The organism is Francisella hispaniensis FSC454, assembly GCF_001885235.1.
Taxonomy (GTDB): Bacteria; Pseudomonadota; Gammaproteobacteria; order Francisellales; family Francisellaceae; genus Francisella; species Francisella hispaniensis.
Map to the genome: position 1 here is coordinate 1614802 of NZ_CP018093.1, position 115343 is coordinate 1730144.

Genomic DNA, 115343 nt, shown 5'->3' on the forward strand with positions numbered 1-115343 from the left:
TAATGGTAAGAATCTATTGCCCATAATTATCCCTTGTCATCGAGTAATTAATACCAACGGTAAACTTGGTGGTTATACCGGTGGATTAGATAAAAAAGAGTTTTTGTTAAAGCTTGAGTCAAATAAAGAGTCTTAATTAAAGCTGCTGCTGAAATTTTAGCAAAATAATTTTTTAACATATTCAGACAGTAAGGATTGAATTATCTATATCTTACAACTGATTCATCAAAGTCAAGTATAATATTTGACTTTTCAGTATTCTAAAATTAGAAAATATTGATAAAATTTCAATGAGCTCAAAGCTTGATAATCCTTGTTTTTAAAGCTATTTGAGGGATAGATTTAAATTCATACTAGCCAAGCGCCAACTTGGCTAGTAACAAGTTGTTTAACCGTGCGGTCAAACCCTCGCCATAAAACTGACTGCACTCCAAATCCAAGGAGAAAAAATGTTTAAATTAATAACTAAGCTAATTTTAAACATTCACATAATAATCATTATTTTATAAAAAAATGATTAAATTTTCTATCTAATTCTACAAAATTCTTTTTCTATGTAACCAAATCCATATCAATGGAATCGCGATAATTATAATATCCGCGACAACCAAAATCATTGTATATTGGAAGACATTCTTAACATGTGAGAAACTAGGTGGAAATAACCCAAGTATGAAGCCTAAAATACACATAAATATTGCAACTAATGACATAGTTACAAGTAACCAATTAGAGTTTCTTCTACCTACATGAAAAACTCTATGTGTATCTGGTCGTGTAAATCTAAGTCTAATCGCTGCAATGAAAACCATTATCCACATAACTACAGTAAACTGTGATGTAATAGCAATTAATAATGCGAATGCTGCATATACTGATGGCATTACTAAAAATACAGATGATAACACTAAAACTATCAGAATTTGTATTACAAGCATATTTACTGGCATACCAAATCTATTTTTACCAGCCATAATTTTGGGGAAAAGCTCCTGTTCTGCTGCTGTCTGCATACCACGAGCAGGCCCTAACACCCATGTACTAAGAGCCGCTAACATACCCAAACTTATCATTATCACAACTACTGGCTTAACATTACCCAAGCCTCTTATGTTTAATACTTGTGAGATACCCTGTATCAAGCCATTTAAAACATTAACATCTTGTACAGGAATAATTACTGTTAAACCAACCGTTGTTAAAATAGTTAATGATACAATTATCAAAGTAGCTATTAGTATTGATTTAGGAATATTTTTCTGAGGATTCTCGATATTTGTCATATGGAAAGCTACTGATTGAATACCAGAATATGATGACAATGTCTTAACCAAAAGAGCATAAGTACCTACAGAAAACACTGGTAAAAGATCACTAAAACCATGATATTCTAAATTACTTTGTCCAGTGACTAAGAAATATACTGCACCAGAAACTAATAGTATTCCTGGAATTATCATACCAAATACTGCACCAATAATATTAAGGATTACTACTTTCCTTAATGGTAGACAGTTAAATAAACTTATAGCTATAAATACAGCAACCATCACCAACCAAAAAGTAACACTTGTTTGGGTATTCTCAGCAAAACCTCTAAAACCGATATATGAAAATGTTGCAATTAGTGCTGTTACTGAGCTAGGGAAACCTACAACATTATTAAACCACTCTAACCACATCGCAAGTACACCAGCTTTTTCACCAAGACCTGCTTTGACCCAGCTAAATACACCACCATTATTTTGCGTTATCATACTACTAAGCTCAGCGCAAATAAGTGATGTTGGTAGTAAAAATGTAACTGCAGCAATTAGATAAAAGAAAACACTCTGTAAACCAATTGTTGCCATATAAGCTATTGAACTTAAACTAATTATCGCTGAGATATTTAGCATTGTTAGCGATAGTGTCGAAATTTTTTTGTTAGATATATGCATAATTTAAATAAACCTTATATAAAATACTCTTGAACAGTTGGTCTTAGATTATATTCACTAGCTAAAACCTTACCATAAGCTCCTGCTGAATATATAGCTAATAAGTCACCACGCTTTATTTTAGGAAGCTGATAATATTTTGCAAATACATCACTGGATTCACAGATAGGCCCAACTATGTGATAATGCTGCTTTTCATCGACACTTTCATCAACCAAAGCCTCAATCTTGTGTTGAGCTTGATACAATGCTGGTCTAATAAGCTCTGTCATACCTGCATTTATAATCGCAAAATGAGTATCTTGAGTCACTTTATTAAACAATACCTGTGATAAAAGCACCCCTGACTGCCCTACCAATGATCTACCAAGCTCAAAATGTAGCTTAACATCATCACAATATTCAAAAAACTCTCTAAATCTAGCAAAATAGTCATCAAAGTCTACTATAGGATTCTGTTGTGGATTTTGATAATCAATCCCTAAACCACCACCAAAATTAATATGCTCAATATCAATATCATTTTGCTTGAGAAGTTTTATATGCTCATTTGTAGTAATAGCTAATGATTGAAAAACCTGATAATTCAATATCTGTGAACCTACGTGGTAATGTAGTCCTATAATATTTATATTGCTAAAGCTTTGAAAATCATTTTTTACCCAGTTAAGAATATTAGCAAAAGCAATACCAAACTTATCATCAAATTGACCTGTACTTATATAATGATGAGTCTGCGCATCTATATTTGGATTTACGCGTAAGCAAATATTTACCTGTTTATTCTTCGAGGATGCTATTTTGCTAATAACTTCTATCTCTTCTAAAGACTCGCTGTTAAAAGCAAAAATATTATTATCAATAGCTAACTCAATCTCCCAATCAGCTTTGCCAACCCCTGCAAAAACAATATGCTGAGGATCTACATTTTGCTCGAGCGCTCTTCTAATCTCACCGCCACTTACACAATCAATCCCCATACCATATTTCTTGGCGATATTCACTATCTTTGGATGATGATTTGCCTTAATTGCATAATGAATCTCAGCGTTTTTGAAATTTTTATCTAATGCTTTTTTTGCACTAGCAAATGTATCTTCTAAAAGTCTACTATCATATATATAACATGGTGTCGTGAGTTTATGCTCTTTTATGTAATTAGCTAATTTTGCTTTATCAAAAGCTATATAGTTACTCATTTAATTAATTATCCTTTTAAAAATAAAATCGGCAACTGCCAATCATTTTGTACTTGTTTATAAACATCTTGAGTTAATTGCACTAATATAGGATTTTTACTCATATCCAAATAAGACTGAATCTCTCTAATATCATCCTCTGCCATAGCAGTACATCCTTCTGTACCTGTATTCTGAGACTTCCAGATATGCATAAAAATACAAGAGCCTTTTTTGGCTATCACTGGATTAGTATTGTATAAAATCTCTATACCATATTTATAGATAGCAATCTCTGACATATTTTCAGCTGAGAGCCAATCTTTATCATCAATAAGATTACTATCAACTATCTGGTTATAGTATTTTGAATTACTATCATCAACACATTCGATTCCAGTTTTTAGCTGTACATATTCAACCGCTGAGATATTAGCAAATCCAAAAGTTTTACCAATATCGAAAATACCCGCTGGTGATTTACTATCACCTTCTTTTTTTAAGTCTGCATCTACTAGACTTTGATATAAGCTATCTGCCCAGGCTAAGCCATTCTTACCAACTACCACAGCAATTGCTGATTTCTTAGCTAGCCAATTATTTTGATTGTCTTTTTCCAAAAACCAAAGTTTCCCTGATACACTTCGCCAATTTGGTGTAGTTACTACAATTAATTGCTTAGCCTTTGGTATTTTTTGTATGTTTAGATTTTGACTAACCATTTTTGTCCTCCTAAACTATAATTTCAATCAATAAATTTAAAGAATAAGAGGTTTTCGCTTAGTGTATGTTTTATGGTTTTTTGATATTAATGAATAATTTATTTTGAAATAAAATTTTGAAATATACATACACTATTCTCCTACTGTTAGAGGTTCCAAATACGACTCATAAAGTTATAACCAAATGACATACTCATGATTTATTCCTTTTGGTTTAATTTAACGAAAAATATCATTTATCTTACTAGACTAAACAATAATCAATTCCTTGTAAAATATTTTTATATATGAAATTAAATTATTTGATTTTTATTAGTAAAATATTATTATAAAATCATGTTAATTAAACCAAGTTCGTTGTAAACTGATTTGGTAAAATGCAAACTTGTACATGTAGGGTATTCTCTTATATGATTCATCATGAAAATTCATGAGTGAGTCTACTTCGTATATGAGAAATATTCTAAATAAATTTTCAAATCACAAAGGAGATGCATAAATGGATGCTCAAAAATATATTGATAGCGTAATCGCTAAAGTAGAAAAAAGAGATGGACATGAAAAAGAGTTCATTCAAGCTGTAAAAGAAGTTTTTTCTACTCTTAAGCCAGCACTAGAAAAAAATCCAAAGTTCATCGAAGAAAATATTCTAGAAAGAATCGTTGAGCCAGAAAGAGGAATTACATTTAGAGTTCCATGGATTGATAGAGATGGCAATGTTCAGGTTAATAGAGGTTACAGATATCAATTTAATGGTTCAATAGGTCCTTACAAAGGTGGTATTAGATTCCACCCTAGCGTATATTCTGGAATCATCAAATTCTTAGGTTTTGAGCAAATATTTAAAAACAGTTTAACTACACTTCCTATGGGTGGTGGTAAAGGTGGTTCTGACTTCGACCCTAAAGGCAAAACTGATGCAGAAATCATGAACTTCTGCCAAAGCTTCATGACGGAACTACAACGCCATATCGGTCCAGATATCGATGTTCCTGCAGGTGATATTGGTGTTGGTGGTAGAGAAATCGGCTACATGTATGGTCAATACAGAAGAATCCGTGGTGCTTTTGAAAACGGAGTATTAACTGGTAAATCTTTAGAGTCAGGCGGTAGCTTAATCCGTCCTGAAGCTACAGGTTATGGCGCAGTATTCTACTTACAAAATATGCTTAAACATGATGGTGAAACTATGCAAGGTAAAACTGTTGTGGTTTCTGGTTATGGTAACGTATCTTGGGGTGTATGTAAGAAAGTTGCTCAATTAGGTGGTAAAGTTGTTACTATCTCTGGTTCAAAAGGTTTCGTACATGATCCAGCGGGTATCACAACAAAAGAAAAAATCGACTTCTTATTACAAATCCGTGAAGGCAAAGTTTCTATGCAAGATTATGCAGAGAAGTTTGGTGCTACTTTCCATGCTGGTCAAAAACCTTGGGGAGTTAAAGCAGATATAGCTATCCCTTCTGCTACTCAAAATGAGATTGATGTTGAAGATGCTCAGAAGCTTATTGATGCTGGTGTTAAATATGTTGTTGAAGCATCTAACATGCCTACAACTAACGAAGCTATCGAATTCCTAATGGAGAAAGGTGTAATTCTAGCTCCAGGTAAAGCTGCTAACGCTGGTGGTGTTGCTACTTCTGGTTTAGAAATGTGTCAAAACTCTGCTAGAATAGCTTGGACTGCTGAAGAAGTAGAAGCTAAGTTAGAGCAAATTATGGCTAACATCTTTGATGCTTGTAAATTCGCATCTGAGAAATATGGTCTTGGCTACAACTTAGTTGCTGGTGCAAACCTTGCAGGTTTTGAAAAAGTAGCTGAAGCTATGATTCAACAAGGTAGATACTAGTTCTTTATATTTTTTAAAATTTCTTTTTCCTATTTTTTTCAAACAACTGCTATACTTTGTTACATTTAGTACACGAAGTATCTTTGACTTTATAATGACTATACAAAATAAATATTATGATGTGGTAATAATCGGTGCCGGAGCTGCTGGACTTATGTGCGCTATAGAAGCTGCAAAAAGAGAGCGTAAAACTCTTGTTTTAGACCATGCTAATAAGATTGGTAAAAAAATACTAATGTCAGGTGGCGGACGCTGTAATTTCACCAACTATAATATTGCTGCTGATAGATATCTAGCTGATAATCCACACTTCATGAAATCTGCACTCTCTCGATACACTCAATGGGATTTCATAGCAATGGTAAGTGATTATAATATTCCTTACCATGAAAAAACTTTAGGTCAGCTTTTTTGTGATAATAAAGCTAAAGATATCGTCAATATGCTTCTAGATGAATGTCAGAAGTACCAAGCTAAGATACAATTACATACTACTATTGAAAATATTACTAAAAAAGAAGATCTATTCTATATCACAACGAATACGAATGAATATACTTGCCAATCTCTAGTTATAGCTACAGGTGGATTATCTATCCCTACTATGGGCGCTACAGGTTTTGGTTATAAAATTGCCAAAAAATTTGGGCTAAAAATAAATCCTCAACGTGCAGGACTTGTACCTTTTATATTTAACTCGGAGGATCAGCAAAAATTTGGTCAACTACGTGGTATTTCTATCTTCTGTAGGGTATCTAATCATCAAGCTAGTTTTGATGAAAATATTCTTTTTACTCATAAAGGTTTAAGTGGTCCAGCTATTTTGCAAATATCTTCATATTGGAATTCTGGAGAAAGCATTGAAATTGATCTATCGCCTAATATCAAAATTGCTGATTTTCTAAACAACAAAAAGGAGCAAGGTACAAAAACTACACTAAAAAATGTATTAACGGAATTATTACCTAAGAATTTTGTAGGTACTTTTTTCGATAGTGATATTCTCGAAAAAAGAGTGTGTGATTTAACAATCGATGAGATTAATACTATTTCTAAGAAGGTACATCAATGGCTAGTATATCCCCAAACGACCGAAGGTTACCGTACTGCAGAAGTTACTTTAGGCGGTATTAGTTGTGATGAGCTATCATCTAAAACTCTTGAAGCAAATAAAGTCAAAGGACTTTATTTTATTGGTGAGGTTGTCGATGTCACTGGTTGGCTCGGTGGCTATAATTTCCAATGGGCTTGGGCTTCTGGTTGGGCAGCTGGTCAAGTTGTATAAGTACCAAACCTACGTTATAATTAACCAAGTATTTTATAATTACTATTTTGTGGTATGAAAATTCCTGCTGAGAAAGAATTTGCAATAAAAAAAGCGATTCTAAACGCGATTGAACATGGTTATAGCCCAGCTCAGTTAGCAGATGGTTTTGGTGTATCTAAAAGCCTAATCTATAAGTATCGCAGAGCACTTAGAGATCAAGGTTTCATAAGAAAAAATGAAAATGATATCTATGTCATAACACAAAATAAATTCTCTATCAAACCACGAATGCCCGAATCTGGCAAACTTAATTTAGATGATGATACCAAAGATAAGCCTCAACTAACTCAACAAGCTAGCAGCCAAGAGCTCAAACGACCTATAATAGATGAACCTAAAACTGAAGTCAGTCCTACTGAAATAAAACTTCAAGAAAAACTACAACAAATTAGGGAAATTCAATTACAGCAACAACAAAATGCTGCAAATCAAGATAAGGGACTATTCAAAAAGATTATCGATAAGTTCAAAAAAATAATTTAAATTTGTTTTCTATTAGAATAAAAAGATTAGAGCTTTCCTTATATAAATCATTCTTTCTTGATTATAATTAGATCCAAAATTAAAGTCAGTTTGAGATTCTTATAATTAGCTAGCTATATTTGATTCGAAAATATAGATAACTATGTATAAAACTAATATGCATAACACTGTTCCACGGAGCAATTATGTTTTCTGATATATGCTTTTTTCTCAGACCATTTACTCTCTATTGGATTTAAATCTGGTGAGTATGGAGGTAAAAACTCTATAATATGCCCTGCATCACGAATCATTTTTAACATATCTATATTTTTATGGAATGTAGCATTATCCATTACTATAACAGTTGTAGTTTTTAAGATAGGTAATAAGAAATGTTTTACCCAAGTTGTAAACACAGTCGTATCAATATTGCTTGTAAATAGTCCAACAGCAAATAATACCTTGCCAATCAAAGCACCTATGACATTGGTTCGACCTCTAGCTCCCCAGTTGCATACCCCATAACATCTTTGCCCTTGTGTAGAGTAACCATGAGTTCGGGGCATATCTAAGGCATGACCAGATTCATCAAGATAACATATAGGTAACCCTTGATCTTTATAAGATTGAATCTTATTCCTGAATAATTCTCGCCTCTCTTCGTCTACTTTGGGGTGAATTAGAGTTTTTTTTATATGTAATATTTAACTTTTTAAGGTTATAGCTTATACAAAACTCACTTACGACCAACCTAGTAGCTCTTTCTTGTAAATAACTATCAGGATAATCTATAACGTCTTGTTTTAGCTTATTCATATCAAGTTTTGTATTAGGTTTATTTCTAGTGCCTTTAGGAAGATTCCCTTTTAACCATTGTTGGATACTTCTAACACTTATATTAAATTTATCAGCCAAGATTAGAAAACTCATACCCTCTGATTTTAACTTTAATACCTTCTTTATAAAGTGATGTGAATAGGCCATAGCTTAAATAAAAAATAGTATACTACTTTTATTAATAGTTAGCTATATTTTAGAAAATCTTAAATAAGATAAATTTACATAGTAAGTGTTTTAACCTAAACTAATCAATATACAGATAAAACACTCTAATTTGATATCATGGCAAACAATAGTAAAACAATTCTCATAACTGGCTGCTCTCATGGCGGGATAGGTTACGCTACAGCTGTGCATCTTAAAAATTTAGGTCATAGGGTTTTTGCTTCAGCAAGACAACAAAAAGATGTCGAAGCACTTAGTCAAGAAGGCTTCGAAACTTATCTTATAGATGTAACTAACTATGAACATATCGATCATGCTTTGGTCGATATCTTAAATAAAACTGGCGGCACTCTAGATATAGTATTTAATAATGCCGGATATGGTCAAGCTGGTGCTTTAGAAGATATTGATACTAAGTTTCTCAAACAACAATTTGAAACAAATGTATTTGGATTACATAACTTAACGTACAAAGCTTTAAAAATAATGCGAAAACAAGGCTATGGCAAAATCATCCAACATAGCTCAGTACTAGGGCTGGTTGCAATGAAATATCGTGGTGCATACAATGCAAGTAAATATGCTATTGAAGGCCTAACAGATACAATGCGTTTAGAACTAAGAGACTCTAATATTTTTATAACTAGTCTAAATACAGGACCTATTACCAGTAAGTTTAGAGAAAATTCTATTAAAACAATTACTAATGTTGATTATGACTCCTCGGTGCATAAACAACAGTATGAAAAAATACTTGCACGCCAACATAAAAAAGTTCCTTTTAATGAACCTGCCATTTCAGTTGCAAAAATTGTTGAGAAAATAGTAAATTCTAACAAACCAAAACCAAGATATTATATTACCAAAGCAACTTGGATTATGGCATCGTTAAAAAGGATACTACCAACACATATTCTAGATAATTTCCTTAATAGATATTAGTGAAACTATATTTTTGAATAGTTATCGCTTTAATTTATATAATAACCAGCCAATAAATATAAAAATCACTGGTCCAAGAATTAATTCAAACTCATATATAAAAATATCATATCCACCTTTTAAATCACTAGATGGTTGAAAACTAAATATAATTCCAAGTGATGTCGATATGAATACTAAAAATCCTAATAAATACTTATAAGTACTATCCATAAGCTTAATATAAGCAACTACTAAATATAAGTAAGGGATAAAATAAAGTACTGTAGCCATAAGTATTAAAGCTTGATACATCAAATTTACTGATGGTAAGAAATTAGTTAGTAACACTATAACTGTTACTAATATCCCCATAAATACTAAAGCATTTTTAGGAGAATCGTACTTATTAGTTTTATGTAACCACTCTGGCAATATTCCTCTAGGTGTACATTTAAAGAACATTACAACTGGAGCTAAAAGCCAAATACTCACAGCAGCCAGCTCTGCAAAAGTAAGTAAAAAAGCCATTAATCTTGGGAACCATTCCCAACCAAATCTATGACCAATTATTTCAAATGCCTCCATAAGTCCTGAAGCGCTATTTATTGTGTCAGGTGATGCAACAAGATTCAAAGCAATTGTTCCCAATATATACAACCCCAATAGAATAAATGCAGAAAACATTAGACCATAATATAGATTTTTCTTAGCATCTTTGACTGAATTAGCAAAAGTTGGGATAATTTCTATACCTGCCATTGCAAACATTATAATAGTCAGTGTTGATAGATTATGCCAAATATCATCATGTGGAATGATATTAGCCAAAGAAAAATCTGTAGCACTTTTGCCTACAATTAAATATGCTATAAAACCTAGAACAATAATTGCTATAGCAGGTAAAAAAGAGCCTAAGATACCACCAATATCAACAAGGTATTTATTAGCTTTTAAACCATAAAAACTAATAACTGTAACCAACCAGAAAGCCACTAAAACAACTATTGTTATGTAATAATGATTATCAACTAAATCAGGTCGACCTATAAAATATGCAAAGTTAGTAGCTAAAAAGATAAGTACAGCTGGATAATAAAAAATCGTATTTACCCAGTATAACCATGCCACCATAAAACCCGCCTTTTGTCCTAAAGCTCTAACAGTCCATGAGTAAATACCACCCTCATCAGGGTGTTTTCTCGACAACTGAACAGCGATTATAACCAAAGGCAAGAAAAACATCACAGCCCCAAGTATCCAAAAGAATATTGCTGAAGCTCCCAAGCAAGCTGCTACAGGTATCCAGCGAATACCAAAATTAGCTGTGACAGCCATTATTGTAACATCTTTAAAACCTAGAACCTGATCTTGATTAGAATTTATATTCATATACTAAACCTTTATCTTAAAATACGATAAGGATTATTATATGTAATAAAAAATAGATATATAAGAAAATATTTACAAAGATTAATTGATAATAGAAATATATGTAAATTTAATAACAAAACAGATTATTAAGGTTAAAACACTATTTTTTGTGTTGCTAATAAAGGACACGGTTATCTTTAAAATTATATTTTTTCTACTTTCACTAAATAATTAAATTTTTAAAACTATTTAACTTTTTTAGTCTCAACTCTATTCTTAACATAAACAATCATATTTTTATATAAAGCTAAACCATCACGAATAGCTTCGATAGCATTCTCATTAACTAGATAATTTTCTAGAAATGAATCGTCTTTAGTAATTTGATAATTATCCATATCTGTTACAAAACTCTCAAAATCTTTTTCATTTAAAAGTACATGAATCGTAATTATATCTTTAGTTCCCGAATTAGTAGGATCTATAAAATCTGCATTTTGAGTATCATCACTAACTAGAAGTTCTGAAATAATCACCGAATTATCTTTAGAGGTATAACTAGTAATCATTTCTCTCAATACATCATCATTCTCAGGACCAGACCAAAGATTATCATGTGCTATTATTTCCATATCTCTATAACCGCTTGTTAATGTGTGTGAATTACGGTCACTAATATTAAATTTCCCTTTTAATATTTTATTATTTGGCTCACTAACTCCTGTATTAATACCATCTGCTATTAATGCATGATACTTTACTGTGACATTATCTTCTGCTCCTTTCGTTAACTCCCTATCTATTTTCTGCTGCACCACAAAATATACACTAGCATCATCTACTATTCTTGTATGTAGCGATAATGCTGGCCACAACAAACTTGGCTCTGGATTATATGTCGAGATTAAAGGTACATTTGCAGTAAATACATTTTGCCCTAGTTCTTGTATCCAAGATTTACCCTGTGGACAACTAATATTATCTGTAATATACCTATTCGGCGGCATAAGAATATTTTGCTCTTGTGTATTAGTATGTAGTTTTATTTTTAACTTTAGTTCATCACCAGCAAAAACAACTCCAGAAAGTAATGTAAAACCTAATAGTATTTTTTTCATTTTCTAAATCTAACTTTTTTTAATAAGTATATATTTTCCTTATTAAAAAGATGTTAAAACATGTAATTTATTGTAAAAGTTAATTATTATCTAATTTGGATACTAAGTAATTAGTAGTCCAGAGCTAAAGTAATAGAAGAAATAATAATTAAATAAAAATAAGCTAGTTGAATATAATATAAAAGTATCATTTTGCTTAGATTGGAAGAAACTTTAAACAAGTAGTTAGGAACTAGCTAATTAGCTTTAAAAGATTAAGGTAAAATGCTTAATAAATTTTTTATTTTATAAAAAGTATTATTAGAATGATTATAATATAAAGATTATTACATCATACCAGGCATACCACCCATACCACCCATACCACCCATAGGCATAGCAGGAGCAGCTTCTTTAATTTCACCAACCATAGCTTCAGTAGTGATCATAAGCCCAGCAATTGAAGCAGCATGTTGTAAAGCTGAACGAGTAACTTTAGTAGGATCTAAGATACCCATCTCAACCATATCACCATAAGTATCATTAGCTGCATTATAACCATAGTTACCTTGGTTAGCTTTAACTTGGTTAACAACTACAGAAGACTCACCGCCAGCATTTGATACTATCTGTCTTAGAGGAGCTTCTATTGCCTTTCTAAGTAATGCTATACCATGGTTTTGATCTTCATTTTCACCTGTTAAGCCATCTAATGCTTTTTGTGCTCTAATTAAAGCAACGCCACCACCAGCGACTATACCTTCTTCTACAGCTGCACGAGTAGCATGTAAAGCATCATCAACACGATCTTTTTTCTCTTTCATCTCTGCTTCTGTAACAGCACCAACTTTGATCACCGCAACACCACCAGAAAGTTTAGCTAATCTTTCTTGCAACTTCTCACGATCATAATCAGAACTAGCTTCAGCAATATTAGCTTTGATTACATTTACTCGTTTAACGATAGCTTCTTTTTCACCAGCACCATCAATGATTGTCGTATTATCTTTTGTTACTTGTACTCTACTAGCTGTACCTAAGTGCTCCATATTAGTTTCTTCTAACTTCATGCTTAGATCTTCAGATACAAGTGTAGCGCCAGTTAGGATAGCGATATCTTCTAGCATAGCTTTTCTTCTATCACCAAAGCCAGGAGCTTTAACAGCACATACTTTAACTACACCACGCATATTATTTACAACTAGAGTAGCTAAAGCTTCGCTTTCTACATCTTCAGCGATTATTAGTAACGCTCTACCAGATTTAGAAACACCTTCTAATACTGGTAGTAGATCACGGATATTAGAGATCTTCTTATCAACTATTAAAATATATGGATTCTCTAAATCAGTAGTCATATTCTCTTGATTTGTTGCAAAATACGGAGATAGATAACCTCTATCAAACTGCATACCTTCAACAACATCAAGCTCATCCTCAAACCCTTTACCTTCTTCTACTGTAATCACACCTTCTTTACCAACCTTTGCCATTGCATCAGCGATAAGCTTACCAACAGTAGCATCAGAGTTAGCAGAGATAGTACCAACCTGCTCGATTGATTTTGGATCTGAACATGGTTTAGAAAGTGCTTTTAATTCTTCAACTAACTTAGCAGTTGCTTTGTCGATACCTCTTTTTAGATCCATAGGATTCATACCTGCAGCAACAGCTTTTAGACCTTCTGTTAATAATGCCTGAGCAAGTACAGTAGCTGTAGTAGTACCATCACCAGCAACATCAGCTGTCTTTGAAGCTACTTCCTTAACTATCTGAGCACCCATATTCTCAAACTTATCTTCTAGTTCAATTTCTTTAGCAACAGATACACCATCTTTAGTGATAGTTGGTGCGCCAAATGATTTATCCAAAACAACATTACGACCTTTTGGACCTAAAGTAACTTTTACAGCATTTGCTAGTGTGTTAACACCATCTAGCATTTTTGCACGAGCTTCATCTGAAAATAAAACTTGTTTTGCAGCCATTTTATATTTCTCCTTTAAAATTTGTAAGATTTTTTGATTATGCAATAATACCCATGATATCTTCTTCTCTCATCATCAGAAGAGTTTCATCACCAGCTTTTACTTCACTACCAGAGTATTTACCAAATAGCACTTTATCACCAACTTTCACATCCATAGGTAGTGTAGAGCCATTATCTAATTTCTTACCATTACCAACAGCAACAACTTCACCCTGGCTAGGTTTCTCTTGAGCACTACCAGTTAAGATAATTCCACCAGCAGATTTTGTTTCTTCTTCTGCACGACGAACTAATACTCTATCTTGTAATGGACGAATGTTCATAACAATCTTACTCCTTTGTTAAATTAAGTTTTTGTTTAAGTGTTTTGAATTTGTGTTCATCTTAGAACAATCTCAAAGTTCTAAGCTCTTGCAACTCTAGATATTGTGCCAAAAAAAAAATTTTCAAGAATTTTTTTTATTTTTTTCAAATAAATTTTTGATTTTATTATTAAACATAATTAGATTACTTTATATCTGACCAGTACTATTGATAAACTCCTTATTTTAGTTAAAAAACCAGCTTAATAACATATATAATAATTAGATTAGTTTTTCAAAGTTTATGAATAGGTAGGTATAAAATTGAGTACAAAAAATATGAGCTTTTTTGCTCGACTAATCCATACAATAGGATTTGAATTTTTTGGCATTGTAATATTTACACCTTTTGCGATGTTTATTTTACATCAAGATGTATTTCATATCGCTAGTTTAGCTATTATTATTTCACTGATAGCAATGTTATGGAATTTTATTTATAACTATATTTTTGATATCATCGAAATAAAATTTGGTATGCATCGTTCAAAGCGAACAATTATTATTCGTGGTTTACATGCTTTGCTTTTTGAACTTGGACTACTTATAGTTACAATTCCCTTGGTAGCTTATATACTAAATATGAGCTTCTTATCAGCTCTTTTAGTTGATATTGGCTTTGTTATTTTTTACCTTGTATATGCTTTTGTGTATAATTATATCTTCGATAAGATATACTTTGATTTTATACATAGATAAATAGCTTGATACAAGCACCCATAGCTTAACTGGATAGAGCGTCGCCCTCCGGAGGCGGATGCGGGGGTTCGAGTCCCTCTGGGTGTGCCAATAATAGTATTCTAATATGCTAAATTCAATTCTGCTCTTGGAAAATTATCACTAGAAAAATTACCTAATTCATGTAATCCTGTTGCTGAAGCTAGAGTTACTGAGACTATAATTATGTGAAGTGATAAAATTATCTTTCTCATTTTAATTACCTTTATTATTTATCAAGTCATGACAGTATTATGCATAACTATATTACTAATTTTAAATATATAATTCTTAACTTTTCAATAATTTTTACTTATAAACGGAATATAACAGTAATGCTATCTGCAAAAATAAATCATCAACTAAGATTCGTATGAACCTGTCAAAAATAGCAAAACTTAAGGATAAAATTTCTGAAGTGCTGACTTAGCCTTGACACGGCACATGAATCAAAAGTTACCGTTGCTTCCTTCCGGACCTGGCGGGGTTCACAATCTATCATTGCGTGGAAACCAAGTCAGCGATGTATATACTACTAAAAATATCCTAAAATTACAAGCTAACGATGCAAATTCCATTATCTATGATAAATTGGTATTATTATGCTAATAAAAATATACAATTAAAAGAAATGATTATAGTAATATCACCAGCTAAAAGCCAAAATTTTGAGCCTATAAAAACAAACTATCAATTGACTCAACCAATATTTAAAGAACAAATAATAAAACTTATAAACACTCTTAAACACTATGAAGTTGAAGAAATTGAAAAACTAATGAAAATTAGTCCTAAGTTAGCTGAAGAAGTATTTGCTAAACACAATAATTTTAATCCTAATAAATGTGATAATTCAAATGCCAAAGCTGCAATATTTACTTTCAGTGGCGATGTATACAAAGGATTAGAAGCAGATAGTTTAGATAACAAAACTATAGAATACGCTCAAAATCATCTTTTAATGTTGTCTGGGCTATATGGATTGATCCGCCCTCTTGATTTAATACAAGCTTATAGACTTGAAATGGGCACAAACATTAAAATTGATGGTAAAATTCTACATAAATATTGGCAAGATAAAATTACAACTCAATTAAATGAGTATTTTAGCCAACAGCAAAATAAAACTTTAATAAACCTTGCCTCTAATGAGTACTCTCAGGCTATAGACAAAAAGTCTTTAGCAGCTAAATGGCTAGATATTGATTTCAAAGAAAATAAAGCAGGTGCATATAAGACTATCGGAATTCATGCTAAAAAAGCTCGTGGTTTAATGACAAGATATATTCTTGAAAATAGAATTGAAAATGTCAGTGATATAAAAAAATTCAATGTGGCAGGCTATCAATTTAATCCAGACTTCTCCGATGAAAATCTTTTGTGCTTTACAAGGTAATCTATGAAAATAAAAATAATCACACTTGGAGAAAAACCACCTAAATGGGTTAGTGATGGCTATGATGAATATAAGAAACGTTTAAGTAAATCAATACCTCTTGAGTTAATCGAACTGCCAATAGCTAAACGCACCAAAACCGGCAATACTAAGCTTTGGATGGAGCAAGAAGCTAAAACAATTCTTGGTAAGCTTAATGATTCTGATTACTTAGTTATACTTGATGTTAATTCTAAAATCATCTCTACAGAAGAGTTAGCCGATAAAATGCAAGATTGGAAATTTAATAATCCAAACGTTGTGATTTTAATTGGTGGGCCTGATGGTATAGATCAAAGTATAAAAAATATAGCTAAAGAAAAAATATCCATCTCAAAAATGACATTCCCTCACCCTTTAGTACGTATTATTATTGCTGAACAGCTATATAGAGCTTATACAATACTAGAAGGTCATCCTTATCATAAATAGCGAAGTTGTGCCTTAGTACACCTATTGTTATTACTTAAATCTTTAACCGTTTTAATATCAGTAAAACTATACTGGGAAAATAAAGCGCTAACAGCATCTGCCTGAGTAAAACCATGCTCTATATAAACTAAGCCTCCTGGATTTAGAAAATTTTTTGCTTGAGTTATAATTTCCTTAATATCCGCTAAACCATTATCTGCAGCAAATAAAGCTCGAGCAGGTTCATATTCCTTGACACTCTGTTCGATATTTGTATCAGCTAAATCTATGTATGGTGGATTAGAAACTATAATATCAAATTTACTAGTATCAAGGCTTGTATACCAACTACTTTGGATAAATTTAACGTTAGTGATATTATTTGCTTGAGCATTTTTTTTAGCAACATCAAGACTCTGCTGATACAAATCAACCGCAACAACTTGACTATTTACTAATTCAGCTGCTAAAGCTAAAGCTATCGCTCCTGTACCTGTACCAAGATCAAGTATTTTAAGTTTAGCATTTTTATCAACAATGTCAGCTAAAACTGTAGATACTAATACTTCAGTATCTCCCCGTGGTATGAGGGTATCTTTAGTTACATAAAGTTTTTGATTCCAAAAATACTTATAACCAAGAATATAAGCCAATGGTTCACCAGCTAAAAGTCGTAAGATTTTCTCATCTATTTCTTTAAGTGTATTTTTGTCTAAGCGCCTATCTGAATTTATATAAAGATAAGTTTTATCAACATCCAAAACATCACAAACAATCATTTGCAGATCATGTTTAGTTGATATATCGCATTGATTAAATTTAGCTAAGCTTAAAGCTAATAATTGAGAAATTGTAATATTACTCATCAGACATGGTTGCTAAAAGATCGGCCTGATGCTCTAGAACTAGTGGTTGGATAATACTATCTAGGCTACCTTCCATAACCTCATCAAGCTTATAAAGAGTTAAATTTATACGATGGTCAGTAACTCTACCTTGTGGGTAATTATAAGTTCTAATTCTCTCAGATCTATCACCACTACCTACTAGACTCTTACGCGTATCAGACTGCTCTTTTTGTTGTTTATCAATTTCTGCTTGTAGCAGTTTTGATTTAAGCATCGACATTGCAGCCGCACGATTTTTATGCTGTGATCTTTGATCTTGACACTCAACAACAACTCCTGTTGGGATATGAGTAATCCTAATTGCTGAGTCAGTTTTGTTAACATGCTGCCCACCTGCGCCAGATGCTCTAAATGTATCCACCTTGATATCTGCAGGATTGATATCAATTCCCTCAACCTCATCAGCCTCAGGCATAACTGCAACAGTACACGCTGAAGTATGGATTCTACCCTGTGACTCTGTAGCAGGAACCCTTTGTACTCTATGAGCACCAGATTCAAACTTTAGTTGTGAATAAACACCATCTCCATATATTCTTGAGATAATTTCCTTGTAACCACCGTGCTCGCCCTCACTTGCCGATATTACTTCAATCTTCCAGCCTCTTTGCTCTGCATATTTTGAATACATCTTAAACAAATCACCAGAGAATATCGATGCTTCATCACCTCCAGTCCCAGCGCGAATCTCTAGGAAAACGTTAGCGTCATCATTTGGATCACGAGGTAAAAGAAGTATTTGTAATTCACTCTCAAGTTTTTCTATAGTTTCATTTGCCAACTTTAGTTCTTCTTTTGCCATCTCAACAAGCTCAGCATCTTTTTCATTGAGCATTTCATAAGCAACTTGCTTGTCTTCTAAAGCCTGAGAATACTCCTTAAAAGCCTTTACAATCGGCTCAAGATGAGAGTACTCTTTTGATAAGTCTCTAAATTTATTTTGATCAGAAATAATTCCTGCATCACTTAATAAGGCACTAACTTCCTCATGCCTTTCTATCAAACTTTGCAATTTTGCTTTAATAGAATCTTTCATTTATTTTTCCACATTTAAACCAAACATACGTTTCATACATATAAGACAATCACTTCTACCCTGCTTAGAAGCCTCTTTCATTCCTACAACAGGATAGTGTAGAACTTTCTTTTTAATTTCATAAGCAAATCTTTTAATTATCTCTTCAGCATCTTTACCATTTCTTATTTTAGCTAAGCTTTTCTCTAATGATAAATCAACTAAACCATCAGCTTTTTGGAATAGCTCTTTAATCGCGCTATTTGAGATAATCGCCTTTTCTTTTTCAAGATATTCCTCTAGAGATTTTACAATAATTTTCTGTGCTTTTGAGCTTTCATACTTTCTTTTATCTTTGTTATCTTCAATAACAGCATTAATATCATCAACACAATAGTACACATTTTGCTCTAACTCACCTAATTTAGGATCTAAAGCTTGTGGTATTGATATATCAATAAAAACCCTAGGTTTAACACCAACATCTTTGGGTGTAACAATGTATTCTGAAACATTCACCGCAGCAATTATAATATCAGCTTTTTTGATCAATTGCGGTAGCTCTGTTAAGTAATGAGCACTAGCATTTCTAAAAGCAGAAGTAATTTTTTGTGCTTTCTCGATAGTTCGGTTTGCTAGCATTATCTGCTTAGGAGCAAGCGCTGTAACATGACGAAACAAAAGTTCACCTGTTTGACCAGCGCCAATGATAAGGACGTTTTTGCTAGAAATATTATCCAATTGCCTTTTAGCCAAAGTGATTGCTGAGAATGCAACTGAAACTGGGCAATGACCAATTCTAGTTTCACTACGCACTCTCTTAGCAGTTGCAAAAACCTTCTGAAAAACCCTATCCAGCTCTTTACCAATAGCATGATTTTTTTTACTAAGAGTATAAGAATCTTTAACTTGTCCTAATATCTGTGGCTCGCCTAAAACCATTGATTCTAAACCACAAGCTAATTTCATAAGGTGCATAATTACTTCTGTACCTTGTCTTAGCTTAAAATAATCTTTTATTTTATAATTAGGGTTTCTAACATAGCCTTGCCACCATACCAAAATATCATCGACGACTCTTAGATCAGATATCTCAAGATATACTTCCGTACGGTTACAAGTTGATAAGATTACAGCATGTACAACATTATCTATAGCAAGTATCGATCTATAAAGCATAGATACATCTAAACCAGAGAGGGCAAACTCACTACGAACTTCTATTGGAGACTTTTTATAATCAATTGCTAAAGATATTAATGCCATATTCAAATAATTATTAAATGTAATAAAATAAATTAACCTAGAAAAACAAAAACATATTTTAACACAAAAGACTAAGACATTACATTCTAATATGATTAATAAACTTACAACGTTAATAACTTTTATGTTAAGATGTTATATGTTTACTAGAAACTCAATAAAATTGTAGACGTCACGAATATGAAAAACTTATCCAAGAAACAAACACAAGCTTTATACACAATAGCTGGAATAATCATAGTTGCAATAATTTGCGCGATAATTTTGCAATTTTACAACTCTAACAATGATAAAAAAATGCTTGATGCATCAACAATGTATCAAAAAGCGCTAATAGCTAGTGAAAACCCTAAATCACCTCTAGATACAAAAATTGCTAAATTTGAGCAAGTAGTTAATGACTACCCAAATACCAGCTTTGGTATATTCGCTAGTTGGCAATTAGCCGATCTATATACTACAACAACACAGCCAGATACAAAAAACTTCAATATGAATCTTACTAATCTGCCAAAAGCTATCCTAGTGTTACAACAAAGTATAGAAAATAATCCTAAAGATAGCCTTAGTGATATTAGTAAAGTAAGACTTGCACGACTATACATCGCAGCAAAGCAGCCAGATCAAGCTATCAAAACACTTGAGAATATCAAACCTTTTAAAGATAATGCCTATCCTTTGATGTTATTAGGACAAGCATATAGCGAGAAAAAAGATAAAACAAAAGCCATTGAAACTTGGCAAAAAGCTTTACAAGATCCTAATAGCTCTGCCGAATTCAAACAGATTATTAGTCAACTTATAAACAATACTAACTAGTCATGAAAAAACTATTATTTATTCCGGCTGCTTTGGTATTATCCATGTTAGTAGCTAGTTGCTCTAAGAGTAATGTTCCACCTCCTACGCCATTAGCTGAAAAACCTCCTAGAGAAACTTATGTAAAAGTCATATGGAAAAGAAAAACAGGAAATGGTAATGGTGGCTTAGCGAATTACAATGTTGCGCCAGCTTATGCAAATGATACTGTATTTGTTCCCAACCAAAATGGTATGGCTTATGCTCTAGCAATTACTAATGGTAAAATAATCTGGAAAAATGATACTGGTACAAATCTATCAGCACAACCAAATACTATAGCAAATGCAGTTATTTTTAGCTCTATAAAAGGAGTATTGACCGCTATAGATGATAAAGATGGTCAAACATTATGGCGAACAGATGCTCCAAGTAGTATTTTTTCTCAGCCAACAATTTATGATAATTCGATTTATCTACAAACTCATGATGGTTCAGTTTCAGCATTTGACGCAAGAAATGGCTCTAAAGAATGGAGTGTTGCAAATAATATCCCTGAAATTACATTACCTAGTAACTCATCACCTGTAGTCCTTAATAATACTGTAATGATTGGTAATGCCTTTGGTGCAGTTTTAGGCTTTACTGTAAAAGGTGGTGATAGAACTATTAATATACCAATAGCAATTGCCCACGGATCATCACCCGCTGATAAAATGGTAGATATCACCGCTAATCCTATGTTATATGATCACTATCTTATTTTTGCTGCTTATCAAGGAGCTATAGTTGCTTTAGACAAAGATAATGGTAAAATGCTTTGGGCTAAGAAAGCCTCTATTATTAACAATATGGCAATTAATAATGGGGTTATTTTCACCACTCAAGATGATAGCGAGCTAAAAGCTTATGATATACAAACTGGTGATACAGTTTGGACTCAAGATACTCTAAAGTGGCGTAAAATAACAGCTCCTATCTACTATAAGGGTTTAATAGTTGTTGCTGACTATCAAGGTTACCTACACTTTTTTAATTCACTAAATGGCGAATACCTTGGCAGATATAAGTTAACTCCTGAGAGTGATATTTTTGATTATGGTATTTCCGGACAATTAGTCCCAACTGAGAAAGGAATTGTTATCGAAGCTGATAACGGAACTATATACTTAGTTGATGCTTATAGCGACAAAGTTATCTATGATAGTATATTGAGTGATTACCAGGTTGATAAAGGCAAGAGTGTTGCACGAATTTACCCACTTGAGCAAGTCAAGCCTACCAAAGTAAATACTGTAGTAGATAAAACTATGCAAACAACAGAAACTAAACCTAAAGGCATCAATGCTACTATAATAATCGGTGATTTTAGTAAAGGTAAACCAAGCTAATGTATAAAGGTATCAGACCATCAATATTTATCTTAATCCTCATGGTTTCTTTGGGGCCATTTGGTGACACCATTTATGCTCCAGCATTGCCTGAACTAAAAACAATTTTAGGTACTGACTATCCCCATGTACAGCTTACTATAACTTCATACTTACTTGGTTACTCGATTAGTCAGCTATTATATGGACCATTCTCTGATAAATTTGGTCGCAAACCTGTAATGTTGGTAGGAACATGTTTTTTTATAATTAGCTCTATAATATGTATATTCAGTAATCATATCAATACTTTGATATATGCTAGAATGATACAAGGCTTTGGTGCAGCTGCTGGTGGAGTTATTGCTACAGTTGCTGTTAAAGATGCTTTCAAAGTTAATGAGCAAGGCGCAGTATTTGCCATTATGAATATAGCCTTTGCTCTAGCTCCAGCATTTGGAGCAGTACTTGGAGTATTCCTTAGTCCTACAGCGATTTTTTGGATATTGCTAGTTGCAGCTAGTCTATTATTCATAAAAGTTGTAGTTTTTTTTCCAGAAACAATTAGAGAAAAAAACTTTGAAGCTTTAACTTTTAAGTCTTTCTTTAAGAACTATTTTTTACTCTTTAAAGACCATCAGTTTTTCTTTGCCACTTTTGTTTTAGGAATAAATATCAGTGTGATATACGCATGTTTAGTCACAGCTCCAGATATATTTGTGAATATTCTCAGACTTGAAAAATCTAACTTTTTATACTTATTAACAATAATGGTTACAGCTGTGGTACTAGGGTCTATTGTTTGCTCAAAACTAAGCCATCTAATAGCATATAAACATCTTGTAAATTTCGGGATGTTTTGTACTCTAATTTCAGGAATACTATGTATTTACGCATTCAAAAAACTTACAGGCTTAGAATTATCAATAGCCTTAACTGCAATATTATCACTAACATTTATAGGTATCTCATTTAGTGTGCCTTTATTAACACCTATTGCACTAGAAAACTTCACTACCACAGCAGGAGCTGCTTCATCTGTGATGGGCTTTATGCAAATGGGCATAGCCTCAATAACAACAGCGATTATGAGTCAGATCAGCCTGGGCAGTGAGTTCACATTATCTTTTGCATTTGTAATCTTACCACTTATTGGTCTAACAATATTTTTACCTTATAGTTGCTACTTCCTCAAGAAATAAAGCTTTAATGCTCGGCTAAACTTAGGATTAAAATAATTATATGGTAAAATCTAGATTAACTAATATAATTTTATCTATCTTAAATTGTCAATGCAAAATTATAATGCCAAATCGATTGAGGTTCTTACTGGTTTAGACCCTGTCAAGAAAAGACCCGGAATGTATACTAATACAGAAAATCCAAATCATCTAATCCAAGAAATTATTGATAATAGCGTTGATGAAGTTCTTGCTGGGTTCGCTAGTAAAATAAACATCACTTTATATGAAGATAACAGCATCGAAGTAGCTGATGATGGTCGTGGTATGCCTGTAGATATTCATCCTGAACATAAAATGTCTGGTATTGAACTTATCATGACTAAACTTCATTCTGGCGGCAAATTTAGTAACAAAAGCTATACTCATTCTGGTGGTCTTCATGGGGTTGGAGTATCGGTTGTTAATGCTTTATCAACTAGACTTGAGGCAGAGATTAAAAGAGATGGAAATGTTTATCATATAGTTTTTGAAGATGGTTTTAAAACTAGTGATTTAGAAATTATCGATAATGTAGGCAAGAAAAATACTGGTACAAAAATTAGATTTTGGCCAAACAAAAAATATTTTGATGATATCAAAGTCAATTTTAAAGCCCTTAAGAATCTACTTGAAGCAAAAGCAATACTTTGTAAAGCTCTTACAATAAAATATTCAAATGAGATAAAAAAAGAGAAGCTCACATGGCATTTTGAAACAGGACTTAAAGGCTATCTTGACCATAAACTAGAAGCTGAAACACTCCCAGCTGAACCATTTATGATTGATAATTTTTCAAATGGCGACTCCTTCTTAGATGCAGTATTTTGCTGGTGTGAAGATCCTACTGAAAGTATAAAAAATAGTTATGTAAACCTAATTCCGACACCTCAAGATGGTACACATGTTACTGGACTTAAAAATGGTGTTTATGATGCGATTAAAGCGTATATTGAGAAAAACTCACTTAGTGTAAAAAATATCAAAATTACTGCAAATGACTCTTTTGCTCAACTAAACTATGTAATATCAGTAAAAATTACAAACCCACAATTTGCTGGTCAAACTAAAGAAAAACTTTCCAATAAGGATGTTACTAGTTTTGTCGCTACTGCTGTTAGAGATTTACTGACTATATGGCTAAACCAGAACCCTGATGAAGCGCGTCAAATAGTTGAAAATATTAGCAAGGTTGCACAAAAAAGAATTAATGCAGATAAAAAAACTACGCGTAAACGTATAATGAATACTGCTATTCGTTTACCTGGTAAGCTTACAGACTGTATTAGCTCTGATGTTAATTCTACTGAGCTTTTCATAGTTGAGGGCGACTCTGCCGGAGGTTCTGCTAAACAAGCGCGTGATAAAAATTTTCAAGCTGTATTACCCCTTAAAGGTAAGATTCTTAACAGTTGGGAATTAGATGCTGATACTATCATGAACTCTCAAGAAATTCATAATATTGCTACCGCAATTGGTGTTGATCCTGATAGTGATGACATTTCCGGTCTAAGATACAATAAAATATGTATCCTCGCCGATGCCGACTCTGATGGATTACATATCGCGACACTACTGTGTGCAATGTTTCTAAAGCACTTTAGAAAACTGATTGAGTATGGTCATATTTATATAGCTCAACCTCCGCTATTTAGAATTGATATTGGTAAGAGCACTTTTTATGCTCTTGATGAAAATGAAAAAGATACTATCTTAGCTAAAAATTCTAAGTTACCAGGCAAGATAAATATCATGCGCTTTAAAGGTCTGGGTGAGATGAATCCCGCACAACTACGTGAATCAGCTATGGATGTATCATCAAGAAGACTTTTACAACTTACTATTTCTGATGTATATGATGACGCTGAAATGTTAGATATGCTTTTAGCTAAAAAGAGAGCCAAAGATCGCCGTGATTGGCTTGAAAACTATGGTGATAGAGCTGAAGTTGAATAATAGACTCTTTTATTTACTTTTTTTATCATTTAATTAGAATTTCTACCAGACAACCTTATTCCATTCAAAACATTTACCAGGATCAGTTTTTCTCTGTGGTGCAATATCTTCGTGACCAGTAATATTTAATAATGTTGGATATGCCTTCCTAAGATCTTTTAGTAAGCTATTCAAACTAAGATATTGTTGTTCAGTATAAGCTGTTTTATCAGTACCCTGTAACTCAATTCCCACAGAAAAATCATTACATCCTTGCCTACCTTGAAATTCGCTTATACCTGCATGCCATGCTCTATCATCAACCGAAACAAACTGCACAATTTCACCATCACGTTTTATATAGAAATGAGCTGAAACTTCTACACCTTTAAGGCTTGCAAAACTTGGATGTAAACTATAATCTAATTGATTAGTAAAAAATTTCTCAACATTACAATTAGCATATTCTCCTTCAGGCAAACTTATACAATGTATTACAACTAGACTAATATCATTTTTATCAGCTCGTTGATTAAAGTTTGGACTCTTAATACATTTAGCTTTTTCATACCAGCCTTGATTAAACATTTTAGTTTTTGAAATTTGGTTATGATAATATTATACTTTACCAATTAATCTGCTGTTTTAAAACAAATTTAAATATGAATTGCTTTGACCATAAACTTGCAAAAACAACTGCTATATACGGATTTTTAACACTAATAATTGCTATACTAAGCTATAATTTTCTTGATATAAAATTTGCAACACTAGTACATACCAGTGAATTATTTGGTACTGGAATTAGTACGGTAGCAGCTTTGACTTCTAAGATTTTTTCTCCTAAAGTTTGGACTGTTATTACAGCTATAGTCACAGTAATTTGTATCTACAAACACCTAGTAAAAAAGCCCTCACAAAAGTTATATATAATGTCATTATCTTTAATAATGACTATTATAATTACAACAATCCTTAAGGTTCTACTTGCTAGATACAGACCTGAAATGTTACTATTTGATAATCACTATGGTTTTCACTTTTTTTCGTTCAAGAAGGCTTATAACTCTATGCCATCTGGCCATACTGCATTAACTTTTGCTGGATTACTAGCAATAGCTAACTTTTTTGAGAAAAAGTACATAACTTTAATAGCTATAATAATTAGTTGTTTAGTTGCGGTGAGTAGGATTATTATTTTAGACCACTTTATTTCCGATGTCATCATTGCCGCATATATAGGAATATTTACATATTTATGGTGTAAAGCTTTTGTAGAGAGCAAATCAGCTTATTAATCTATAAACTCCTTAAAATAAGTCAAAGCCTTGCGATAAACTTCCTGTTTGAAATATACTACATGATTTATTGGATACCAATAACTTACCCAACGCCAATTATCAAATTCAGGAGAATCATTCGCATCTAGATCAATAATACTTTCTGAACTTTTTAACCTTAATAGAAACCACTTTTGTTTTTGACCAATACATACAGGTTCTCTACTTCTAACTAATGACTCTGGAATATTATATTTATACCAATCTCGTGTTGAGGCAATTACTTCAACATCTTGTGGACGTAGTCCGATCTCTTCATATAGCTCACGATACATCGCCTGTAATGGTGTTTCTCCAACAGCTACACCACCTTGAGGAAACTGCCAAGATGTTCTATTTCTTCTCTGACCCCAAAATACTCTATTTTGCTTATTAAGTAAAACTATCGCTACATTTGCCCGATACCCACTTTTATCTATCATTATTCAAAGAAAACTTTCTTCTACCTAGTTATTTATTCTAAACTAATTCTTCTTAGTTTTATATTGCATTTATAAAAGATAATAAAAAATAGCCAAAAGTTGTATTTTATATTGCATATCGGCTATTATGAGCTTAAACAATTAGTTAGCAAAATTAGTAGTAATGAAAAAATTAATAACAGATTTACGAAACTTACCAAATAAGCTTATTTATAGCATAATTGTGTTATTTTCTCTATTTATTGTTATTTATACTTACTTCATTTTATCTTGGAGTATTGGTATGGATACAGAGCTTGCAACCTATGGTTTAGGTAATAGTGAGTATTTATATCCATTACACACCCAGTACTTTCTTTTAGATAGACCTATCTTAGCAATCATAACTTATGCTTTAGGACAAGTCGCTATTCCATATTTTACTTTACTGATAAGTATGTCTTTACTATTTGTATCTGCAATTATTTGGATTGTTATTCTCACTAAGAAAAATTTCTCAATAATCGAAACTTTAGTTTTTTGTAGTTTTTATCTTATTTCGCCTATTTACATATTTCAGTTTAATTTTGTTAATCAAGCAATTGGTATCGGTATAGGATTTGTATTAGCTAGCTTAGCTATATATCATTTCTCACTCATACTTAATCATGACTGTGAGAAATTTAAGAGTTATATAGCGTGCATAGTCTATTTATTTTTATCAATTGGAATATATCAGTCATTTATAATACTTTTTGCTGAAGGAGTTATTTTCTTACTAATCCTAGAACAACTCAAAAATATAAGATTTTGCTTAAAAGATATAATATATATTTTAACAAAAATTTCATTTGTCTCTTTTGCTGCACTTATTGGCTATCTCTTGATATCTAAGCTAATCTATATTTTTATCGGAGAGTCTCATTATTTAGCTAATGTTTACGAAGGCTGGCATAGTAATAGCTTTTTGGAAGTCATAAAACACTTATTAGTCTACTTTGCTAATATATTAATATCTCCTCTTAGTTTTACATATGTATTAGCATGGCTATTACTTATATGTTTTATTAGAAAATTTTCTTTGATTATAATACTAGCGTTATTAGGATGTTTAGCATTACCATTCGCTTTCGCGATCTTTTTGGGTGCGCCAATACCTCTAAGGATACTATTTCCAATACCTCTGAGTATTGCTATAGTCATGTTATTAATCTTTAGAGCGACTTCTAAAAAGAAGCTACTTATCGCTATAGTTTGTTTATGTTTATTTGTAAATTTCAAACAAATCTGTCAACTAACATATAGCCAAAATATGGTGCAAAAATATAATGAGTATAATCTAGAATATATATACTCTATTCTGCATGATAAATTTGGTAATAACCTCTATCACACTCCAGTTGTTTTTATCGCTAGCCCAAAAGCTGATGATAGTTTTTATATAAAACATATTTATTCTGAGCCTTTTTACTTTAACAGTGATGAAGATTTTCTAAGTAATATTTTTCCAGATAAGATGTGGCAGACAAGCAGCATAAATCATCGCGTATATTATTTTATGCAATGGCTTGGCTTATTCTATAAATTACCAACTAAACAACAAATTGAACTCGGAAGACAAATAAGCCCTTCGCTGTCTATCTTTCCAGAAAAAGGTTCTATAACAAAAAAAGATAATATTATTTTTGTAAAACTCAGTGAATAGGTTATTCAAACATAACTTATAGTATGAACTTAACAAATCTTAATTAAAACTTGAAATAATAATTTTTATTTACTAAGGTTAATAAACCATACTTTATTAATTATCTATAACCAAATAATGAATTTTAAAAAGCGTGCTTTTATTTTTGGTTCTCTATCTGGAATCTTTTGGGGACTTGACTATACATTAGCAGGTCAAGTACATACCTTATTGACTATGACATTCTTAGTATCAATGTGGCTTACATCAGTCCATGATTTAGGTGTTGCAGCAACAATAGCAGCTATATCAACTTCATCTGTAAAAAGAATCAAAGACTTAAAGCTTTGGCAAATTATAAGTATTTGTTGTATCCCTTTATTAGGTGGTTTTGCTATGACGATGTATATGCTCTCAACACGAGATATCGCGACGGGAACTGCAATTATTATATCATCTTGCTATCCAGCTGTAGGAATGATTGGAGCAAGAATTTTTCTTAAAGAATCTCTAACAACGTTCAAAATAGTTGGTTTTACAATAGTTATAATTGGTATAACTCTTACAGCCACGAATCAGCTCTATGATAAGAGTAATAGCTTTGTCGGTCTTAGTTTTGCAATTTTAGCTGCTATATTTTGGGGTCTTGAAGGAGTTATATATAAAATGCTGCTTAATGCTAATATAGCAATAAATACTTTACTATTTTTACGTAAGATCTCAACAATAATAATTTTTCTACCTTTTACTTGGGCAATAATTCATAGTGTTAATATCTTCATTTTACTTCTAACTTTGGCTATAGGTATTATTGGCTACATCGCTGATTTATCATATATGAAAGCTTTCAAACATTCTAATGTCACACTAGCGATGTCTCTAAATATTACATATATTATCTGGGGACCATTATTTGCATTGTTACTATTTGATCAAAATATTAATATAACAATTACCATAATTTGTGCTATTTTAATATTTTTAGGTAATTTTCTAATCTTTAAATCAAAATCAGTATACTAAAATCTTGAATTCTCACCATATAAATAGTTTGGTAATTGTAGAATATTTAGTGTATAGCCACCTAATAAATCAGATGATTGATCACCTATAGAAATAAGTATTTTATATCCTAATGACTCTATATAGGCTCTTCTTTCAGCTTTAAAATTCTTAAAATCCTTTGAATTATATTGCTCAATATTCTCTGGAAATACAAACACATCCTCAAAATCGACATATCCAGCGTTTCGTAAAGCCTGTTTTGTAGACTCCAAATATTGAGAAAAACGCGCGCTTATAAAGAATACTTTAAGCCCACTAGCAAGACAGTAAAGATAGAAATCTAATGTCGCCTTAATTGGATAAGCATGAGATTTTGAGAGTAATTCATTCCAAATAGTATGATTCTCATCTTGTGGAAAACCAGCTAGTTTTAGCGAATAATAATGGTTTAGTGCTGTTTCATCTATATCAAGAACTATTGCATAATCTTGTAGTGATTGTTGTGCTTGGATTATTTTTTTAGCTTTCTTAAGAATTAAACTAACCTCATTTTCATGCGCAGTACTCTCATAATAGCTAATAACTTGTTGTTGCGTCATAGATTTATTTTAGACCTAATTCCTTTAGTCTTTCGTTAAGAAATATCTCCGCTCTTGGATATTTATCAGACAGATAGACATCGGATTTAGGATGTATGAAACATGGTGTTGAAATCCTATCAAGATTTTCTTTTTCATCTTCAGGTTTAACAACTCTATGCTTAGTCGCTATGTATTCTCCGTTTGTCATTTCTTGAAGCATATCACCAATATTTACGATTATAGACTCACTATCACAAGGCACATCATACCATTGGTTATTAAATGGTGATAATACTTGTAATCCAGGTGAAGATGCTATTGGTAATAGGGTGATAAGATTAATATCTTCATGTGCAGCTGCCCTAACTGCACCTGGTTCTTCATCACCTTGTATCGCTGGATAGTGTAATATCCTAAGTAAAGTATTTTCATAAGATGCTGTATCTCTCAATCTTTGCGGTAACTTATTTGCTACTGCTGGGTCCATATAATCATCAATCCACTGTAATAGTGTTTCACCAAGCTTGATCATTTTTTCAAACATTTCTCTAGCTGCACTACTAACCTCTGTTGGATACCTACCATTTGGAAAGTACAAATGATAAAAATGTTTAATATCTTTTACAGTTTCACCCTTAGCAACTTCTGAGACATCTTTAGGGAAATAACCATCTTGATTCTCAACATCAAAGATATACTTATCAGCAGCTCCAGATTTTAAGAACTCTTGCCACTCTTTATAAACTTTTTGAATTAAGTTCCAATCAATAGGATGAGTTCTAAGTACTGCAAAACCAGTTTCTTTTAAAGATCTAGTAAACAATTCAGCTGCATCATCTGCATAATAATCAACACTAAGGATATTCATTACCACTCCATTATTTTCAATTTCCGAATATTATTATAACAACAATATGGTATTGTTGCATTAGCTAGATTCACTAATCATAGCTAGTTTATAAAGCAATAAAATACTTAAGAAAAAAGGTATATTACCCTCTTGGATGATGTTTTTGATAAATCTCTTGTAAGCGATTTTGAGATATATGTGTATAAATAGTTGTTGTTGAAACATTACTATGACCAAGCAATAACTGTACCGATCTCAAATCAGCACCATGATTGAGTAAATGAGTAGCAAATGCATGCCTTAGGGTATGAGGCGAAATATCGGTATTTATACCAGCAATAAGCGCATAGTTTTTGATACGATGCCAAAAGGACTGTCGCGTTATTCTTTTTGTATGCTTACTGATAAAAACTGCTTTCTCTTTAAAATTTTTAGATAAACTCATGCGAGCTTCAGCAAAATATTTTTGCAAATACTCCAGCGCATACTCACCTATTGGCACTATACGCTCTTTCGAGCCCTTACCCATTACTTGAATTACCCCAATATTGATATCGATATCATCGATATTAAGCCCTACCAATTCACTTACACGCAAACCAGTAGCATACATCAGTTCAAGCATTGCTTTATCGCGAATACCAACATCCTCTGTCATGTCAGGAGCATGAAGCAATCTCTCAACATCAGTTTCTGTCATATCTTTAGGTAACTTCTTGGCTAATTTTGGTAATGTCAGCTTAGCTGTAGGATTATTATTAGTTTGACCAGTTGAGATAAGCCAAGCATAGAATTTACGCAATGTCGATATCATTCGAGCATTAGAACGACTACTATAACCATTTTTTGAACGATATGAAATGAACGCATATAACTGCTCAAAATCTAAACTAATTAAATCAGTTTTTGCAAAATAATTTTCTAATAATTTAAGATCAGTACGATAAGATGAAATAGTATTTTGGCTTAATCCATGCTCAAGCCAGAGATTATCAAGAAAAGCATCAACAGCTGAAGACACTTTTTGATTTTCCTAGAGTTTTGAGACGATTGCAAGCTGAAATTAGATGGAATATAACAAGGCAAAAATATCCGAAAAAGCCGAGTTTACAAAACGTAAATGAGCATTGTGAGAATATTTTTAACGCCGTTAGAAACATATAATTTTAGTTTGCAAGAAATCTCATTATACTTTTTCTTTAATTCTAGCAGCCTTACCAGTAAGACCTCTCATATAGTAAAGCTTAGCTCTACGCACATCTGCTCTCTTCTCTACGATAATACTATCTATTAATGGTGAGTGTGTTTGGAAAGTTCTTTCAACACCCATCCCAGAAGACATCTTTCTTACTGTGAAAGCAGAATGAAGACCTCTATTTCTTTTTCTAAGAACGAAACCTTTGAAAGCCTGAATTCTTTGCTTATCGCCTTCTTTAATCCATAAATTAACAGTGATAGAATCACCTGGATTAAATTCTGGAAGATCAGTTCTTAATTGTGACTTTTCTACTAACTCAACAAATTTATTTTTCATTATTCTTCTCCTTTTGTGCTTACCTTATCTATTTTATAATTATCTAAAATTTGCTTATCTTGTGCAGATAGGCATAGGCACTCTATTAAATCTTTACGACGCTCATAAGTCCTTATCAACTTTTGTTTACGCCTCCATTTAGCTATTTCTTTATGATTACCAGATAACAAAACATCAGGTACTGCATTACCATTAGGTAAAACAGCTGGTTTTGTATAATGTGGATAGTCTAAAAGACCATCATAAAAAGAATCTTCTATTACAGATTCTTTATTACCTAACACTTCTGGTAATAGTCTAATTAGACTATCCATAACTAGCATAGCAGGGAGCTCACCACCACTTAACACAAAATCGCCAACTGAAATTTCTTCGTCAACATAATCTTGTATTAGGCGCTCATCAACCCCTTCATATCTACCACACAGCAGTATTAATGAATCATTTTGCAAAAGCTCTTGGGCTTTTTTATGATTAAATATACCACCCTGAGGTGACAAGTATACTACTTTTGTACCACAACCTAAAGCATTTTTTGCATCTTCAATAGCTTCTGACAAAGGTTGATACTTCATTACCATCCCTGCGCCACCACCAAAGCTAGTATCATCAACACTAGCATGCTTATCAGTTGTATAGTCTCGAGGATTAAAGTATTTTATAGACACCTTAGAGTCCTTTATAGCTCTTGCTGTAACTCCAAAATCATTTATTGCTCTAAACATTTCTGGAAATATTGATATTATTCCGAATTTCATCTTCTAACATTTAATCTTTTGCTAAACAATCTTAATTGTAGTTATTAGAGAAAGCAAATACAAATATTTGAGAGATAAAATACACTTTATAGCAACGAATGCACATTAGCGATTAGTATTTTATAAAATCAATAACTAGAAAATAGAACTGTTTGAGCAAAGCGAGTTTTCTATTTTTATTGATTTTAAAATACGATAGCGTAGTGCTAGACGGTTTTGCATACTTTTTCTGCCATGAAAAAAGTATGATACTTACGCAGTAAGTAGCGAAATATTATTAAGAAATAATTATTGACTAATAATCATATTCCCAATCAACAACTATTTTCTTTGAATCAAGATCTTCACTAATAATATACTGCTTAATATAAGGAATTAGATACTCAGAAGATTCTTTCTTACAAACTAGAACTTCATTAGCACCGGTTTCAATAATATCTACAATAACACCAAATGAATCATTGTTAATATTTTTGACACTACAACCAATTAAATCTTTAAAATATACTTCATCCTCTGCTAGCTGTGGCAATGCTTGCTTTGGCACGCCAATAAGTGCATTTACATATTTTTTAGCAGTCTCAGCATCGTTAATGTTAGCAAGTTTAATATAAACTTTATCAGCCCTCTTTAGTACACTTTCACCTTTGAGCTGTTGCCAAAGATTAGTCGCAGGCAATTGGATATACCAATCGCCATAACTTAAAAGTGTTTCTATTGAACTTGCTAAAGGATATAAATTAAGCTCGCCATCAATCTTATATGTAGCACCGACTTTAGCTATTTCCACAAAATTTTGTGACATAAAAAGAAAAATAATTTGATTCTATAGATACGAATTAAGCAACTTTCTTAGCTTCTTTGATTAGACTTGCTACTCTATCAGAAGGTTGCGCACCTTTTGCTAACCATGCTTCAGCTTTAGCAACATCAAGCTTTAATATCTCTTCACCACCTTTAGCTAAAGGATTAAAGAAGCCTAATTTCTCAATAAATCTACCATCTCTTGGACTTCTTTTATCAGCAACTACGATTCTATAGAAAGGACGCTTTTTAGCTCCACCACGAGCCATACGAATTACTACCATTTATTATTCTCCGGTTTTATATTTAATTTTTTAATTACTAATATTCATTAGCTAAGCTTAGCAGCCATCAACTTAGCAAAAATTATGCAAAAATTTAATAGCAATACTTTAAAGTCTCTTAACTAAAATGTCAATAGTTGACTTGATATAAACATAAATATATAATAGCGCAAGTCGCTGTATTTAACAAACAACTTGCTTGCGACATTAAATAATAAGCTAAAGCGTTTCTACCAAATTTTTACCTAAAAAAATTTTCTAGAAGCCTTTTAGCTAACTAAAAGGAGTATAAAATGTCTAAAAATTACTTATTTACTTCTGAATCTGTATCAGAAGGACATCCAGATAAACTAGCTGACCAAATATCAGACGCAATCCTAGATGAGATTTTAAAACAAGATAAAAATGCTCGTGTAGCATGTGAAACTTTAGTAAAAACTGGCATGGCTTTGGTTGCCGGGGAAATTACAACATCTGCTTGGGTAGATATTGAAGAGCTAGTAAGAAATGTTATTACAGAAACAGGCTATGATAATGCTAACAAAGGTATTGATGGTAGAACTTGCTCTGTAATTAATGCTATTGGCAAGCAATCTAGAGATATTGCTCAAGGCGTAGATCGTGGCTCTCTAGAAGATCTTGGTGCTGGTGACCAAGGATTAATGTTTGGCTTTGCCACAAATGAGACACCAACACTAATGCCATCAGCTATTTACTACTCTCACCTATTGATGAGAAAACAAGCAGAACTTAGAAAATCAGGGAAGCTTGCATGGTTAAGACCAGATGCGAAAGCTCAAGTTACATTAGCTTATGAAAATGACAAACCTAAATTTATTGATACTATAGTATTATCTACACAACATAATGAATCAATCTCTCAAAAAGAGTTACATGATGCTGTGATTGAAGAAATTGTTAAAAAGGTTATTCCTAACGAACTAATTACTAAAAATACTAAATATCATATTAACCCAACAGGTGTATTTTTAATTGGTGGTCCTCAAGGTGATTGTGGCCTTACAGGAAGAAAAATTATTGTTGATACTTATGGCGGTGCTGCTCATCATGGTGGTGGTGCTTTCTCTGGTAAAGACCCTTCTAAAGTTGATCGCTCAGGAGCATATATGGGTAGATATATAGCCAAAAACATTGTCGCTGCTGGTCTAGCTGATAAGTGTGAGGTACAAGTGGCATATGCAATTGGCGTAGCAAAACCAGTTTCACTTATGGTTAATACTTTTGGTACTGGAAAAATTACTGATAACCAAATAGAAAAGCTCGTAGCTGAAATTTTTGATCTCAGAGTTGGTAAAATTATCGAAAATCTTGACCTCCTTAGACCAATTTATCGCAAAACTTCTAACTATGGTCACTTTGGACGTGAATTACCAGAATTTACTTGGGAAAAAATCGATAAAGCCGATATTCTTAAGTCAGCAGCTAGAATATAATAATATTTTTCATTAAGTATTTCTCTCTATTATCTTGAAATATTTATTTTAAGCTCAAAGTAGAATCTAAATAAAGTCTTTTGTTGGAAAAACTATTTTTCAAATAGCATTGACGACAATATCTAAGGCAAAAATCTTGGTGATCCATTATTTAAGACCATAAATTTGGATATCGTTTCTTTATAAATTTTAACAGCTTCTGAGTGACTATTTTGCAAAGCCATATGTAATCCTGGTGTTCCATCCGGTATTTTAGCAGCTAATAGTTCTTGTTTATTAATTCCAGCAAGATTAAATATACCTTCTATATAAACTTTTACAGCTTCTGAGTGACCATCTTGCAAAGACATAAATAACCCTGGTGTCCCATTTGGTATTTTAGCAGCTAATAGTTGTTGTTTATTAATTCCAGCAAGGTTAGATATACTTTCTATATAAACTTTTATAGCTTCTGTGTGACCATCTTGCAAAGCTATACATAATAGTTTACATAAATCATCTTTATCTAAATTATTAGTAACATATTTAACGGAAATATTTCCTTCTTGGTAAGAGTGTGTCAAAATGCTCAAAGCTTCTTTCGAATAATTAAATGCACAAAGTACTTCACTATATAATGATCTACTACTTGTTATAAGTTTATGAATATCATGATTGATTAAATATATTGGCATATAATTAGAGCTTTTGCCTACTGAAATAATATGACCTGGCGCGCCTAATGAAAAAGCAATAGGTTCTTTACTGTTATCAATCTTATCAAAAATATCATTAATCAACTCTTTCGTTAACATATTTAATTCTTTAGCTATAACAAAGATTTTTCTATTTTTCTTTTTTCTTTTTGATTTGTATTAGCTGAGAAAAAGTTTGTTGCAATCTCATAATTTTGACCTCCAAATAATAGATTTTTGTAATTGTGGTATATTTGAACTCCATCAAGCCAATTTAATATATCTAATAATTTTATTTCTTCAGAATCTAGATTTTGCTTATTCTTCCTTTTTTCATATGCTACATTTATTTTTTCTACAATTTCATCAATCGCATCATCTTGATTATTGTTATGTTGTAATAATGTTTTTTCTAAGTATTTTATTCTGCTAATATATGTTTCTAAATCATCTCTTATAATAGCTTGTATAGCCATATAAGCAATTCCGTAACACATTCCTAGATTACTAACTTTATACCCTAGTTTTTCTTGTAGTTTTAATAGATCAATATCCATTAAAATTACTTATTGTTCTTATAACAATATTCTTATTCTATAATAAAAATTTCAAAACCTATCTCTTTTTATACAACAAGATACAGTTGAATGTGCTAATAAAAAATTTATCTAAAAATTTTAAAAGTATAGATAATCTAATATCTATATTAAAAAATGCTTAATCTTAAGTATATAAGTTTGACTTATACTAACAAAATAATAAAGTTAATAGCTTTAGTATCTATATTGTGTATCCTCATAAAATTGCTAAGTATAAAGAAAACAATTTCTAGGAAAAAATATTTAAGAACTCAGAACTCTTACTTTAGATATGGCTTTGGTATAATTTACAATATTATTCAAAAAATAGCTTTTTGAGCAAAGACTTCACCTCTGTACTTAAAAATATTTAATAAAAGAGGCACATTCTGTTATCCTAAACTCGTTTCAGATTTTCAATGAAATCAATACTTATAGCGAGATGCTGAAATACAATTCAGCATGATCTTTTTATCTGTGGCTAGCAATAGTAGCTCTATTTATAATCAAACCAATATAAAACTGCTAGTATCGATATAATTATGTCTCTAGCTAGTCAACTTTATAATTATTTTGGAGAGAAAAGATAAATAACTTAATTATGTTTTAGTTTACACTCTCAAAGAAATATAAGATGTTTTACAACTATGACAATACAAATTTCAATAGGATAGATAAGACAATAAGAGTATAAAATAGTGGTACTTAGGCAATAGTACTAGCTTTATTATATTTTTTCTTAGCTTGGATAAACTCAATTTTTAAATCTTTATATTTTGATTTAATTTCTTTAATATCAGCTTTAGACAATACATTATCTTTCTTAGCTTTCAAGTACTCTTGCTTAGCGTTATACATATTTTTAACATTTGCAACAAGCTTAGCATACTTCTCTTCAATACCTAGATGGAAAGTTTTATTTTTCTTAGTTAATGCTTCCTCTAATTTAACTTTTGCTTTAGCAATTTCAATTAAATGCTTAGGTGTTGTTTTAAGATCATAACACCAGCCAATCTTAGCTAAGCCAGCAATAAACCACTTAGATGGGTCTAAATCAAACCATCTAATACCATTTCTATAATCGCCAGCAAAAGCATGATGATAATTATGATAACCCTCACCGCCTGTTACTATAGCTGTTATCCAGCTATCCCTAGCAGTATTTTTTGTAGAATAAGGTCTTTTACCAATAGTATGTGCTAAAGAATTGATACAAAAAGTTGCATGATGAACCAATATAACTCTAAGTAGACCGCCTAATAGTAAAAAACCCAAAGCACTGTGCCAAGCAGCCGTAAGTGTATGACCGCTCAAGAATCCGAATATAAAACCTAGCAATGCAGGCAACCCAAAACACGATAATATCGCTAAAACAGTGTAATGATTATGCTGGAATACTAGTGCCTTATCTTTTAGAAGATCATTTACACCTCTGATCTCTTGAACATCAGGACTACTATGTCTTAGTAACCAACCAAAATGTGAAAACCAGAAACCACGTGTAGCAGCATATGGATCTTTGATAGGATCATCAACATCTTTATGGTGTTTTCTGTGATCTGAAGACCATTGAATTACACTATTTTGTAGCGCAGCTGTGCCAAATAATAAAAGAGCATAACTTACTATTTTGTTTGCCTTATATGTTTTGTGTGACCACAGTCTATGGTAACCCATTGTAATACCAACACCAGTAAGCATATAGAAGACTACTAAACATACATAGTCTGATGTTGAAAAGCCATAAGTCATAGCATACCAAGGAATAGCTATAAGCGCTACCAATGGTAGAAGTAGCAACCCAAAAACACTCTTCCAGACTATGCTACCTTGTTTTTCTATGGTTTGGTGTATCATTTCATTATTATTCATTTGGAACCTTTGTAACCCTTTTTAGATTGATCCACTTTGTGTGGATATTGAAACTTATTACAGCTTAATAATAGCATATCGATGATTTTTTTGATAGTAATTTGTGTAAATCCTAGATTGATGATCTCGCTTTGACATTAACCTCTAAATTAGAGTCTTTAAAACCATTTACATACCTATATGCTCCTGCTAAAGCAATCATTGCACCATTATCTGTACAATATTTCATTGGAGGGAAAAATATCTGATAGCCTTTATTTCTAGCCAATAAGTCTAACTGTTGACGCAATAATTTATTTGCACTAACTCCGCCTGAAATAACCAATCTTGTATTTTTAGTTTTTTGTAATGCTTTAGCACATTTAGAAACTAAGACATCTATAGCCGCTTCTTGGAATGCGTAGCATAGATTTGCCTTATTCTCTAATGACTGATCTTGTTCATCATACCATGTATTTAGCACAGCAGTTTTTAATCCACTAAAGCTAAAATCTAAATTAGGTTTATTTTTCATCGGCCTTGGTAGAATATACTTAGACTTATCATTAGCTTGATCAGCTAAATTTGCCACCTCAACTCCACCAGGATAACCCATGCCTAAAAGCTTAGCTGTTTTGTCAAATGCCTCACCTGCTGCATCATCAATTGATTCACCAAGTAGACTATACATACCAAACTCTTTTACCTCAAATAGTTGTGTATGTCCTCCAGAGACTAACAAAGCTATGAAAGGATATTCTATATTACTATTGTGATCCAATAATGGTGATAAAAGATGTCCCTCAAGATGATGAACTGCAATTGTATCAATATTATGGATTAAGCCTAGTGTTTTGGCAAATGTAGCTCCAACCATCAATGCCCCAACTAAACCAGGCATTGCGGTATATGCTATACAATTAATATCTTCAAAGCTAAGACCAGTTTCTTTGAATATTTTCTTAGCTAAAAGATTAAGCTTAGCGATATGCTCACGCGAAGCAAGCTCAGGAACAACACCACCATACTTCTTATGCAACTTGACTTGGCTGTATAATTCATCTACAATCAATTTCTTTTTTGAATAATCATATATCGCTAAACCTGTTTCATCACAGGAGCTCTCAATACCAAGTACTATCATTACTTTTTAGCGCTACCACTTGTTTTAGTTATCTGAATAAACTTAGTTATAAAAGAGCCAAGCAATAACCCTAAAACAAAAGCTATAGACATTAAGACGATTAATGGCAGTGTAGTAGTACCAAAAATATAGTCAAAGCTTACTTTATCAGTATTTAATATTGATAATATAACTATCACTATTATCAATATCCCAAAGAATATTTGCCAGAAGAGCTTTGCTAACATATCAAACATTTACCACAATTATTAATACTAGAATATGCTCTTTATTATAATTTAAAATATTTGAATAATAAAATCTTATTTGGATTGAAAAATTGAGAAAATAAATAAAGATTAGAAATCTAGTGACTCAAGAGCGTTTCTTAATGACTCTTCAATATCTTCATTAATATCTTTATCTTCTTTTTGAGATTGAATACTATCAAAAGAAACTTCTTCAGGACTAAAAGATGATAAATCAGTAAACACCATATTATCTTCAACCCCTAGTTCTTCTCGCATTTTTTCAATCTTATTTGATTCTTTTCTTACTGCTAGACCAGTACCTGTTGGTATTAATCTACCGATAAGAACATTTTCTTTAAGTCCTCTTAAATTATCAATTTGTGAATTTATCGAAGCCTCAGTAAGCACTCTTGTTGTTTCTTGGAAAGAAGCAGCTGATAAGAATGACTCCGTAGATAAAGAAGAACGTGTAATACCCATTAATACGAGCTCATACTCAACTTCTTTTTTACCTTGCTTACGCAGTTTATCATTTTCTTCAAGTATTCTTACTAACTCAATACTTTCATCTTTGACAAACTTACTATCACCTTCATCAAGGATTACAGCTTTTCTTAACATTTGTCTTACAATTGTCTCAATATGCTTATCATTGATTACAACACCTTGCATACGATATACAGACTGTGCTTCGATAAGGATATAATCAGCAAATTCTTCAAGACCTTTGTACTTAAGCAAATCATGTGGATCAGTAGGACCATCAGCTAAAACATCACCCCTAGAAACCTGTTCACCATCAAAAACTACTAGGTGACGAGACTTAGGTAATAATATCTCTTCAAGAATATGGCCATTTTTATCTATAATCTCAATACGCTGTTTCTCTTTAGTGTCTCTGTTACCAAGCCTAACCATACCATCACATGGAGAAAGTATTGCCGCATCTTTAGGACGTCTAGCTTCGAAAAGCTCAGCAACACGTGGAAGACCTCCAGTAATATCTTTGTTCTTAGACCCTTCTAGAGGAATCTTAGCTACGATATCACCAACCTCTAGTATAGAATCATCAGCAACATTTAGTACTGCTCCAACTGCTAGAGGTATTGACTTAAGCTCAGCACCTTTTTCATCAACAATCTTAACAACTGGTTTTAAGTTTTTAGATGTTGTTTTTTGAGATATTGAAGTTATCTCAATAGTTTGCTGACCAGTCAAATCATCATAGGTATGTTTAGACGTTATACCATCAATCACATCCTCAAGAATAACTTTACCAGCAACATCTGTAATTAATGGCTGAGCATGCGGATCCCACATAGCAATTACATCACCAATTTCTACAGCTTTACCACTAGCTAAAGGAAGGACTGCACCCATAGGGATCTTATGCTGTTCTCTCACTCTACCCATAGTATCAGAAACGATAATCTCACCTGCACGAGATATAACAATTTCTTGACCTTCTTTGTTAGTTACAGTTCTAATATTCTTAAACTTAATCTTACCAGCAGTTTTAACTTTAATGTCAGAAACTGTAATACCTAAAGACGCGGCACCACCAGTGTGGAATGTTCTCATTGTCAGCTGCGTACCTGGCTCACCAATTGATTGAGCAGCAATTACACCTACAGATTCACCAACATTAACTTGTCTTTCACGCGCTAGATCACGACCATAACACTTAGCACATAATCCTCTGCGTGTTTTACAAGTTATTGGTGATCTGACTTTGATCATATCAATACCATTATCATCAAGTAACTCAACAAGATTCTCATCTAATAAAGTACCTGCTTCAAGCAATACAACCCCCTTCTCAGTAACCACATCTGCCGCTAAAGTTCTTCCTAAAGCTCGCTCCACTAGAGGAACTTTGACTTCACCATCTTCAACAATAGCTGAGAACATCAAACCATCATCAGTACCACAATCTTCTTCAATAACAACTAAATCTTGAGCCACATCAACTAGTCTACGCGTCAGATAACCTGCGTTAGCTGTCTTAAGAGCTGTATCAGCTAGACCTTTACGCGCACCGTGAGTAGATGTAAAGTACTGCAATACTGACAGACCTTCTCTAAAGTTTGCTGTAATTGCAGTTTCAATCATCGTCCCATCTGGTTTTGCCATCAGACCACGCATACCTGCAAGCTGTCTCATTTGGTTGTAAGAACCTCTCGCACCTGATTTAGCCATCATATATACAGAGTTGAATGACTCAATTTCTTTTTTCTCACCGTTAATAGTAACAGTGTCTTTAGATATAGCATCCATCATCGAAGCTCCAACCTCATCTGAAGTCTTACTCCAAATATTGATAATATTGTTATATCTCTCATTTTCAGTAATTAATGAAGACTGATACTGTTCGGTAATTTGCTTAATTTCTTTTTCTGCTTCTTCAATTTTAGCTTCTTTGTTATCAGGAATAGTCATATCATCAACACCTACAGAAACACCTGACAATGTTGAATATTTGAAACCTGCATACATTAACTTATCTGCTAAAACTACCGTAGCTTTACCACCTAAGACTCTAAATGCCTGATTAATAATTTTAGAAATTTCTTTCTTAACTAGTACTTTGTTTAATAAGGAGAAAGATAAACCTTCAGGTAGTATATTTAATAAAAGTGCTCTACCAACAGTGGTATTAACTACACCTTTCTCATTGTATGTGTTACCTTTAGTATCAAATACTTGTCTATCTATTCTTAGTTTAATCTTAGCATGGATATCTATAGTACCTGAGTTGTAAGCTCTGCTTACATCTTCATAACTAGAGAATAACTTACCCTCGCCACGAGCACCCTCTTTTTCTCTAGTAATATAGTATAGACCTAATACAATATCCTGAGTAGGAGTAATAATAGGTTGACCAGATGCTGGTGATAAGATGTTGTTTGTTGACATCATTAATACTCTAGCTTCTAGTTGCGACTCAACTGTTAATGGTACGTGTACAGCCATTTGGTCACCATCAAAGTCAGCGTTAAACGCGGCACAAACTAATGGATGTAGCTGTATAGCCTTACCTTCAATAAGTCTAGGCTCAAACGCTTGAATACCTAGTCTATGTAATGTAGGAGCACGGTTTAGTAATACCGGATGCTCATTAATTACAGTTTCAAGAATATCCCATACCACAGCTTCCTCAAGCTCAACCATTCTCTTAGCCTGTTTGATAGTAGTTGCATGGCCGCCTAACCTTAGCTTAGAGTATACAAATGGTTTGAATAACTCTAGTGCCATCTTCTTAGGTAAACCACATTCATGAAGTCTAAGTGATGGACCTACTGTAATTACTGAACGACCAGAATAGTCAACACGCTTACCTAATAAGTTTTGACGGAAACGACCTTGTTTACCCTTAATCATATCTGCTAATGATTTAAGTGGTCTTTTGTTAGAGCCTGTTACTGCTCTACCACGTCTACCATTATCTAATAAAGCATCTACCGCTTCTTGTAACATTCTCTTTTCATTTCTGACGATAATATCAGGAGCATTTAAGTCTAATAGTTTTTTAAGTCTATTATTTCTATTAATTACCCTACGATATAAATCATTAAGATCAGAAGTCGCAAATCTACCTCCTTCGATTGGTACCAATGGTCTTAAATCCGGTGGTAATACAGGTAATACTGTCATTACCATCCACTCAGGTTTATTACCAGAAGCTTGGAAAGTTTCAAGAAGTCTTAATCTCTTAATAGCTTTTTCTTTCTTCGCGGTAGATTTACTCTCTTCATATTCAGCTTGAAGTAACTCGATCTCTGACTCGATATCAGTATCTGCTAATAAATCTCTTATTGCTTCAGCACCCATAGATGCTTCAAACTCATAACCATAATTTTCTAATGCTTCAGCATACTCTTCATCTGTAAGAAGTTGTTTTTTCTCTAATGGAGTCATACCTGGGTCAGTAACTATGTATGACTCAAAGTATAAAACTTTCTCAACATTCTTTAATGGCATATCCAAGAATAAACCAATTCTAGAAGGTAAAGACTTTAGATACCAAATATGCACTACAGGACATACTAAATCAATATGCCCCATTCTTTCTCTTCTTACTTTAGCTTGCTCAACCTCAACACCACAACGCTCACATACTACGCCACGGTGCTTAAGTCTTTTGTACTTACCGCATAAGCATTCATAGTCTTTTATCGGACCAAATATCTTAGCACAGAATAATCCGTCTCTTTCAGGCTTAAATGTTCTATAGTTTATAGTTTCTGGTTTTTTAACTTCACCATGAGACCACGAACGAATAACCTCAGGTGATGCTAAAGATATTTTAATAATATCAAACTTTTTACTATTGTAATTTTGATGTAGGATACCGTTATTCACTGGTAATTCTCCTATACTTTTATTTTAATAACAAAAAATAAGTAGCTTTAAATTAAGATGCTTATTCTTCCTCAGATGAGTAGTCAAAATCCATATCTATACCCAATGCTCTAACTTCATTTCTTAAAACATTGAATGACTCTGGAACATCTACATTCATAGTCAACTTACCATCAACTATATTCTTATACATTTTAGATCTACCCGCTATGTCATCTGACTTAACTGTTAGCATCTCTCTTAATGTATAAGCAGCACCATATGCTTGTAATGCCCAAACTTCCATCTCACCGAATCTTTGTCCACCAAACTGTGCTTTACCACCTAATGGTTGCTGTGTAACTAAACTATATGAACCAGTCGATCTTGCATGCATCTTATCATCTACTAAGTGATCTAGTTTTAGCATATACATATAACCAACTGTTACATGTCTGTCAAAAGGCTTACCAGTACGACCATCAAAAAGTTTCATCTGACCATTAGTTGCAAAACCACCTATTTTCAGTAGAGACTTGATGTCTTCTTCTTTAGCGCCATCAAATACTGGAGTAGCAATAGGCACACCATGTTTTAGGTTTTCACAAAGAGTTAGTATCTCTTCATCATTTAAAGCCTCAAGATTAACTTTCTTATCACCAACGCTATTATATACTTCTTCCAAAGTCTTTCTTAGTTCAGCTACTTTTCTAGTTTTCTCAAGAGCTTTTTCAATTCTCTTACCCAAACCATACGAAGCTAAACCTAAGTGTGCTTCTAAAATCTGCCCAATATTCATACGCGATGGGATACCTAAAGGATTTAGACAAACATCAACAGGAGTACCATCTTCCATATACGGCATATCTTCAACTGGTAATACACGTGAAACCACACCTTTGTTACCGTGACGACCAGCCATCTTATCACCTGGCTGAATACGTTTTTTAATCGCAACAAAAACTTTAACAGTTTTAAGTACACCAGGAGATAGCTCATTACTTTGAGTAATAGATTTTTTCTTAGCTTCAAATTTAGCATCTATAGCGATTTTAGCTTCTTCATAATACTCTCTAGCATTTTGAACTTTCTCTTCAAGCTTCTCATCCACAAAAGAAATTTCTAGCCATTTAGAGAAAGGTAGCGTTGCTAAAAATTCTTTTGTAAGAATAGCACCTTTTTTAAGTCCTTTTGCTTTTTGGATTTTTGCACCAATAACATCTTGTTCAATTGATGATTTAACTACAGATTCAATTACTGCAAATTCCTCATCAAAATCCTTACGTGCTTTATCGATCAATTCTTTTTCAATCTTAAGTGCTCGCTTACTTTTACCGCCTTTGTCATTCTCAAATACTTGTACATTAATAACCGTACCAGAAGTACCACTTGGCATTCTTAATGAACTATCAGCAACATTTGATGCTTTTTCATTAAAGATTGCCCTAAGTAGTCTTTCTTCAGGAGTTAGTTGCTGCTCAGCTTTTGGAGTAATCTTAGCTACCAAAATATCACCAGCTTCGACATTAGCTCCAATATGGACAATCCCTGATTCATCAAGTTTTGCCAAGCTAGACTCACTAACATTTGGGATATCTGCAGTTATTTCTTCAGGACCAAGCTTAGTATCACGAGCCACACATGTAAACTCTTCAATATGGATACTAGTATACTTATCATCTTTTACTATTCTTTCAGATAGTAAGATTGAATCCTCAAAGTTATAACCATTCCATGGCATAAAAGCAACCATCAAGTTATGTCCTAGAGACAACTCACCAAAATCAGTTGCAAAACCATCAGCTAAAATATCGCCGGCTTCTACTTTATCTCCAACATTTACTATTGGACGCTGATTGATACAAGTATTTTTGTTTGAGCGTTTAAATTTAGTTAGACTATAAATATCGACCAAATCACTAGTTTGTGATTTTTCAGTATCTACTTTAATAACGATTCTATTAGAATCAACTTCCGCCACTTCACCAGCATTTCTTGCAATAATACAGTTACCAGAATCTCTCGCAACAATCTTCTCCATACCTGTACCGACTAAAGGCTTCTCAGATTTAAGAGTTGGTACCGCTTGACGTTGCATGTTTGCACCCATTAATACCCTGTTAGCATCATCATGCTCAAGGAAAGGAATTAGTGCGGCAGCTGCTGAAACCATCTGTTTAGCAGAAACATCCATATACTGAACTCTACTTGACTCAGTAAATATTGCCTCACCACCAGAACGACATTGAATAAGATCTTCAACAAAATGGTTATTTTCATCAAGTTTAGTTGATGCTTGGGCAATTACATAATTATCTTCATCAATAGCAGATAAGTATTCAATTTCATCTGTAACCTTACCATCAACAACTTTTCTATATGGTGCTTCTAAGAAACCATAATCATTAACACGAGCATAACTTGCTAATGAGTTAATTAGACCAATATTTGGACCTTCCGGAGTCTCAATCGGACATAATCTACCATAGTGTGTTGCGTGAACGTCACGCACCTCAAAACCAGCTCTATCACGCGATAACCCACCTGGACCTAATGCTGAGATTCTTCTCTTGTGAGTTACTTCAGATAGAGGATTATCCTGATCCATAAACTGCGATAAAGCGCCCGATGTGAAAAATTCTTTAATTGCTGCTGTAATTGGCTTAGAGTTCACAATATCTTTAGGCATAAGCTTATCTTTATGTACTAACGACATACTCTCACGAATACCTTTCTCTACACGATAAAGCCCTATTCTAAATTGATTTTCAACCATTTCACCAACAGAACGCACACGTCTATTGCCTAAGTGGTCAATATCATCAACTTTACCTTTACCATCACGGATATTTATAAGCTCTTCAATTACGCCAACGATATCACTATTTTCTAAAGTATAGATATCTTTAGACACCTTATCTGAGCCTAATCTAGCATTTAGCTTCATTCTACCAATGTCAGAAAGGCTATATCTACTTTCAATAAAGAACAAACCTTCAAATAAAGCTTTAACTGAAGCTGCCGCAGGGAGGATCACCTGGTCTTAAAACTTTGTATATTTCAACAAGAGCCTCATCAGTATTTCTTGTAAGATCATACTTTAGAGTATCAGATATATATCTACCTCTTTCTGTAGTTATAAAATCAATAACCTCAAGCTCAAGCATGCCTATTTCTACGCATGCTTCTAATAAATTTTCTGTAACATCATCATTTGCATAAGCTATAACTTCACCAGTAGCCTCATTAATGATATCTTTTGCAACTCTAAGAGTGCTTACTAAATCAAAATCAATTGCAACAGAATCAACTCCAGCATCTTTGATTTTCTTAATATCTCTTGAAGTTAATTTCTTATTCTTTTTAGCAATAACATTATCTTGAGCATCAACGATGTCAAACTTAAGCACTTCACCTTTCATATTTGAAAGGTTATCAAGTCTAAGTGCAAAACCTTTGCTATTAAAAGTAATTGTCTTGCTCTCAGAGAAATTCTCTAATATTTGCTCTTGAGTATAACCAAGAGCCTTTAAAATAACTGTAGCACAGAATTTTCTTTTTCTGTCAATCCTAGCCCATATGATACCTTTTGAGTCAAATTCAAAATCAAGCCATGAACCCCTATATGGAATAATACGTGCTGAGAACGCTCCTTCTTCAGAGTCATCCTTACTAAAGAACACCCCTGGTGATCTATGTAACTGAGAAACTACTACCCTTTCTGTTCCATTAATGATAAAAGTACCGTTAGTTGTCATCAGCGGAATATCGCCCATGTACACATACTCTTCTCTAATGTCTTCGACAATTTTCTCATTTGGAAGCGCATCTTTATTATATACAACCAATCTTAACTTCACATTTAATGGTGCATCATAAGTGGCACCACGAACCTGGCATTCAGTTTCATCGAAAGTAGGCTCACCAATTTGATAATCAACATAGTGAAGTTCATATTGACCATTTTTACTCTCAACAGGGAAAGACTGTTTTAAAACCAATTCAAGACCAGAGTGCAATCTTCCTTTAGCTGCATCTGCAGTCAAAAATTTTCTGTATGACTCTGTTTGAATAGAAAGTAAATATGGCACATCTAAGATATGAGGAAGAACCCCAAACTCTTTACGAATTCTTTTTTTCTCAGCGTATGAGTAAGACATCAAAAACATCCCTAAGATTTTGTTTACACAAAATAAAAAGCAAATATGACTATATTTGCACCAATATCTATGTATCTTTCAATACTAGAAAGACTAGAGGCCAAAAATTGACCACTAGTCATAAATTTCTAAAAACTATAGTTTAGAATTTTATTATTTAAGCTCAACTTTAGCGCCAGCTTCTTCAAGTTGCTTTTTAAGAGCTTCAGCTTCTTCTTTAGAAGCAGCTTCTTTAACTGTGAAAGGAGTACCTTCTACAGCATCTTTAGCTTCTTTAAGACCTAGACCAGTTGCGCCTCTTACTGCTTTAATAGCAGCAATTTTATTTGATCCAGCATCAACTAAAACAACGTCAAACTCAGTTTTCTCTTCAGCAGCTTCAGCAGGACCAGCAACTGGACCAGCAGCTACAGCTACAGCTGCAGCAGCAGAAACACCAAACTTATCTTCCATCATTTTAACTAAATCACACACATCCATAACGCTCATTTCAGCAACAGCATTTAAGATATCTTCTTTTGTTATAGCCATTTTATAACTCCTATTTATTTAACAATTAATTCTTTTTTTAGCTTTCTAATAAGCCAGTGCAATTATTTACTATCTCCAACAGCAGCAAATACTCGTACCGCCTGAGACGGAATCTCATTAAGAGTACGAACAAACTTAGTAACTGGTGCTTGCATAACATTAAGTAATGTAGCAAGTGCCTCTTCCCTAGTAGGAAGCTTAGCAAAGTCATCTAACTTTTCAGGACCAAACAGTTCACCAGACATAGCCAAATTCTTAACTTCAAAAGCATTATGATCTTTTTGAAAGTTTTTGAATAGCTTAGCTGCTGCACCTGGCTCATCCTTAGAAAGAGCAAGAACAAGAGGACCTTTAAGAGCATCAGCAAGACACTCTAATTCAGTTCCTTTAATTGCTAAACGTGCTAAGTTGTTACGCACAACTCTTAAATAAACCCCAGACTCACGAGCTTGTTTTCTTAATGAAGTCATTTCATTAACAGTCAAACCACGGTAGTCTGCTACTGCTGCAGACAATGCTGAGGACACTTGTTCAGCAACTTCAGCAACAATTGCTTTTTTATCCTCTATTCTAAGTGCCATATCGACTCCTTATTTATTGTCCACACTTTTATTTAATTAACACGATATTTAGACCAAAAAGGTTGTCAACATCGTCTGCGTAGGATAAATATTAAGCCAAGCAAGCTTGACTCCTACGGTCTTTGATCGTTGCATTCACATACAACCCAAAGAAATTGCAAAGCAGTATTTTATATGCTCAAATCTGAAAAGTCAACATTTATTCCTGGACCCATTGTACTAGATACAGAAACTTTTTTCAGATAAACGCCTTTAGATACTGCTGGCTTAGCTTTTTTCAGATCAGTCAATAACTGCTCTAAGTTTTGCTTAAGCGCATCGCTAGTAAAGTTTACCTTACCAATAGTAGTATGAATTATACCAGCCTTGTCAACTCTATATCTAACTTGACCTGCTTTAGCATCTCTAACTGCTTTAGCAACATCCATAGTCACAGTACCAACTTTAGGGTTTGGCATAAGACCTTTAGGACCTAGGATTTGACCCAGTTGTCCAACCACTCTCATAGAATCTGGAGAAGCGATTACAACATCAAAATCCATATTACCTTTTTTAACTTCATCAGCTAAATCTTCCATACCAACAACATCAGCACCAGCTTCTTTAGCCGCATCAGCTGCAGGACCTTTTGCAAAAACTGCTACTCTAACAGTTTTACCAGTTCCATTAGGTAAAACTGAAGCTCCTCTTACAACTTGATCAGATTTACGCGGATCCACACCAAGAGCTACAGACACATCTACAGACTCAACAAACTTAACAGAAGAAACTTCTCTTAAAAGATCAAAAGCTTCTGATACTGGATATTTTTTCTCAGCATTAATTTTTGCTGAGATTTCTTTCATTCTTTTTGAAACTTTAGCCATCATTAAACCCCTTCTACTTTTACGCCCATACTACGAGCAGAACCAGCAATAATTCTTACAGCAGCATCTAAATCAGCAGCTGTTAGATCAGGATCTTTAACTTTTGCGATCTCTTCTAATTGCGCACGAGTTATAGTTCCAACAAACTCTTTAGAAGGCTTTGATGAACCTGATTTTACATTAATTGCTTTCTTAATTAAGTAAGAAGCAGGTGGCGTCTTCATTTCAAATGTAAAGCTACGATCACTATAAACAGATATTTCTACCGGTATTGGCATACCTGCCTCCATACCTTGCGTCTTAGCGTTAAATTCCTTACAGAATCCCATAATATTAACACCGTGTTGACCCAATGCAGGACCAATTGGCGGACTAGGATTCGCTTTCCCTGCTGCAACTTGCAACTTAATAATAGCTTCTATTTTTTTCTTAGCCATTTATTTTTCTCCAAATTTAGGTTGATAGCACTTATATAAAGATATAAGCTCCCCAATATCTTAGTTGAATACTAAGATTCTTTTTCAACTTGAGAAAACTCAAGCTCAACAGGAGTAGATCTACCAAAGATAGATACTGCCACTCTTAATCTTGACTTCTCATAGTTAACTTCTTCAATAACGCCAGTAAAGTCATTAAATGGTCCTTCCAGGACTCGAACAACTTCACCAACGTGATAAGATTTTCTTAATCTTGGCTCTACAGTAGATTTGCTTCCTTCAACAAAACCTAATATTCTTTCCACTTCCGCTTTACTCAAAGGTATTGGCTTACCCTTAGAACCAACAACAGTTAGCACTCGTGGAACCGATTTAACAAGGTTCCAAGCATCAGTTGATAAATCAGCCTCGATCAAAACATAGCCTGGAAAATATTTTCTTTCGCTCTTACGCTTTTGCCCACCTTTCATCTCAACCACATTTTCAGTAGGAACAAGAATTCTGCCAAAGTTATTTTTCAATCCAGCTATCTCAATATTTTCTTCAAGCTGAGCTTTCACTCTTTTTTCGTAACCTGAGTGCACCTGCACAACATACCAAAGCATACTTATATCCCTTTATTAACCCAGAAAATACTGAATAAAATTCCCAAATATAACACCAAATAAAGATATTATCAGCGCAAAAATTATTACCACAACTATCACCATTAGAGAAATAGTCATTGTCTCTTTACGTGTAGGCCACACAACTTTTGCCAATTCAAGCTTAGAAGCCTGGAAAAATGCCCAAAAACGACGTCCTTGATTTGTAAATCTAGCAACAACTACAGCAAGCAACACAACAATAACAGCCAAAGATGTATTATAAGTGCTATAGCTATCTCCCAAAATATCCGAATACATTGTGACAGCAACGCCTACAACAATAATTGCCACTACAGCCAACCATAGCATTAAATTATTAGTTTTAGAGATTTTTTTAACCTCAGTGGTCTTTGTTACACCACTTATCCATACTTTATTATTATTAAAACCTTGATTCTTTTTCACAAAACAATCCTTCAAAAATGTAATTTATACACAGGAAAATCATAAATGTAGCCTATAAAATAACATACAGAGAGTATAATATCAAGAAATAAAAAAGGCAGTGCTGCAAAAATCACAACACTGCCTTAATTATGTGGCAGGCCAGGAGGGACTCGAACCCCCAACTTGCGGTTTTGGAGACCGCTGCTCTACCAATTGAACTACTGACCTACAATATTAATTATCAATTACTCGATAATTTTAGCTACAACACCAGCACCTACTGTTCTACCACCCTCACGGATTGCAAAGCGTAAACCCTCATCCATCGCGATTGGGTTGATTAGTGTAATAGTCATCTTAACGTTATCGCCAGGCATAACCATTTCTACACCTTCCGGAAGCTCAACCGCTCCAGTAATATCTGTAGTACGGAAGTAGAATTGTGGTCTATATCCTTTGAAGAATGGAGTATGTCTACCACCTTCTTCTTTAGATAATACATAAACCTCAGCTTCAAACTTAGTATGTGGCTTAATTGAACCTGGCTTACATAATACTTGTCCACGCTCAACGTCATCTCTCTTAAGACCACGAACTAGGATACCAACGTTATCACCAGCTTCCCCTCTGTCTAGAAGCTTACGGAACATTTCAACACCAGTTACTGTAGTCTTCTGAGTTGGACGAATACCAACAACTTCAACTTCATCACCAACGTTAACAACGCCACGCTCAATACGCCCTGTTACAACTGTACCACGACCTGAAATTGAGAACACATCTTCAATTGGAAGAATAAATGGCTTCTCAGTATCACGCTCAGGAGCAGGTATATAGTCATCCATAGCTTGAACTAGCTCAACAATCTTCTCAACATATGCTTCATCACCTTCGATAGCTTTAAGAGCTGAACCCATAATAACTGGAGTGTCATCACCTGGGAACTCATACTGATCTAAAAGCTCACGAACTTCCATCTCAACTAACTCTAATAACTCTTCGTCATCAACCATGTCACACTTGTTTAAGAAAACAACGATCTTTGGTACACCAACCTGACGAGAAAGCAGAATGTGCTCACGAGTTTGTGGCATAGGACCATCTGCAGCAGAACATACTAGAATAGCGCCGTCCATCTGTGCAGCACCAGTAATCATGTTCTTAACATAGTCAGCGTGTCCTGGACAGTCTACGTGAGCATAGTGTCTATTAGGAGACTCATACTCAACGTGAGAAGTATTAATAGTAATACCACGCGCTTTTTCTTCTGGTGCACTATCAATCTCATCAAATTTACGCGCCATACCACCGTTCTTCTCAGCCATAACTTTTGTAATAGCTGCTGTAAGAGTAGTTTTACCGTGGTCAACGTGACCAATTGTACCTACGTTTACATGCGGCTTCGAACGCTCAAATTTTTCTTTAGCCATTTTTTACTCCATTTTTTTTCAACAAAAAACAATAACTTCAAATATGGTGCTCACAACCAGACTTGAACTGGTGACCTCTCCCTTACCAAGGGAGTGCTCTACCACCTGAGCCATGCGAGCTTGTATATTTTATTAAAACTATTTTAGGTGGAGCGGGTGATGGGAATCGAACCCACGCTATCGGCTTGGAAGGCCGAAGTTCTACCATTGAACTACACCCGCATGGTGGAGGGAGCAGGATTCGAACCTGCGAAGGCTGTGCCGTCAGATTTACAGTCTGATCCCTTTGGCCGCTCGGGAATCCCTCCCCTAAAACTTTTAGATAACTATAAAGTTTATTTGACTAAAAATCAAGCTTTTTTGTATTTATTGTTTACTTTTGAGTATATTAGTAATCTTTCACAAAAAAACTGCTATTATCTTACTATGCTTAACTATAAATGTAAAGTAATGCACTAACATTTTTATAAAACAATTGATAATTTTTTTGCTCTAGTCATTGCAACATAAAGAATCTGATTTCTCTCACTAATATTTGTATTTAGCTGAATATCTTTTAGTAACACAAACACTTTGCTATATGTTGAACCTTGTGCCTTATGTGCCGTAACTGCAAAACCATAATCGAGATCTTTTTTGATTAAATTGTTTTTAGATCTAGGCCTACCATCACGGTAGCTATTAATATCAATCAGCAACAGGTTATTTTTACGAAATTCATAATATGTATTCCATAATTTATCTGACCTGGCAATTTCCAATAAACTATCATGTATTTCTGCATAATCATATAAGTTATTTTCATCTTGAGAATCTATTACAAAAATATTCCTTTGCTCAAAACCTTTAAATATTTTTGCTTTCTCTAAAATATTTACTGTATAACCATATAATCCATTTACATTCTTTTGTCTTTTGGACACATCGAGAACTTTATAATCTATGCAATTATTTATCAGAAATGCTTCTTTTGAATTAGCTTTTATCGCTCGATAACCTGTTAACACATCTCCCTTCTCAACAAGTTTTACATCATCACCAAACACCAAATCCCTGATAATGCGATTTGATTGCATCACAGTTTTATTTCGCCAAGCTATTAACTTAGCATAATTTGGATCAGTTTTTGCATGAATAGAACCAAATACTTTGATTAATTGCTCACGAAATTCCTCATTTGAGTTTACAAAAAGTATTCCTTCTGCTGCTTCACTTAAAAGAGTTTGCTTTTTGATTAGAAAGTCTGGCAAATCGTTATTAACGTTGCGAAGTTGTTGACTTAGTGGCGCTAATGGATTATCACTTGCCTGACGCATCAACTCTGTCAACTGATAACTGTTTTCAAGTGCAAAGATTGGACTTAACTGGTCTCCAACTGGTGGTATTTGTGCTTGATCTCCCAAAAAGAGCACTTTTGTTTCTAATGATTTATTTATCTCATAGTCAATTAGCTCAAAGAGTGCTGTATTTATCATACTAGCCTCATCTATTATAATGAGATTATAGTTGCGAATAGTCGCTTTTTTAATCTGTCCAAACACCGGATCATTTGGATTAAAATCTTCTAGATTTATATCTGGTTGTAAACCTAACAACGAATGAATAGTATAACCTTGTGTAGCTGTTACTTGAGATATAACAGCATTAGCTTTACGGGTAGGCGCCGACACTATAGCCTTTTTAGGATATTCATCAAGAATTTTTTTCACGACAGTAGTCTTTCCAGTACCAGCAAAACCAGATAATAAAAAATAATAATCTTCACTTTTAAGAAATTTCTTGATTTGCTTTACTGCTTCTAATTGCTGTTGATTAAGAATTATTTTTTGACCATTAGGTAAATAGAGGATCCTCTCTGAAGAAAGAAAGTTTTTTTGCATTATTTATCTGTTTGAGTAAATCTAGTAATTACTTTAGACATGACAAGATTATTTGAGATTACAATTTGATTGCCATTCTCATCATCAAGCTTAGTATACAAAAAACCAATTGACTTAACTGTACCTTTGGTACCGCCAATATCAACAATTTCTCCAATCTCAAAAGGTTTACTAAATGCCAGCATAATACCAGAGGCAACGATATTATAAGATGTCTTTAGCGACATTGAGATACCAAAAACCACGCCAGTTAGAACCCCTGTAATAGGAGATATCGGCACCCCTATTTTTGCTAAAGCAATCACAACCACTAGCACTAAAAAAATTGTATAAACTAGACTAGCTAAAAATTGTGATACTGTTTTGTCGTACTCTTTCAACAAGCCATACACAAGAGACTTTATATGTTTAGATACCCAAAAACCGATAACTAAAATAACAACCGCAACCAAGAGATTAATGAGAAATGAACTACTATTACTTACCTGATCAAACATCCTTATTTTCCTTATATATTCTTTTTGCTCTATTAAGCATATATACCGATATAGTACTTAAGATTATTGATATAACTGCGAATAATAACTCTTCAAATACTATATCATATTGATGCTGAGCAGCTATAGCATGAACTATAAACAAAATATTTTCTATTATAAATAAAGCCATACTTACAGCAAAGGCAGATAAACATACAGCAAATCTATATAGAAAAGATGTGATAGCAAACAATAATAATAAAGGATAAATAACTATCTGTAATACATCTATAAAAAACTGATGCGGCTCTTCAACGCAGCTAAAATTATATCTTATTGTTAAAATATAAATTAAAGCAAAAACAAGGAAAGTTGCAAATAAAATAGCTGTATTTTTATTTATAAAAGTATCGACAAATTGAACATATCTTCTTCTTGAAAATAACAATCCACAAACCGTCATAAAAGCTGCCCCAGAAATAAAACCATCGTATGAAAAAGTATTTTCTAAATAGATATGATGAATAACATAGCCATAACCACCTAAACTAAATAAGAATATCGAAAAACAAATCCAAAAAGCAACATCCCAAGACTTTTGCTTAGCAAAAATATAACTTAGAATCACACAACATAAGAATAAAATAAAGGAAATAAGTAATCTCAAAACATCATCTGCTAGTAATGGTATTAAAGTTATTTCACACATTATCTAAAAAACTCCCTCTATCTTTAGCAATAGGTAAAAAGCTGAGGCAATTACACTTCCACAAATTGGACCAAGTATTGGTACCCAAGCATAACTCCATTGTGAAGAACCCTTTCCTTGTATTGGCATAATAGCATGAAATAGTCTTGGACCAAAATCCCTAGCTGGATTAATTGCATAGCCTGTAGTCCCGCCTAAGGACATTCCAATCACAACAACCACAAATGCTACTGGTATACCTCCTAGAGTGCCCATATCTACTGGATAAGTCGTTGTTATACTAGAATCTCCAATATGTAAGACAACACCATGCATAGTCAAAATAGCTAAAATTAAAACAAATGTCCCTATTACTTCACTAGCAAAATTTGCTGGTAAATGCTTAATTGCTGGTGATGTACAACAAGTCGCTAATTTTAACTCGGGATTATCAGTTGCTGAATAATGAGGATAATACATAATCCACACTAATAGTTGACCAAGCATCGCTCCTATAATCTGACTTATGATAAATGGTAATACCCAACCCCATGAAAACTTGCCCGCAAGAGCTAAAGCCAATGTCACAGCAGGGTTCAAGTGAGCGCCACTGATTGGTCCCGCCACTAACACACCAATAAAAACAGCAAGACCCCAAGCAAATGTAATAACTATCCAGCCACCATTATGTGCTTTTGTCTTATTTAAAACTACACCCGCAACAACACCATTACCCAAAAGGATAAGTAGCATTGTACCTATTAATTCTGCTATACATGCTGCTAACATAATTGCCCCAACTATTTACCGTTTTTTCTTACTGACTGTTTAATCAAACTCAAAATATACTCGAAATCATTATCAGAACTTATTTGAATCTCGTAATCCCCGTTTCCTAAATGCCCTGTATTTGACATATCTCTAGCAATTTCCTTAGGATCATCCAAACTCCCGATTGGCATATTTATCCATATCTTTAATGCTTTTTTCTGAACTTGCACATCAATAATATTTTTAGCTCCAACAAAAGCAATATAATGCTTAGTTGGTTTAATATCGATATCTCCAAAGTTTAGAACAGCAACCTTAAGTTGCATATAAAGCTCTTTTATTTCATCAGAAGCTTTAGATACAAGATCTTCTTCAGAGTAAACTTTGATTTCTTTACTAACACTATCTATAGCATTGTCCTTTTTAGAGATAGTTTTTATACTCTCTTGTGAATCTGCTTTACGAATCTGCTCATATGAAATGGTTTTGTTTTCATATCTTTTAACTTCCCATAGTTCTATAGGTAAGTCTTTAAAGTTTATAGCTTCTCTTTGATAGTTAGTAAAAGCTTGGGATATAAATATAACTCTTGATTGAGACCAATCAACATCTTTCCTATTTAACGACTGCTCCGAACCCTCATTATACTCTAAAATAAAATCTGCTTTATTATTCAACATTAAAGATAGATAAGCATAACCCTGATCAATAACACTAAAGTTCTTATCTCTCTTGTATTCAATAATTACAAAAGACTTTGTATCTCTATCAAATGCGAGAGAATCAATCCTAAAGTTATTAAGAGCAAACTCTGATTTAACAAGCTCCAAGCCAAATACAATTTGAATATTCTCTTCTGTTAATGCCTGAATCTCTTTCTCTAATCGAAAAGGCTTCTCTTTTATATACTCTAAAGATTTATCAATTTTAAACAGCGCCACGCCAAAAGTCCCTAAATATACAACTCTTCAACATTAAAGTTTTTAGAAAATTCTATGAAACTATCAATTTGCTGGTTTTGCCAAGCTTGATCTTTACCAAGCTCCTTTGCCATAAGCTCAGCTACTTTTGGTGCAGCATCAATACTTGCTTTGATATCCAAAAATGCTGCTCTAGTTCGACGCGCAAGAACATCCTCTATAGTTTTGGCTTTTTCATGTCGTACATGATATATAACCTCTGCCTGATAGTATGGTAGACTTCTAGATAAAAGTTCAAAATTATTAAGCTCATTTTGAATAACTTTGATATCTTCGGCATTTTTGCCATAAACTTTTAGTGGATAGCTTTCTTTAGGTTCGATAGCATCAATAAGCAATTCATCAGAAGTTTTAGATATTTTTTGTGCAATCTTTTTAGTTTCAATATAATCCAGAGTATCTTGCCCCATTCTTCTAAAGATTGTCCACTTACCTCCAACAACTGTAATTAAACCATCTTTTGACTCTACAATTTCATGCTTGCGTGATATTTTTGCGGAATTTTTAGCTTTTTTTGGAGTTACCAAAGGACGCTGACCACAGTAAACTGACTTAATATCTGCAATAGTTGCCTTGTCTTTTGCATATTGATTAAAAGTCTCTAAGATAAAATCAATCTCAGATTTATCAGCTCTCGGCTCAAGGCTCGGTGCTTCTTTTTTGATATCAGTAGTACCAACTATTAGATGATTGTGCCAAGGCAAGATAAATAACACCCTACCATCTTCTGTTTCTGGGATTAAGATTGCGTGCTCTGTTGGAAACCTCTCTCTATCAAAAACAATATGTGTTCCCTGCGCAACAGAGACATACTTATGCGTATCTTGCTGATTTGCTAAACTTATAGTTTTATCACTAAATGTACCTGTAGCATTAATTATGTGTTTAGCTGTAAATTCTTTGTGTTCGCTGTTTAGAACATCAATAACTTTAACAGTATCTAGTTTTGAATTAGTTGAACTATATATTTTTTCAACCTTATGGTAATTAAGTGCTTCGCCACCCTTTGCCTCAAAAGTTTTCATCAAAGAAATCAAAAGGCGAGTATCATCAAACTGACCATCATAATACACAAGACTTTTTTTAAGCTTTGATGCTTCTATATTTGGTAACTCTGCTAATGTTTGCTGTTTGTTAAGATTATAACTTTTGCCAATTTTGTATTTACCTGATAAAAACTCATAGAGCTTAACACCTATAGTATATTTGATAGTCTCAAAATAGCTACGTGTTGGAATAAGGTAAGATTGTTTATGTGTCAGATGTGGCGCATTATGTAAAAAAGAGAATCGCTCTTCTAGACCTTCTTTAACTAAGGCAAAGTCAAAATTCTCTAAGTACCTTAACCCGCCATGAATCAGTTTTGTTGACTTCGAAGAGGTTCCTTTACCAAAATCACTCGCTTCTAGAAGTAAAGTTTTGTAACCTCGAGAAACTGCTTCAATAGCACAACCAAAACCAGTTGCTCCACCACCAATTATTATTATATCGTATTCTTTTTTCATTTCTTTATAGTCTTCATTAAAAATTTAATCTAGATTAATAACCATTATTTTTCTCTCGTCAACCGCTTTCAACAATTCTCAAAGTAGTTGAGTTTATGTATTTCAGCATCTCAAAGGATAGTAGCCACTTATCACTCTGCCCAAGCCATACTTCTTTGAACCGCTTTTTTCCAGCCTTTATAATCATGTGCTACAGTTTGAGGATCTTTTTGCGGCTCAAAAGTTTTTTCTGTTGTAAGAATAGTCTTGAGCTCTTCCTTATCTTTCCAAAATCCTACAGCTAAACCTGCCAAGAATACCGCTCCTAAACCTGTAATCTCATTAATTTTAGGCTTAGAAATTTCTGACTGCAAAATATCTGATTGGAATTGCATCAAGAAATTATTTTGCACTGCACCGCCATCAACACGAAGACCCGCTAGATCAAGACCTGTATCTTCTTTCATACAGTCTAAAACATCCTTTGCTTGATAAGCTATAGCCTCAAGAGCCGCTCTAATAATATGCTCACGTTTAGTATCTCGAGTAATACCAACAATAGTCCCTCGAGCGTACATATCCCAATATGGCGTACCAAGTCCAACAAATGCCGGAACAAGATAAACCCCATCTGTAGAATTAATCTTAGTTGCATAGTACTCACTATCTTCAGCAGAACGTATAAGACCTAGTCCATCACGGATCCATTGAATTACAGCACCTGCAATAAACACACTTCCCTCTAAAGCATAAGTTGGTTTACCATTTTCTGCCCATGCAATAGTGGTCAATAAACCCTCATCTGAATAAACTGGCTTATCGCCAACATTCATTAACGCAAAACAGCCTGTACCATAAGTATTTTTTGCCATTCCTTTTTCAAAACAACAATGTCCAAACAGTGCTGACTGTTGATCACCAGCAACTCCAGCTATTGGAATTCTAGCACCTCCAAGTGTACTCTGATGAGTATGTCCAAAATCGCCACTCGAAGATCTAACCTCTGGCAACATAGATACTGGAATATCTAAATACTCTAGAATTTTTTTGTCCCATTCAAGTGTATTGATGTTGAACAACATTGTTCTTGAAGCATTTGAAAAGTCAGTAGCGTGAACTTCACCTTTAGTTAAATTCCAAATTAACCAAGTATCAATTGTTCCAAAAAGTAAATCACCTTTTTCTGCTTTTTCTCTAGCTCCGTCAACATTGTCTAAAATCCATTTGATTTTTGTAGCAGAGAAATATGCATCGACAATGAGCCCCGTATTTTTACGGATATATTTTTTAAGATCTTCGTTTTTATTAATTTCATCACAAATATACGATGTTCTACGACACTGCCATACTATAGCATTATATACTGGTTGACCTGTATTCTTATCCCAAACAACAGTTGTTTCTCTTTGATTAGTGATACCAATCGCTGCTATGTCTCTAGGAGAAACTCTAGCATACTCTAAAGCTTCTCTAACAATACTACTTTGTGATGCCCATATCTCCATTGGATCATGTTCTACCCAACCACTTTTTGGGTATATTTGAGTAAATTCTTTTTGCGCTATTTTCTTGATATTACCATTCCTATCAAAAATTATTGCTCGTGAACTAGTAGTACCCTGATCTATTGCTAATATAAACTGTTTTGACATAATAAGCCTCTTTCATAAGAAGTATTTGAATTGCTAAAGAGATATTTTAAGCTTTTTTCTCTTTAATAAAAAGAGATAGCAACACCGATAAAAACATTAATACAGGTAAAATAAATAATGCATATTTAAAAGCTTCTAATTGGCCAGCCCCATAATTTTCTATAGCTGAAAGCATATATCCAACTAATGGCTGGAGCACAGCGCCACTCAGAGGTATAAATAAATTCACTGCTGCAATACCTGTAGCTATATACATAGGACTAATATGTTGACGTAAAATTGTGAAATTAAGTACATGAACAGCCTGCATACCACCCCATAGCACACATAATATACACATTATTAATGGACTAACATGCAAATACACAACAGCTAAAACAATAAACAACCCAAAGATAGAAGCCCATGTAAGTAAGGCTTTTTGTTTGTTTAACAACGTTGCTATCACTCCCCATAAAGGGCTAAAAATTGCAATCCCAATAAATATCATTGATGAAGCTAGGCCCGCATAATGCACTGAGTAGCCATCTAAACTTAGAAATCTATAACTCCATAAATCAGCAAAAATAGCTGTTGTACCATAAATAGTAAAACAGAAAAAACCATTTAAGAGAATCTGTTTAATTTTAAATACGATTGGTATATCCTCTATCTTAGTATGCGTATCTGCTAACTCATCGGTATCTTTTTGATTATGCGGCTCAACAGTTGGAATAAAGAACACTACACTTAAGAATAGTAATATTGAAACAACCAATATCACTGACATAATAACTTGAATACTAAAATGATTTGCTAGTATAACTAATGGTAAACCCGTTAGAGTACCAGCACCATACATCAGCATTTGCGTAGCACCAGTGAATAATGGAAATGTTCTTTTTGGTAACCATATTGCAATAGATTTCAACGCCGATAGAAATGCAAAACCACCACCAACACCAGCTAAAACTCTATATAAAATTAGATACTCTTGTAATACCGCTCTAGTAGCAATAAAAACGCCTATAGAAAACAGTAAAGTACTTACTAACATAATCTTTTTGACACCAAATTTATCAATCAAGATCCCTGCAGGAAGTTGTGAAGCCACATAAGCCCAATAAAATGCTGAACTTAATACACTGATTTGCTCGGGACTAAGGTTATATGGGGCAATCGAGAAATCGTTATATAAAGAGTTTCCTGATGCTCTAATGATAAATTCTAGAGCATAAAAGAATGCGCATATAAACCAAATAATAAAACCAGCTTTAGTAACTTTTTGCATAGTATAACTGAAAATGTATTTTGATATCTCAAAATTATGCTCCAAAAGCCTTTATATGTAAATATAAATAATTTTTAGCTACCTATAAATTAATTGACTGTAGATATCCTGACCATTAATCAAGTATATAGACTTTACTAAAAGCCTATTTACCTATATCAGAAATTCCACTCAAAACCAGTTTTCACTAGAGTTGAATTACGATATTGTGCACCGCTAAACCCAGTAAACATATCAGTATTATCAGCCATTTCGCCTGTAAGATTATATTGCCCCTCAATCAATAAACCAAAATTACTCGAAACATTATATTTAGCACCTGTACGTCCACTTGCAAAAGCTGCTATTCTAGATCCCGTATCATAAGCTGAGTTAACATTATTTAATTCATAAGGATTAGCTCCTAGCACTGTACCACCATAAAGTTCAATCTTATCATTCCACAACTTTTTAACTAATTTTGTTTCTTGAGTATAAAACTTTGTATCTTTGAGATCGCCCATTGAACCTTGTGCTATCAGACTAGTTGAGCTTGTATATGCGTCAAAAACAAGTGAATCAGTAATATTAATTGCACTACCTGATATTCTATCTGAGAATTCTGAGGCATTTTCCCTATCAACAACCTCATTGCCTCTTTCGGTACTTGGACGATAAAAAAAATTATTAGCAGTAATGTAATACATACCTGTTTGAGGGTTGAGATTGTTATCTGCATATAGATTAGAGAAACCAACTAAAAAAACACAACCCCAAATAAATCTCATACACGCACCCTCTGAAGTTATTATTTAAGTGTATCATAAATAAATCTCGAGCATACCTTTTAATAAAGCCCTGAATACATAAAAACTTATGCTTTTAGTACATAAACTCATCATATATCTTAATAAAGATTATTAGTTATTTTTTGAAAAAAGAGTTTTCATTATAAAATTACTATTATCTTTATAATATAATGCTTGATAAATCGTCGATAAAACATTCCCATCTTTATCAGTACACATGTTAGGCCATTTTTCACCAGGAAAAGTATAACCTTGCTGATATTTTCCTCCAATTTCAGAACATGTTTTTTTTGAAATAGTTATATATACCGTAACTTTACCAATAGACTTTTCTTTTTGTATTGCTAAATATTTTTCATAAGCATCGAGTATCTTCGTATTTATAGGGTTTTTTTTCATATCATTACTATATCTGATAAGTTGTATCCCTTTAAATTCATCTTTTTTCACATACTCGCCATTAATATACATAACGCCTAGCTGTCCAATAGCATCAGCATTCCCTTTAATTGCAGATTTTTGAAAATACTCAAATGCTTCTTTTTCAGATTTTTGAACTCCCTGGCCATTAATATATAAAAGTGCTGTAAAAAATTCTCCAACGGAGTCGCCCTGGCTTGCTAAAGATAAACATTTCTGAAAGGCTTCTTGAAAATTTTGCTGTCTAATCTCCTTACGGCACTCTGCTTGTTCATATGTGTCTTTAATCGTAATAATATTAGAATACGTATATAGTGGTAATAAAAAGCTTAAGATTAAGGGTACTTTTTTCATAATAGTTAATTTTTAGAATATTAAAAATATATTATATTCAATCCATAAATTTTTACACTATTAAAAAAAGTTAATTAGACAATCTTTTTCTAAAAAGATAAATTAAGTCATATAAATTATTTACCTACACTTAAGATGCAAAAATTAAAACTTTCTTTGATTCTAGTTGTTGGTATTTGTTTTTACTGCTACGAATTCTTTCTAAGAATCCTTACTGGAGCATATCAAGAACAGATAGTTGAGCATTTTCATTTATCAACACATATAGGTTTTTCTTTTCTAGTATCAAGCTATAATATCACTTATCTTTTAATGCAAATCCCCGCTGGAGTGCTACTTGATAGATTTGGTAGTAAGAAAGTACTTATTAGTGCTACTTTATTGTGTGGTATTGGTAATATAATTTTTGTTTCTGGTGACTATGAATTAGCACTATTTGGTAGACTCCTAGTTGGTCTAGGTTCATCTTTTGCTTTTATTGGTGTACTAAAACTAACTTTAGAAAATTTTGAGTCAAAGTATTTCCCAATAATCACAAGTCTTGTTATATCTTTAGGTACTCTTGCAGCAGCATTTTCTCAGAATATAAGTGTCATTATCTCTCATTATGATACTTCTTGGATAAATATCTTTATCTATTCTGGTGTAATAGCTTTACCATTAGCTATATTTTTTCAGCTTATAATTCCACATGAAAAATATTCTTCAGCTCTTATGCCCAAATTTAGTGAAATACTAAAAAGAGGTAAGCAGCTGATAAAAAATAGTTTGATCTGGAAAAATGCAATATGGGCAGGACTACTATATACACCAACAGTGATTTTAACATCACAGTATGGAGTATTATATTTCAAGCAGTCTTATGGTTTTGATAGCATATATTCAACAACTATGATAACCGCCATTTTTGTTGGTTGGATTATCTTCTCCCCAATAATGACACATCTATGTAATAAGTTTAGTGGTAAAAAAATCATAACTATTTCAATAGTTGGGATTTTATTAGTATCTATCTTAATAAATGCTCAGCTATTAAAAAATTATGCTATTGGTATAGCATTCTTATTTGGAACTTTTTCCGCATCACAAGTTTTAGTATGGTACTACTTTAATAAAATATGTCCGCCAAGTTTTGCTGCGGTTGGAATTGCTATCACAAATATGCTTATAACGTTAGTAATAGAGATTGGACAACTTAGTGCTGGACTCACTATTGATAGTGGTGATCACTTTAATATAAATGCAAATACAAGTATAACGATTGCTTTTGGTATTGTTCTAGCTTTAGCATTCATTATCATGATAAATATGATCAAAAAAATCAAAAACGACTCTTAGAATTTAAATATTATGACAAGCTGTATAAACTTCATCCTTCATAAGTCTTAAATAAGGGCGCTCTTTCTTACAAATATCTGTAGCTATCTTGCATCTTGTATGAAATGCACAACCTTTAGGTGGATTAAGAGGAGATGGTAATTCTGATTTTTCTATTTCAATTGTTCGTTGCCTAGCTAGTTGTGGATCTGCAATTGGAATAGCATTTAAAAGGACTTTTGTATACGGGTGCGCCGGATTCTTGTAAATATTCTGCTTAGGAGATACTTCAACTAAACTACCAAGATACATCACAAACAATCTATCAGAAATATGCTTAACTATACTCAAGTCATGCGCAACAAACAATATCATAAGTTTGAAGTCTTTTTGTAGTTCTTTTAGAAGATTTACAACTTGTGCTTGTATTGATACATCTAATGCGCTAACTGGTTCATCACAGACAAGTAATTTTGGTTCACAAATCAATGCTCTCGCGATACCTATTCTTTGACATTGGCCACCTGAAAATTCATGCGGATAGCGATACATCTGAGATTCATTCAAACCAACTTTTTTCATCATTTTAAGAACTTTTTCATCAACTTCTTTTTTACTCAGATTCTTATTAAAGTTAATTAAAGGTTCTGCAATGATATTTCTAACCACCATTCTTGGGTTAAGACAAGCAAAAGGATCTTGGAAAATCATCTGAATATCCCTTCTTACACTTAACCACTGTTTATGTGATTTATACTTGTGTAGCGGATGCTCTCCTTTCCAAATGACCTCACCAGTAGTGATCTCGTTAAGCCCAATCAAGGCTCTTAGAAGTGATGACTTACCACATCCAGACTCTCCAACTATACCGATAATCTCGCCTTCCTTGACATTGAAACTGACATCCTTTACAGCTGTAACTTTTTGGGTGATTTTGCCGGTGATTGTTTTTTTTATAGGAAATTCTACGGTGAGATTTTTGACTTCTAGAACATTCATCTATTTATACTCCTTAACAAGGTGACACGCTGTACGCTGATCTGCATATGAAATCAATTCCGGCTTAATATCTCTGCATATATCTATAGCAAAATCACATCTTGTAACAAATGGACAACCTTTTGGCATATTATGAATATTTGGTGTTTCACCAGGGATAGTCTGTAATATATCTACATCCCTTGTAATACTAGGCATTGTATTTAGCAGACCTTTTGTATACGGGTGCTGTGCATTTGCAAAGATATTATCTACAGTACCTTGCTCCATAATATTACCACAATACATAACCATTACATCATGACAAATCTCAGCTACCACACCCAAATCATGAGTAATAAATAACATAGACATGTGAAACTCTTTTTGCAAATTAGATAATAACTGTAAGATTTGACCTTGTACCGTAACATCTAGAGCTGTTGTAGGCTCATCAGCAATTAGTATTTCAGGTGAGCAAAGTAGTGCCATAGCAATTACAACTCTTTGGCGCATACCTCCAGAAAACTCATGTGGATATAGCTTGAGCCTATTCTTTGCATCTGGAATTTGCACCGCATCTAACATCTCTAGGACTTTTTTAGTAGCATCTTTGTGAGACATACCCTTATGTATTGTTAAAGGCTCTAAAAGCTGCTTGTGAATAGTTAAGTACGGATTTAAAGAAGTCATTGGATCCTGAAAGATCATTGATATTTTATCACCACGAATTTTATTTAAATTCTTAACAGACATATTTATAAGATTTTGATCATGAAACAAAGCTTGTCCTGATACAACTGCGTTACCTGCCAGTAATCCCATAAGTGACAATACAGTTTGACTCTTACCAGAACCAGATTCTCCAACAATACCAAGAGTATGACCTTTTTTAAGATCAAAGCTAATATCTTTTACTGCAGAAAACATACCATCATCAGTCTTAAAACTCACATTTAAGTCTTTTATTTGAAGTGCTAAATCTTTCATCATCTACCTCTTACTCTTTGGATCTAGTGCTTTTCTCATTGCATTACCAACGAAATTTAGAGCTAGAAGGGTTATAGTTAAAAATGCGGCTGGATAGACTAGCAACCACCAGTAGCCCATGGTTATATATGATGCACCATCACTTATCATCTCACCCCAATCTGTCATTGGAGGCTGCACACCTAATCCCAAGAAGCTTAAAAAAGCTGATAGCATAAGCACCGTTGGGATCGTCAAAGTGATATATACAATAATAATTCCTATAAGATTTCTGATAATATGCTTAGTGACAATTTTACGATTAGTAAGACCACTAACTTTAGCTGCTTCAACAAACTCTTTGTGTCTAAGTGCAATAGTTTGTCCCCTAACAACCCTAGCCACATCAAGCCAAGATACCACACCGATTGCAACAAATATCAGTATAAAATTTCTACCAAACAATGTGACTAGCAATATTGCAAAAAATAAAAATGGTAATGCATACAAAGCATCTACAATTCTCATCATAAAGCCATCTATTTTACCACCAATGAAGCCTGCAAAAGCTCCCCATAGTGTACCAATCACGACTGATACAATAGTAGCAACTATCGCAACCTCAAAAGAAATTTGCCCACCAACAAGCACTCTAACAAACACATCTCTACCAATAGCATCAGTGCCAAAGAAATGCTCAAAAGATGGTGCCTGAGTTGTACTATACAAATCTATATGAGAAAAGTAATCATTAGGATAAAACCAAGGTACAACAAAACATGCAATCAGAATTGCTACTATCACAACTAATGAGAATACTGCCACTTTATCTTTTTTGAATCTTATAAACGCATCTTGAAAAAGACTCTGTTTTTTATTTGCCATTATTTGACCCTCGCTTTAGGATCTATAAATCCATATAAAATATCTACAATCAAATTAAAAACCACAACCAAAACACTATAGATAATAGTTAAAGCTAATACTATAGAATAATCTCTATTTGTCGCTGCATTTACCATCTGTGTACCCATACCTGGTAATGCAAATACTTTCTCAATAATAATAGTACCCGTCAAAATACCTGCTGCCGCTGGACCTAAAAATGAGATAGATGGCATCAAAGATGGTTTGATAGCATGCACTAGCACTATTCTAGTTTTTGATAGTCCTTTCGCATAAGCTGTACGAATAAATGGAGAGTTAAGCGTTTCTACAATACTATTTCGCTGAATTTGAGCTAGTATACAAATAAACGGTAAACTCAAAGCTATAACTGGTAGAACTAAATGTCTAAAATCCATACCCCACTGACCTGGTGGCAACCAGTGTAGCTCTACGGCAAATATAAGCACCAAAACTGGAGCTGTAATCACTGTTGGTATAGCAATAAAAGTAACAGAAAAAATACTTACAATCCTATCCAAGATACCATCTTGTTTGAGTCCAGCAATAGTACCTAAAGTTAAACCAAATATAGTAGTTACAATTAGAACTATAGTTCCAAATTTCACAGACAACCAAAAACCACTATCTCCATCTGCTGGAAATATCAGCTCATTAACAGATGCACCAATATTTTTATATGATAAGCCAAAGTCAAAATGAAATATTAAATTTTTCAGATAAGTTAAATACTGTTGCCATAAAGGTAAATCCATACCATACTGATGATGTAGTTTATCTAGGACTTGTTGACTAATTGCTCTATCCGAAGAGAATGGATCACCTGGTGTTAGATGCACCAACAAAAATGTAATTGTAATAACAAAGAATACTGTTGGAATTGCTCCTAATATTCTTTTAAGAATAAATTTCATCATAATATTTCTACCTTTTTAGAAAACTTATACTTCTGATTGCTTAATTGAAAGCTGCTTGGCTCTATATCTACCCATGACATTTTCTTTTGGTTTAAAGCCTTTTACATATGGTTGTACAAGCTGTATAGCAGGCTGAGTAAATAATGGTATAGTTGGATACTCTGCCGTTTGCTTAATGATCAACTCTCTCTGTAGCTTATAAAACTCATCCATAGAGTTAGTGGTTAGTGACTTATTATAAATTTCATCAGCTTCTTTATCACAATAATGTCCGTAATTATTATCACTATCACATGTATACATTTCAGTATAAGTATTCGGCTGATTAAAATCTGCAATCCAAGCCATTCTAGCAACATCAAAATTACCATTCTTTAAGCTATCAAGATACACTTTCCAATCTTCATTGAAGATACTAACTTTGACTGAATCTCCAAAAGCTTGTTGCCACGAGCCTTGTAGAATTTGCGCCATCAAACGATTAACATCAGAAGTATTGAAATTAACAGTAAACTCAAGTGGGTGTTTTTTTGAATAACCCGCTTCTTTAAGAAGTTCTCTTGCTTCTTTTATTCTTTGCTCTATAGGTTCATTTATCCAATCATAACCAGGAATATCTTTTGCTAGATCTTTGTATCTACCTCCAGCTATAGCCTCTGGTACAACCAAATAAGAAGGAGTAACCAAACCTTTTTTAACACCTTCAGCGATACCTTTTCTATCGATAACCATACTTAAAGCCTTACGTACCCTAATATCTTGGAATTTAGGATCTCTCATATTGAAGATAAAGTAAGCCTGCGCAAGCATTGGCGCTGGCTGAAATTGATTATTTGTAAAATGTTCTTTATACCACTCTGCTGTATTAGCAGGTAGATTATTATAGGTAAGACTCTCGCCTCCAGCTTTGTAATTCTCTAAATCACTAGAGACATCATTAATCATTAGATATTTTACAGAATCAATACTTACATTTTTAGCATCCCAGTAATTAGGAGACTTTTTAGCCAAAGCATAACCATTATGCACCCATTTTGTTAGCTTATATGCGCCATTACTTATGATTGTATCAGGTTTAGCAGCCCAAGAATCTCCGTACTTTTCTATCGCCTTTTTATTCACAGGAAAAAATGCGTAAATAGTTAAAGAATCCAAAAATGTTGGATTAGGTTCTGTAAGTTTAATCTGTAGAGTATATTTATCTAGAGCTTTTACTCCAAGTGTCTCTGGAGACTTTTTGCCAGCCTGAATAGCTACAGCATTTACAATCGGGTTAAAATATGAAGCATAAGCACGAGTTAAAGTCTCTGGCGTTACAGATCTTCTATATGAGTAGACATAATCATCTGCAGTAACAGGATCACCATTAGTCCATTTAGCATTTTTTCTTAGGTAAAATGTATAAGTCTTACCATCTTTAGATATCTTCCAACTAGATGCTCCCGTTGGAATAACCTCTGATTTTTGATTATAATCAACCAAACCTTCAAAGATATCCTCAATTACTCTACTTGAACTATTATCAGAAGATTGTTGTGGATCAATTGATGGCATATCAGAGCCTATATTTACAACAAGTTGGTTATTATTCTTTGTTAATTGTCCAGCATAAGTATCAATATTATTATCTGAATCATTAGAGCAACCAGTCAATATAAGTACACTAGCCAAAGATGAGAGTATTAATGTTTTTTTGAACATAATCTAATATAAAAAATGTTGATTATTTCAATCTAAACTATTAATTTTAAAAACTCAATAATTATACACACTAAGGTTATATATTTTAGACCTTAACAAGATTAGCAATATCTGCCAATAAAATCTTCTGGCCGACATCTAACCCAAAGTCTACAGTATAAAATTCTTTTGTTCCTTGTGCTTGTGCTTTGATAAATACTCCTTTACCAAAAACCTTGTGAAATACTTTATCACCTGGTTTAAAACTATTAGTAGTATTATTAGATTTAAGGAAGTCAAAAGGCGACATTCCAAAATTTGCTTTTTGTTTAGTTTTAGGTTTAGCTGCTGTAAACTCTAGTTTACCTTGATTCAAATGCTGAGAGTCTATCTCTGCAACAAAACGTGACTTAACTTGAAAACTACTACGACCAAAGATATTACGTACTTGTGCATAACTTATAGTTAAGGCTTTCATAGCTCTTGTTACTGCGACATAAAAAAGGCGACGCTCTTCAGCAAGCTTATCTTGCATTTTTTTAGAGTCTGTATTATCAAATACCTCTTCAGAGTTAACAATTGAACTTGGAGGGAAAACTCCTTCTTCTGCAGCAACTAAAAAGACGTAGCGAAACTCTAAACCTTTTGATGCATGTATTGTCATTAACTGAACACTATCTGTATTTTCATCAGCTTGCATCTCACCAGCTTCTAGAACAGCAAATGACAAGAAATCTTGTAGTATATCAGTATTATCATCAAGTAGCTCCATTTGCGGTTCAAAATCTTTAGCCGCACTTATCAACTCTTTTAAGTTATCAATTTTTTGACGATCTTTTTCAGTATCTTTTTCTTGATATGACGCCAATAAACCACTTTCGTTGATTACCATTTCAAGAAGCTTATCTAGACTTAAGTCATTTATTTGTGATGAAATAGTATTTATAAGTTCTATAAACTTTAACAGAAGAGATGCTGTCCTTTTTGTTACAATTTCTTTTTGGATAATATCTATAGTAGCTTGCCAATATGAGACATTATTGATCTGTGAGAAATTTCGAATTGTATCTAAGGTTTTGTTGCCAATTCCTCGTGTTGGTGTATTAATAATTCGCTCAAATGCTAAATTATCACTATTTGTAACAGCTAGCCTTAGGTATGCTAAAGCATCCTTAATCTCTGCTCGATCAAAGAAACGAAAACCTCCATAAATCCTATAAGGTATACTCGCATAAATACAGCTCTCCTCAAGGACACGCGACAAATAGTTTGAGCGATATAAAATTGCTATATCACTATACTTAATACCATCACTATGCAAGTTACGAATTTTATCTATGATATATTTTGCCTCATCACGCTCATTAACAGCACAATAAAGCTCTACTTTTTCACCATCTTCAGCTGCTGACCATAGCTCTTTTGACATCCTATTATCATTGTTTTTAATTACTGAATTAGCTACTTTAAGAATATTCTTCGTTGAGCGATAGTTTTGCTCTAGTTTTATAATCTCAACATTTTTGAGATCTTTTACATAGTTATGAATATTATCTACTATAGCACCACGCCAACCATATATTGACTGATCGTCATCGCCAACGGCCATCATATAGTTATTATCAGTTACAAGTAGCTTTAACCACATGTATTGAACATGGTTAGTATCCTGAAACTCATCAATCAAAATATATTTAAATTTGTTTTGATAATATTCTCTAAGCTGTTGATTAAGAGAAAAAAGCTCATAAAGATGTAAAAGCAAATCGGCAAAATCCAAAGCATTATCAAGCTGAAGTCTCTCTTCATAAGCTGTATAAATATGCGCATAATTAACATCATACTGCTTTGTCAATTTATTACTACGAATAGCTTTATCTTTTTGTTTATTGATAAAATTCTGCAGTAATTTAGGCGGATATTTTTTATCATCAAGATCTAGGTTATTAATTACTTTTTTAATCAATTGAGCTTGCTCATCTTGATCAAGTATCCTAAAGTTCTTATCCAAACCAAGTTCATGGGCATGCTTGCGTAATAACCTATGAGCTACACCATGAAAAGTACCTATCCACATACCAAAAGTAGAAATCCCAAGCATCTTTTCAACACGCTGCTGGATCTCTTTTGCTGCTTTATTGGTAAATGTTACAGCAAGAATATTTTCGACAGATATGCCTTTATCACGGCAAAGATAAGCTATACGTGATGTTAGAACTTTTGTTTTACCACTCCCAGCACCAGCGAGAATCAAAGCATTACGATCCTCTAGTAATGTAGCTTTTTGTTGCTCTGGATTTAATCCTAAAATAAAGTCATAATTAGACATTAGAAATTCATATTTTATTCAATATAGATAAACTGTATTTTAACAAAAAATATTAAGATAGTGCTAAGTTTCATAAATTAGTTTGTAGCGTTAGTCGTTAGAATTAAATAACGCTGTAGTGAAATCTCTAGCATTAAAGATTTGTAGATCATCAATTTTTTCACCCACACCTATAAATCTAAGTGGTAAACCAAGTTTTTTAGCAATTGAAAATACAATACCACCTTTTGCTGTCCCATCAAGCTTAGTAATTGTTATACCAGTTAAATTAACAATTTGGTTAAATGCCTCTGCTTGACTTAAAGCATTTCCTCCAGTTGTTGCATCGACAACAAGCATAATCTCATGCGGTGCTGTCCCGTCAGTTTTTTTGATAACTTTGACAACTTTTTTAAGCTCCTGCATAAGATTATCTTTGTTATGCAGTCTACCTGCTGTATCGGCAATCACAACATCGATTCCTTTTGATTTAGCTGAGCTTATAGCATCATAGATAACCGAAGCACTATCTGCTCCTTCATGCTGATAGACAACTTGTGTATTATTTCTATCACCCCACTCACGCAGCTGCTCAACTGCAGCAGCCCTAAAAGTATCACCAGCAGCTAGAATTACTGATTTACCCTGTGATTGTAGTTTCTTTGTGAGTTTACCTATAGTCGTAGTTTTACCAACACCATTAACTCCTACAACTAATATTACAAAAGGTGACTTTTGTATATCAATTTCTAATGGCTTTTCACAAGGTAAAATTATTTCTGTAAGTTTTTCTTTAATTATTTGATTAAGCTTATCAGCTGTTTGCAACTCATTTCTAGCAACCTGATCGCGCAAATACGTAACTATCTCATCAGTTGCTTCAACACCGACATCTGCTGTCAATAGTTGCATTTCAATATCTTCTAAAAGCTCTTCATCGACAACTTTTTGACCCATAAGTATGGTACTTAAGCCACTACCGAACTTATTTGCTGTTTTTGATAAACCTGCTTGGAGTCGAGAAAATAATCCTTTTTTATTGTCCTGCTCTTGCTCTCTTTCTATAGGTGATTCAATTTCTGTATTCTTTTTTTTCTTGAAAAACATCTTTCTCTCTAAAAATTTAGTTAAGTAAATAATTACTCAAAATATTTATCTCTAAGTTTAGCAATTTTTTGATGTAGTGGATCAAACATACTGACAATGTTTTTAGACTTAATAAAATGTACCTCTCCTTCAAAAGCTATTTCATCGCCTGCACAAGCATATACTTCTAAAAGCTTATAACGTAAATCAATATTATTTGGGTCTTTCTCTAATGAATCTTGGATTGTGATACTAGCCTCAACATACTTTTCACTATCTAAGAACTGTTCAATAAGTTCATTTATGTATTGTAATTCTTGCTCTGCTTGCTGTTGTGAATCTATCTCTTCAACTTTAGTATCATCATCTGTAGAGCTGATAAGGGAATCATCTGTATTGGTCTCAAAAACTACTCCCTTTTCAGTTTTAATAATAACATTTTTATCTCTAGCTTCAAATAAATCTTGCTCAGTTTGAGGAGACTGCTCAAAAACATCTTCAAATTCTTGATCTGGCTGAACTTGCTCACTAATAACAGTACTCTGTGGTCTAGATGTTTTTGTAGATCCAAAGAAATCAAATTCTTCTTGTGGACTATTATTAACCTTATCAGATCTATAGAACTCATTATCAGAAACAACAGGGGATATTCGCGACATCAGATGATCTCTTTTCTTTTTTGATATAAGCTCAAGTTCTTGCTCTTTTTTTGAGTTTCTAGTTTCCCAAAACCTTTTACCAACAACAACAACTACAGCTAATATTATGACATAAATAATAAACCTAAATAATGATCCCCAAGCACCTGAAGATTGTGTTGGCTGTTGCTCATAAGAAGCTGATTCTTGAATATTATCAGCGCCTATCTGAGTATCTAGGTTATTTTTATATGTTTCCGGAGCACTATTATCATCAGTAGGGATTAGTACTGGAATTTTGTCTTGGCTTACGACACTCGGAGTTGATGAATCATCAGCATCATCAGCAACTACTGTATTATCACCAAGATTAGCAGCAGGTGAGGTAGGTTGTTGCGATGCTGTATCACTACTAGGCTGTTGGTATGAGCTTTGGATTATCTGATTTCTCATCAGTGTTAAGCCATCCTCAACTTCAGCTTTAGTAGTTGGTATAGCAAGCTTATCTCCAATTTTTATTCTATTATCAATAATCCCAGGTATCTCAGATTTATTGACACCTTTAATGGCATCTGTTAACTCAGATATGCTTACTCCTGTTACTGCGTGATTTTTTGCTATTTTGTATAGATAATCATTTGACTTAACAGTATATATTTCCATCGAGAAAGCTGAACTTACCATCACCAATGCAAACCCAGCCACAAGAAGTTTATTGATACCTTTCAACATTTAGCACCCTAATAAATTATAAATAAAGACTAAAAAATTATAGCATATTTTTTCTAGTTAAAAAGTACATGATTCTAGTGCTCTCTTGTTGCACTAAATATGATATCTGGATTTTTTTCTTGTGCCAGTTGTAAATTAACCCCTGTTGGCGCAAGATATGTAAGGTACCCAGCCCCATCATAAGCTAAATTCACCTCATACTTTTTCTTAAAATCATTGAGTTTCTTCTCATCATTGCAAAAAATCCAACGTGCTAAGGTAACGTTAACTCCCTCATACGAACATTTGACATTGTACTCTGATGCCAAACGCTGAGCAACCACATCAAACTGCAAAACACCAACAGCACCAAGTACTAAATCATTTGATATAAAAGGTTTGAAAACTTGTGTAGCTCCCTCTTCTGATAGCTGCACCAAACCTTTTTTGTAATGCTTTCATTTTTTAGTGGATCATTTAGTTTAACTCTTTTGAAAATCTCAGGAGCAAAATTTGGTATGCCTTTGAATTTTAGTTTTTCTCCTTGAGTAAAACTATCGCCAATCTGGATACTACCATGGTTATGTAAACCAATAATATCACCAGCATAACCCTCCTCGACTTGCTCTCTTTCACCTGCCATAAAAGTTAGTGCCTTTGAGATTTGCATTAGCTTACCAGTTCTTTCATGAAAGATTTTCATCCCCTTTTCATACTTACCAGAACAAATTCTAAAAAATGCAATTCTATCGCGATGTTTTTCATCCATATTTGCTTGTATCTTAAATACAAAACCTGTCAACTTTTGCTCGTCTGCAGCAACAACTCTTTGATCAGCATCGCGATGCTGGGGTGCCGGGGCATATCTTGTAAAACCATCCATCATTTCTTTGACACCAAAATTACTTAGTGCCGTACCGAAATATACTGGAGTGAGATTGCCCTCTAAAAATTCCTGCTCATCAAACTCATGACTTGCGCCACGTACCAAATCAATTTCCATTTCAAGATCTTCATAAAGATCTATGCCTATAGCATCTTTAGCATTTACTAGACCTTTGATCTTTTTGTATGGATATATCTCATGACCATGACCTGTTTCAAACAGAGTAACTTCATCATTATACAAATCGTAAACTCCTTTGAAATATTTACCCATACCAATTGGCCAATTCATCGGAGCACATTTTATCTTAAGGATATTCTCAACTTCATCTAAAAGCTCAAGAGGATCACGAGTATCTCGATCAAACTTATTCATAAAAGTTACAATAGGAGTATCTCTTAAACGACAAACATTCATCAACTTAATAGTTCTATCCTCGACACCTTTAACTGCATCAACAACCATTAGCGCTGAATCTACCGCAGTAAGTGTTCTATAAGTATCCTCAGAGAAATCTTCATGTCCTGGAGTATCAAGTAGATTTATAATACGTCCATTATATGGAAATTGCATTACGGAAGTTGTGATTGAAATTCCTCTTTGTTTCTCCATTTCCATCCAATCAGATGTAGCATGTATACCGCTTTTTTTAGCTTTAACAGTACCTGCTGTCTTAATAGCGTTACCAAAAAGTAACATTTTTTCTGTAATCGTTGTCTTACCAGCATCTGGGTGAGAAATAATTGCAAAAGTCCTGCGCTTGGCAATTTGTTGTAGATATTCACTCATAATAATTCTTTCTAACTATTTGAAGATAATATTTAATGAAAAGAAGTTTACTAGAAATAGATTAATTTTGAAAATTAAAATGTTTATCTAATATCAGATATATTTGTTTTTCTACTTCTTGGATAGATAATGCAGCATCAATTTCAATAGCATTATCTGACTCTTTGACAAGATCTTTAAAAACTTTACGTGTTCTATTAAAAAATTCTAGCCCAGCTTTTTCAATCCTATCAGGGCTTCCAACTTTTTGGGCTCTTTGTAAACCCAACATCGGATCAATGTCAAGATAGATTACTAAATCCGGCTCACAACCATTAAGAAAATTATCATTTAATGCTCTGATCTTACTTAGCTCAACCCCACGACCACCACCTTGATAAGCCATGCTTGACCAGTAAAATCTATCTGAAACCACATTAATACCCTTTTCCAAAGCTGGTGCAATAAGGTTTCTATAATGCTGTACTCTTCCAGCATAAATCATCAATAGTTCACTATCCGAATGGATTTCTTCATCATACTTATTATGTAGAACTAAGTTTCTTAACTCTTCAGCTATTTTAGTCCCACCTGGTTCACGAGTATAAATTGCTGCTAAACTATTTTGTTCTAAGTATTTTCTGACAAAATTAATAGCTGTACTTTTACCAGCGCCATCAAGACCTTCTATTACAATAAATTTACTTTGCATTTTCTTGGCTTACTAAACAATAAATCCCACAACACATGCAGATAGTATACTAACTAAAACTGCACCATAGAGAATTTTTAAACTAAATCTTGCAACTTTAATTGACGCTTCTTTGTTTAAAGCTTGTACAGCTCCAACTATTATACCTATTGAGCTGAAATTGGCAAATGATACTAAAAATACTGAAACAACTGCCTTTGTATGCTCGGAAAGCTGAGGCGAATTTTTAGCTAGCTCTTGCATTGCAACAAATTCATTTGTAACAATTTTTGTACCCATTATTTGACTTGATAGAAATATCTCATTACCGTGGATATTTAAAACCCAGGCGATTGGATAAAAAATATAACCAAGAATTTGTCTAAAGGTAATCCCTAATACTTCTTGGAAAATACCATCAACAAGATTCAATAACGCAATAAAGCCTATAAGCATTGCACAAACTATTACTGCGATTTTAAAACCATCTAAAAGATATTCAGACAACATCTCAAAAAAGCTTTGTCTGCCTGTTTCATAATCAGCATGTAGAGTATCGTAGTTTAAGCTAGGATCTTTATCATATGGATTTATTATATGTAAAACAAAAAATGTACTTAGCATGTTTAATACAATAGCTGTACATACATATTTAGGTTCGATTATAGACATATACGAGCCTGCTATTGCTAATGATACTGTAGACATTGCTGTTGCAGCCATTGTATACAATACATTTGCAGGCAAATGACCAATTATTTTTTTATAAATAAGGAAATTTTCCTGTTGCCCAACTGTCAAAGAGCTTACAGCATTAAATGACTCAAGCTTGCCCATTCCTGTGATTTTACTTAAGATAAAACCAACTCCTCTAATAATAAGTGGTAGTATTCTAAAATATTGAAGTACGCCTATTATCCCAGATATAAGTACTATTGGCATTCCAACATTGAAAAAGAAAACAAAACCATTTTTGCTAGTATCGGCAAGGCTGCCAAAAACGAATGCTGTACCTTCATGAGCATGTTGTAATATCTTATCAAAACCAGTAGATATAAGAGCGACAAGCTTTATCCCTTCGCTAGATTGTAATATAAAAAAACAAATCAATAATTGAAAAAATAAAATAATAAATAAATACTTATATTTGATTTTTTTTCTATTACCACCTCAAATAAAAGCTAGTACAAAGACTGTTACTAAACCTAACAACAAATATAAAATCTTTACAAACACACCTACCTTCCCAAATACTTATAAAATAAAACCAACAATATTAGCGGATAAAAAGCTCACTAAAACTGCACCATAGAGAATCTTTAAACTAAACCTTGCAACTTTTACCGATGCTTCTCTACTCAAAGCTTGTATAGCTCCGATGATAATTCCTATTGATGAAAAATTTGCAAATGATACTAAAAATACTGAGACAACGGCTTTTGTATGCTGAGAAAGCTGCGTAGAATGGTTGGCTAGCTCCTGCATTGCAACAAATTCATTAGTAACGAGCTTTGTCCCCATTATTTGACTTGATAAAAATATTTCATTGCCATGAATATTTAAGATCCAAGCGATCGGGTAAAAAATATAACCAAGAATATCTCGCAATGATATCCCTACAATACTTGAGAAAACACCATCAGCTAAATTAAGAAAAGCAATATAGCCCATTATCATAACACATACTATAATAGCAACCTTAAATCCATCTAAAATATATTCAGATAACATTTCAAAAAATTTTTGCCTTTGGTAATCCTCTACTTGATCACTTAAAAACTCATACGAAACTTCTTTGGTTTTTTCATAAGGATTAATTATATTTAGTACAAAGAATGCACCAAACATATTCATAACAATAGCAACACAGACATATGTTGGATCTATAATTGTCATATATGCTGCCGCAGTACCTATTGAAACAGTAGACATAGCTGTTGCAGCCATAGTGTACAAGACATTTGAAGGTAAATACTTAATTATCTTTTTATAGTATAGAAAATTCTCAGACTGACCAACGCTTAATGAGCTTACAGCATTAAATGACTCTAATTTACCCATACCAGTTACTTTAGATAAGATACTTCCTATAGCAACAACAAGAAACTGTAGTATTCTAAAATATTGCAAAATCCCTATCACTGCCGACATTACTACAATAGGCATAGCCGCATTAAAGAAAAATATAAACTCTTTTGTGTTTGCTAAATTGCCAAAAACAAATTCAACACCAATATGTGTACTACCAAGTAATACCTCAAAGCATTTATTAACATAATTGATAATATTGATACCTACCGAAGTACTTAGCATAAATTTGGCTAAGATAAGCTGAACTATTAAAATTAATATAAGATTTTTATATCTGATATTTCTACGATCATTACTCCAAATATAGGCTAAAAAATAAATGACTATAAGACCAAGTATAAAATATAGCGATTTAATAACCATCTATCTGCTCTTGTTGCTCATTAAGCAAGTTATCTAAAAGACCACTTACACCAAACCTAAAGGTTTGCGGATTTACAAAATTATTAGAGAGTATATTAGCAGCTAATTCGATATATGCAACTGCTTGAGAATAATTTCTTATCCCGCCAGATGCTTTAAAGCCAATTGTTTTATCGCTATTCTTGATTGTTTCAAGTATTACCTGTGCAGCTGCTAACGTTGCACCCTCAGAGGTTTTACCTGTCGATGTTTTGATAAAATCTGCTTGGGCATCTATAACATCTTGACACACTTTTGCAATCAATTTTTGTGATTTAAGTACACCAGATTCAATTATTACTTTAAGAGTTTTATCTTTACAAAGGTTTTTGACTTCAACCATCATTTGACAAGACTTCTCAGAAAAACCTTGACTAAGATATTCTTTGTAGTCTATAACTAAATCTATCTCATCAGCACCTAAAGATAAAGCTTGCTTGACTTCTAAAATCACATCGTCAATAGTATTATCTCCATTTGGGAAATTAACTACAGTTGCAACTTTAAAGTTATTACCTAACTGTTTTTTTACTACAGGAATAAATTGTTTATAAACACAAAGTGCCGCAACTTCGCCAAGAGAATTTCTCGCTTTTTCACAAAGATTAATAATATCTACTTGTGTATCACTATCTCCAAGTTGTGTTAAATCTATCAAAGATACTATCTCTTGCTTAGTTATCATGACCAGCCCCAAAGATTGATTTACCATACTCAAGTGATTCAATACCCATAAAGTCAGCTATAGTTTGCCCAATATCTGCAAAAGTATCTCTTGCTCCGATAAATTCGGGCTTGATATTTTTACCCCAAAGTAAAAACGGCACACACTCTCTAGTATGATCTGAACCTGGGGCAGTTGGATCACAACCATGATCGGCTGCTAAAACAACTATAGTATCATCATCTAGTTTAGCATCTAAATCAGGTATTCTTGAATCTAGATATTCTAAAGCTTTGCCATAACCTTTTGGATCTCTACGATGACCAAAACTTGAGTCTAAATCAACAAAATTTGTAAATATCAATGTATTTCGTTTTGCTAAAGTATACTCATGTATCGTCTTATCAAATAGCTCTTCTAGCCCTGTTGCCTTAACTTTCCTAGTAATACCTTGATTTGCATAAATATCAGCAATCTTACCAATCGAGATAACCTCGCCACCTGCTTTAACCAACTTATCTAACAAGGTTGGTGCTGGAGGTAGGATTGAGAAATCTCTACGATTACCAGTACGCACATACTCATCGGCTGATTCACCAATAAATGGACGAGCGATAACTCTACCAACTTTCATACCCATTTCATCAAGGACTTCTCTAGCCACTTGGCAAATTTTCAAAAGTTTATCTAAACCATAATAATCCTCATGTGCAGCAACCTGAAAAACGCTATCAGCAGATGTGTAAATAATTGGTTTTTTGGTAACACAGCTTTCACAGCCATATTCTTTTAGAACCTCAGTTCCAGAAGCATGTCCCGCATCAATAAAACCATCGGTAATACTTGCTCTCTCAACCCACTTATCAATAAATTCTTTGTCAAAACAACTTTGATGTTGTTTTTCTGTAAAGTAATACCAATCAAACATAACTGGCACTCCAGCAAGCTCCCAATGACCACTTGGAGTGTCCTTACCTTTACTTACTTCGGCACAATAGCCATACTTTGCATTTTCAATCTGTTCTGATTGTGCGATATCTTGACTAAACTCTTTGCATCTATTATACTCTGCGGCTTTTTTAAGACCTTTTTTTGATAAGTTTGGTAGAGAAATACTCATGCCATTATTAGTAAAATAATCAACAATATGCCCTAAAGTATCAGCACCTTCATCACCAAAATCAGCTGCATCAGGAGCTTGACCAATACCAAATGAATCAAAAAGTAAAATAACAACTTTTTTATCTTTTAACATACCCCTACCCCTTTCTTACTATTTTCTAAAAATGCAATTCTAATTCCACGTAATATTAAATCAGGCGAAACCTCATCAAATATACCTTCTTCTTTAAATAGCCCAGCAAAGCCACCTGTAGCTATAGTATAAGCAGGACTGCCAAATTCTTCGATACTTCTTCTCTTTAATTCTTTTAATGCGCCTAAATGACCGTAGTATAGTCCTGAACGTATATTTGTTTTAGTATCATAGCCAATAGCAACCTCTGGTTTAACAATAGTTACCGATGATAATTGCGAAGCTCCTTGACACAAAGCATTTAAAGAGAGCTTGACTCCTGGCATAATCGAGCCACTCAAATATTTCTTATTTTTAGTTACTAAATCAAAAGTTGTTGCTGTACCTAAATCTATTATCAATAAATCTTTGTTAGGATGATCAGCTATCGCACTGATACAACTAGCTATCCTATCAGCACCAACCTGATGTGCTTCAACTGCTGACATATCCAAATCTGTAGTATCCATACTTATGAAAAATGGTTTAATATTAAAATATTTGATAACTGCTGAGCCAAGGGAATAATTTAAGTGTGGTACTACCGAAGATATACCACAACCATCAATTTTACTTAAATCAACCGAGTTTTCTCTTAATGCTTGTCGAAGAAATACACCCATCTGATCAGAAGTCGAGTCTACAGATGAAGTTGCATATCTAATTTGAGAAACTATTTTCTCACCTTCAAATACACCAATGTGTATATGAGAATTACCCACATCCATTACTAATAACATAAAAATATCCTATAAATTATTCAGTGCGCTTGATCCCAGCTCTCCCCTGCATCAACATTAACCTCTAAAGGTACACTAAGCTTTACAGCTGCTTCCATTATAGATTTTATCTTTGCAACTATCTCTTCAAGCTTAGTTTTTTTAACTTCAAAAACAAGCTCATCATGAACCTGCATTACCATCTTAACTTCGCTATTATACTCCTGTAAAATCATAGTGTTAACATCTATCATTGCTTTTTTGATAATATCAGCAGCTGTGCCCTGCATTGGTGCATTAATTGCTGCTCGCTCTGCTGCATTACGCTGCATAACATTTTTTGAGTTAATTTCTGGCAAGTATAATCTTCTTCCTAATATAGTTTCAACATAACCATTTTGCTTAGCGAACTCTTTTGCCGTAGTCATATACTCCTTGACACTTGGATAGCGATTAAAATATATATCAATATATTCTTGTGCTTCAGCTCGAGGTATTTCTAACTGTTTAGCTAGACCAAAAGCACTCATACCATATATAAGACCAAAGTTTATTGCTTTAGCTTTTCTTCTTTGCTCACTACTAACCTCATCGATACCAATACCTAAAACCTCAGCAGCTGTTGCACTATGGATATCTAAGCTTTGGTTAAAAGCTTTGAGAAGATTTTTATCTTTTGATAGGTGTGCCATGATTCTAAGCTCAATTTGTGAATAATCTGCAGCAACTATACAGTAACCATTCTCGGCTATAAATGCTTCTCTAATTTTTCGCCCTTCAGGACTTTTTATTGGGATATTTTGTAAATTAGGATCCGAAGAGGATAATCTACCTGTTACGGTACCAGTTTGATTATATGAGGTATGTACACGACTATTTACATCTAACATCTTAGGTAGCTTATCTGTATATGTATTTTTAAGTTTTGATAAATGGCGATATTTCATTATCAAAGCTGCGATTTCATAGTCTTCAGCTAATTGAACTAGCACCTCTTCAGAAGTCGATACTTGACCCTTTGCTGTTTTTTTAACTGGAGGAAGACCCAGCTTCTCAAAAAGAATTTCTCTTAACTGTACTGGTGAAGATAGATTAAATTCTTGTCCGGCAAGGTTATAACATTTGCTTTCAAGCTCTTTGATAGACGTTTCAAGACTAGCACTTTGCTGAATAAGCTTAGTAGCATCTATCTTAACACCTGTTTTCTCCATCTGATTAAGAATGATAGTCAAAGGCATCTCGATTTCACAGTAAAGCTTATAAAGAGTCTCATCTTGCTCCAATAAAGCTTTAAAATGATTAAAAAGTCTAAAAGTAATATCAGCATCTTCAGCAGCATACTTAGCAACAATTTCGATATCTATCTGATCCAAAGTTTGTTGGTGTTTACCAGTACCGGCTATTGCAGTATAAGCGATTGGTTCTATGCCAAGGTGTTCTTTAGAGAGACTATCCATATCATGCTTACCACTACTTTTTAGCACATACGCCATAATCATCGTATCATCGACTTTACCGTTTATCTCGATTGCATATTTTGATAGAACTTTTTCATCAAATTTAAAGTTGTGTGCAACTTTCGCTTTCTTGACATCCGCAAATAACCGTTTTAGCTTATCTAAGACAAATCCTAGTTCTAGTTGCTGTGGCACACCTAAGTATCTATGTTGTAATGGGATATAAAAAGCTCGTCCTTCTTTTGCACAAAAAGATAAGCCCACCAAATTTGCTTCATAAGTATTTAAAGAATCGGTTTCAGTGTCAAAAGCAAAGCTATCAGATTTCTCTAGTTCTGCAATCAGATCATCAAGCTGGCTTTGTGTGGTAATAGCAATATATTCAATAGCAATACTAGCAGCTTGTACTTGGCTAGATAGCATCTTAGTATTATCATTATCAAAGTCTTTTAGTAAAGACTTAAACTCATATCTTGTGTAAGCTTCTATAAGATATGCTTTATCAGCTGCCCTACATTTCAGATCCTCTACAGTCAAATCAAGCTCAAGATCACATTTAATTGTCGCCAATTGATAAGATAGCTTGAGTAAATCAATATTATTGCGCAGGTTTTCACCAACTTTACCTTTAATTTGCTGTTGGTTTGCGATTATACCATCAATATTTTGATAGTCTTGTAACCATTTAACTGCTGTTTTAGGACCAACCTTTGGAATACCTGGAATATTATCTGATGAATCACCCATTAAAGCTAAATAATCTATTATCTGTTGTGGACTAATTTGATATTTTTGCAGCACCCCCGCAACATCTGTGGTAACGTTTTTCATTGAGTCATATAAAACTATATTATCTGTAACTAACTGAGCCATATCTTTATCACCAGTAGAGATGATAATTTGATAACCTTGTTTTTGAAGATTTTGCGCTAAGGTACCTATTACATCATCCGCCTCGACACCATCTTCAATAATAACAGGAAAACCCATTTTCTTAATAATCTGATGTAATGGTTCAATTTGGACTCTTAGCTCATCATCCATATCTTTACGATGTGCTTTATATTCTGGATATAACTGATGACGAAAATTCTTACCCTTTACATCAAAAACAACCGCAACATACTCAGTATCATACATTGTTGGCAATTTCTTGAGCATATTGATAACACCAATGATTGCCCCAGTAGGTTCACCTTGACTATTAGTAAGATGCGGTAAAGCGTGATAAGCTCTAAAAAGGTATGAAGAGCCATCGACTAAAACAATTTTTTTCATAGATTTTATTGCAATTTTTTTATCATTCTAATAGTAATATATATGCTCTAGTATAGCAAATTCATTTGTTGTAACAGTGTTGTTTTATGAGATTTTTAAATATCAATATCTAAAGCTATATCTAGATACCACCAATTAGGTTTAGCAAAATTTTTGCATTTGATAGCATCTTTATATGTCATCACTACAGTTATAGTACTATCTATATCCTCAAAATCGCTCTGAGTAAACTTATGATGATCTTTAAAAACTTTTTTAGCGGTCATATTTATAGCATTATCTTCTAAAGTCTTAAAAAATTTTGTTGGATTACCAATCCCTGCTATAGCTATTACATTTTGATTCTTAAATTTAGTCTTAGCGACCTTTTCCATCGTTAGTAAATTAACAAACTCAGTAGCCACTATTTTTGCATAAGTTACATTTTTATAGTTTTTGAGTAACTCTCTATCTTGACCTGAACAGTTACCTATAACTATAATCTGATCTACTTTTTTAAGTCTCTCAATTGGCTCTCTGAGTGGACCAGCAGGCAAACATAACTTATTACCAAACATCCTAGTAGCATCTACAACTACTATTTCTTTATCTCGAGCTAATTTATAGTGTTGCAAACCATCATCAGATATGATTATATCAGTGTCAGGAAAATTCTTTTCAATGTATTTAACAGCTTCAACTCTCTCTGGAGCGATAACTATTGGTACCTTTGCTTGCAAAGCATCAAATAACATCGCAGGCTCATCGCCACATTGAGTTGCTAGAGTACTATTTGTTACTTCAAAAGGATAATTATCAGCCTTTGCACCATAACCACGACTAATTATAGTCGTTTTTTTATGTTGTGCTAAATACTGTTGAGCTAACATTCTAACAACCGGAGTTTTGCCAGTACCTCCAACAGAAATATTACCAACGACTATTATAGGAATTTTTGATTTATATTGCTTAAGCTGCTGTTTTATTTTACGTTTATTTGCAACTTTTGTAAAAACCAAAGATATTGGTTGTAGCAAACGACTAAGCAAACTTGGTTTTGATCTGTACCAAATCTTATCTAGCATAAATACTATTGCAGTCCCGATTGATAAAGCCTCGTATAAAGTCCACCTTGCTCTAGCAACTCTTGATGCTTACCACTTTCAACAACCTTACCACCATCCATCACGACAATTTTATCGGCATTTTCAACAGTACTAAGCCTATGAGCTATAACTATCGTAGTACATGATTTAGTCAAACTTTCAAGAGCTAGCTGTACTACTCTCTCAGACTCATTATCAAGAGCACTAGTTGCCTCATCAAATATCAGCACAGGAGCATTTTTTAATAAAGCTCTTGCTATTGATATTCTTTGACGCTGTCCTCCTGATAGCTTTGAACCATTATTACCTATATTTGTATGGATACCATCAGATAATTCTTGGACAAACTCATATGCATTAGCTCTTTTTAGTGCATCGATTACTTCCTCTTCGGAAACCTCTCTTGAAAGGCCAAAAGCTATATTATTATAAACTGTATCATCAAATAAATGAACATTCTGTGAAACTATAGACAAGTGCGACCTTAAATTCTCTAAAGTTAATTCTCTTGTATCAACTTCATCAAGAAGAATCTCACCTTTATGCTGAGTGTAAAATCTCGATATAATACTAGTTAAAGTAGTTTTACCACTTCCTGACTTACCAACAAATGCTACAGTCTGGCCTGCTTTGATATCGACACTTACGCCACTAAGTACTTTATGTTCACCAAAAGCAAAACTTAGATCTTTGATAGTTACATTACCATCAACTTTAGCTAATTCCTTACTACCAGTTTCTTTCTCTGCTGGATAATCAAGGATATAAAATATATCCTCAGTTGCTGCTACGGCTTTTTGAATAACAACATTTACTTTTGTAAGATTCTTAATCGGTTTTAGAATAGCTGCTGCAGCTGCAAAGAAAGAAGCAAAAGACCCTGCTGTTAACCAAGATGAACCACCTCCGTCATTAGTACCGAATATAGCAATTGTAAATAATGAGAAAGCTAAAACTAAAGAAGCAATAATTTGTATTACTGGCGATGTCAGTGCATCTAATGCTATCGTTCTAATTTGCTGTGAGTATGTATAATCAAGATTTTTAAAGAACTTATTTTGCTGTTTTTGTTGCGCACCAAAAATTCTTATTTCTTTGTAGTTTCTAATCGTCTCTTCAGCTGTGTGGGTAACATTACCCATTGATGATTGAGTATTCCTACTTAAATTCCTAAATTTTTTGTTAATGATCGATATAAATAATCCAAGGAATGGTCCAACAACTATCAAAAATAATGATAATTGCCAACTTGAGACAAACATTACAATAATTAGTCCAATAACAAAAGTTCCATCTTGGACAACTGTTATAATTGCAGTTGAGGTAGCCTCTGTAACTTGGTCAACATTGTATAATAATCTTGAGATAATCTGCCCTGTTGAATGCTTATCAAAGAAGCTAGCTGGTAGATCCATAAATCTTTTGTAGATGTCTTTTCTAAACTTATAGACAACTTTCTGTCCCAAAGAGCCTATAAAATACTGTGACACAAATGAGCCCACTGATCTTAGTGCTAGTAAACCAACCATACCAACACCCATAAGCATCAGTATAGTAGAGCTTTGTTTAGTAATCCCGCCACCAGGACCAAAACCATAATTCAAAATTGGATTAATAAGATATATCATTGAGGCATCAGCAGCTGAGAAGAATATACTGCCGATAGCAGCTAAAACTAAGAAGTGCCATAAATGTTTAACTTGAACTAACAACCTTTTATAAAGAGTACCTACTTTCTGCTTATTTGTCATTTCTCCACTTAGATTACTAGATCCCTGAGACTTAAGATCTATTTTATCAATCATATTAGCCATAAAAATTTATAAAGTTGTTAAAAAAGCGACACGAATAACAAATAATTATACACTTTTTTCTGCTAACATAAAGTAATCAAAGAGATGTTTAACTTATTTAAGCAATGAAATCTTACTTAGTTGGTGGTGCTGTTAGAGATATGTTATTAGGCATAACACCTAAAGATAAAGATTGGGTAGTTGTTGGTGCAACTGAAAACGAGATGCTAGCAAATGGATTTATAAAAATACCAGCCAACTTTCCAGTTTTTATCCACCCAGAAACCAAACAAGAGTATACTTTAGCAAGATCAGAAAAGAAAACTGCCAATGGCTATCATGGTTTTGAGGTTAATTTCTCAAAAAATATAAGTCTCGAGGAAGACCTTAAGCGTAGAGATCTTACAATTAACTCAATAGCCATCGATCAAAATAATAAAGTAATTGACCCTTTTAATGGCCAAGCCGATCTTCAAAATAGAATTTTACGCCATACTTCAATAGCTTTTATCGAAGACCCTCTGCGTGTAGTTAGGCTTGCTCGTTTCAAGGCTCAACTTAGTAACTTCAATTTCTCAATAGCTCAAGAAACACACACGCTTGTAAAAGAATTAGTCAAATCAGGTGAATTAAACCATTTAACGCGAGAAAGATTGCATATAGAGTTTATTAAAGCTCTAATTAACCCTAATATTTTCTTTATCACCTTAGATGAATTAGAAGCTTTAAAACCAATATTCCCAAACATCAATAGAGTTTTATCATTAGTGCCTGATAGATCTTTTTTTGAAAATTCCATCTATCAAAACTCCTCTGTCGATGAAAAAATAACTCTTTGTCTACTGAAGGTTCCACAAGGACAATTAGATCATCTTAGAAAGGAGCTCTTATTGACAAATAAACAGTACAAACTTTTAAAAGCAAGCATGACAATTAGTAAAATACTCAAAGATAAAACTATAACTGCTGAAGAAATATTTCAACTAATTAAAAGTGCAAATATTCTACGTGACAAAAACTTATATGAAAATAGTTTAAATATCTACAAAAAACACCTAAGCATACGTAGCTTTAAAACTCCACTTAGGGATTATCAGCTATTACAGGTTGCCATTAAAATTATAAATAGCATAAATATTGATAAGTTAATAGCAAAAACACCTAAAGATAAACTTAGAGCTGAGCTAAACCAGCTATATATAGATATTATAAAAAAGCAACTAAAATTATGATACAATTAGAAAATTATTTTTGCGTATTGAACATATAATGAAAAAACTAGGTAACTATATATTTATATTTAATACCTTAGCTTGCTTTGTAGCCTTAGGCGGAATCATTTTCACTATTATTGTTTTAGATTGGAAACCATGCCCGATGTGCCTACTTCAGCAATTATGTGTATTATGTATTATGCTAGTTAGCTTATCAGTGTTGGCGGTAAAAAAATTTAAAAGCTTTTCTACGCTTTTACAATTTATAACTATCATAGTCATCGCAATAGGTGCTTATATCGCCGCAGATCAAGCTTACTTGCAATATTTCGTGACAGATACTGGTGTTGACAATGCTGCTACCTGTGGAGCTATTAACAATAAATTTTTACTTGATGCTACCAGATCAATCACTGGAACAATCAATAGTTGTACTGATATTTCTGAAAAAATATCTGGTATTAGTTTAGCCATATATAGTTTTATATTTTTTATATCATTATTGATCATAAATTGTATAAATTTTTTAGTTAGAATATTAAAAAAATAATGGGATAAAACAGTGGATTTTAAAAAGTCTTTTTCAGATATTAAACAAAAAATAAATTCAAGCAAAAGAAACTATGCTATTTTTGTTATAGCAACTGTAATTCTAGCTTGGCTTGTGCTTGGAAAACTTGGAATATCATTAGCAATTGTATATTTTATCTTCCAAATTAACTATATCAAGAATAAGCTCCATAAACTTAAAGATAAAAAAACCGCATCGATTGCTATTGTGGTTGCAACCCTAATGCTTTTTGGTGGAATTTTTGGTTTTGCTGAGTTTATTCAAAGCATGATCAAAAAAGGTATGGCAGCATATGTGCCTCAGCCTGTTGCAGTAACGTCATCAGTAGTTGAAAAAACTGATTGGAAACAAGTTATTAACACAATCGGTGAGGCTCAAGCAGTTCAAACTACAGAGATATCTTCTCAATCTGGAGGAATTGTTAGTGAAATTAATTTTAAGAGTGGTCAAGAGGTTAAGAAAGGCGATCTACTCTTCAAGCTAGATACTAGTCAACTCAAAGCTAACCTTGAAGAAGCATTATCAAATCTTAAATTAGCTAAAATAACTAAAGATCGTTATAACAAGCTCGTTGAGCAAAAAGCCACCTCAAAAGAATCTGCTGATAAGGCTAATGCTGACTATCTATCTGCACTAGCTCAAGTACAAAATATAGAATCACAAATTGGTTTCAAAGAAGTTAGAGCACCTTTTGATGGTAAGATTGGTATTAGAAATATTAGTTTGGGGCAATATTTTAACAATGGCGATAATGCTGCGACCCTTACTACAATTGACCCTATATTCATTACATTCCCTGTACCTCAAAATAAAGTAAGTATGATAAGTGTTGGTCAAGAGATAAACTTCTACTCTGATTCATATCCTGGTGAAACCTTTACTGGAAAAATAACAGCAATTAACTCTTTTATTAATGACTCTAATAGATCAATTACTGTTCAAGCAACCTATGCAAATCCTCACCATAAGATTGTTGCGGGAATGTTTTTAACAGTTCATGTTAGTTTACCAGTTAGAAAGAACTCTATTGTAATACCTCGTAATGCCATCTCATATAGTCTCTATGGTCAATCGGTATTTACCTTAGAACCAGAAATGAAAGATGGTAAACCTGTAAAAGCATCTTATACATCTACTGCTGATGGCGGCATGAAAACCATCAACACCGATAAAACACTATACAAAGTAGGCCAAGCGAACATCGAAGTGCTTGAAACAAGAAATAATCTCGCTTTAGTCACAGGTTTAGAACCAGGAACGACAATCATTACATCTGGTCAAAATAAAGTCCATAAAGGTATGAATGCTATCATAAACAATAGTGTAGAAATTAACAACAACATATACAAGCAAGGAATTCAGTAATGCGTCTTATTGATCTTTTTATCAGAAGGCCAGTATTATCCCTTTCAATAAGCTTTATGATTATTGTTGTTGGGGTAGGTTCATTTTTTAAACTTCAGGTTAGACAATATCCGTACATAGATAGCGCGACAATTACAGTCACAACATCATATCCAGGAGCAAATCCAGCTACTATTCAAGCATTTGTCACTAGACCTTTAGAAGCTGCAGTTGGCTCATCAAAAGGTATTGATTATATGACTTCTGAATCAGCACTAGGAACTAGTACAATCACTGTATATGTAAAGCTTGGATATAATACAAATGATGTACTCTCAGAAGTAGTACAAAATGTTAACTCTGTGCTTAATCAGTTACCACAAGATGCGTACTCTCCAGCTATCAAACTTAATCCTGCTGATAACTTCCCCTCTTTGATTTTAGCTTTTACTAGTAAAACAATGAATACTTCAGAGATATCAGCATATATAAACTCTGAGCTGACTCCAAAACTACTTGCTGAGGGCGGGTTATCAGAAATTAATGTCTGGGGTAATATGCCATATGCAATGCGTATTTATCCAAATAAAACTCGCATGGCTGAGTATGGTATAACACCGACCGAACTAGCAACAGCAATAGGCTCTAATAGTTTAGTTTCAGCAGGTGGCCAAATCCAAGGTCCGTACCTAAACTATACGCTTAATCCTGAAACCAGCATGTCTACAGCTCAAGAATATAGAAATCTGATTATCAAGAAAAGTGATAATCAAATAGTTCGCCTTAGTGATGTAGCTAGAGTAGAGCTAGGTGCACAAAACTATAACTCCTCAGTATATTTTGATGGTAAAAATGCCGTGCTTGCAGGTGCTGTTGTATCACCTGAAGAGAATCCTCTTGATGTTGTCCACCGATTAGTCAAACAGCTTCCAAATATCAAAGCTTCTCTACCTAATGGCTTAAATGTTGATGTTGCTTATAATAGTACCTTGTATATAGAGAGTTCTATTGATGAAGTATTACATACTTTACTAGAAGCTGTAATTATCGTATCTATAGTAATGTTCCTATTCTTAGGCTCATTACGAGCTATTATTATACCAATAATTGCTATCCCATTATCGATTATAGGATCATTTTTCCTTATGAGTATTATGGGATTCTCGATTAATCTACTCACATTACTAGCAATGATTTTAGCTATAGGATTAGTAGTTGATGATGCAATCGTTGTCCTAGAGAATATTTATCGTCATATTGAAGAAGGTATGGAGCCTTTCGCTGCTGCGATCAAAGGTGCTCGAGAAATTGCTAATCCCGTAATACTAATGACTCTAACGCTTATAGTTGTTTATGCTCCTATCGGTATGATGGGTGGATTTACTGGACAACTTTTCACAGAGTTTGCATACTCACTTGCCGGCGCTGTGCTTATCTCCGGTGTGGTTGCGTATACTCTCTCCCCAATGATGTGCTCAAAGGTTCTTAACCGTGAAATGATGAGCTCAAAGCTAGTCAAATTTATTGATAATGTTTTTAGTAAACTAGCAGCAAAATACAAAGCCTTACTAATGTTCGTTTTAGATATCAAACCTGCTATAGCAATTGTTGGAATTATAGTTTTAGCAAGCTGTTTTATCATGGGGAGAGGTATTAAATCTGAATTAGCTCCAAATGAAGATATGGGCTTTTTAGGAGTTATGGGACAAGCTCCTTCATCAGCAAACATTAACTACTTAGAAACTTTTGGCAAAAAGTTAGCTAGTACACTTAATGAAATTCCAGGTAAACAAAATGTCTTTATTCTGAATGGTGTAATGAGCTCTAATGTGATTTTTGGAGGTTTCATTATGAAGCCTTGGGATGAACGAAAAGTATCACAACAACAGGCTGCAAATATTGCTCAAGCTAAAGTCACTGAATTACCTGGTATTCAAACATATACCTACCAAACACCTGCTTTACCAGGGATTCCACGCGGAGCCCCACTATCATTAGTTATTCAAAGTGTCAATGACTATGAAGCTATCGATGAGATCACTAATAAAATCATTCAAAAAATGATGACAAGTGGATTATTTGTGTTTGCACAAAGTGACCTTAAGTTTGATAACCCTATTGTTGATATTAATATTGATCGTGATAAGGCTGGGATTTTAGGTATTACAATGTCTGATATTGCCAAAACTCTAGGTTATTCATACGCTGGAGGTTATATTAATTATTTCTTTTTAAAAGGTTATAGTTTCCAAGTTATTCCACAGTTAGCTAGAAATGAGATGCTTACTCAGGAACAACTTGGCAATATTTATATTCGTTCTGATGAAATAAATAATCTATTTAACTCTGAGGTGCCATTGTCAGCTTTAGTAACATTCAAAACAGAGGGACAACCTCTTACGCTAAATACTTTCCAACAGTTAAATGCATCGACAATTTCAGCTGTTATGGCGCCAGGGATAACTCAAGGACAAGCTATAGAATATGTCCAAAGTGTTGTCAAAAGCATGCTTCCTGAAGGCTTTTCATACAACTTCTCAGGTTCAGCGCGTCAATATATTGAAAATGGTAACACGATGATGGTTGCATTTGCATTTGCAATTGTTCTAATATTCTTGGCACTTTCAGCACAGTTTGAGAGTTTTAGAGACTCATTAGTAATCTTAGTCACCATACCTATGGCAATCTCTGGAGCATTAATCCCGCTTTATGTTGGACAATATTTAGGCGCTAGCTGGGCATCTTTAAATATTTATACTCAGCTAGGACTAGTTACTTTGATAGGTTTGATATCAAAACAAGGTATTATGGTCGTTGAATTTGCTAACCACTTACAAAAACATAATGGCATGAACAAATATGATGCTATTGTTACATCATCTTCTCAAAGACTAAGACCAATATTAATGACTGTATCAGCAATGGTAGTTGGTGTAATACCTCTTGTTACTTCATCTGGAGCTGGGGCAATTAGTAGAAACTGTATTGGTGTAGTTATATCAAGTGGTCTAGTTATTGGTGCAATATTTTCGCTATTTGTATTACCAGTCGTATATATGTATATAGCTAGTGACAAATCTAAATCAGTCAAAACTGATGCTGAACAACAACAAATAATAGATCAAATAAAATAATTCAATTATCAAAATAGATTTATTTTCAATAAAAATACTTGCATAAAACAAAAAGGAAATTATCTTACTACTTGGATAATTAATAACTCTTTGATATGCTAATATTTTAAGATAGTAATCTAGATCAATTTATGGATAAGTCACATTTACCAAATACAAAAATCTTAGTCATTTTAGCTTGGATAATATGCTTAATTGCAACGTTAAATTATAGTTATGATTTTTTTATTCGTGCCGCACCAAGTGTCATGGGTAGTAATTTGATTCTTGATTTTGGCATTAGTCACACAGAATTAGGTATGCTTTCATCTGCATACTTTGTATCATATACAATTATGCAAATACCCGCGGGAATTATACTCGATAAATATAATCGCAAAATAGTAATCAGTATTGCTACTGCCTTTTGTGTTTTAGGAAACTACTTGTTCTCAGCTACCAACTATTATGAAGTAGCATATATTGGTAGAATATTTATGGGTATTGGTTCTGCATTTGGCTTTATAGGTGCCGCAAAAAATGGCTGGGATGTGGCTTCCAGAGAAGCTTTTTTCAACTTTCATAGGTTTTGCAACAGTCGTTGGGATTCTAGGTGGTTTAGTTACTGATACATTACTCTCAAGCTTAGTTTCTGACCTTGGTTGGAGAGACGGTAATGCAGTATTTACATACATAGGTGTTGGTATTCTACTACTTATCCTAATATTTATTCGTGATAATCCTAAGCATGTTGCGAAATTCACCCACTTAAGTGAAGCTAATTTTAAAGAAACTATAATAAAAGTATTAAAAATATTCTGTAACCTAAAGTTTTGGGCTGCAAGTATTATAGGTGCTGTACTGTTTATCCCAATTAATGTTTTAGGTTCTCTTTGGGGTGTGGGGCTAATTCAAGCTAAATTTGGTTTAACCCAAGAAGTTGCTTCACATTTAAATGGCGCGCTATTCATTGGTGCTGCTGTTGGCTTTACAATTGCTGCGATTATTGCTTCACTAACAAATAGATATCGTCTAATGCTTATTTTAAGTATAGTTTCGCTTGCTATTATTCTAGCTATTATACTTTATGTACCAATGAGTTTATCGGTATTTACGGTATTGTATTTCTTACTTGGAGCCGCAGCTGGTCCTCAAGCTGTAACTTTTGGAATAGCGAAAATAATCTCACCAAAAGGAACTACAGGCTCAGCAACAGCAGGTGTAAATATGATAAATAACTTCGTACCGATTATTTTACTACCACTTGTTGGTTACATCCTTACACACTTTGGTACATTTATAGCAAACTCAAAGACTATATATACTATTGTAAGTTATCAAAATGCTCTTGATATGGTAATAATATTCTTATTAGTTTGCCTACCAATTGCTATGCTTATACCTAAGCAAATACAACCAGATCTTAATCACTAATAAATATTTTAATTAATAATCTTTTGCTTACTCTTTTTAAAACATTTTGAACATATAACCCAATAGGCATAAAAATATTACATTTTGCCATCCTAAATACTTATAGTGAGATGCTGAAATAAATTCAGCATGGCCTTTTTATCTATAGTTTTGTTTTGTTAGAATATCTCTGCTACTAATAGTCTTCGAGACCATACTAGCAAATATTTTTTAACTTTATCTATTATGAATACAAAAAAATATTTGTACATATATAAGACAAACAACCCTATAGTCAAAATAATCAACATAAAGCCAAGCAATATCATGGTCTATAACAATTACCACGATTGTAGCAAACATTATTACCAATTGATCAACTTAGTTATACCTATAGATATTTTATCCAAAAAAAATACAACTGGATTACAGATCATAAACACAGATAAAGAATTTATTTAAAAGATGTCGCAATGTTAAGAATTTCATCCAGTCGCTCATCAGTATCAGCAATAACTAGAATCATAACCTTATTATTCAAATCAAGATTACCAATACAGGTAATAATGACTCCCTCACTATCACCATAATTATAGTCGACACCATTTATTTTAAGATATTGATGATAATCATCTATAGTTGAACCTTTAGGCACTACGACATTATTATGCCCTACCCAAGGCTTATGCTTACCATCACGTAACTCATAAGCTAAGAATCCAGCATATATTGCCCCTGTTTGTCTTGCATTTACTTCAAGCACATAAGGAACTATTTGACCATTGATTTCGCGTATAAGAAGATCAACTCCAACTATACCTCTGACTCCCATATCACGCAATATCTCTGTCATCCGTGCACATAACTCAATCACAGCAGGTTCTTCACTAAATTTAGATTTGTATTTATTACCTAAATGAGTCTGACCAGCAAGCATCTGATCACTCAGACCCAAGCAGATATCATCCTCTTTGCTATCAGCGATGCTTACTTGAAAAGCTGGTGAACCAAGATTATCAAGCCAAGGATCTATCATAAATACTTCGACTCGATGCATAAGTTTTAAAATATCTCTTAGTTCTTTTTCACTCTCAAATCTATGGATTCCATAGCCAGAACATGCTCTTGGCATAATTACCGCACACTCATAGATTCCGTTATTTTCATATTCACGATAAATTTCTAGAGCTTTTTTCACATAATCATCATCACTAATTGTCGAGACTATATTAACACTAGGGACTAGTATTCCCTTAACATGCAACATCTGTCTAAGAAAAGACTTATCATTCAAAAACTGTGATAATGCTTCAGGCAAGCCATAGTTTTTATTATATTTTATGCCAAGTAATTCTACAGCTGTAGCTGCTGTAAATGGAACTAAATGTGTATATTCAGGATCACTAAACTCTTGAATTTGATCCGCATAATTCATAACTATAGTCGATAATCTATAATGCTCCATTAACTTATCCAAAAAGATAAAGTTATCCATAGTTATATAACTAAGACCAATTTGATTAAAATAACTAATAATTTTTTCAACCTCAGGCTGTGTTTTTTTAGGTAATATTATTTTATGATCTTTCGCTAAAAGACATAATGTACGCGTAACATACTTATTTACAAATGAGCTTACAAGATCAGCACCATATATATCAGTAGTATTTGGTATATGGATAGCTTTTTTACCCCAAATTCTCTCAGAAATAGTATTTGTTGTCTTTTTCGTCATGTGTCATGCACCCTCTTCTAATTGTTTTTGTTTTTGCGTACTTACAATAGCTTTAGCAAAAGCTTTCGCGATGAGATTTAACTTAGTATGATCTATTTCTAAACTAGCTATATCATAGTCCTCATCATCTGTTGTGGTTTTAGATAAAAGATCCTTAGGAATATCAATACATACTGTCTCTAATTCACAAACAAGATAATGTGCCACTAAATGCTCGGCAAGGATATAAGGTTTATCATACTCGACCTCAACCCCAATTTGTTGGAGCTCATAGGATAAAGACTCTAGCAAGATTTTGGATGCAAATATACCATTACGTGCATCTCCAGTAAAAAGCTCTATGGCTCTTTTTTCACCTTCTTTATGAGCATTCTTATATAACTGTATATACTCATTTAGTGTGTCTGGAGTTTCTATTACAGCTTCGGAGTATCTCTCTTGTACTATATTTGGAGAATAGCTAGACATTGTATGCAAATCTATTGAAATAGCATTGTAACTTTTTGCCACAGCAACAATATGGCATAATTTTTGCATATATTGATCATATAAATTGATAAGGGCTTGTTTTAATTGTGGATGCTGATCATAATCGATAATATTTCTTAAACAATTAGGATATAGTCTTCCAGCATCTAGTATTGAGCGTGGGAAAGACGGCTCAGCAACTAAAGTATATAAACCATATTCTGCATAGAGTTTTTGAGCTATAGCATGGCTAAGTGAGTGAGTACCAAAATCATACTCTATTGCTAAGAAATCATTGAAATCGTCTCTACTGAGTTTGACCAACTGTCTAATAGCAGGGAAATCAAACTCAACAAAACTTTTACCAAGCTCAGCATGAGGACATGTGATAACCACATCAAATCTTAGATTTTCTTGAGTATAGAAATACAAAACTACAGATTCATAATATTTTGTATAGAATGGTTGAGTTATATTATTCACACTATTTAACAAAACTATACTTCTTATAATTTATAATAATATGTTTGATTATAACAATTATAAAACTAATAATAAAATTCAAAATTGATTATAATTAAGCTAAATAAAATTATTTTAGTTAAAATATGCTTTTAAAAAGTAAAAAAGAAAGCTCGATACTAAGTTTTCTTGTCGTTTCTTTCGCAAGCTTTTTTGCAGTGTTTATGCTGGTTATATCAATTTTTAGCTTCTATCAAGTTAAACATCAAAATGATTCGCTCTTTGATTATCAGCTTAAAACTGCTGCGGAAGTTATCGAGACTGTACTGAAAATTTATCCTTTAGAAGATGATGAAAATACTACTCATATGATAATGAATAGAATCTCGAATTCTTTTTTAAATATAAAAAACTACAATAAAAGTATCGGCTTTATCGTATACGATCGAAAGCACAAAAAGCTCTTATTAAAGACATCTAATTTACCAAACTTTCACAAAAACTATGATGGTATAACATCTACAACAGGATTTGAATGGGTATACACCGATGAAGAGGATGGTCAGAAAAACTGGTATACCTATACTCTAAAAACTGATAATGGTAACCTTATCACAGTTTTTGCTAACGATACTATTAAAGACAAAATATCTCGCCAAATAATATTTAAATTTGCGCTACTTTTAGCATCTACATATATTGTACTCATTGGATTTATCTACTATATTTTAAGAACCGCACTTCATCCACTAGAGCGTATAAACAAACGCGTTGCTAAAATAAATCCACGTAAAAATGAAAAACTCAATGAAGATATTATACCCTATGAAATAAAATCTATTGTTGATCAAATTAATTTACTTATTGAAAAGTTCCACGAAACCCTCGAAAGAGAAAAGCGTTTCTCTGGGGATGCAGCCCATGAACTTAAAACCCCAATAGCTGGAGTTAAAACACTTGTAGAAATAGCTCTGGCATCTGATGATATAAATGAAATCAAACAAAAACTTGAACGGATCAAAAACTCAACAAATAGATATTCTCATATCATTGATCAACTATTGATATTAAGTAGAATTCAACCTAATGAACAGGTTACATTTGGTAAAAAACTTATGATAAATAAGACTCTTGAGTCATTTATTGCCGAGAATGCTATCAAGGCTATAGAGAAGGATATTGAAATAGTTTTTTATCCATCACAACAAGAATTATATTGCTATAGCAATGACTACCTGCTTGGGATACTATTTAAAAATCTAATCTCAAATGCTATAAAATATACTCCAAATGGCGGCCTCGTTGAGATTAGCTCATTCCAAGAAGAAAATAATATAGTCGTTGAGATAAAAGATAATGGTATTGGCGTACCCCAAGAAAATATTGAGCGCATTTTTGATAGATTTTATCGTGAAACAGGTACTGGTGAAGAAGGTAGTGGACTAGGTTTGGCAATCGTCGCAGAAATCGTTAGGCTTCATAATGGTAAGATCTTCGCTCAGAACAACACTGATCAAAAAGGTTTGACTATTACTGTCAAAATCCCTATGGATCATAGACAGGAGGAAGACTAAATATACCTTTCTAAAGCTTGCTGCATCTGCGGATCTTCAAAAATAAATCCCAAAGATTGTAATTTTGTCGGTTTAATATTTTGACTTGAAAGAAGTAATTCCTCGCCCATTTGACCAAACATAAGCCTTACTGCTGTTGCAGGTATTTTGATAATACGCTTTTTAGCTAGATACTTTCTTAGAAGCTCAACTAAAATCTTATGCTGACAAGCAGTTGGCGCAGTTAGATTAAATATCTCTTTAGTGTCTAGTTTGTTATTTATGACAAATTCAATAGCTCTTGATAAATCATGAGCACTTATCCAGCTCATATAGTTATGACCGTCTCCAAACATAGTTAAAAAACCAAATTTAGCTGGGATTGCCATTTTCTCAAGTACACCGCCTTTACCAATAACAACCCCAAAGCGTAGAATAGTATATCGCTGTAATTGAGAGTTAACTATACACTTTTCCCACTGATCAACAACTTTTTGTCCAAAAGTAAGCTTATCATAACTTCTATCATGATTATCTTCATCTTGTGGTAGCTTAGAAAAGTTATAATAGCCAATCGCACTAGCATTTATTAGCCAAATATTTCTATTACCTATTAGCTTTATAAGCTTATTCGTTGGCTCAATGCGACTTGATAATATTTTATTTTTAACTGCTGTTGTCCAACGTTTTTGCCCAATGTTATAACCACATAAATTTATTACAATATCATATTTAACAATATTGTCTTCTGTCAACTGCTCCCATGTTATGAAATCTTTATAGTTACCTAAACTTTGTTTTGCTACTCTAGTCAGAAGAGTTAAATGATGATTAGTACTTAAGTATTTAGATAGTTCTCTACCAACAAAACCCGAGCCTCCTGCTACTAATATTCTCATATCACCTCTCCTAGACTTTTATCAATTATCTATATTATATTGTTAAAAACAGTACAAATAACATTACATTTTATTAATATTGCTACGCTAAACTTGAGAATCTTTCTAAGATATGACAATCTTTACACAAAAAAGATTATTCAAGAATATACTCCCAACTAAAGCAAACCTACAATAAATCTTGAATAACCATAAATACTGATAATATTAATTAACGAGGTCTATTATGTACTGGGTCGAGGTTCTATCAAGAATTCAATTTGCATTCACTGTAAGTTTTCACATTTTGTTTCCAGCCTTTAGTATCGGATTATCAACATTCTTGATGATTTTTGAAGCTCTTTGGCTAATTACAAAAAACGATAAATACTTAGCTATTGTTAAATTCTGGACTAAAGTATTTGCTTTAACGTTTGGTATGGGAGTTGTCTCTGGGATTGTAATGGAATTTCAGTTTGGTGCCAACTGGGCAGGGTTTGCTGAAAAAGTAGGTCCTGTGCTTGGCTCATTATTTACCTATGAAGTACTAACAGCGTTCTTTATTGAGGCTGGTGCTTTAGGGATAATGATTTTTGGTTGGGGAAGAATAAACAAATACGTTCACTTCTTAGCAAACTTTACTATATTTGCTGGTGTTACGCTCTCAGCTTTCTGGATACTATCAGCAAACTCATGGATGCAAACCCCAGATGGTGTCAACTATATAAATGGCAATTTTGAAGTTTACAGTTGGTATCATGTTATATTTAATCCTTCAGTGATTCCTAGATATATACATATGCTTATGGCAGCATATTTAAGTACCTTAATGGTGATCTTAGGAGTTAGTGCATACTACCTTGTTAAAGATAAATATCATGGTTTTGCTAAGACTTGTATTAAATTCTCGGTAATTTCGATTTTGATATTAAGTATAAGCCAACTTGTAATTGGTGATGATGTTGGCAGAGAGGTTCATAAGAATCAACCGCTAAAAACAGCAGCAATAGAAGGCGTTTGGGATACTCAAAAAGGTGCCCCTCTAGTACTATTTGCTTATCCAAGTGAAGCACAAGAGAAGAACTTATTTGCTATAGAAATCCCTAAATTAGCATCTTTGATTAACACTCATGAGCTTAACGGTGAGCTTATCGGTTTAAAATCTGTACCTGAGAAAGATAGACCTGTCGTAGCTGTAGTGTTTTATAGCTTTAGAATAATGGTTGGTATAGGCACATTAATGATTCTAATAGGCTTAGTTGGAACCTTGTTATTAGCTAGAAAAAAAATAGAGTCGTCGAAATGGTTCTTAAAACTTTGTACTTTAACTACTCCTTTAGGGTTTGTCGCAATTATTACCGGCTGGTTCACTGCTGAATTTGGTAGACAACCTTGGGTTGTATACAATATTCTTAGAACAGATTATTCAGTTAGTGATCTTAGTTTTTGGCAAGTTTTTAGTTCGCTTGCTTCAATAATTGTTGTTTACTTTATTATATTTGGGTATTTCTACTTCAAGTATTTATTTAAAATCATTAGTAGTGGACCAAGCACTGATGGAGAAGAAAGAATGCCTTATTCATATTTCCAATCAGTAGAAAAGAATGCAGGTGAAGAGGAGTAGATTATGGATTTAGGATTAATTTGGCTAGTAATAATTGCTTTTGCGCTACTACTATACGTAATCTTGGATGGTTTTGCATTAGGAATGGGAATATTATTCCCCCTCTTAGATGACCACCAAAAAGATATAGCAACAAGTATCTTATTACCAACATGGGATGGTAACCAAACATGGCTTGTTTTTGCACTAGCATGTTTCTATGGAATGTTCCCAATAGCTTTTGCTTATATATTTCCTAAAATATATTTATCCGCAATTTTATTAGTAGTAATGATATTACTAAGAGGAATATGCTTTGAATTTAGATTAAAATCTTCACAAAAAGGCATAAAAAATTGGGATAAATTATTCTTTATATCATCTTTTGTAGCGACATTTCTACAGGGCTATATAGTTGGCGAATTAATTGTTGGCTTCCCTCATAATAGTTTTTATAACTTTGGCTTTTCTGCTGTCACAGGTATTACATTAATATTCGGTTATAGTTTACTTGGAGCAACACGCTTGATTTTAAAGACTGAGGGAGAATTATTCACTAAAGCTAAACAGCTTGCTAAGATCTGCTGTATTATTTTAGCTGTACTGATGCTAGTAATCGGTGCAATGACTCCTTTATATGTTAAGCTACCTTTAAATAACCTTTATAAAATGGCTATATTGATAGAATTATTTGTACTAACTATAATAAGTTTTTTAGTTCTTATCAAAGTTATCGAAGCAAAAAATCATGCTCTACCTTACTGGTTAGCAGTAGCAATATTTATACTAACCTATGTAAGTATGTTAACACTAATATTCCCATATATTATCCCTTATCAAATAACATATATAAATGCTAAAGCTAGCGATACAACATTACTATTTACTTTAATACCGGCAATTATAATGATTCCTTTACTATTGCTATATACTAGCTATGCGTATTATATTTTCAGAGGAAAAACTAAAGAAAAATTAAGTTACTAGGAGTATAAGTTTGAAGAATCAAAAGAGCATAGATATTTATCTAGCATATTCTGGTTTAATACCTTTCTTATTCTTTACAATCTGCTTACTATTTAATTATAAATACACTTTAATATTCGGTAATACTATACAAGCATTATCTACTTATGGATTAATAATAGCGAGCTTTTTAGCAGGTACTCACTGGGGAAAGCAAATTAATATTGAACCATCAATAACGAAGTCATTCTTACAAATCTCAAGTAATATCAATGTAATAGCCATCTGGTTTGCATATCTCAACCTAAATTCAAAATACTTTATTTTACTATTGATAATAGAATTTCTAGTATTACTTAAAATTGATCATTACATTTACATACTAAAAATAATCTCTAGTAGATATTTCTTGTATATTAGATTGCCTATAACTGTTGCTGTAGTTATATTATTACTAATATCTTGGAGTCTGATATGACAAAAATTGCTATAATTGGTGGAGGTCTTGCGGGGCTAACCGCTGCTAATATTCTTAAAGACCATGCACAAGTAACAGTTTTTGAGAAATCTCGAGGAGTAAGTGGGAGAATGTCGACTAGATATGCCGATCCTTACTATTTTGATCATGGTACACAATATTTTACGGCTAAATCTGAACAGTTTAAAGAGTTTCTTAAGCCAATGATTGATAATGGTATAGTCAAAAACTGGCAAGCTAATTTTGTTGAGATCAAAGATTATAAAATAATAAATCAGAAACTATGGGATAATCAATTCGAACACTACGTAGGCACACCAAAAATGAATGCTGTAGCTCAGTATTTAGCTCAAGATTTACAAGTACATTTAAACACTCGTATTGGTTCAGTTACAAGCTTAGATAACCAATGGCTTGTAAATGATGAAAATCACAATCCTCTAGGAAAATATGATTGGATAATATTTGCTATACCTTCTGATCAATTATCTGAATTATTACCACAAAATATCTCTTTCTATGATCAAATCAGTTCAATAAAAATGAATGGTTGCTTTTCATTAATGCTTGGTTATGATAAAAGTATTAATCTTGGATTTGATGCTGCCTTAGTTCATGATGATATAATTAGCTGGGTATCGCTAAATAGCTCAAAGCCAGAGCGTAATACTCCTAGCTGCTTACTTATACATTCATCAAATCAGTGGGCTGATAACCATATAAACAATAATCGTGAAGAAATCCTCGAGATAATTTTTGAAAGAGCTAAAAAAATACTAAATATTGACTTAGATAATCCTCAATATAAAGCCTTACATACTTGGCGCTATGCCAACATACAAAAACAAAACATTCCTAATTACTTTATCGATATAAATCAAAACATATCCGCATGTGGCGATTGGTGCATTAAGGGTCGTGTTGAGTCAGCGTTTACAAGTGCTTTTATGTTAGCTAATAAAATAACAAATGGGCTTTAATAAGAAACTAAACTTATAAATAATCACAGCAAAATCTGCTATTTTTCACATAGTAGTATTAATAAATAACAGAATTTTAAATGATTACCTTACTACAATGTATTTAGCGGCTTCTTCTGGTGTAATTGTTCCAGCCTTAAGCAGATTCTCAATGCTCTGTTCCATTGTCGCCATTCCCTTAGATGTTCCAGTTTGTAGTGCGGTATAAATTTGCGAAAGTTTATTTTCTTTAATCATATTTCTAATACCAGTATTTGAAATAAGAACTTCATATGCTGCAACACGCCCACCACCCTTACGTTTAAGTAAACGTTGTGATATAACAATTTGTAATGACTCTGCTAGCATATTACGCACAAGCTCCTGCTCAGCAGGTGGAAATACAGATATTACCCTATCAACAGTTTTTATAGCTGACATTGTATGTAATGTCCCTAAAACCAAATGTCCAGTTTCAGCTGCCTCTAGAGCTAATCTAATAGTTTCTAAATCACGCATCTCTCCAACAAGGATACAATCAGGATCCTCCCTTAGTGCTGATTTAAGCGCAGCATTAAAGCTTTTTGTATCTCTTTTAACCTCACGCTGGTTAACTAGTGATCTTTGACTTGTATGGACAAATTCTACTGGATCTTCAATAGTTAGAATATGCGAATCTTCCTTATGATTTATCTCATTGACTAATGCTGCTAATGTACTACTCTTACCTGAGCCTGTAGGTCCTGTTACTAAGATTAAGCCACCCTTTTTAGCTTGAACTTCTTTGAGAATTCTTGGCGCCCCAAATTGGTCTAAAGTTGGAATAGTATTCTCTAAACGACGAAATACTGCACCGTAGCCACGGTTATGGAAAAAAGCATTTACCCTAAATCTTGCATCATTATCTCTATCATCTATAGAAAAATCACATTCGTAGGTTTCTATCAGCTCATCTTTTTGATCATCTGTCATGATTTCCAAAAGCATCTGAGAAATCATCTTATCATTTAATACAGGCGAAGATTCAATGTCGATCAAATCTCCATCTATCCTATATTTAGCTTTACAGCCAGAGGATAGATGTAAATCAGAGGCTTTTTTTTGCACACAAAGAGTTAGTAATTTTCTTATCATATCAAGAATAGAACTTAAATTTAATAATTGTATTAGAACTTTATCACTATTAAAGAATAAAAAAAATAGTCAATTAAAGAATTTTTCAGATTGATTACTTAAATAGTTTCTTGAAGAAATTAGCAATCTTTGCAAATGGACAAGATGTCTCAGAAGAAGTATCTACACTACCACAACCTTTATTAGTAGTTGATTGCGTAGACTTAGATTCTTTTCTATCGCCCATAATGTCTTTAAGAACAGTTTGTAAGATACCACCATTCTTCAAGTAATCAACATCAACATCAGCATCTAAACGAGCTAATGCTTCAAATGTTGTAGTATGTGCAGTCTTAGGGTGAACTGCCTCTACAATAACTATTTGACGCGGTTTAATATTGTTTAGGTTCTTAATATTGAACATTTCAGTACCATCTAAACCAAGAGTCTTAGCATTCTGTCCATTTACATATTCAAGTGGTAACACACCCATACCAACTAAGTTAGATCTATGAATTCTTTCATAACTCTCTGCAATAACTACTTTAACCCCTAATAAGAATGTACCTTTTGCAGCCCAGTCACGTGAAGAACCAGTACCATACTCTTTACCTGCTAATATAACTAATGGAATACCCTTTTCTTTGTATTTCATAGCAGCGTCAAATACATACTGTTGAGAACCATCAAGATGATACTTAGTAAAACCACCTTCAACATTATCTAAAAGTAAGTTACGGATACGGATATTAGCAAAAGTACCTCTCATCATAACTTCATGGTTACCACGACGAGAACCATAAGAGTTAAAATCTTTCTTCTCAACTCCATGAGACTTCAGATACTGTCCAGCAGGGTACTCTTCTGGAATAGCACCAGCAGGTGAAATATGGTCTGTAGTTACAGAATCACCTAGCATTAGAAGAGTTCTAGCACCTTTGATATCTAAATCATCATTACCCTCAGCAAACTTCTCAAAGAAGTTAGGACATTGGATATAAGTAGAAGAACTATCAAACTCATAAAGCTTACCCTCTGGAGCTTTAAGTTTTTGCCAATCCTCAGTGCCATCAAGTACTGTTGCATAAGCTTTTTTGAACATGTCTGACTTAATAACATCAGCTTGTATAGTAGCAATCTCTTCTGTAGTTGGCCAAATATCAGCAAGGTAAACATCATTACCCTCTACATCTTTACCAATAGCATCTTCAACTGGATCAAAATCAACAGTTCCAGCTAATGCATAAGCAACCACATGAATTGGTGATGCAAGGTAATTCGCTTTAACATGAGGATTAATACGTCCTTCAAAGTTACGGTTACCAGAACTTACAGAAGCAACTACAAGATCAGCCTCATTAATAGCCTCTACTACAGGCTCATCAAGAGGACCAGAGTTACCAATACAAGTAGTACAACCATAACCAACTAGATTAAAACCTAAGTTCTCAAGCTCTGGTAATAAATTAGCTTTCTCAAGGTATTGAGTTACAACCTGAGATCCTGGTGCTAATGATGTTTTAACAAAAGGCTTAACTTTCAAACCTTTCTCATTTGCCTTCTTAGCTAATAAACCCGCACCTAAAAGTAGTGATGGGTTAGAAGTATTTGTACATGAGGTAATTGCAGCAATAGCAACTGAACCATGAGTAATTCTTTCATTAAGACCTTTTACTTCAGCTGATTTTTGTAATTGCTCTTCAGTTAAGCCAAAACCATGTAATCCTTGCTCATGTACCAAAGCCTCTGCAAAAGCTTTTTTCATATCATGGAATGCTACTCTATCTTGTGGACGCTTAGGACCTGCAAGGTTAGATTCAACTTCTGATAGATCTATTTCTACTATACTAGAATATTCTGGTTCTTCAGCGGGATTCTCTCTAAATAGCAATTGTTCTTTATACATTTCACGCGCGGCATCGACCAGCTCGCTACGGTTTGTATTATTGAAGAAATCTAATGTTACTTCATCTACCGGGAAGAAACCAATTGTTGCACCATATTCTGGAGCCATGTTTGCGATAGTTGCTCTATCTGGTAAAGATAAGCTTTCTAAACCTTCACCATAATATTCAACAAACTTACCAACAACACCGTGCTTTCTAAGTACTTCTGTAACCTTAAGTACAAGGTCAGTAGCTGTTACACCAGTTTTTAGCTTACCAGTTAATTTCACACCAACAACATCAGGTAAAACCATATAGTATGGTTGACCAAGCATTACAGCTTCAGCCTCAATACCACCGACACCCCAACCTACTACACCAACACCATTGATCATAGTAGTATGTGAATCTGTACCTACCAGAGTATCTGGATAAATCACATCTTCACCATTAATATTCTTAACTAAAGCGCCTTTTGCAAGGTACTCTAAATTAACCTGGTGGATAATACCCATCCCAGGTGGCACAACTATGAAATCATCAAATGCTTTTTGTGCCCACTTAAGTAAGCTGTATCTCTCACCATTTCTTTCAAATTCTTTAGCTACGTTTTGCGCTAAAGCAGTTTTTGTCCCATAGAAATCGACCTGTACTGAGTGATCAATTACCATAGCTGTATCTACAAGAGGATTAATTTTATCTGCGTCACCCCCAGCATCTTTGATCGCCTTTCTCATCGCAGCTAAATCTACTACTGCTGGCACACCTGTAAAATCCTGCATCACAACCCTAGCAGGCATATGTGGAATCTCAGGTCTTGAACTAGCTTTAGCGTCCCAATCTAAAACCTTATGCATATCATCTTCTTTTACTTTATAACCATCAATATTTCTAAGTTGGTTTTCAAGTAATACTCTGATTGAATAAGGAAGACGCGTAACATCTTTACCAAGCTCTTGAGAAAGTTTCTTTAAGCTATATAGAGAATATTTCTTTCCTTTATCCTCTATTTGCAGCTTAGTGATATTTTTAATATCAGACATGCTTTAACCTCCGTAGATACTAATTAATTTTTGCAAAACACGCATATATTTTAACCTGTTAATGGCTATTTGTATATAAAATAAAGAGTTTGAAGTAGTTTGTTCTAATTTAGTAAAGAAATATCAAGTTTGCCTTTCTTAAAAGGCGGACACCATAAATAACTAGTTTCAATAATCTTAGAAAACTTAAAAACACCATCAATGATACCATCACTGCCACCAAGTATATTACCCATTTGTAAATTAAAAGACCTAAAAGATGGTGCAAATCCAGAAAACATAAAACCTCCATTTAGTTGATCATCTGACCATGGCATCGATTTTCTTAAAATTTGTGCTTCTGGATCAAAATTTTCTTTTGCTGATCTTTTTACATGAGCAAAATCTTTTAAATTTTCAAATTGATGTGAATCATCCAAAGATCTACCTATACACTCTTCTTTTGCTGATTGACTAGCATTATTAAGCCAATCAAAGTCATGAAGCCACTGCTGTAACACCCAAAAGCTAGAACCTTCTAATTCACCTTCAGGGATTATTGCTGCTGGTACGACTTCTAGACCTTGAGGGTTCTCAATACCGTCCTCAAAACCGGATAAATCATACTTCCCACGATAGGTATAGCTTGAAATAATTTTTTCAATATCAAAATAATCTGCTAAAGCTTTTTTAATGGCTATTGCCTTATGAAATAATTCTCCCCTATCATTATCTCTTAACCAAAGCACTAAATCATAACCATCACTATCAGACATTCTTGGATTATTAAACTTAGTTCTTTTAAAGTTTTCATTCTCAGGTATTTTAAACATTTTTAGCAGATTATTACCAAAGCCTGCAACTACACTTTTACCATCAACAAATCTTTGTAAAATTTTTAAACCAAAGCTAACATCACTATTTTTCTTGATATTAAACATCATATATAGAGCCGATGATGGTAAGTTTTCAACTATTCCTAATTGATATTTAATTATTTCCACTTAACTTTTCCTTATAAAACTCTCTTTAATAGTTATAATATAAACAACTACAAAAAAACTCCATAAATAATGCTAAAAAAACAACTTTCTTTATTTATTATTGTCGGCATATTAGCTTCTATAACTAACTTTATTATCGTATGGATACTTGTTGAACTAAATATTTTTAGACCTTTAGTTGCGAACTTTTTTGCTTTTTTAATTGCATTTAATGTTAGCTATTTTGGTCATCGATTTCTGACATTTTCAACAACCACTCAGTCTCATAAAAAAGCCGCAACACAGTTTTTCATAAACGTTATGATAGGTCTTGTTCTTAATGAATCAATTTATTATCTATTACTACATATATTAAAAATACAATATCTACTAGCTTTATTCATAACTATGGGATTAGTAGCGATATATACTTTTGTTGTAAGTAAATTTTTAATCTTTAAGGCATAAAATGTTTGAAATCGACAAACAAATTGGAATTTATATCCATTTTCCTTGGTGCGTGCGTAAGTGCCCATACTGTGACTTTAACTCTCATCCAATAAAAGATGATAGCTATCTTTCACAACAATATTATCAAAAACTTATAGCCGACTTTGATACTCATCTTGATGATTTACAAGATAGAGAAGTTATAAGTATTTTCATTGGGGGCGGCACTCCTTCACTTTTTAAAGCTGAGTATCTTGATAAGGTTTTACAACATATCGCTAAAAATGCCAAAATTAGCGCTAACTGCGAGATAACTTTAGAAATGAATCCCGGGACTGTAGAGAGAGGTACAATACTAAGTTATCAAAATATTGGTATTAATAGAATATCGCTTGGGGTACAAAGCTTTCAAGATGATAAACTAAAAATCTTAGGAAGAATTCATAATTGCGAAAATGTTTATACTACTATTGATGAAATCAAAAACTCAAAAATCTCAAATTTTAATATTGATATAATGCACGGACTTCCAAATCAGAGCTTTGATGATGGTATTTTTGATATAACTCAAGCTATAGCAATGCAACCAACGCATATTTCTTGGTATCAACTTACTATTGAGCCTAATACCTTATTTGCAGCAAAACCACCAAAACTTCCTGATGAAGAAATTCTCGAGAGTATCGAAATAGCTGGTAAACAGGCTCTAGCACAGGCAGGTTTTAAACAATACGAAGTTTCTGCTTTTGCCAAAAATACCTTAAGATCTATCCATAATTCTAATTACTGGATGTTTGGTGACTATGTAGGTATCGGTGCTGGAGCACATAGTAAGATTACTAATCTTAAAACTAAACAAATCAAAAGAGTTTGGAAACATAAACACCCTAAGATATATACTCAAACTGATAAATTTATCAAAGACTCAAACATAGTTAGTCAAGATGAGGTTATATATGAGTTTATGCTTAATGCTCTAAGATTAAAAAATGGTTTCAAACTTAGTGAGTTTGAACAACAAACTTTTTTACCAAGGAGTACTATAAATCAACAGTTAAAAGTAGGTATTAATAAGGGTCTCTTAGAACTAAATGATAATCAAATCCAACCGACAGCTAAAGGTTATCTATTTTTAAATGATTGTATCAATCTCTTTAGCTAATCATCGTAACTTATCTGTGAAATTTTAGCACTAACTGCATCAACCAAAACTTCAACTTGGTAATTATTACTATCTAGGCATTCTACTTTATATGCACCATTATAATACTCTACACTTGTAATAACCTTACATCTATCTTGAGGAATAGCTGCTATAGCCTGACTCATATTAATCTCTTTAGTACTTTGTTTTGGTACAGGCACTGCAGCTGTAGCAGGATCAATATAAAGATATTGCTCTTGACCATCTTTATTAATAACTATTACCTTATATACACCATCATCATACTCAATTTTGTTGATACCACTATAACCTTGAGAGTAAATATTACTAACAACTTTAGCCAGTGGTAACGCTGTTGAATTTGGTATATCTTCAGCAAATCCATTAGATGATAGCGTAGTTATCATTAATACAAGTGTAGGAATTAACCCGAGTATCTTATTCATATATAATCTCCAAAATATAATTGTATTGTAATATTAATCAACTAAAATCCAACTGTAACTAATCTATAAGTTTTTAGTAATCCACCCTAGCTATTTACCTACAACAGTATTTATATATTCTGCTGCTTGCTCACGGAAAAACTTTACTAATTTAGTTTTATTTTCTAAATGTTTTGAAACTATAACTGTGCGCTCCTGAACCAGAGTTTCAGTAGTAATGCCTTCTATAGGTATAATATTTAAATTTAATAGATGCTCATATTTATTAACCAAACATCCAGCACCTAAACCTTTCTCAATAAGCTTAGCCTTATGGATATCATCTTCAACGATGTATCTTATATGCTTTAATGAAGGAGTTAATTGTTTGCCATCAATATTAATAGTCAGATTATAATCACTGCTGTCTCTACGAATTATAAAAGGAACATTAAATATATTGTTTGGTTCATTTTCTAGGTTATACTCAATATAAACATCTCGATTAACATAAATCCTTGAAGGTATTTTTGTTCCATCAATATTTGCAGCAATAATCCAGCGATCTTGATCTATTTTTTCCAAGTCTTTAGAAGTTATTATTGCAACATCATAATTACTTAGTTGATAAAAATAATTATTTGCTTGATATAGAAAGTAACTATCAAATGTAAAAGTATATTTGCCACTTTCATCAACCTGATGTATCTTTGGAGAAATAAAGTCAATAAAAGCTCGTGTTCCAAATATTCTAATATACTTAAGATTGTCTATACCTTTATATTTGCTACTTAAAATACTATTCTCTAAATCTGTATATAGCCTATGACAAGATGCGTAATATTTCTTGCCATCTCTAGTTATTTCTATTTTATTACTATTTGGCTGTACTAGCTTGACACCCAAATATTTCTCTAATAATTCCAACTTACTTCTGACTGTATTAATCTCGACAGAGTAAAGGTTCTTAACTGCAGTATATGAACCTAATTCAACCAAAGTTATAAAATATCTAGTTCCTTCAATTACATTTTTATCAACTACTTCTTTAATAATTTTACTCATAATATTAGATAAAAAACTTATATATTATATCTAATGATATCAGCAAACATATGTATTTGGAACTTTATAAAAATTTGGTGCACTGAGCGAGACTCGAACTCGCACATCCTATGGACACCACCCCCTCAAGATGGCGTGTCTACCAATTCCACCATCAGTGCAATAGAACTTACTTAGAAGCTGCTTTAGAAATATCTGTTGTAGTAGCTTGAGAAACTTCTTTTTGGTACTGGTCATACTGACTAGCAATTGAGCTATCAGTATTAGCCGCACTTACATTCGTCGTTGTCACACTACTTTTGCCTAAGTATCCTAGAGTAAGACAAGATACAAAAAATACTGCGGTAAAAAATACTGTCATCTTAAATAAGAATGATGCAGCTCCTTTACTCCCAAAAACAGTATTTGATGCACCTGCTCCAAAAGAAACGCCCATATTAGCGCCCTTACCTTGCTGCAGCAACACTAGTACCACAATCGCAATAGCTGCGATAATATCAATAGTTAAAATTATTCCGTACATATCTTGTTTGCTTGATTTATTATTTCGTTAAACTCAGTAGCTTTCAAAGATGCGCCACCAATTAAACCACCGTCAACATCTGGTAAGCTTAATATATCTTTAGCATTCTCAGCTTTTAGGCTACCACCATACACTATTTTTATACTTTTAGCAAGTCTTTCATCAACTTTAGCTAACAATGAACGAATAAATTGATGTGTTTCTTGAATTTGCTCTAGTGAAGCCACAACTCCTGTACCTATTGCCCAAACAGGTTCATATGCAATTACTACTTTTGCTAACTGTTCAACAGTCAAATTTTCCAAGATTAAGCTTAGCTGTGTTGCTAAAACTTCTTTGAGCTTACCACTTTGCCTATCATCTAGTGATTCGCCAATACACACTATAGGCGTTATAGTAGTATCTATCACCTTGTTAAGCTTTTTAAAAACATCTTCATCAGACTCAGCAAATAGAGATCTTCTCTCAGAATGACCAATTAGTAAGTAGTCACAACCAATATCTTCTAACATCCTAGCAGATATCTCGCCAGTATAAGCACCATCATCATAAAAAGTAATATTCTGCAGGCCAACACCTACTTTCTCTGGCAACTGTGAGATTACTTCTTTAACATAAACACTTGATGGAAAAACAGCAACAGCTACTCTTGAAGTATCATATTGCACTTGTGATATACCACTACAGAGCTCT

General features: G+C 33.2%; 97 protein-coding genes, 6 tRNA genes, 1 other RNA gene and 5 pseudogenes (2 of these 109 only partly in view). 30 read left to right on the forward strand and 79 right to left on the reverse strand.

Features of this window, described 5'->3' with window-relative positions; all coding sequences use genetic code 11:
- On the forward strand, positions 1–136 hold the end of the coding sequence (locus FSC454_RS07975) for a methylated-DNA--[protein]-cysteine S-methyltransferase (RefSeq protein WP_066046788.1). 428 nt of this gene lie to the left of the window's left edge; only the last 136 of its 564 coding nucleotides appear in the window; the start codon falls outside the window, past its left edge; the stop codon is at positions 134–136.
- A gap of 400 nt (positions 137–536) precedes the next feature.
- Here FSC454_RS07975 and FSC454_RS07980 read toward each other — a convergent pair whose 3' ends face one another.
- Genes FSC454_RS07980 through FSC454_RS07990 form a run of 3 tightly spaced genes read right to left on the reverse strand, consistent with a single transcriptional unit; the run spans position 537 to position 3840 of the window.
- A complete protein-coding gene (locus FSC454_RS07980) occupies positions 537–1940 on the reverse strand; it encodes an APC family permease (RefSeq protein ID WP_066046786.1) in 1404 nt (467 codons plus the stop codon).
- A 14-nt stretch (positions 1941–1954) separates the two neighbouring features.
- On the reverse strand, positions 1955–3139 hold the full coding sequence (gene lysA, locus FSC454_RS07985; protein WP_066046784.1) for a diaminopimelate decarboxylase: 1185 nt from the start codon (positions 3137–3139) through the stop codon (positions 1955–1957).
- A gap of 8 nt (positions 3140–3147) precedes the next feature.
- On the reverse strand, positions 3148–3840 hold the full coding sequence (locus FSC454_RS07990; protein WP_071794825.1) for a L,D-transpeptidase family protein: 693 nt from the start codon (positions 3838–3840) through the stop codon (positions 3148–3150).
- 499 nt (positions 3841–4339) lie between these two features.
- Here FSC454_RS07990 and gdhA point away from each other — a divergent pair, with 499 nt between their 5' ends.
- The 3 genes from gdhA to FSC454_RS08005 all read left to right on the forward strand — a co-directional run bounded on the left by gdhA (position 4340) and on the right by FSC454_RS08005 (position 7499).
- Complete coding sequence (gene gdhA, locus FSC454_RS07995; RefSeq protein ID WP_066046781.1) at positions 4340–5689, forward strand: NADP-specific glutamate dehydrogenase; 1350 nt, start codon at positions 4340–4342, stop codon at positions 5687–5689.
- A gap of 94 nt (positions 5690–5783) precedes the next feature.
- Entirely contained in the window at positions 5784–6974 is a 1191-nt protein-coding gene (locus FSC454_RS08000) for a BaiN/RdsA family NAD(P)/FAD-dependent oxidoreductase (RefSeq protein WP_014548880.1), read from the forward strand.
- A 54-nt stretch (positions 6975–7028) separates the two neighbouring features.
- Positions 7029–7499 (forward strand): FTL_1293 family small RNA FtrC-regulated protein, encoded by a 471-nt coding sequence (locus tag FSC454_RS08005; protein ID WP_066046779.1) that lies wholly within the window; start codon positions 7029–7031, stop codon positions 7497–7499.
- 152 nt (positions 7500–7651) lie between these two features.
- Here the strand turns inward: FSC454_RS08005 and FSC454_RS08010 are convergent, their stop codons facing one another.
- Both FSC454_RS08010 and FSC454_RS08015 read right to left on the reverse strand, forming a co-directional pair.
- Positions 7652–8185 (reverse strand): IS630 family transposase, encoded by a 534-nt coding sequence (locus FSC454_RS08010; RefSeq protein WP_197456248.1) that lies wholly within the window; start codon positions 8183–8185, stop codon positions 7652–7654.
- Positions 8115–8465, reverse strand: coding sequence for an IS630 transposase-related protein (locus tag FSC454_RS08015; RefSeq protein WP_066045226.1), 351 nt, complete (start codon positions 8463–8465; stop codon positions 8115–8117). The genes FSC454_RS08010 and FSC454_RS08015 overlap by 71 nt, the downstream gene beginning before the upstream one ends.
- Positions 8466–8603: 138 nt before the next feature.
- Between FSC454_RS08015 and FSC454_RS08020 the strand changes: the two genes are divergently transcribed.
- The gene (locus FSC454_RS08020; RefSeq protein ID WP_066046564.1) at positions 8604–9428 is read left to right on the forward strand and encodes an SDR family NAD(P)-dependent oxidoreductase; all 825 of its coding nucleotides are present in this window, start codon (positions 8604–8606) and stop codon (positions 9426–9428) included.
- 21 nt (positions 9429–9449) lie between these two features.
- Here FSC454_RS08020 and FSC454_RS08025 read toward each other — a convergent pair whose 3' ends face one another.
- The 4 genes from FSC454_RS08025 to FSC454_RS08040 form a co-directional block, all read right to left on the reverse strand.
- The gene (locus tag FSC454_RS08025; RefSeq protein ID WP_066046566.1) at positions 9450–10799 is read right to left on the reverse strand and encodes an APC family permease; all 1350 of its coding nucleotides are present in this window, start codon (positions 10797–10799) and stop codon (positions 9450–9452) included.
- 227 nt (positions 10800–11026) lie between these two features.
- Complete coding sequence (locus FSC454_RS08030) at positions 11027–11899, reverse strand: hypothetical protein (protein ID WP_014548884.1); 873 nt, start codon at positions 11897–11899, stop codon at positions 11027–11029.
- A gap of 326 nt (positions 11900–12225) precedes the next feature.
- Positions 12226–13866 (reverse strand): chaperonin GroEL, encoded by a 1641-nt coding sequence (groL, locus tag FSC454_RS08035; protein ID WP_066046568.1) that lies wholly within the window; start codon positions 13864–13866, stop codon positions 12226–12228.
- 37 nt (positions 13867–13903) lie between these two features.
- A complete protein-coding gene (locus FSC454_RS08040; protein WP_014548886.1) occupies positions 13904–14191 on the reverse strand; it encodes a co-chaperone GroES in 288 nt (95 codons plus the stop codon).
- A gap of 303 nt (positions 14192–14494) precedes the next feature.
- Here FSC454_RS08040 and FSC454_RS08045 point away from each other — a divergent pair, with 303 nt between their 5' ends.
- Both FSC454_RS08045 and FSC454_RS08050 read left to right on the forward strand, forming a co-directional pair.
- Positions 14495–14929: a PACE efflux transporter gene (locus FSC454_RS08045; protein WP_066046570.1), complete on the forward strand. Its 435-nt coding sequence runs from the start codon at positions 14495–14497 to the stop codon at positions 14927–14929.
- Positions 14930–14943: 14 nt separating this feature from the next.
- Positions 14944–15019 (forward strand) — tRNA-Arg (locus FSC454_RS08050).
- A gap of 11 nt (positions 15020–15030) precedes the next feature.
- Here the strand turns inward: FSC454_RS08050 and FSC454_RS10130 are convergent.
- On the reverse strand, positions 15031–15162 hold the full coding sequence (locus tag FSC454_RS10130) for a hypothetical protein (RefSeq protein ID WP_003029898.1): 132 nt from the start codon (positions 15160–15162) through the stop codon (positions 15031–15033).
- A 206-nt stretch (positions 15163–15368) separates the two neighbouring features.
- Positions 15369–15465: signal recognition particle sRNA small type (gene ffs / locus FSC454_RS08055), an RNA gene on the reverse strand.
- A 113-nt stretch (positions 15466–15578) separates the two neighbouring features.
- Between ffs and yaaA the strand changes: the two genes are divergently transcribed.
- The gene (gene yaaA / locus FSC454_RS08060; protein WP_066046595.1) at positions 15579–16343 is read left to right on the forward strand and encodes a peroxide stress protein YaaA; all 765 of its coding nucleotides are present in this window, start codon (positions 15579–15581) and stop codon (positions 16341–16343) included.
- Between the two features lie 3 nt (positions 16344–16346).
- The gene (rlmH, locus tag FSC454_RS08065; protein WP_066046572.1) at positions 16347–16814 is read left to right on the forward strand and encodes a 23S rRNA (pseudouridine(1915)-N(3))-methyltransferase RlmH; all 468 of its coding nucleotides are present in this window, start codon (positions 16347–16349) and stop codon (positions 16812–16814) included.
- On the opposite strand, the gene prmC is transcribed toward rlmH, so the two are convergent.
- From prmC to FSC454_RS08080, 3 genes are read right to left on the reverse strand one after another with little or no spacing between them, the layout of a single operon-like run.
- Positions 16805–17659 (reverse strand): peptide chain release factor N(5)-glutamine methyltransferase, encoded by an 855-nt coding sequence (gene prmC / locus FSC454_RS08070; RefSeq protein ID WP_066046574.1) that lies wholly within the window; start codon positions 17657–17659, stop codon positions 16805–16807. The genes rlmH and prmC overlap by 10 nt on opposite strands.
- Entirely contained in the window at positions 17652–18737 is a 1086-nt protein-coding gene (prfA, locus tag FSC454_RS08075; protein ID WP_066046576.1) for a peptide chain release factor 1, read from the reverse strand. The genes prmC and prfA overlap by 8 nt, the downstream gene beginning before the upstream one ends.
- Positions 18738–19982, reverse strand: coding sequence for a glutamyl-tRNA reductase (locus tag FSC454_RS08080; RefSeq protein WP_066046577.1), 1245 nt, complete (start codon positions 19980–19982; stop codon positions 18738–18740). It lies immediately after the preceding gene.
- Positions 19983–20162: 180 nt separating this feature from the next.
- Between FSC454_RS08080 and FSC454_RS08085 the strand changes: the two genes are divergently transcribed.
- From FSC454_RS08085 to parE, 4 genes are all read left to right on the forward strand, one after another.
- Entirely contained in the window at positions 20163–20801 is a 639-nt protein-coding gene (locus FSC454_RS08085; RefSeq protein WP_066046579.1) for a YfgM family protein, read from the forward strand.
- A 2-nt stretch (positions 20802–20803) separates the two neighbouring features.
- Positions 20804–22171, forward strand: a complete 1368-nt coding sequence (bamB, locus tag FSC454_RS08090; RefSeq protein WP_044247480.1) for an outer membrane protein assembly factor BamB — start codon at positions 20804–20806, stop codon at positions 22169–22171.
- A complete protein-coding gene (locus FSC454_RS08095; RefSeq protein WP_066046581.1) occupies positions 22171–23352 on the forward strand; it encodes a multidrug effflux MFS transporter in 1182 nt (393 codons plus the stop codon). Before bamB ends, FSC454_RS08095 begins: the two co-directional genes overlap by 1 nt.
- 90 nt (positions 23353–23442) lie before the next feature.
- Positions 23443–25326, forward strand: coding sequence for a DNA topoisomerase IV subunit B (gene parE / locus FSC454_RS08100; protein WP_066046583.1), 1884 nt, complete (start codon positions 23443–23445; stop codon positions 25324–25326).
- Between the two features lie 42 nt (positions 25327–25368).
- On the opposite strand, the gene ampD is transcribed toward parE, so the two are convergent.
- Positions 25369–25893, reverse strand: a complete 525-nt coding sequence (gene ampD, locus FSC454_RS08105) for a 1,6-anhydro-N-acetylmuramyl-L-alanine amidase AmpD (RefSeq protein WP_066046585.1) — start codon at positions 25891–25893, stop codon at positions 25369–25371.
- A 74-nt stretch (positions 25894–25967) separates the two neighbouring features.
- Between ampD and FSC454_RS08110 the strand changes: the two genes are divergently transcribed.
- The gene (locus FSC454_RS08110) at positions 25968–26603 is read left to right on the forward strand and encodes a phosphatase PAP2 family protein (RefSeq protein ID WP_014548898.1); all 636 of its coding nucleotides are present in this window, start codon (positions 25968–25970) and stop codon (positions 26601–26603) included.
- Here the strand turns inward: FSC454_RS08110 and FSC454_RS08115 are convergent.
- Positions 26600–27067, reverse strand: a complete 468-nt coding sequence (locus FSC454_RS08115) for an RNA pyrophosphohydrolase (RefSeq protein WP_014548899.1) — start codon at positions 27065–27067, stop codon at positions 26600–26602. The genes FSC454_RS08110 and FSC454_RS08115 overlap by 4 nt on opposite strands.
- A gap of 163 nt (positions 27068–27230) precedes the next feature.
- On the opposite strand from FSC454_RS08115, the gene FSC454_RS08120 reads away from it, so the two are divergent.
- Together FSC454_RS08120 and FSC454_RS08125 are read left to right on the forward strand one after the other, a co-directional pair.
- Positions 27231–28751 carry a glucosyltransferase domain-containing protein gene (locus FSC454_RS08120; protein WP_066046586.1) on the forward strand — a complete coding sequence of 507 codons (1521 nt, stop codon included), beginning with the start codon at positions 27231–27233 and terminating at the stop codon, positions 28749–28751.
- A 117-nt stretch (positions 28752–28868) separates the two neighbouring features.
- Positions 28869–29753, forward strand: coding sequence for a DMT family transporter (locus FSC454_RS08125; RefSeq protein WP_044247482.1), 885 nt, complete (start codon positions 28869–28871; stop codon positions 29751–29753).
- Here the strand turns inward: FSC454_RS08125 and FSC454_RS08130 are convergent.
- From FSC454_RS08130 to rpsP, 7 genes are all read right to left on the reverse strand, one after another.
- Positions 29750–30334: an HAD family acid phosphatase gene (locus FSC454_RS08130; RefSeq protein WP_066046588.1), complete on the reverse strand. Its 585-nt coding sequence runs from the start codon at positions 30332–30334 to the stop codon at positions 29750–29752. The genes FSC454_RS08125 and FSC454_RS08130 overlap by 4 nt on opposite strands.
- 4 nt (positions 30335–30338) lie before the next feature.
- On the reverse strand, positions 30339–31184 hold the full coding sequence (locus FSC454_RS08135) for a 2OG-Fe(II) oxygenase family protein (RefSeq protein ID WP_014548904.1): 846 nt from the start codon (positions 31182–31184) through the stop codon (positions 30339–30341).
- Between the two features lie 124 nt (positions 31185–31308).
- Positions 31309–32187 carry a site-specific tyrosine recombinase XerD gene (gene xerD, locus FSC454_RS08140; protein ID WP_014548905.1) on the reverse strand — a complete coding sequence of 293 codons (879 nt, stop codon included), beginning with the start codon at positions 32185–32187 and terminating at the stop codon, positions 31309–31311.
- A gap of 165 nt (positions 32188–32352) precedes the next feature.
- Positions 32353–32700 (reverse strand): 50S ribosomal protein L19, encoded by a 348-nt coding sequence (gene rplS / locus FSC454_RS08145; protein WP_003035017.1) that lies wholly within the window; start codon positions 32698–32700, stop codon positions 32353–32355.
- Complete coding sequence (trmD, locus tag FSC454_RS08150; RefSeq protein ID WP_066046589.1) at positions 32700–33458, reverse strand: tRNA (guanosine(37)-N1)-methyltransferase TrmD; 759 nt, start codon at positions 33456–33458, stop codon at positions 32700–32702. Before trmD ends, rplS begins: the two co-directional genes overlap by 1 nt.
- Positions 33459–33753: 295 nt before the next feature.
- Entirely contained in the window at positions 33754–34263 is a 510-nt protein-coding gene (gene rimM / locus FSC454_RS08155) for a ribosome maturation factor RimM (RefSeq protein ID WP_066046590.1), read from the reverse strand.
- Positions 34264–34297: 34 nt separating this feature from the next.
- The gene (gene rpsP / locus FSC454_RS08160) at positions 34298–34546 is read right to left on the reverse strand and encodes a 30S ribosomal protein S16 (protein WP_066046592.1); all 249 of its coding nucleotides are present in this window, start codon (positions 34544–34546) and stop codon (positions 34298–34300) included.
- Positions 34547–34839: 293 nt separating this feature from the next.
- Between rpsP and metK the strand changes: the two genes are divergently transcribed.
- Positions 34840–36000 (forward strand): methionine adenosyltransferase, encoded by a 1161-nt coding sequence (metK, locus tag FSC454_RS08165; protein ID WP_014548909.1) that lies wholly within the window; start codon positions 34840–34842, stop codon positions 35998–36000.
- A 149-nt stretch (positions 36001–36149) separates the two neighbouring features.
- On the opposite strand, the pseudogene FSC454_RS08170 reads toward metK, so the two are convergent.
- From FSC454_RS08170 to FSC454_RS08300, 27 genes and pseudogenes are all read right to left on the reverse strand, one after another.
- Positions 36150–37231 (reverse strand): annotated as a pseudogene (locus FSC454_RS08170) (hypothetical protein); the annotation flags it as partial.
- A 726-nt stretch (positions 37232–37957) separates the two neighbouring features.
- Positions 37958–39124: an acyl-CoA desaturase gene (locus tag FSC454_RS08175; RefSeq protein WP_014548911.1), complete on the reverse strand. Its 1167-nt coding sequence runs from the start codon at positions 39122–39124 to the stop codon at positions 37958–37960.
- A gap of 112 nt (positions 39125–39236) precedes the next feature.
- Entirely contained in the window at positions 39237–40247 is a 1011-nt protein-coding gene (gene tsaD, locus FSC454_RS08180) for a tRNA (adenosine(37)-N6)-threonylcarbamoyltransferase complex transferase subunit TsaD (protein ID WP_066045334.1), read from the reverse strand.
- Positions 40247–40483 (reverse strand): lipopolysaccharide assembly protein LapA domain-containing protein, encoded by a 237-nt coding sequence (locus tag FSC454_RS08185; protein WP_044247485.1) that lies wholly within the window; start codon positions 40481–40483, stop codon positions 40247–40249. Before FSC454_RS08185 ends, tsaD begins: the two co-directional genes overlap by 1 nt.
- A gap of 102 nt (positions 40484–40585) precedes the next feature.
- Entirely contained in the window at positions 40586–44839 is a 4254-nt protein-coding gene (rpoC, locus tag FSC454_RS08190; RefSeq protein WP_066045333.1) for a DNA-directed RNA polymerase subunit beta', read from the reverse strand.
- Between the two features lie 61 nt (positions 44840–44900).
- Positions 44901–48978: pseudogene (rpoB, locus tag FSC454_RS08195) on the reverse strand (DNA-directed RNA polymerase subunit beta).
- A 153-nt stretch (positions 48979–49131) separates the two neighbouring features.
- Positions 49132–49509, reverse strand: a complete 378-nt coding sequence (gene rplL, locus FSC454_RS08200) for a 50S ribosomal protein L7/L12 (protein ID WP_003024808.1) — start codon at positions 49507–49509, stop codon at positions 49132–49134.
- 62 nt (positions 49510–49571) lie between these two features.
- Positions 49572–50090 carry a 50S ribosomal protein L10 gene (gene rplJ, locus FSC454_RS08205; RefSeq protein WP_014548916.1) on the reverse strand — a complete coding sequence of 173 codons (519 nt, stop codon included), beginning with the start codon at positions 50088–50090 and terminating at the stop codon, positions 49572–49574.
- Positions 50091–50260: 170 nt separating this feature from the next.
- Complete coding sequence (rplA, locus tag FSC454_RS08210) at positions 50261–50956, reverse strand: 50S ribosomal protein L1 (RefSeq protein WP_044247491.1); 696 nt, start codon at positions 50954–50956, stop codon at positions 50261–50263.
- A 2-nt stretch (positions 50957–50958) separates the two neighbouring features.
- Positions 50959–51393, reverse strand: coding sequence for a 50S ribosomal protein L11 (rplK, locus tag FSC454_RS08215; protein WP_066045329.1), 435 nt, complete (start codon positions 51391–51393; stop codon positions 50959–50961).
- A 71-nt stretch (positions 51394–51464) separates the two neighbouring features.
- Positions 51465–51998: a transcription termination/antitermination protein NusG gene (gene nusG / locus FSC454_RS08220; protein WP_014548918.1), complete on the reverse strand. Its 534-nt coding sequence runs from the start codon at positions 51996–51998 to the stop codon at positions 51465–51467.
- Positions 51999–52013: 15 nt separating this feature from the next.
- Positions 52014–52445, reverse strand: coding sequence for a preprotein translocase subunit SecE (gene secE, locus FSC454_RS08225; protein WP_066045327.1), 432 nt, complete (start codon positions 52443–52445; stop codon positions 52014–52016).
- Positions 52446–52579: 134 nt separating this feature from the next.
- Positions 52580–52655, reverse strand: a tRNA-Trp gene (locus FSC454_RS08230).
- Between the two features lie 17 nt (positions 52656–52672).
- On the reverse strand, positions 52673–53857 hold the full coding sequence (tuf, locus tag FSC454_RS08235; RefSeq protein WP_014548920.1) for an elongation factor Tu: 1185 nt from the start codon (positions 53855–53857) through the stop codon (positions 52673–52675).
- 44 nt (positions 53858–53901) lie between these two features.
- A tRNA-Thr gene (locus tag FSC454_RS08240) sits at positions 53902–53977 on the reverse strand.
- 28 nt (positions 53978–54005) lie between these two features.
- Positions 54006–54079 (reverse strand) — tRNA-Gly (locus FSC454_RS08245).
- 1 nt (position 54080) lies between these two features.
- A tRNA-Tyr gene (locus FSC454_RS08250) sits at positions 54081–54165 on the reverse strand.
- Between the two features lie 156 nt (positions 54166–54321).
- Positions 54322–55737 carry an ATP-dependent DNA helicase gene (locus FSC454_RS08255; RefSeq protein ID WP_066045326.1) on the reverse strand — a complete coding sequence of 472 codons (1416 nt, stop codon included), beginning with the start codon at positions 55735–55737 and terminating at the stop codon, positions 54322–54324.
- Positions 55737–56234, reverse strand: coding sequence for a mechanosensitive ion channel domain-containing protein (locus FSC454_RS08260; RefSeq protein WP_014548922.1), 498 nt, complete (start codon positions 56232–56234; stop codon positions 55737–55739). The genes FSC454_RS08255 and FSC454_RS08260 overlap by 1 nt, the downstream gene beginning before the upstream one ends.
- A complete protein-coding gene (locus tag FSC454_RS08265; RefSeq protein ID WP_066045323.1) occupies positions 56227–56925 on the reverse strand; it encodes a hypothetical protein in 699 nt (232 codons plus the stop codon). The genes FSC454_RS08260 and FSC454_RS08265 overlap by 8 nt, the downstream gene beginning before the upstream one ends.
- Before the next feature lie 3 nt (positions 56926–56928).
- Positions 56929–57693: an MIP/aquaporin family protein gene (locus tag FSC454_RS08270; protein WP_066045321.1), complete on the reverse strand. Its 765-nt coding sequence runs from the start codon at positions 57691–57693 to the stop codon at positions 56929–56931.
- Between the two features lie 11 nt (positions 57694–57704).
- Positions 57705–58616 carry a DUF5655 domain-containing protein gene (locus FSC454_RS08275; RefSeq protein ID WP_066045319.1) on the reverse strand — a complete coding sequence of 304 codons (912 nt, stop codon included), beginning with the start codon at positions 58614–58616 and terminating at the stop codon, positions 57705–57707.
- Between the two features lie 11 nt (positions 58617–58627).
- Positions 58628–60160 (reverse strand): glycerol-3-phosphate dehydrogenase/oxidase, encoded by a 1533-nt coding sequence (locus FSC454_RS08280; RefSeq protein WP_014548926.1) that lies wholly within the window; start codon positions 60158–60160, stop codon positions 58628–58630.
- 131 nt (positions 60161–60291) lie between these two features.
- The gene (glpK, locus tag FSC454_RS08285) at positions 60292–61791 is read right to left on the reverse strand and encodes a glycerol kinase GlpK (protein WP_066045317.1); all 1500 of its coding nucleotides are present in this window, start codon (positions 61789–61791) and stop codon (positions 60292–60294) included.
- A gap of 46 nt (positions 61792–61837) precedes the next feature.
- Positions 61838–63061 carry an MFS transporter gene (locus tag FSC454_RS08290; RefSeq protein ID WP_066045340.1) on the reverse strand — a complete coding sequence of 408 codons (1224 nt, stop codon included), beginning with the start codon at positions 63059–63061 and terminating at the stop codon, positions 61838–61840.
- A 158-nt stretch (positions 63062–63219) separates the two neighbouring features.
- Positions 63220–63828 (reverse strand): hypothetical protein, encoded by a 609-nt coding sequence (locus FSC454_RS08295; protein WP_066045315.1) that lies wholly within the window; start codon positions 63826–63828, stop codon positions 63220–63222.
- 132 nt (positions 63829–63960) lie between these two features.
- On the reverse strand, positions 63961–64623 hold the full coding sequence (locus FSC454_RS08300) for a tetratricopeptide repeat protein (RefSeq protein WP_066045313.1): 663 nt from the start codon (positions 64621–64623) through the stop codon (positions 63961–63963).
- Positions 64624–64758: 135 nt separating this feature from the next.
- Here FSC454_RS08300 and FSC454_RS08305 point away from each other — a divergent pair, with 135 nt between their 5' ends.
- Positions 64759–65961 (forward strand): MFS transporter, encoded by a 1203-nt coding sequence (locus FSC454_RS08305; protein WP_066045311.1) that lies wholly within the window; start codon positions 64759–64761, stop codon positions 65959–65961.
- Between the two features lie 3 nt (positions 65962–65964).
- On the opposite strand, the gene FSC454_RS08310 is transcribed toward FSC454_RS08305, so the two are convergent.
- The 18 genes and pseudogenes from FSC454_RS08310 to msbA form a co-directional block, all read right to left on the reverse strand.
- Entirely contained in the window at positions 65965–66939 is a 975-nt protein-coding gene (locus FSC454_RS08310) for an ABC transporter ATP-binding protein (RefSeq protein ID WP_066045309.1), read from the reverse strand.
- Positions 66940–67908, reverse strand: a complete 969-nt coding sequence (locus FSC454_RS08315; protein ID WP_066045338.1) for an ABC transporter ATP-binding protein — start codon at positions 67906–67908, stop codon at positions 66940–66942. It abuts the gene before it with no gap.
- Between the two features lie 3 nt (positions 67909–67911).
- Positions 67912–68772, reverse strand: coding sequence for an ABC transporter permease (locus tag FSC454_RS08320; RefSeq protein ID WP_014548935.1), 861 nt, complete (start codon positions 68770–68772; stop codon positions 67912–67914).
- Complete coding sequence (locus FSC454_RS08325) at positions 68772–69710, reverse strand: ABC transporter permease (RefSeq protein WP_014548936.1); 939 nt, start codon at positions 69708–69710, stop codon at positions 68772–68774. The genes FSC454_RS08320 and FSC454_RS08325 overlap by 1 nt, the downstream gene beginning before the upstream one ends.
- Positions 69711–69734: 24 nt before the next feature.
- On the reverse strand, positions 69735–71411 hold the full coding sequence (locus FSC454_RS08330; protein ID WP_066045307.1) for a peptide ABC transporter substrate-binding protein: 1677 nt from the start codon (positions 71409–71411) through the stop codon (positions 69735–69737).
- A gap of 85 nt (positions 71412–71496) precedes the next feature.
- Positions 71497–73719 carry a UvrD-helicase domain-containing protein gene (locus FSC454_RS08335; RefSeq protein WP_066045305.1) on the reverse strand — a complete coding sequence of 741 codons (2223 nt, stop codon included), beginning with the start codon at positions 73717–73719 and terminating at the stop codon, positions 71497–71499.
- A 90-nt stretch (positions 73720–73809) separates the two neighbouring features.
- On the reverse strand, positions 73810–74805 hold the full coding sequence (gene ftsY, locus FSC454_RS08340) for a signal recognition particle-docking protein FtsY (protein ID WP_066045304.1): 996 nt from the start codon (positions 74803–74805) through the stop codon (positions 73810–73812).
- Positions 74806–74837: 32 nt separating this feature from the next.
- On the reverse strand, positions 74838–76154 hold the full coding sequence (locus tag FSC454_RS08345) for a LysM peptidoglycan-binding domain-containing protein (RefSeq protein WP_066045302.1): 1317 nt from the start codon (positions 76152–76154) through the stop codon (positions 74838–74840).
- A 74-nt stretch (positions 76155–76228) separates the two neighbouring features.
- A pseudogene (locus tag FSC454_RS08350) lies at positions 76229–77808 on the reverse strand (peptide chain release factor 3).
- Between the two features lie 61 nt (positions 77809–77869).
- Positions 77870–78499 carry a dTMP kinase gene (gene tmk / locus FSC454_RS08355; protein WP_014548942.1) on the reverse strand — a complete coding sequence of 210 codons (630 nt, stop codon included), beginning with the start codon at positions 78497–78499 and terminating at the stop codon, positions 77870–77872.
- Between the two features lie 12 nt (positions 78500–78511).
- Positions 78512–79714 (reverse strand): annotated as a pseudogene (locus FSC454_RS08360) (NupC/NupG family nucleoside CNT transporter).
- An 18-nt stretch (positions 79715–79732) separates the two neighbouring features.
- The gene (locus FSC454_RS08365) at positions 79733–80932 is read right to left on the reverse strand and encodes a NupC/NupG family nucleoside CNT transporter (protein WP_066045299.1); all 1200 of its coding nucleotides are present in this window, start codon (positions 80930–80932) and stop codon (positions 79733–79735) included.
- Positions 80922–81683 (reverse strand): deoxyribose-phosphate aldolase, encoded by a 762-nt coding sequence (deoC, locus tag FSC454_RS08370; RefSeq protein WP_082810689.1) that lies wholly within the window; start codon positions 81681–81683, stop codon positions 80922–80924. The genes FSC454_RS08365 and deoC overlap by 11 nt, the downstream gene beginning before the upstream one ends.
- The gene (locus FSC454_RS08375; protein ID WP_066045295.1) at positions 81646–82890 is read right to left on the reverse strand and encodes a phosphopentomutase; all 1245 of its coding nucleotides are present in this window, start codon (positions 82888–82890) and stop codon (positions 81646–81648) included. Before FSC454_RS08375 ends, deoC begins: the two co-directional genes overlap by 38 nt.
- Positions 82884–83669, reverse strand: coding sequence for a type III pantothenate kinase (locus tag FSC454_RS08380; protein WP_066045293.1), 786 nt, complete (start codon positions 83667–83669; stop codon positions 82884–82886). The genes FSC454_RS08375 and FSC454_RS08380 overlap by 7 nt, the downstream gene beginning before the upstream one ends.
- A 20-nt stretch (positions 83670–83689) precedes the next feature.
- Positions 83690–86383 (reverse strand): DNA polymerase I, encoded by a 2694-nt coding sequence (gene polA / locus FSC454_RS08385; protein WP_066045291.1) that lies wholly within the window; start codon positions 86381–86383, stop codon positions 83690–83692.
- Positions 86384–86478: 95 nt separating this feature from the next.
- The gene (gene lpxK, locus FSC454_RS08390) at positions 86479–87447 is read right to left on the reverse strand and encodes a tetraacyldisaccharide 4'-kinase (protein ID WP_066045289.1); all 969 of its coding nucleotides are present in this window, start codon (positions 87445–87447) and stop codon (positions 86479–86481) included.
- A 5-nt stretch (positions 87448–87452) separates the two neighbouring features.
- The gene (msbA, locus tag FSC454_RS08395) at positions 87453–89282 is read right to left on the reverse strand and encodes a lipid A export permease/ATP-binding protein MsbA (RefSeq protein WP_066045288.1); all 1830 of its coding nucleotides are present in this window, start codon (positions 89280–89282) and stop codon (positions 87453–87455) included.
- A gap of 104 nt (positions 89283–89386) precedes the next feature.
- On the opposite strand from msbA, the gene FSC454_RS08400 reads away from it, so the two are divergent.
- From FSC454_RS08400 to FSC454_RS08420, 5 genes and pseudogenes are all read left to right on the forward strand, one after another.
- Positions 89387–90493 (forward strand): CCA tRNA nucleotidyltransferase, encoded by a 1107-nt coding sequence (locus tag FSC454_RS08400; protein WP_066045286.1) that lies wholly within the window; start codon positions 89387–89389, stop codon positions 90491–90493.
- A 37-nt stretch (positions 90494–90530) separates the two neighbouring features.
- Positions 90531–91025, forward strand: coding sequence for a disulfide bond formation protein B (locus FSC454_RS08405; protein ID WP_066045284.1), 495 nt, complete (start codon positions 90531–90533; stop codon positions 91023–91025).
- Positions 91026–91037: 12 nt separating this feature from the next.
- Complete coding sequence (locus FSC454_RS08410; protein WP_014548953.1) at positions 91038–92411, forward strand: efflux RND transporter periplasmic adaptor subunit; 1374 nt, start codon at positions 91038–91040, stop codon at positions 92409–92411.
- Positions 92411–95524 (forward strand): efflux RND transporter permease subunit, encoded by a 3114-nt coding sequence (locus tag FSC454_RS08415; RefSeq protein WP_066045282.1) that lies wholly within the window; start codon positions 92411–92413, stop codon positions 95522–95524. The genes FSC454_RS08410 and FSC454_RS08415 overlap by 1 nt, the downstream gene beginning before the upstream one ends.
- Positions 95525–95655: 131 nt before the next feature.
- Positions 95656–96937: pseudogene (locus FSC454_RS08420) on the forward strand (MFS transporter).
- A 433-nt stretch (positions 96938–97370) separates the two neighbouring features.
- Here FSC454_RS08420 and FSC454_RS08425 read toward each other — a convergent pair.
- Both FSC454_RS08425 and FSC454_RS08430 read right to left on the reverse strand, forming a co-directional pair.
- Positions 97371–98651: an ATP-grasp domain-containing protein gene (locus FSC454_RS08425; protein ID WP_066045280.1), complete on the reverse strand. Its 1281-nt coding sequence runs from the start codon at positions 98649–98651 to the stop codon at positions 97371–97373.
- A gap of 3 nt (positions 98652–98654) precedes the next feature.
- Positions 98655–99614, reverse strand: coding sequence for a hypothetical protein (locus tag FSC454_RS08430; protein WP_066045278.1), 960 nt, complete (start codon positions 99612–99614; stop codon positions 98655–98657).
- 113 nt (positions 99615–99727) lie between these two features.
- Here FSC454_RS08430 and FSC454_RS08435 point away from each other — a divergent pair, with 113 nt between their 5' ends.
- Positions 99728–101155 (forward strand): sensor histidine kinase, encoded by a 1428-nt coding sequence (locus tag FSC454_RS08435; protein WP_014548958.1) that lies wholly within the window; start codon positions 99728–99730, stop codon positions 101153–101155.
- Here FSC454_RS08435 and FSC454_RS08440 read toward each other — a convergent pair.
- Positions 101152–102033, reverse strand: a complete 882-nt coding sequence (locus tag FSC454_RS08440; RefSeq protein WP_014548959.1) for a TIGR01777 family oxidoreductase — start codon at positions 102031–102033, stop codon at positions 101152–101154. The genes FSC454_RS08435 and FSC454_RS08440 overlap by 4 nt on opposite strands.
- Before the next feature lie 286 nt (positions 102034–102319).
- Here FSC454_RS08440 and FSC454_RS08445 point away from each other — a divergent pair, with 286 nt between their 5' ends.
- The 4 genes from FSC454_RS08445 to FSC454_RS08460 are packed head-to-tail and all read left to right on the forward strand — an operon-like array spanning position 102320 to position 106039.
- Positions 102320–103636 (forward strand): cytochrome ubiquinol oxidase subunit I, encoded by a 1317-nt coding sequence (locus FSC454_RS08445; protein ID WP_231865141.1) that lies wholly within the window; start codon positions 102320–102322, stop codon positions 103634–103636.
- A 3-nt stretch (positions 103637–103639) separates the two neighbouring features.
- Positions 103640–104602 (forward strand): cytochrome d ubiquinol oxidase subunit II, encoded by a 963-nt coding sequence (locus FSC454_RS08450; RefSeq protein ID WP_014548961.1) that lies wholly within the window; start codon positions 103640–103642, stop codon positions 104600–104602.
- A 10-nt stretch (positions 104603–104612) separates the two neighbouring features.
- Positions 104613–105059: a DUF3429 domain-containing protein gene (locus FSC454_RS08455; protein WP_044247504.1), complete on the forward strand. Its 447-nt coding sequence runs from the start codon at positions 104613–104615 to the stop codon at positions 105057–105059.
- Entirely contained in the window at positions 105056–106039 is a 984-nt protein-coding gene (locus tag FSC454_RS08460; RefSeq protein WP_071794827.1) for an NAD(P)/FAD-dependent oxidoreductase, read from the forward strand. The genes FSC454_RS08455 and FSC454_RS08460 overlap by 4 nt, the downstream gene beginning before the upstream one ends.
- Before the next feature lie 84 nt (positions 106040–106123).
- Here the strand turns inward: FSC454_RS08460 and FSC454_RS08465 are convergent, their stop codons facing one another.
- From FSC454_RS08465 to FSC454_RS08475, 3 genes are all read right to left on the reverse strand, one after another.
- Positions 106124–107152 (reverse strand): type IV pilus twitching motility protein PilT, encoded by a 1029-nt coding sequence (locus FSC454_RS08465; RefSeq protein WP_066045275.1) that lies wholly within the window; start codon positions 107150–107152, stop codon positions 106124–106126.
- Between the two features lie 94 nt (positions 107153–107246).
- On the reverse strand, positions 107247–110060 hold the full coding sequence (gene acnA, locus FSC454_RS08470; protein WP_066045273.1) for an aconitate hydratase AcnA: 2814 nt from the start codon (positions 110058–110060) through the stop codon (positions 107247–107249).
- 104 nt (positions 110061–110164) lie between these two features.
- Entirely contained in the window at positions 110165–111043 is an 879-nt protein-coding gene (locus FSC454_RS08475; RefSeq protein WP_066045271.1) for a Dyp-type peroxidase, read from the reverse strand.
- Positions 111044–111112: 69 nt separating this feature from the next.
- Here FSC454_RS08475 and FSC454_RS08480 point away from each other — a divergent pair, with 69 nt between their 5' ends.
- Both FSC454_RS08480 and hemW read left to right on the forward strand, forming a co-directional pair.
- The gene (locus FSC454_RS08480; protein WP_066045269.1) at positions 111113–111490 is read left to right on the forward strand and encodes a GtrA family protein; all 378 of its coding nucleotides are present in this window, start codon (positions 111113–111115) and stop codon (positions 111488–111490) included.
- A 1-nt stretch (position 111491) separates the two neighbouring features.
- The gene (gene hemW, locus FSC454_RS08485; protein WP_066045267.1) at positions 111492–112634 is read left to right on the forward strand and encodes a radical SAM family heme chaperone HemW; all 1143 of its coding nucleotides are present in this window, start codon (positions 111492–111494) and stop codon (positions 112632–112634) included.
- On the opposite strand, the gene FSC454_RS08490 is transcribed toward hemW, so the two are convergent.
- The 5 genes from FSC454_RS08490 to tpiA form a co-directional block, all read right to left on the reverse strand.
- The gene (locus FSC454_RS08490; protein WP_066045265.1) at positions 112631–113083 is read right to left on the reverse strand and encodes a PepSY domain-containing protein; all 453 of its coding nucleotides are present in this window, start codon (positions 113081–113083) and stop codon (positions 112631–112633) included. The genes hemW and FSC454_RS08490 overlap by 4 nt on opposite strands.
- A 90-nt stretch (positions 113084–113173) precedes the next feature.
- On the reverse strand, positions 113174–114127 hold the full coding sequence (locus tag FSC454_RS08495; RefSeq protein ID WP_066045262.1) for a LysR family transcriptional regulator: 954 nt from the start codon (positions 114125–114127) through the stop codon (positions 113174–113176).
- 75 nt (positions 114128–114202) lie between these two features.
- A tRNA-Leu gene (locus tag FSC454_RS08500) sits at positions 114203–114288 on the reverse strand.
- 8 nt (positions 114289–114296) lie between these two features.
- On the reverse strand, positions 114297–114650 hold the full coding sequence (secG, locus tag FSC454_RS08505) for a preprotein translocase subunit SecG (RefSeq protein ID WP_066045261.1): 354 nt from the start codon (positions 114648–114650) through the stop codon (positions 114297–114299).
- Positions 114638–115343: the 3' portion of a triose-phosphate isomerase gene (gene tpiA / locus FSC454_RS08510; RefSeq protein ID WP_066045259.1), read on the reverse strand. Its footprint extends 56 nt past the window's final position; the window shows 706 of its 762 coding nt (coding positions 57–762); the start codon falls outside the window, past its right edge; the stop codon is at positions 114638–114640. Before tpiA ends, secG begins: the two co-directional genes overlap by 13 nt.

What these genes read in the sequence shown, in the direction of transcription:
- FSC454_RS08435 (WP_014548958.1), top strand. Translation starts at nt 99,728, where the DNA reads ATGCTTTTAAAAAGTAAAAAAGAAAGCTCGATACTAAGTTTTCTTGTC.
- rimM (WP_066046590.1), bottom strand. Translation starts at nt 34,263, where the DNA reads ATGTCACAAAATTTTGTGGAAATAGCTAAAGTCGGTGCTACATATAAG.
- FSC454_RS08320 (WP_014548935.1), bottom strand. Translation starts at nt 68,772, where the DNA reads ATGGCAAATAAAAAACAGAGTCTTTTTCAAGATGCGTTTATAAGATTC.
- FSC454_RS07990 (WP_071794825.1), bottom strand. Translation starts at nt 3,840, where the DNA reads ATGGTTAGTCAAAATCTAAACATACAAAAAATACCAAAGGCTAAGCAA.
- FSC454_RS08440 (WP_014548959.1), bottom strand. Translation starts at nt 102,033, where the DNA reads ATGAGAATATTAGTAGCAGGAGGCTCGGGTTTTGTTGGTAGAGAACTA.
- rplS (WP_003035017.1), bottom strand. Translation starts at nt 32,700, where the DNA reads ATGAAAAATAAATTTGTTGAGTTAGTAGAAAAGTCACAATTAAGAACT.
- FSC454_RS08375 (WP_066045295.1), bottom strand. Translation starts at nt 82,890, where the DNA reads ATGTTAAAAGATAAAAAAGTTGTTATTTTACTTTTTGATTCATTTGGT.
- FSC454_RS08330 (WP_066045307.1), bottom strand. Translation starts at nt 71,411, where the DNA reads ATGTTCAAAAAAACATTAATACTCTCATCTTTGGCTAGTGTACTTATA.
- FSC454_RS08280 (WP_014548926.1), bottom strand. Translation starts at nt 60,160, where the DNA reads ATGAAAAAAGAATACGATATAATAATAATTGGTGGTGGAGCAACTGGT.
- FSC454_RS08265 (WP_066045323.1), bottom strand. Translation starts at nt 56,925, where the DNA reads ATGTGTGAAATAACTTTAATACCATTACTAGCAGATGATGTTTTGAGA.
- ftsY (WP_066045304.1), bottom strand. Translation starts at nt 74,805, where the DNA reads ATGTTTTTCAAGAAAAAAAAGAATACAGAAATTGAATCACCTATAGAA.
- FSC454_RS08450 (WP_014548961.1), top strand. Translation starts at nt 103,640, where the DNA reads ATGGATTTAGGATTAATTTGGCTAGTAATAATTGCTTTTGCGCTACTA.
- tuf (WP_014548920.1), bottom strand. Translation starts at nt 53,857, where the DNA reads ATGGCTAAAGAAAAATTTGAGCGTTCGAAGCCGCATGTAAACGTAGGT.
- FSC454_RS08130 (WP_066046588.1), bottom strand. Translation starts at nt 30,334, where the DNA reads ATGACGCAACAACAAGTTATTAGCTATTATGAGAGTACTGCGCATGAA.
- FSC454_RS08000 (WP_014548880.1), top strand. Translation starts at nt 5,784, where the DNA reads ATGACTATACAAAATAAATATTATGATGTGGTAATAATCGGTGCCGGA.
- acnA (WP_066045273.1), bottom strand. Translation starts at nt 110,060, where the DNA reads ATGTCTGATATTAAAAATATCACTAAGCTGCAAATAGAGGATAAAGGA.
- FSC454_RS08080 (WP_066046577.1), bottom strand. Translation starts at nt 19,982, where the DNA reads ATGGCATTAATATCTTTAGCAATTGATTATAAAAAGTCTCCAATAGAA.
- FSC454_RS08300 (WP_066045313.1), bottom strand. Translation starts at nt 64,623, where the DNA reads ATGAAAAAAGTACCCTTAATCTTAAGCTTTTTATTACCACTATATACG.
- rplA (WP_044247491.1), bottom strand. Translation starts at nt 50,956, where the DNA reads ATGGCTAAAGTTTCAAAAAGAATGAAAGAAATCTCAGCAAAAATTAAT.
- FSC454_RS08290 (WP_066045340.1), bottom strand. Translation starts at nt 63,061, where the DNA reads ATGCAAAAAGTTACTAAAGCTGGTTTTATTATTTGGTTTATATGCGCA.
- FSC454_RS08295 (WP_066045315.1), bottom strand. Translation starts at nt 63,828, where the DNA reads ATGAGATTTATTTGGGGTTGTGTTTTTTTAGTTGGTTTCTCTAATCTA.
- FSC454_RS08480 (WP_066045269.1), top strand. Translation starts at nt 111,113, where the DNA reads ATGCTAAAAAAACAACTTTCTTTATTTATTATTGTCGGCATATTAGCT.
- FSC454_RS08030 (WP_014548884.1), bottom strand. Translation starts at nt 11,899, where the DNA reads ATGAAAAAAATACTATTAGGTTTTACATTACTTTCTGGAGTTGTTTTT.
- polA (WP_066045291.1), bottom strand. Translation starts at nt 86,383, where the DNA reads ATGAAAAAAATTGTTTTAGTCGATGGCTCTTCATACCTTTTTAGAGCT.
- deoC (WP_082810689.1), bottom strand. Translation starts at nt 81,683, where the DNA reads ATGGTAAATCAATCTTTGGGGCTGGTCATGATAACTAAGCAAGAGATA.
- gdhA (WP_066046781.1), top strand. Translation starts at nt 4,340, where the DNA reads ATGGATGCTCAAAAATATATTGATAGCGTAATCGCTAAAGTAGAAAAA.
- FSC454_RS08270 (WP_066045321.1), bottom strand. Translation starts at nt 57,693, where the DNA reads ATGTTAGCAGCATGTATAGCAGAATTAATAGGTACAATGCTACTTATC.
- rplL (WP_003024808.1), bottom strand. Translation starts at nt 49,509, where the DNA reads ATGGCTATAACAAAAGAAGATATCTTAAATGCTGTTGCTGAAATGAGC.
- FSC454_RS08495 (WP_066045262.1), bottom strand. Translation starts at nt 114,127, where the DNA reads ATGAGTAAAATTATTAAAGAAGTAGTTGATAAAAATGTAATTGAAGGA.
- nusG (WP_014548918.1), bottom strand. Translation starts at nt 51,998, where the DNA reads ATGCTTTGGTATGTTGTGCAGGTGCACTCAGGTTACGAAAAAAGAGTG.
- FSC454_RS08335 (WP_066045305.1), bottom strand. Translation starts at nt 73,719, where the DNA reads ATGTCTAATTATGACTTTATTTTAGGATTAAATCCAGAGCAACAAAAA.
- lpxK (WP_066045289.1), bottom strand. Translation starts at nt 87,447, where the DNA reads ATGCTAGATAAGATTTGGTACAGATCAAAACCAAGTTTGCTTAGTCGT.
- FSC454_RS08085 (WP_066046579.1), top strand. Translation starts at nt 20,163, where the DNA reads ATGAAAAACTTATCCAAGAAACAAACACAAGCTTTATACACAATAGCT.
- bamB (WP_044247480.1), top strand. Translation starts at nt 20,804, where the DNA reads ATGAAAAAACTATTATTTATTCCGGCTGCTTTGGTATTATCCATGTTA.
- yaaA (WP_066046595.1), top strand. Translation starts at nt 15,579, where the DNA reads ATGATTATAGTAATATCACCAGCTAAAAGCCAAAATTTTGAGCCTATA.
- FSC454_RS08415 (WP_066045282.1), top strand. Translation starts at nt 92,411, where the DNA reads ATGCGTCTTATTGATCTTTTTATCAGAAGGCCAGTATTATCCCTTTCA.
- FSC454_RS08110 (WP_014548898.1), top strand. Translation starts at nt 25,968, where the DNA reads ATGAATTGCTTTGACCATAAACTTGCAAAAACAACTGCTATATACGGA.
- rplK (WP_066045329.1), bottom strand. Translation starts at nt 51,393, where the DNA reads ATGGCTAAGAAAAAAATAGAAGCTATTATTAAGTTGCAAGTTGCAGCA.
- FSC454_RS08460 (WP_071794827.1), top strand. Translation starts at nt 105,056, where the DNA reads ATGACAAAAATTGCTATAATTGGTGGAGGTCTTGCGGGGCTAACCGCT.
- FSC454_RS08025 (WP_066046566.1), bottom strand. Translation starts at nt 10,799, where the DNA reads ATGAATATAAATTCTAATCAAGATCAGGTTCTAGGTTTTAAAGATGTT.
- FSC454_RS08400 (WP_066045286.1), top strand. Translation starts at nt 89,387, where the DNA reads ATGAAATCTTACTTAGTTGGTGGTGCTGTTAGAGATATGTTATTAGGC.
- FSC454_RS08425 (WP_066045280.1), bottom strand. Translation starts at nt 98,651, where the DNA reads ATGACGAAAAAGACAACAAATACTATTTCTGAGAGAATTTGGGGTAAA.
- rpsP (WP_066046592.1), bottom strand. Translation starts at nt 34,546, where the DNA reads ATGGTAGTAATTCGTATGGCTCGTGGTGGAGCTAAAAAGCGTCCTTTC.
- lysA (WP_066046784.1), bottom strand. Translation starts at nt 3,139, where the DNA reads ATGAGTAACTATATAGCTTTTGATAAAGCAAAATTAGCTAATTACATA.
- ampD (WP_066046585.1), bottom strand. Translation starts at nt 25,893, where the DNA reads ATGTTTAATCAAGGCTGGTATGAAAAAGCTAAATGTATTAAGAGTCCA.
- FSC454_RS08120 (WP_066046586.1), top strand. Translation starts at nt 27,231, where the DNA reads ATGAAAAAATTAATAACAGATTTACGAAACTTACCAAATAAGCTTATT.
- trmD (WP_066046589.1), bottom strand. Translation starts at nt 33,458, where the DNA reads ATGAAATTCGGAATAATATCAATATTTCCAGAAATGTTTAGAGCAATA.
- FSC454_RS08115 (WP_014548899.1), bottom strand. Translation starts at nt 27,067, where the DNA reads ATGATAGATAAAAGTGGGTATCGGGCAAATGTAGCGATAGTTTTACTT.
- FSC454_RS08095 (WP_066046581.1), top strand. Translation starts at nt 22,171, where the DNA reads ATGTATAAAGGTATCAGACCATCAATATTTATCTTAATCCTCATGGTT.
- FSC454_RS08185 (WP_044247485.1), bottom strand. Translation starts at nt 40,483, where the DNA reads ATGTTTGATATGTTAGCAAAGCTCTTCTGGCAAATATTCTTTGGGATA.
- FSC454_RS08345 (WP_066045302.1), bottom strand. Translation starts at nt 76,154, where the DNA reads ATGTTGAAAGGTATCAATAAACTTCTTGTGGCTGGGTTTGCATTGGTG.
- FSC454_RS10130 (WP_003029898.1), bottom strand. Translation starts at nt 15,162, where the DNA reads ATGAGAAAGATAATTTTATCACTTCACATAATTATAGTCTCAGTAACT.
- groL (WP_066046568.1), bottom strand. Translation starts at nt 13,866, where the DNA reads ATGGCTGCAAAACAAGTTTTATTTTCAGATGAAGCTCGTGCAAAAATG.
- FSC454_RS08315 (WP_066045338.1), bottom strand. Translation starts at nt 67,908, where the DNA reads ATGAAAGATTTAGCACTTCAAATAAAAGACTTAAATGTGAGTTTTAAG.
- rlmH (WP_066046572.1), top strand. Translation starts at nt 16,347, where the DNA reads ATGAAAATAAAAATAATCACACTTGGAGAAAAACCACCTAAATGGGTT.
- FSC454_RS08255 (WP_066045326.1), bottom strand. Translation starts at nt 55,737, where the DNA reads ATGCAAAAAAACTTTCTTTCTTCAGAGAGGATCCTCTATTTACCTAAT.
- FSC454_RS08260 (WP_014548922.1), bottom strand. Translation starts at nt 56,234, where the DNA reads ATGTTTGATCAGGTAAGTAATAGTAGTTCATTTCTCATTAATCTCTTG.
- rplJ (WP_014548916.1), bottom strand. Translation starts at nt 50,090, where the DNA reads ATGGCACTTAGAATAGAGGATAAAAAAGCAATTGTTGCTGAAGTTGCT.
- FSC454_RS08380 (WP_066045293.1), bottom strand. Translation starts at nt 83,669, where the DNA reads ATGTTATTAGTAATGGATGTGGGTAATTCTCATATACACATTGGTGTA.
- FSC454_RS08365 (WP_066045299.1), bottom strand. Translation starts at nt 80,932, where the DNA reads ATGGTTATTAAATCGCTATATTTTATACTTGGTCTTATAGTCATTTAT.
- FSC454_RS08465 (WP_066045275.1), bottom strand. Translation starts at nt 107,152, where the DNA reads ATGATAAGAAAATTACTAACTCTTTGTGTGCAAAAAAAAGCCTCTGAT.
- FSC454_RS08015 (WP_066045226.1), bottom strand. Translation starts at nt 8,465, where the DNA reads ATGGCCTATTCACATCACTTTATAAAGAAGGTATTAAAGTTAAAATCA.
- FSC454_RS08325 (WP_014548936.1), bottom strand. Translation starts at nt 69,710, where the DNA reads ATGATGAAATTTATTCTTAAAAGAATATTAGGAGCAATTCCAACAGTA.
- prmC (WP_066046574.1), bottom strand. Translation starts at nt 17,659, where the DNA reads ATGAGTAATATTACAATTTCTCAATTATTAGCTTTAAGCTTAGCTAAA.
- tmk (WP_014548942.1), bottom strand. Translation starts at nt 78,499, where the DNA reads ATGCAAAGTAAATTTATTGTAATAGAAGGTCTTGATGGCGCTGGTAAA.
- parE (WP_066046583.1), top strand. Translation starts at nt 23,443, where the DNA reads ATGCAAAATTATAATGCCAAATCGATTGAGGTTCTTACTGGTTTAGAC.
- FSC454_RS08005 (WP_066046779.1), top strand. Translation starts at nt 7,029, where the DNA reads ATGAAAATTCCTGCTGAGAAAGAATTTGCAATAAAAAAAGCGATTCTA.
- hemW (WP_066045267.1), top strand. Translation starts at nt 111,492, where the DNA reads ATGTTTGAAATCGACAAACAAATTGGAATTTATATCCATTTTCCTTGG.
- prfA (WP_066046576.1), bottom strand. Translation starts at nt 18,737, where the DNA reads ATGAAAGATTCTATTAAAGCAAAATTGCAAAGTTTGATAGAAAGGCAT.
- FSC454_RS08135 (WP_014548904.1), bottom strand. Translation starts at nt 31,184, where the DNA reads ATGAATATCCTTAGTGTTGATTATTATGCAGATGATGCAGCTGAATTG.
- FSC454_RS08040 (WP_014548886.1), bottom strand. Translation starts at nt 14,191, where the DNA reads ATGAACATTCGTCCATTACAAGATAGAGTATTAGTTCGTCGTGCAGAA.
- FSC454_RS08175 (WP_014548911.1), bottom strand. Translation starts at nt 39,124, where the DNA reads ATGAATAATAATGAAATGATACACCAAACCATAGAAAAACAAGGTAGC.
- tsaD (WP_066045334.1), bottom strand. Translation starts at nt 40,247, where the DNA reads ATGATAGTACTTGGTATTGAGAGCTCCTGTGATGAAACAGGTTTAGCG.
- FSC454_RS08310 (WP_066045309.1), bottom strand. Translation starts at nt 66,939, where the DNA reads ATGAATGTTCTAGAAGTCAAAAATCTCACCGTAGAATTTCCTATAAAA.
- FSC454_RS08405 (WP_066045284.1), top strand. Translation starts at nt 90,531, where the DNA reads ATGAAAAAACTAGGTAACTATATATTTATATTTAATACCTTAGCTTGC.
- FSC454_RS07980 (WP_066046786.1), bottom strand. Translation starts at nt 1,940, where the DNA reads ATGCATATATCTAACAAAAAAATTTCGACACTATCGCTAACAATGCTA.
- metK (WP_014548909.1), top strand. Translation starts at nt 34,840, where the DNA reads ATGTCTAAAAATTACTTATTTACTTCTGAATCTGTATCAGAAGGACAT.
- FSC454_RS08305 (WP_066045311.1), top strand. Translation starts at nt 64,759, where the DNA reads ATGCAAAAATTAAAACTTTCTTTGATTCTAGTTGTTGGTATTTGTTTT.
- FSC454_RS08490 (WP_066045265.1), bottom strand. Translation starts at nt 113,083, where the DNA reads ATGAATAAGATACTCGGGTTAATTCCTACACTTGTATTAATGATAACT.
- FSC454_RS08020 (WP_066046564.1), top strand. Translation starts at nt 8,604, where the DNA reads ATGGCAAACAATAGTAAAACAATTCTCATAACTGGCTGCTCTCATGGC.
- glpK (WP_066045317.1), bottom strand. Translation starts at nt 61,791, where the DNA reads ATGTCAAAACAGTTTATATTAGCAATAGATCAGGGTACTACTAGTTCA.
- FSC454_RS08125 (WP_044247482.1), top strand. Translation starts at nt 28,869, where the DNA reads ATGAATTTTAAAAAGCGTGCTTTTATTTTTGGTTCTCTATCTGGAATC.
- secG (WP_066045261.1), bottom strand. Translation starts at nt 114,650, where the DNA reads ATGTACGGAATAATTTTAACTATTGATATTATCGCAGCTATTGCGATT.
- msbA (WP_066045288.1), bottom strand. Translation starts at nt 89,282, where the DNA reads ATGGCTAATATGATTGATAAAATAGATCTTAAGTCTCAGGGATCTAGT.